This is a genomic window from Streptomyces sp. NC-S4 (genome assembly GCF_054353315.1).
The window spans coordinates 2,711,914-2,825,671 of the sequence record NZ_CM135937.1; the positions used below are offsets into that span (position 1 = coordinate 2,711,914).

The following is a 113,758-nucleotide window of genomic DNA, read 5'->3' on the forward strand; positions in this document are numbered from 1 at the left end:
GCCCGGTCGAGCTTCGCCTCGTCACCGCTCCGGCCGAGTGCCCGCCCTCGTGCCTCGGACGGACCCTCAACCTGCGCTCAGACTCGGCTGCGCTTCTCCATCGCCTGCTGGTACAGGCGACCCGCCCGGTAGGACGAACGGACCAGCGGGCCGGACATCACGCCGGAGTAGCCGATCTCCTCGGCCTCCTTCGCCAGCTCGACGAACTCGGCCGGCTTCACCCAGCGCTCGACGGGGTGGTGCCGCGGCGAGGGCCGCAGGTACTGGGTGATGGTGATGAGCTCGCAGCCGGCCTCGTGCAGGTCCTTCAGGGCCTGCGAGACCTCCTCGCGCTCCTCGCCCATGCCGAGGATCAGGTTCGACTTGGTCACCAGGCCGTAGGCGCGGGCCTTGGTGATCACGTCGAGCGAGCGCTCGTAACGGAAGCCGGGGCGGATCCGCTTGAAGATCCGCGGCACCGTCTCGACATTGTGCGCGAAGACCTCGGGGCGGGAGGCGAAAACCTCCTCCAGCAGCTCCGGGACCGCGTTGAAGTCCGGGGCCAGCAGCTCGACCTTGGTGTGGCCGGACTCACGGCCCGCCGTCTGCTGGTGGATCTGGCGCACGGTCTCCGCGTACAGCCAGGCACCGCCGTCGGCCAGGTCGTCGCGCGCGACGCCCGTGATGGTGGCGTAGTTCAGGTCCATCGTGACCACGGACTCGCCGACGCGCCGCGGCTCGTCACGGTCCAGCGCCTCGGGCTTGCCCGTGTCGATCTGGCAGAAGTCACAGCGCCGGGTGCACTGGTCGCCACCGATGAGGAAGGTGGCCTCGCGGTCCTCCCAGCATTCGTAGATGTTCGGACAGCCGGCTTCCTGGCACACCGTGTGCAGTCCTTCGCCCTTCACCAGGGCCTGCATCTTGGTGTACTCGGGGCCCATCTTCGCCCGGGTCTTGATCCACTCGGGCTTGCGCTCGATGGGGGTCTGGGCGTTACGGACCTCCAGGCGCAGCATCTTGCGTCCGTCGGGTGCGACTGCGGACACGACCGGCTCCCTGTGACTTCGATTGTTCGGGCGCCCACCAGGGTACGCCCGTAATTTCGTACGCTCTTACGTCGGCCAACCTGCGAGCGGTCGGCCGCATTCCCGGGGGCTAGGAGCCCGCGGCGGGCACTGTCTCGCGGGGCTTCGGCTCCGCGTGCTCCAGTACGTCCTTCAGGTGCCGTTCGGCCACCGGAACGACCTCGGCGACGGTGATCTCCCGGCCCAGTTCGTACGAGAGCGAGGTCACACCGGCGTCCCGGATCCCGCAGGGGATGATCCGGTCGAACCAGGTGCTGTCCGGGTTCACGTTGAGGGCGAAGCCGTGCATCGTGACGCCCTTGGCGACGCGGATGCCGATGGCGGCGAGCTTGCGGTCCTCACGGCGCTGGCCGGCGTTGGACGGGGCGTACTCGGGGCCGTTCAGACGCGCGTCGAACTCCTCGTCGTGCAGCCGGGGGTCGAAGTCGAGGGAGAGGCCGCCGATCGCCGGGCGCTCCTCGACGGGGTCGCCCAGGACCCAGACGCCGGAGCGGCCCTCGACCCGGGTGGTCTCCACGCCGAACTCGGCGGCGGTGCGGATCAGGGCCTCTTCGAGGCGGCGGACGTGCGCGACGACGTCCACCGGGCGGGGCAGCTTCATGATCGGGTAGCCGACCAGCTGGCCCGGGCCGTGCCAGGTGATCTTGCCGCCGCGGTCCACGTCGACGACGGGGGTGCCGTCGAGCGGGCGCTCACTGGGGTCGGTGCGCCGCCCCGCCGTGTAGACCGGCGGGTGCTCCACCAGCAGGCAGGTGTCCTCGATCTCGTCCGCGAAGCGGGCCGCGTGCACCCGGCGCTGTTCCTCCCAGGCCTGGGTGTACTCGACGAATTCCGGCCCGAAGCCCAGATGGACAAACCCAAGCTCAGCCACCGCAGCGCCTCCTCATTGAACCTGCTGTGTGCACGTACGTCACTGAGCAAGGGTACGGCGACCCCTGCGAGCGCCCTCGGGGCCCCGGTCCGAGTGATCGGACGGAGAGGGCCGGTCCGTAAAGGGCCCTACGCATTCTGCACACGATCGGATGAATGTGGGGCAGAGAGGGCGGCATCGACGAAGTTCGCCGCTACATTCACGCCGTTCACAGGGCCGGGACCCCGGTCCGTCACGTACGGAAACCGTGGAGCCGATGACGGAACGACCTGCCCAGCGCGTCCCCAACCGGCAGCTCGCGGCGCTGATCGCGGAAGCCGGGTTCTCCAATGCCGGTCTCGCCCGCCGCGTCGACCAGCTCGGCCTGGAGCACGGTCTCGACCTGCGGTACGACAAGACCTCCGTGACCCGATGGCTGCGCGGGCAGCAGCCCCGCGGGACCACCCCGGCGCTGATCGCCGAGGTCTTCACCCGCCGCCTCGGACGCCGGCTCTCCGCCCAGGACCTGGGCCTGGACGCCTGCGCGCCCGTGTACGCGGGGCTGGAGTTCGCGGCCACCCCGGAGGAGGCCGTGGACATCGCGAGCGGGCTGTGGCGCAAGGACTCCGGTTCGCACGCCGAGCTCCGGAAGATCGCCTTCACCCCGGCCGGGCTGGTCGTGCCCAGCCGGGACTGGCTGATCGGCCGGGCCGACGAACGGGTCGGCCGCGGCGCGGAACCCGCCGCGGCCCGCGTCCCGCTGCAGGGCCGGGCCTCGGTGCCCCGGCAGCGGCAGATCGACCGCGGCCCCGGGCAGCGCGTGACCAGCGGGGACATCGCCGCGCTCAGATCGGTGAGCGAGCTGTTCCGGACCCTGGACCAGGCCTACGGCGGCGGACACGCCCGGCAGGCCCTGGTGCGCTACCTGGAGCACGAGGCCGAACCGATGCTCCGCGGGACCTACGGGGAGACCACCGGGCGGCGGCTGTTCTCGGCGGCCGCCGACCTGACCCGGCTCGCGGGCTGGACCTCCTACGACATCGCCGCGCACGGGCTCGCCCAGCGGTACTTCGTGCAGGCGCTGCGGCTCGCGCAGGCGGCCGGGGACCGCGCGTACGGCTCGTACGTGCTGGTCACCATGAGCCGGCAGGCGGTCTACCTCGGCCACGGCCGGGAGGCCGTGCAGCTGGCCCGGGTCGCCCAGCAGGGCGTCGGTTCCGGCCCGCCGCCCGTGGTGCAGGCGCTGCTGCACTCGGCGGAGGCACGCGGACACGCGGTGCTCGGCGAGGTCCGGGCCGCGACCTCCTCCCTGGTGCGGGCCGAGCGCGCGCTGGGCGCGGCCCGGCCGGGCGACGACGTGCCGCACTGGGCCCGGCCCTTCGACGAGGCGCAGCTGGCGGACGAGTTCGGGCACTGCCACCGGGACCTCCAGCAGTACCGTGCCTCGGCGCAGCACGCGGAGCGGTCCCTGCAGCTGCGCGGACCGGCGTACGCGCGGTCCCGGCTGTTCTGCCGGGTGGTGCTGGCCACGGCCCGGCTGGGGCTGGGCGAGCTGGACCAGGCGTGCACGCTGGGGGCGGAGGCGGCGCAGCAGGCGATGGAGATGCGGTCGGTGCGGGCGGTGGAGTACGTACGGGACTTCGAGCGGCGGCTGGAGCCGTACCGGGACGCCTCGGCCGTGCGGAACTACCGGGACCGGGTGGCCGCCCTGTCCTGACGGCGCCCCGGAGCGCCGTGCCGTGGCCCGGGGCGCCCCCGGACGCGCGGCAGGGGCCCGGTCCCGCGACGGGACCGGGCCCCGTGTCGGCCGTGGTTCTCAGGCCGCCACCGGAAGTGCGGGCTCCGGTGTGACCGGGAGCCGGATGCCGAAGTCGCGCAGGACCGCGCTGGCGGCGCGGCGGGCCGAGTGCAGGGCGCCCTGGACGGTGTTGGTGTCGCGGTGGTCGCCGCACACGTACAGCCCGGCCAGCACCCGTACGGGGCGCCGCATGTCGTGCGGCGGGGGCATCGCGGGGACCGCCTCCGGGGTGTGGTGGACGGCCAGCAGTTCCCACTCGCGGGTGGGGGTGTCGTAGAGCCGGGCCAGCCGTGCGGCGACCGTGCGCACGGGCGGCGGCGGGCCGAGCACGGTGGTGGTGACCAGGCTCCGGCCGGCCGGGGCCCGGGTCGGGTCGACCGCGCTCATCACGGCCGTGTGGGAGACGGGCCACTTGGGGTCGCCGTCCAGGAGCAGCGAGCCGTCCCGGGGCAGGGGTGCGGCGGTGGCGTGGTGCAGGACGGTGACCTCGTGGAAGGCGGGCACGCGCAGGCCGGGCAGGAGCTCGGCGGCGGCGCGGGCCCCGGTGGCCAGGAGGACGGATCGGCAGCGGAAGTCGCCGTGCTCCTCGGTGGTGACCAGGTTGGTCGCCACCGAGCGGACCCGGACCCCGGTCCGTACGGTGCCGGGCGGCAGGGCGGCGGCGAGCAGCTCGGGCAGGGCCGCGGCGCCGCCCTCGGGCACGGCGAGGCGGCCGCGGGCGAAGGTGCGCAGGGCGAGGTCGGCGACCCGGCTGGAGGTGGTGAGTTCCGGGTCGCGCAGCAGGGTGGCGATCAGGGGGCGGAGCGCCCCGTTCAGGGTGCGCGTCGGCAGGCCGCGGGAGCGCAGGGCGGCGTGCGCGGTGCGTTCGGGACGGGCGAGCAGCTTCTCCTCGGGCAGGGTGGCGAGCCGGCCGAGGGCCGCGCTGATCCGGGCCTGGTCGAGGGAGCCGCTGGCCAGGGCCCGGGCCGGGGTGAGGACCCCGACCCGCAGCTGTTTGCCGTCGGTGTGGACGAGGACGCCCGGTGCGAAGGGGCGCAGGTTCAGGGCCCGCAGGCCGGGGGTGCGTTCGAGCTCCGGGTACGAGGTGTTGAGCAGTTGCCCGATCCGGTCCAGCCGGAACCCGTCGGCGGACTCGGTGGCCATCCGCCCGCCGGGACCGTCCGCGGCTTCCAGGACGGTGACGGTGAGTCCGGCTGCGATCAGGTGCTGCGCTGCCGCGAGTCCTGAGACCCCGGCTCCTACGATGACGACGTCCGCATGGTGTGCGGCATGGTGTGCGCTGCTGAGCACGTGCCCCTCCCCGAGGTCGGCGCGGCTGTGTGGGGATCCTCCTTCCCCCAACCGGTTAAAGGGGAACCCCAGTTCGGCGTGACATTGCGGTCAACTCCGGTCGCACAACGGTCGCATGTGGGTCACGAACGGTCGCACGGTGGTCGCACACGGAACTCAGAGCGCGGCGCGGATCGCCTGCTCGATGCCGGGGTCGCGGAAGACGAAGCCGGACTCCAGCAGCCGCGCGGGCCGGGCCCGCTGACTGCCCAGCACGTCCTCGGAGAACTCCCCCAGCGCGACGCGCAGGGCCACGGCCGGTACCGGCAGCAGCACGGGCCGGCGCAGCACCCGGCCCATGGCCTCGGTGATCTGGCGGTTGGTCAGCGGCTCCGGAGCGGTCAGGTTCACCGGGCCGGACAGGCCCGGGGTGTCGATGATGTGCCGCAGGGCCGCGATCTCGTCCCGGAGGGAGATGTACGACCAGTACTGGCGGCCGTTGCCGAGCCGGCCGCCGATGCCCGCACGGAAGATCGGGAACATCCGCCCCCAGGCCCCGCCCTCGCGGGCCACGACCAGTCCGGTACGGGCGAACGCGGTCCGGATCCCGGCCTCCCGGGCGGGGGCCGCGGCCGCCTCCCACTCCACGCAGACCGAGGGCAGGAACCCCTGCCCGGCCGGGGCGGCCTCGTCGACGGCCCGGTCACCGGTGTCCCCGTAGTAACCGACGGCCGAACCGCTGACCAGGACGGCGGGCGGCTCGTCGAGGGCGGCGAGGGCGTGCGCGAGCGCGGCGGTGCCGAGCACCCGGCTGTCGCGGATCTCCCTCTTGTACGCGGCCGTCCACCGGTGGTCCCCGACCCCGGCCCCGGCCAGGTGCACGACCGCCCCGCAGCCGGCCAGCCCCGCGGGATCCACGTACCCGCCCGCCGGATCCCACCGCGCCTCGTCCGCCCCGGCGGGCTCCCGCCGCACGAACCGCACCACCTCGTGCCCGTCCGACCGCAGGGACCGCACGAGTGCACTTCCGATGAGCCCGGTCGCCCCGGTGACAGCAATCCGCATGCCCCCATCCTGCCGGGTCGCTGCGCTGTGCTCGGCCGGTTCGGGGCGCGTCGTTGTCCTTCGTCGGACGCGCGTACCCGGGCGGACGTCCCCGCACGGCGCTCCGCGCCCGCGCCTCAAACTCCCCCAGCTACCGCTGGGCGGTGCCCCCTAGCGGGGCTGAAAATCCAGCCCCGCCGGCGTTTGAGGCGCGGGGTGCGGGGCGGAGCCCCGGGGCCGGGCGGAGCCCGGTTCAGGCGGTCGTGCCGAGCCAGGTGCCCACCGCGTAGGTGACACCCATGGCCAGCGCACCCCCGGTGACGTTCCGCAGCACCGCCCTCGGCACCGGCGCCCCGCCCAGCCGCGCACTGATCACGCCGCACAGCGTCAGCGCCGCCAGTACCGCCACCACCGTCACCGGCACCCGCTGCGACGGCCCCGGCAGGATGATCGCCAGCAGTGGCAGCAGCGCCCCCACCGTGAAGGCGACGAGACTGGCGAAGGCCGCGTGCCACGGGTTGGCGAGCTCGTCGGGGTTGATCCCGAGCTCCACCCGGGCGTGGGCCCGCAGCGCGTCCCGCTCCGTCAGCTGCTCGGCGGCTTCGCGCGCCACCTCCCGGCTGAGCCCCCGCTCCGCGAGCAGGTCGGTGAGTTCGTCGAGCTCCGCCTCCGGCTCCTCGGCCAGTTCCCGGCGTTCCAGGTCGAGCGCCGCCCGCTCGGAGTCCCGCTGGGAGCTGACCGAGACGTACTCCCCCGCCGCCATCGACAGCGAGCCCGCCAGCAGCCCGGCGACGCCCGCCGCCAGGATCGCCGAGCGCGAGGTGGTGGCCCCCGCCATACCGACCACCAGGCCCGCGGTGGAGATGATCCCGTCGTTGGCGCCCAGCACACCCGCGCGCAGCCAGTTGAGCCGCGTGCTGATCTCCCCGCTCTGCGAGCCTCCGCCGCCCTCGCCGTGCGCCTCGATGTGTGCCCTGCTGGGCCGTTTCCCCGCGCCTTCGCTTGCCGTCACGCCCCCACTGTCGCGGCCCGGGGCGTACGAGGCCACCCGGCGGGCCGGTCCGGGGTGCGCGGGCCCGGCCCCCGTACCAGGGTGGAGGGGTGAGACGCCGACGTCAGGAGACGGGCTGGCTGCGCGGCGAGCCGCCGCCGCGCTGGGCCCGGATCGCGCCCGCGGCGGCCCTGGTCGTGCTGGTCCTGGCCCAGGCGGTCACCCCCGGCGCGGAGCTCGGGTTCTTCCTGGCCGGTCTGCCCCCGGTGGCCGCCTTCGCGTACGGGGCGGCCGGGACGGCGGTCTTCGCCGGCATCGTCCTCCTGCTGCTGGGCGTCCACTCGCTCGGCGTCGCCAACGCCAGGAGCACGGACCTGGCCACGGTGGCCGTCGTCGGCGTGCTCAGCGTGGTGATCGCCTGGGTCCGCCAGCGCCGGGACGCCCAGCTGGTCAGCGTACGGACGGTGGCGGAGGCGGCCCAGCTCGCGGTCCTCCCGCCGGTGCCGGAGCGGGTCGGTCCGGTGCGCTGCTCCGGCCTCTACCGGGCGGCGCAGCACGGCACGCTGGTCGGCGGCGACCTGTACGACGTACGGGCCGGCCCGCACGGGGTACGGGCGCTGGTCGGGGACGTGCAGGGGCACGGGCTGGCGGCGGTCGGCACGGTGGCGGCGCTGCTCGGGGCCTTCCGCGAGGCCGTGATCGACGACGCCGGACTCGGTGCGGTCGCGGCCCGGCTGGACCGGCGGCTGGTGGCGGACGCGGCGGCCGCGTCGGTCGAGCATCCGGAGCTGTTCGCCACGGCCGTGCTGCTGGAGTTCCCGCCCGGGCTGGACGTCGTGCGGATCGTGTCGTGCGGCCATCCGTCGGCCCTGCGGGTCCGCGGATCGGCCGTGGAGGAGGTGATCGTCGAGCCGGGGCCGCCACTGGGCCTGGGGTTCGCGGGTACGGCTCCGCCGGTGGCGACGGAGCTGGAGGTGCGCCCGGGGGACCAGCTGCTGCTGCACACCGACGGCGTGACGGAGGCCCGCGACGCGACGGGCCGTTTCTACCCGCTGGCCGACCGGGTACCCGTACTGGCACGGGACCCGGCGGGCCTGGTCGGGGCGGTGTGGCAGGACCTCGCGGCCTTCACGAAGGGCGGCCCGAACGACGACGTGGCCCTGCTGCTGCTGTCCCTGGACGGACGGGAACCGGTGGCGTAGGCCGTGCCGGGCGGTCCCGACCGGCCGCGGTCGGCCGGTCGGAACGCGTGACGCCCGACGCGTGACGCCCGACGCCTACGACTCCGTGATGAACGCGCGCACCATCTTGCAGGTGACGTTCGACGGCCGGTGGATCCCCGTCCGGACGGCCATCGTCCGGATCTTCCGGTTGGTGGCACGGCGGGCGTCGTACGTCCCCGAGTCGAGCAGGGATATCGCCAGCCGCATCGCCTTCAGACGGCGGTTGTGGCTCTCGTACCACTCGCGGGGCAGCCCCGCCGGCAGCGGCTTCTTCTTGATGTGCTGGACGGTGGTGGCAGTGGCCATCTACAGCCTCCCAAACGGTAGTTGGCGTCCTGTCGTTCTTCCTCGATTTTACCGGGGACCACTGACAAAAGCCCCTGGCCAGACCGACCCCGGTAGGGTCGGCGCCATGGAGATCTGGATCAATCCCGCCTGTTCCAAGTGCCGCAGCGCCCTGACCCTGCTGGACGCGGAGGGCGCCGACTACACGGTGCGCCGCTACCTGGAGGACGTGCCCTCGGAGGGCGAGATCCGCGAGGTGCTCGGCCGGCTCGGACTTGAGCCGTGGGACATCACGCGCACCTCGGACCCGCTGGCCAAGGAGACCGGCGTGCGGGACCTGCCGCGCGAGGAGACCAACGCGGCGCGCGGCCTCTGGATCGCCCACCTGGCCGCTCACCCGAAGCTCATCCAGCGCCCGATCATCACCGCCGAGGACGGCACGGCCGTGGTCGCCCGCTCCGAGGAGGCCGTCCGCGAGGCCCTGTCCCGCAAGGGCTAGAAGACGCGCCGCGCGATCTCGGCGGCGGCCGTCAGCGGCAGCGCGTGGTGCGGAACCCCCGGCAGTACGCCGACCCGCGCGCCCGGCAGGACGGCCCGCGCCGCCCGGGCCGCACGGCCCGAGTCGTGGCAGCGGGCGAGTCCCGCGAAGAGGACGTCGACCCGGGGGCCCGCACCCGAGGGCCGTGCGAGCCAGGCCAGGTCCGGGCGCGGCCCGGTGACCGGCCGGACCGCGGGGAAGCCGGCGCTCTCCTCCTGCAGCCGCAGCCAGGCCGGATCGAGCGCGGCTCCGCGGGACTCCCAGGCGAGGAAGGAGCGGATCCGCTCCGGGGTGGGCCGCACCAGCACGGGCAGCGCGCGCAGCACGTAGCCCGGGCGCAGTCCCGCGAAGACCCGGGTCGGGTCGAGCAGCAGCAGGCGACCGAGCCGGTCCGGGCGCCGGGCGGCGTAGTGGGCGGCGATCCAGGCCCCGTACGAGTGCCCGGCGAGGGTCACCGGCCCGCGTTGCGGGCCCAGCCCGTCGAGGACGGCGTCGAGCCAGCCGACCAGGTCCCCGACGGCCCGGATCGCCCGGCCGGGAGCCGCGACGCTGAGCCCCGGCTCCCCCACCAGGTCCACGGCGTGCACCCGGTGGGCGCGGGCGGCCCCGGCGGCGGCGCAGGCGCCCCACACGGTGGAAGTGGACCCGCCGCCGGGCAGCAGCACGAGCGGCGGCGCGCCGGCCGGACCGCAGCGGTTGACGCGGGTGACCCCGTACGAGGTGGCCAGGTCGACGGCCTCGACGGGGCCGGGCCACCGGCCGAGCGCCGCGTCGTAGGCGGCGCGGAAGGAAGACGTCCGGTACATGTGCGCTCCAATGCGTCGGCCATGCCTCGGCCAATACCTCAACCAACACCTCGCTGGGCGATAATCTCGCTCAACGAGAGATTCCACCAGGGGGCGACGTGGACGACATGGACGGTGTGAACCACATGGGCGACATGGACGGTGTGAACCACATCGGTGACATGGACGACATGGACGACGGCAGGAACCAGGACAACCGGGAACCGGGAAGCGCGGACCCCGACAACCTCCGACTGGTGCACCTCCTCCGCGCGGTGACCGTCGAGTTCGGCCTGCGCCAAGCCGACTTCGCCGCCCGCAACGGCATGCACCCCACCGACGTACGGGCCCTGATCTGCCTGCTCGACGCGGCACGCGCGAACGAGGCGGCCACCGCGGGCCTGCTCGGCGCCCGGCTCGGCCTCAACTCCGCCGGCACCACCTCAGTGATCGACCGCCTCGAACGGCTCGGCCACGTGGCGCGGATCCGCGACGACCACGACCGGCGCCGGATCCTGCTGCGCGTGGAACCGGCGGCGATCCGTCTGGGACGGGAGTTCTTCGGGCCCCTGATCGACGGGGTGCTCCAGGTGCTCGACTCCTTCGACCCCGCCGAACGGGAGACCGTACGCCGCTTCCTGACAGCCACCCACGCCGTCTTCGCGCCGGAGCCGCGCCCGTGACCACCCCCGACCAGGGACCCGGCGGCACCGACCTGCACCTGGAACTCCCCGCCGAGGGCGCCCGGCGGACCGCCCTCGCGCAGGCCCTGCGCGGCGCCGTGCGCAGCGGCCGACTCGCCGGCGGAACCCTGCTCCCGCCGTACCGGACGCTGGCCGCCGACCTCGGCCTGGCCCGCAACGCCGTCGCCGACGCCTACGCCGAGCTGGTCGCCGAGGGCTGGTTCACGGCCCGGCAGGGCTCCGGCACCCGGGTCGCCGAAGGCGTCGCCACCACCGACGCACCGGCCGCCCCGGCCGGGCCCGCGCCCGGCCGGCTCCGCCACGACCTGCTCCAGGGCAAGCCCGACCCCGCGTCCTTCCCGCGCGCCGCCTGGGCCACCAGCGCCCGCCGAGCCCTGACCGAGGCACCCACCGAGGCCTTCGGGCCCGGCGATCCGCAGGGCCGCCCCGAACTGCGGCGGGCCCTGGCCGGTTACCTGTCCCGCGCGCGGGGCGTGCGCTGCGGCCCCGAGAACATCGTGATCTGCTCCGGCTTCGCCAACGGGCTGCGGCTCCTGTCGTCCGTCCGGCCCCCGGACTGGGCCGTCGAGGCGTACGGACTCCCCTTCCATCACGGCATCCTCCAGGCTGCCGGGGTCCGCCCGCACCCCGTCACGGTCGACGAGGACGGCGCCCGGACGACGGAACTCCCCTCCCGGGCCCGAACGTTGCTGCTCACACCGGCGCACCAGTTCCCGACGGGCGGCCGCCTGCTGCCGGCGCGCCGGGCCGCCGCCGTGGAATGGGCCCGCGGTACCGATGGCGTCATCGTCGAGGACGACTACGACGGGGAGTTCCGCTACGACCGCAAACCGGTCGGCGCACTGCAGGGACTCGCCCCCGAACACGTGGTGTACGCGGGCTCCCTGAGCAAGAGCCTGTCCCCCGCGCTGCGCCTGGGCTGGCTGGTCCTCCCCGACCGGCTGCGCGACCAGGTGCTGGCCGCGAAGGGACTGCGGGAGTCCTGGGCGAGCGCCCTGGACCAGCTGGCACTGGCCGACTTCATCGAGTGCGGGGCGTACGACCGCCACGTGCGCCGGATGCGCCTGCGCTACCGGGACCGCCGCGACCAGCTGGTCGCCGCACTGGCGACACGCGCCCCGGAGGTCCGGATCACGGGCATCTCGGCCGGCCTCCACGCCGTACTGGAACTCCCCCCGGGCCGGGAATCCCCCGCCCTGGCGGCGGCCCACGCGGCGGGCCTGGCCCTGGACGGCCTGTCGTCCTACCAACACCCGGCCGACCCGGCCCCACCCCGCGAGGGCCTGGTGATCGGCTACGCGGCACCCCCGGACTCGGCGTTCACCCGGGCACTCGGAGCGTTGGCGGGGGTGGTGGGCGGGGCGGGCGAGGCGGGGTGAGGTGGGCGAGGCGGGGGCTTCGGGGGCGGGATCCTCTCGGGCGGTATCAGAGGAGCGGATGGGGGTTTCCCGTCAGTCCCATCCGCATCCCTGATGCCGCCCCAGAGGATCCCGCCCTCCGGAGCCCCCGTCGCACCGCCCGATGCCGCCCCGGCCGCTCCCGTTCCCCGAAGCCCCCGCCCCGCCCCCGCCTCTCTTCACCCCGCTCCCACCTTCCGCCCCCTAGGGTGGCCAGAGCAGTAAAGAGGGACGTATCGGACCAAAGGACCCGTAGTGAACGAGGAGCAGCAGCCACACGGCCAGGCGGCCCCGTCGGCCCCTCCCGCCGGGGCGGACTCGTGGCCCGGGCGGCGTGGGGCCGACTGGATGTTCGGCGGGGTGTACGGGACCGTACTGGCCAGTGCGCTGTTGGCCGCGCTGCACCAGAAGGGGGAGGAGTTCACCCCGTACTACGACGCCAGCTGGGTGCTGGTGACGGCCGCGACCGCCGGGCTCGCGCACGGGTACTCGCACCACATGGCCTCCCAGCAGGGAGACTCCGCCGGACATCGGTGGCGGATGCTGGGTCTGGCGCTGTGGAACGAGTGGCCGCTGATCGTGGCCGCCCTGCCCACCGTCCTGTTGCTGGTCGCAGCCGGGCTCTTCGGCTGGGACGCGTACGCGGTGACCGCCGTCGGGCTGGGGCTGAACACCGCCCTGCTGTTCGCCTGGGGTGCGCTCGTCGCGCTCCGCGTGGGCTACCGGCTCGGCTCCGCCCTGGCGATCGGCATGGCGGACGCCACGATCGGCCTGGCCATCATCGTGGCGAACGCGGTGATCAAGTAGGGAGCTGCGCCTCCGCCTCGGCCAGGATCTCCGTCAGCCGGGCTCCGAACTCCGCGCCGCGCGGATCCGGAACGCCCGTCCGGGCCGCGGTGAGCAGTGCGTCCAGGGCGCGCCCGTAGGCGCCCGGTACGTCGCTCCAGTCGGGCAGTTCGTGCACGCCCTCGGTGCCGCGCAGTTCGAGCCCGACCCCGGCGGCCGCGCGCGGCGCGCTCAGGCTGAGCACGGCGGTGCTGGCCGCGCCCGAGGTGTGCCGGAGTGCCAGCTGGACCACGTCGGAGGGGCCCGGGGTGGCGCTGATCGCGGTGACCTCGCCGAGGACCGGGATCAGGACGGACAGGGCGTGCGGGCCGACGTCCCACAGCCCGCCCTTGGCCTTGCGCCAGGGCGAGTCGGCGTAGGCGCTGGGCGTTCCGTCGGAGGGGAAGACGGCGCCGAACCAGTGGGCCGCGGCCGTGAACCAGCCGGTGCGTGCGGCCTGTTCCTCGACCCAGCCCGCGGTGGGCTCGGCGAAGCGCAGGGTGAGGAAGACCACGGTGGCGACCTGGTGGCGCGCGGCCGCTTCGGCGACGGCGCGGGCGTCCTCCACGGTGGTGGCGACGGGCTTGTCGAGGAGCAGGTGGCATCCCGCGGCGGCGGCGCGGACGGCCATGGCGGCTTGTACGTCGGGCGGCAGGGCGAAGGCCACGACGTCACACTCGGCGAACAGCTCGTCGGCGTCTTCGTACACCTTCACGCCGTACTCGTGGGCCAGCTCGGCCGCGGCTTCGGGCCGGCGGCCCCACACGCCGGCGAAGTCGGAGCCGGCGTGCGCGGCGAGGGCGGGGGCGTGGGTGCGGTGCGCCCAGGGGCCGGTGCCCAGCAGGCCGACGCGGGGGCGGCGGCCGCCCGGGGCCTGATCGGCGGCGCCTGCGGTGTCGGCGGTGGTGGCGGCGGCACCTTCGGCGACGCGTGCGGCGGCGCTCTCGACGGGGCCCTCGGCGGAGTTCCAGTCAGACGAAATGCTCACGCGGCCAGTCTGCCCCACCCGGACGGGCGGGCCGACCCCAACCCGCACAACCCGCCCGACCTGCGGTGCAAACCTCGGTAACACGGGGTTCACACACGGGCAACGGATGGGAAATCGCGGGCGGGCACGCTGCGGTCATCACCGCAGCGATGAAGCAGCGACCAGCAGCACCCGCAGAGTCTGAGGATGGGGCCCGTGAGCTACAAGGCTGAGTACATCTGGATCGACGGCACCGAGCCGACGGCGAAGCTTCGCTCCAAGACGAAGATCATCGCGGACGGCGGCGCGCTGCCCATCTGGGGCTTCGACGGTTCGAGCACGAACCAGGCCGAGGGCCACGCGTCCGACCGCGTGCTCAACCCGGTCTTCTCCTGCCCGGACCCGATCCGCGGCGGCGACAACGTCCTCGTCCTGTGCGAGGTCCTGAACATCGACATGACCCCGCACGAGTCGAACACCCGCGCGCTGCTGCGTCCGGTCGCCGAGAAGTTCGCGGCCCAGGAGCCGATCTTCGGCATCGAGCAGGAGTACACCTTCTTCGACGGCATCCGTCCGCTCGGCTTCCCGGTGGGCGGCTTCCCGGCCGCGCAGGGCGGCTACTACTGCGGTGTCGGCTCGGACGAGATCTTCGGCCGCGAGATCGTCGAGAAGCACCTGGACCACTGCCTCGCGGCCGGCCTGAGCATCTCCGGCATCAACGCCGAGGTCATGCCGGGCCAGTGGGAGTTCCAGGTCGGTCCGGTCGGTCCGCTGGAGGTCTCGGACCAGCTGTGGATCGCGCGCTGGCTGCTCTACCGCACCGCCGAGGACTTCAACGTCTCCGCGACGCTGAACCCGAAGCCGGTCAAGGGCGACTGGAACGGCGCGGGCGCGCACACCAACTTCTCCACGAAGGCGATGCGCGAGGACTACCGCGCGATCATCTCCGCGTGCGAGGCGCTGGGCGAGGGCAGCAAGCCGCTCGACCACGTGAAGAACTACGGCGCCGGCATCGACGAGCGCCTGACGGGTCTGCACGAGACCGCCCCCTGGAACGAGTTCAGCTACGGCGTCTCGGACCGCGGCGCCTCGGTCCGCATCCCGTGGCAGGTGGAGAAGGACGGCAAGGGCTACATCGAGGACCGCCGCCCGAACGCGAACGTGGACCCGTACGTGGTGACCCGTCTCATCACGGACACCTGCTGCGCGGGCCTGGAGAAGGACGGCCTGGTCTGACGACGACCGGCCCCGTCGGCACCACAAGGACCGCCGACACCGCCGACACCACTGACAGCGCCCGCCGCGCCCCGATGGGGCCGGCGGGCGCTGTCAGTGCCGCGTGGGACGGTACGGCCATGTTGGCGATCAGGATCCAGACGGAGCGCGGCGAGTTCTACGAACGCCCCACGCTCGGCGTGTTGTCCGAACTCGTGGAGCGCATCGGCGCGGACGGGGACCACTTCGTCGTCGTCGAGCGGATCGTCGAGGACCCGGACGTCTACATACAGGTCTGGCACGACGAGGGCGGCGCCTATCAGTTGGAGTACCGGGACGGGTCCGCGGAGCGGCATTTCCAGGCGCATCTGCCCGCGGCGGCCGAGGTGGTGGAGGTGATGGCGCGCTGGGCCCGCCAGGAGAAGGGCTGGGACCTCGGGCCGGGGTGGCAGCCGTTGCACCTCGACTGAGGGTCGGCTTTGTCCGGGATTGACAGGGGCGGTCGCTCGGCATGTGAGATATCCATCCGCAGGCTGAGACGAGACCTGCCCCGGGGGCATGACTTCTGCTTGAATGGGGCCATGGCCAGCCATTCGTACACCTCGTCAGGTCGCAGCGACCTCGAGCCTTTCTGGCCGTCCCGTCAGGATCACGATTACGACCGGGAGTGTTGCCGCGCGAAGAACGCGCCGGCCCTCTAAAGCCTCCGGGATCACCCACCTGACCTTCCCCGAGGCCTTCGGTCTGCGCGGTATCGACATCGACGACGTACGCACGTCTCCTGCCGACCCTTCCGCGTGAAAGAGCTGACCACTCATGGCGAACACCCGCTCCCTCTCCTCCGCCGCCACCGCTGCGACCTCTCCCCCGACCTATCCGCCCAGTCCGCGCCACCGGCTGCGTTCCGTCGACCGGGACGAAGTGTCCCGGGTCGTGGACCTCCTGCCGCCGGGGGCCACTTGGCTGCCCGCGCCCCAGCACACCCTCCCGGCGCTGCCGGGCCAGCCGCCGATGATCGGTTACCTGGTGCTCGTACCGGCCGACCAGCAGCCTCCGATCGCCTTCGCCCCGCAGGCGGTGGCCGCCGCCGTTGCGTCGGCTCCCGCGGCCGCCGCACCCGCTCCGGCCGCCGGACCGGCTGACGGCCGGGTCCGGATCGACTCGGCGCAGCGCACCGCCGAGGTCGACGGACGGGTGCTCGACCTGACGTACCTGGAGTTCGAACTGCTCGCCCACCTGGTGCAGCACCCGCACCGGGTGCACAGCCGGGACCAGCTGGTCACCACCGTCTGGGGATACGGTCACGTCGGCGACGGCCGGACCGTGGACGTCCACATCGCCCGGCTGCGCCGCAAGCTGGGCGCCTCCCACCGTGCCGCGATCCAGACCGTGCGCCGGGTCGGCTACAAGTACGCGCCCTGACGAGCAGGTCGGCCGGACGACGGTGGGCCCGTACTCCCCCGGGGGAGTACGGGCCCACCTCGTTCGCGGCGGCCGTTCGCGGCGGCCGTGCGGCTACGCCGCCTTCGCCTTGCGGCCCGCGACGAAGCCCAGCAGGACGTCGACCGCGAGGAAGGCGACCAGGCTGATCCCGAGCAGCGGGATGAACCAGCCGGTCACGGCGGTCACCGCGGCCAGCGGCAGCAGCACGGTCACCGGGAGCTTGCGCCAGGCACCGCGCGGCTGCGCGCGGCCCACGGACAGCTTGCGGTCCTTCGTCGGGCGGCGCAGCCACCACATGCGGTAGCCCCAGAAGACGAGGAACATCACGGCGACGGCGAGCGCCGCCAGCGCGATCTGGTTGGCGAGCCCGAAGGTCGTACCCATGTGCAGGTCGATGCCGAAGCGGGTCATCTTGGCGAGCAGCGGGTAGTCCGCGAAGCGCAGTTCGTCCATGACGCGGGCGTCCGCGGGGTCGACGGCGACCGAGTCGAAGTGCACCGGCACCAGCTTGTCCTGCTCCTTGATGACGTAGCCCTTGCCCTTGGCGGGCAGGGTCACGCGGAGCGCCTCGGTGACGCCCGCGGCCCGGGCTGCGTCCACGGCCCTGTCGATGCCGACGTCCGTGGTGGGTGCGGGCGGCGGGGCCATCGGCGTGCCGTCGGGCATGGTGTGCCCGGCGTGCTCGTCGGAGCCGGCGGTCGCCCCGGCGTTGAGCTGGGCGGAGACGCTGGGGGTGGCGCCGCCGAGGCTGTCCTGGAGCTGCCCGATGTTCTCGCCGGCGTACTTCGACCAGGTCAGGCCGGTCGCGGAGAGCACGAGGAGGCCGGCGACGGACCACAGGCCGACGGTTCCGTGCCAGGACAGGGTGCGGCGCCGGCCGGTGGCCGCCCGGTCCGGGAGGACCAGCTGCGACTTGCGCTTGTGGCGACGGCCGAGCCACAGGGCGAGTCCGCCGAGCGCGACCACCCACATCCAGCTCGCGGCGAGCTCGCTGTAGTTCCGGCCGAACTCGCCGAGCTGGAGGCTGGAGTGGAACTCGCTCAGCCAGGCCCGCAGCGGCAGCGCGTCGCCGACGGTGGCGAGCTGCCCGCGCACCTCGGCCGTATACGGGTCGACGAAGACGGTGAGGGTCTCGCCCTCGGGGAGGCCCGGGCTCTCCATGATCACCCGGGTGGTGGCCTCGGTGTCGGGGGCGGGCCACACGGACACGACCTCGCCCTCGGGGGCGGCACCCTTGGCCGCTTCGACCTGGGCGCTGAGCGGCAGTGCGCTGTCGCCGACGCGGGCGACGGTCAGCTCGTCGGAGTAGATGATCTTCTCGGCCTGCCAGGAAGCGGCGTAGAGCAGCCCGGTGGCGGCGGCGAGGAAGATCACGGGGGCGATGAGCAGCCCCGCGTAGAAGTGCATGCGCAGGAGCAGCGGCCGTACGGCGGCCCAGCCGCCGCGGTTCTTGGCCGTCGCGGCCGGTTCGGCGTCCGGGGTGCGGACGTCTTGAGCCTCGTCAAGAGACATGGGGATCCTAGGGGTTGGTGAAGGCATGGGGACTCGGGCCCCAGGTCTCACCGCTTCGCCAGGTCAGGCGTGGGCAGGCCGTCCGGGGGCCGTGGAACGCGGGAGCGGAGCGCGTCCGGGCGGCCCGCGGCGCACCACGGCATGGGCGTGCACGGCTCCGCGCAGGCGGCGCGGCCGTTCGTTCCGGGCGGGGAGGACGGGCGGCGCCGCTGGGGCGGCCACCCGGGCCCGGACCAGGGCGAGCGCACGGGCGAGCGGCCGTGCCGCGTGCAGCGCGGCGGTGGCCAGGACGCGGGCCAGCCGGAAGACGGCGGCCTCGCCCCGCGCGAGCCAGGCGGCGCAGAGCAGCCCGGCGAGCACGTGGGCGGCGATCATGGCGATGCCGCCGTGCCCGGCCATGCCCGCCATGTCGCCCATGCCGGCCATGCCCGTGCTGCCCGCCATGTGTGCCGAGCCGGCCATGTCCGCCATACCGGCGGCTTCGGCGGCCATGGCGCCGGTGTCCGCGGCCGACCCGGGGTGGTGGCCGTGCATCGGGGCGGTGGCGGCGAACGGCTTCGCGGCCACGCTGCCCGAGAAGACCAGGTGCAGCACGCCCTGCACGGAGAGCACCGCGGCGGTGATGCCCACGGGGCCCCGCCGCCGTCCGGCGGCGAGCCATGCGAATCCGCAGGTCACCGCGAAAGCACCCAGAAGGCCGAAGAAGGGGATGTCCATTCCGGACATGTACGAATGCCCCGTCGCGCCCAGGGCGACGCACATCGCCGCGAAGACTGCGGCTCGCGTGGCGCGCAACGGCGCGAATGATTCGAACATGGCCGGGATATGTTCGCACGGGGGCCCTTGGTTCCCGCCAGAGGCTTATCCGATCATGAGTAGATGAATCCAATTCCGTGGGGAGCGGTGTACGCCGGAGGGGTGCAGTTCGGGGCCTACGCCCTGGGGCGCACGGAGGCGGCCGAGCGGGAGCGGCTGCTCCGGGACTGCTCGACGAACGTCGAAAATCTCGCCGCCGGACGCTGGGAGACACTGCTGAGCAGTGCTTTCGTCGTCGAGGAGCCCATGCCCCTGCCCTACGCGCTGCTGCTCGTCGCGGTCCTCGGATACGCCGAATACGCGTACGGCGCCTGGTGGGCGGCCGCGGTGTTCCTGTTCGGGCACGCCGCGGCGACCCTCCTCGTCTACGGCGTCCTGCGCAGGACCGCCGATCCGCGGACGCGGCGCGCGGTGGACGTGGGGACGAGCTACGGGTTCAACGCCGTGCTCGGCTCGCTGACCTCGGCCCTGCCGCGCGGGGCGGTCCGTACGGCCGCACGGGTGGGGCTGCTGGCGCTCGCCGCCGCGCCGGTGGTCCGCCGGGGGCGGAACTTCACGGACGCCGGCCACCTGGCGGCGCTCGGGGTGGGCATCGGGGTCTCGCTGGCCCTCGATTACCTTTCCGGGCCGAAACATCAGAAAATTAGATGAACCACACCTCGCAGGAGCCGCCACGATGACCGCCACCCCGTCCACCACCGTCGCCAACCTCCGCGACCTCGGCGGCACCCCGCTCCCCGGCGGCCGCACCGTCCGCACCGGCCTGGTCCTGCGCTCCGGTCAGCTCGACCGGCTCGACCTCGACGCCGACCCGGTGGTGGCCGGGCTGGGCCTGCGTACCGTCATCGACCTGCGCACCGACGCCGAGCGCGCCGACCACCCCGACCGGATACCCGCGGGCGCCCGGATCCTGGTCGGCGACGTCCTCGCCGACAAGCTGAACTCCGCCAAGGTGCCCGCCGCGCAGCTGAAGGACCTGCTGTCCGACCCGGCCGTGGCCGAGGAGCACCTGGGCGGCGGGCGGGCGCAGGCGCTGTTCGCCGACACCTACCGGTCCTTCGTGAGCACCGGATCGGCGCAGGCCGCGTACCGGATGCTGCTCACGGAGGCGGCCGACGCCGACGCGGGCCCGCTGCTGTTCCACTGCACGGCCGGCAAGGACCGGACCGGCTGGGGCGCGACGGTGCTCCTGGCGCTGCTCGGCGCGGACGACGAGACGCTGATGGCCGAATACCTGTCCGTCAATCCGGCGGTGAAGCAGGCCTTCGCCCCGCTGATCGAGGGCTTCACGGCGGCCGGCGGCGACCCGGACATCGCGCTCGCGCTGATCGGCGTCTTCCCCTCCTACCTGCGGGCGGCGCTGGACGAGGTCGAGACGCGGTACGGCTCCATGGAGAAGTACGTGCGTGAGGGGCTCGGTGTCGCGGACGGGACGGTCGAAACGTTGCGCGCCCGCCTGGTGGTCTGAACCCGCACGCCGGCACCCCGGGCAGGGGGCCGGGACCGGTGACCATCCGACGATTCGCTCGTTCTGCTGAACGTGACTGCTCCGGATACCGCCACCCGCCCCCTTTCTCCCGTGCCGCCGGACGTCGAGCAGGCCGAGGCCGCCATCGTCGAGCACTACCCCCGGCTGGTGCGGCTCGCCTATCTGGTGCTGCCGCCCGCCCTCGGCCGCAACCGGCGGGTGCTCACCGCCCACTCGCTGGTCCAGCGGGCGCTGCCGCGCGGGCGCCGGGATTCGGCGGCGGCCGCGGCGGCCGTGCGGGGCGGGGTTCCGGGGCAGCGGGACGGTGCGGAGGACTCCGGGTACGCGTACGTCCGGCTGCGCGTGCTGCGCGCCGCCCTGGAGGCGGGGATCCCGCTGACGTTCCGGACGCTGCCGCGCCGCGCGCAGCTTCCGCCGGTGCTGCCCCAGGTGTGGGGGCTGCGGCTGTTCCCCCGCTCGGGCGGGGCCGAGGAGCTCGCCCTCGACCAGTGGCTGGCCACCCTCGACGGGCCGGGGCGGGCCGCCTGCGTGCTGCGGGCCCTGGAACGGCTGTCCGAGCCGGAGGTGCTCCGGGTGCTCGACGAGGCCGGGGTCCCGGATCCGGCCGGCGCGGCCCGGGAGTCGGGGGATCCGGCGAACGACGCCCTCTTCGCCTCCCCCGAGTTCGACCCGTGCGTGCTCCAGGCCCGGCCCACCGACCTGCTGCGGCGGCGCCGTCTCGGGCGGGCCGCGCTGGCCGCCGGGGCCGCCCTCGCCGTGTGCGGGGCGCTGCTCGCGCTGCCCGGCGGTGGCTGGGGCTCGGACGGGGCCGCCGCCCCGCTGTACGCGCGCAACGCGGCGGCCGAGCAGGCGCTTGATCCCGCGAAGCTGGTCCGGGCCGCGCCCGCCCTCTGGCGTACGTCGTCGCGTACGGACTTCTCCACCTGGCCCGCCCGCGGCGACCGGGCCGGCGACACGGAGCTGCTGCGCCGGGCGCTGGCCGTGTGGGCCCGGCCGGGCCCCACGGTCGTCACCTCGGCCACCGCGGGCACGCCGGCCGGGCCGCCGATGGGCCCGGCGCAGCTGCTGTTCGCGGGCGCCGTGGACCAGGCGGTCGTGGTCCTGATGTACGACGGCCTGCGCGTGGTCCGCTACGCCGAACCGCGGACCGGAACCGCGGGCGCCGCCCTCGACTTCGCCCGGACCGACGGCGCCTCGGCGGAGACCGCGACCGCGCTGGTGCTCAGCCGGGTCGACGGCAACGTCCGCTATCTCACCGCGCCCTGGGTCACCGGTACGGCCCTGCGGGACCTGCTCAAGCCCGCCGCGCCCTTGGTGGCGCTGAAGCCGACCCCGGACGGGGTGACCCCGCCGGTGGCGGGTCCGGCGCCGGCGGGCAGCTGTACGAGCTGGAACGCGCTGGCCGTGACGGGCGACGGCGCCACCCGGCTGATCACCGACCTCGGTGAACTGACCCCGGCGCGGCTGACGTCGGGTGCGCCGGGTGCCGAACGGGACGTGACGGAGGCGGCGGAGCTCGGGGACTGGTCGCGGATCGCATGCCTGCTGCCGGCGGTCCGCTCGCACGGGGTCCGTACGGTCAACGCGTGGACGTACGCGAAGCAGCCGCTGCCGGAGGGCGACGGGACGGCGGCCTGGCTCTGCACGCGGGCCGAGACCTGGCAGGGCGCGGCGGACCGGGTGCAGGCGCAGTTCCTGGCCCCGGGCACCGCGATGGCGGCGCAGGCGGCCCGCTCGGAGGGGTCGGCCGCCTGCGGGCCGCGCGAGCCTCGGGTGCTGGCGGGCGTGCTGTGGAAGTCGCGGGCCGGCCAGTGGTACGTGCTGGCGGCGGGCAGTGCGCAGTTCGCCTCGCTGTCGGTGTCGGGCGGCGGGGTGAGCGGCTCGGCGAACGGCAACCGGCTGGCGGTGAAGGCGTCGGCGGGTGCGCAGGTGGATCTGTCGGGCAGGTTGACGGACGGTACGAAGGCGGGCGTGCTGCGTTAGCCCCTGGGGGTGGGTGAAGCTTCAACCGTCAGGAACCGTGGGGTAGTTGGCGGGATCCGGACATGACGGTCGCGGTGGATACATGGCATGATCGGGTTCCGGTTACCAAGCGGTAACCCCAACACCCCTCCCCCACCCGAAGGTCACCCCACGTGCGCACGCTCGCCCGACGCCTCCTCATACCCGGCTTGACCGCCCTAGCCCTCACCACCACCGGCTGCGGCTCGACCCCCCACACCGGCGCCGCCGAACCGGCCGCCCCCGCCGCCGTCACCCCCTCGTCCGACGGCACGTCCCAGCAGCTCGACGTGGCCGCGGCGCCGCAGGGAACGCCCACACCGGCGGCCGTGGCCCGGGCCGACGGGAAGGGCAGGACCGAGCAGTCCACGCTCAAGGTCGCCTCCTACGACAAGGCCAGCGGTCGGGCCGTCATCGCCAAGTCCGCGCCGGAGCCGGTTCGTCCGCCTTCGCCCGGCAAGTCGTCCGGGACGGGCAAGGCGCCCGAGACCGGCAAGTCCCCCGAAGCCGGCAAGTCCCCGGAGACCGGCAAGTCCCCCGACGCCGACAAGCCCGTGGCGGTGGGCGACGTGATCGCCAGCGCACCCGCCCCCGGCGCCCCGGCCGGACTGCTCGCCAAGGTCACCGAGGTCGTCGGCAAGACCGACAAGGGCACCGAGGTCAAGACCGCCTCCACCACGCTGGCCGCCGTCCTGGGTGACGACAAGGCCGACGGCAAGGTCCCCGTCGACCCGGCGGCGGTCACCGTCGAACCCCTGACCAAGGGCGTCACCTTCTCGTGGGCCAAGGGCCCGGGCCTGACCTTCGGCCCCGAGGGCGCGAAGCTGCCGCTCGGCAACCTGCGGCTCGACGTCAACGCCTCCATCGACACCGCGAAGGACGCCCCGGCCTCGGCCGGCGCCTCGGTGTCCGGGTTCGTCCAGCTCGCCCCGCAGGTCGAGTTCGCGTACGACGGCAGCACCGGCGGCGCCCCCGGTCCGCGCGGCGCCTTCCTCGGCATGAGCGGCGACTGGTCCTCGCAGTGGAAGCTCCAGGGCCGCGCCGCCGCGAGCACCGGAGCGCCCAAGCGGATCCCGTTCGCCAAGCTGCACAGCTCGCCCGTCATCCAGGTCGGCCCGGTGCCGGTCGTCGTCAACCTCGACCTGACCTGCTACATCCAGGTGGAGGCCGACGGCCGCGTCACCCTCGACGTCCAGCAGGACGTCAAGGGCGACTTCAAGGTCGGCGGCAGCTACGCCGCCGGCAAGGGCTGGACCCCGGTGAGCGCCTCGAACGTCAAGAGCACGCCGGTCCGGGCGAGCGTCACCGCCACCGGCAAGGTCAAGGGCGCGCTCGGTGCCGAGGCCTCCGTCGGCCTGTACGGCGCCGTCGGCGTCACCGCGGACTTCGCCCCGTACCTGCGGGGCGAGGGGGAGATCAAGGCGGCCGCTTCCAGCGACGGCAAGACCTCCCTCGAAGGCGCCTGGGCGCTGTACGGCGGCTTCGACCTGAGCGGAAACCTCCAGCTCCAGCTGTCGCTGTTCGGCACGCCCCTCTTCGAGCGCAAGATCCCGCTGGGCACCCTGAACCGCGAGTGGGCGCTCACGACCGGCCACGTCGGGCGCTAGCCCGCGGGCTCCTGACGCACACCGGCGTGCCACTGCCCGGGCGCACCCGCGCCCGGGCAGTGGCATGTCCGGAGAAGTCCGCGCAGGGGGCTTCACCTCCCACCTACCCGTCAGTACATTGACGCTATGTCTAATACGCCGCTCGCGCCCGCCCCCGTGGCGTCGGAACACGTGGACCTGAGGCCCCGGAACGTGTCCTTCGGCTGGGAGGACACCCCGCTCCACTGGCTGCCCGGGGACCCGTTCGCCGGGCACATGATCAATGTGCTGCACCTGCTGCTTCCCGCCGGAGAGCGCTGGTTCGTCCACGTCTACAAGCAGGTGCTCCCGTACATCGAGGACGAGCAACTGCGGGCGGACGTGGTCGGCTTCATCGGCCAGGAGGCCATGCACGCCACCGCGCACGACGACGTGCTCCCCCACCTGAAGCGGCTCGGGCTGGACCCGACCCCCTACACCGCACAGGTGGACTGGCTGTTCGAGAAGCTCCTCGGCGACCGGACCCTGCCGCCCGGCCGGGCCCGCCACTGGTGGCTGATGGAACGGGTCGCGATGATCGCGGCGATCGAGCACTACACGGCGTTCCTCGGCGACTGGGTGCTGAACGCCGACGCGCTCGACCGGCGGGGTGCCGACCCCACCATGCTGGACCTGCTGCGCTGGCACGGGGCGGAGGAGGTCGAGCACCGCTCGGTGGCCTTCGACCTGTTCATGCACGTCGACGGCAACTACCGGCGCCGGGCGCGGACCTGGGCGACCGCCTTCTCGGCCCTGGTGTTCCTGTGGCAGCGCGGGGTGCGCTTCTTCATGGAGAACGACCCGCACCTGGTGGACGGCAAGGCCTCCTTCGGGAAGTTCTTCGTGGCCGGGCAGCAGGGTGTGCTCCCGTCGACGGGAGCGATGCTGAAGTCCATCCCGAAGTACCTCTCCCGCACCTACCACCCCTCGCAGGAGGGCTCGACGGCCCAGGCGGTGGCCTATCTCGCCGCCTCCCCCGGTGCGAACGGCGGCCACGGCGGCAACGGCGGCGGGGTGCGGGCATGAGGCGCGCCCTCGCGGTCACCGCCGCCCTGGGCGCGGCCTGGATGACCAGGCGCGCCCTGAAGCGCCGCATCGCCGATTCCCCGCTCTGGCCGCTGCCGGCCCTGGAAGCTCCGGTCTCGGGCCACTCCCCGCGCCGCACGCTGCGTGCGCTGATCGTCTCCCGCACGGAGCCCGCCCACGGCGTGCTGCAGCTGGTCCTGGCGTCACCGGACCTCCCGCCGTGGACCCCGGGCGCGCACGTGGACGTCACCCTGCCTTCGGGCCTGGTCCGCCAGTACTCGCTGTGCGGCGACCCGGCGGACGAGGGCCGCTACACGATCGCGATCCGGCTGATCGAGGACGGCCGGGGCGGCTCCCGCGAGGCGCACGCCCGGCTGGTCGAGGGCGCCGAGCTGGAACTGCGCCCGCCGCGCAACCGCTTCGAGCTGGTCCCGGCGGCCTCGTACGTGTTCGTCGCGGGCGGCATCGGCATCACCCCGATCCTGCCGATGCTGCGGGCCGCCACGGCGGCGGGCGCCGACTGGACCCTCCTCTACGGGGGCCGCACCCTCGACTCGATGCCCTTCCTGGACGACCTCGCACCCTACGACGACCGGGTGTCGGTCCTCCCCGAGGACGAGGCCGGCCTGCCCGACCTGGCCCCGGTGGCCGCGGCGGGGCCGGGCACCCTGGTCTACTGCTGCGGTCCGGAGCCGCTGATGCGGGCCGTCACGGAGGCCGCCGCGGATCCGGCGGCGGTGCACCTGGAGCGGTTCGCCCCGGCGGGCGAGCCCGGTCCGGGCCGGGCCTTCACGGTGGAACTGCGCCGTTCGGGGCGGGTCGTCGAGGTGGCGGCGGACGAGAGCGCGCTGGCCGCGGTGCGCCGGGAGCTGCCGGACACCCCGTACTCCTGCGAGCAGGGTTTCTGCGGGACCTGCCAACACCGGGTCCTGGCGGGCGGGGTGGACCACCGCGACGAGCTCCTCACCGACCAGGAGCGGGAGGACTCGATGCTGCTGTGCGTCTCCCGCGCGAAGGGGGACCGACTGGTCCTGGACCTGTGAACGCGCCCCAGTAGGGTGTTCCGCATGACAACCGGGGTGCGACGCAGGATGGGTGTCGAGGAGCGGCGGCAGCAGCTGATCGGGGTTGCCCTGGAGCTGTTCAGCAACCGCTCGCCCGACGATGTGTCGATCGACGAGATCGCGGCGGCCGCCGGGATATCCCGGCCGCTCGTCTACCACTACTTCCCGGGCAAGCTGAGCCTGTACGAGGCCGCGCTGCGGCGGGCGGCCGACGAGCTGGCGCTGCGGTTCGTGGAGCCCCGGGAGGGGCCGCTCGGGGCGCGGCTGCTGCGGGTGATGGGCCGGTTCTTCGATTTCGTCGACGACCACGGGCCTGGATTCTCGGCGCTGATGCGCGGCGGTCCGGCCGTCGGCAGCAGCCGGACGAACGCGATGATCGACGAGGTCCGGCAGGCGGCGTACGAGCAGATCCTCACGCACCTGGGGGTCGGACTGGAGCGGACGCCCGCGCGCCTGGAGCTCGTGGTGCGGTCCTGGGTGTCGCTCGCCGAGTCCACCGCGCTGATCTGGCTGGACGGGCGCCGGATCCCGCGGGGCGAACTGGAACTGCAGCTGGTGCACGACTTCGCCGCGCTGGCCGCCGTGAGCGCCGCGTACGACGCGGAGATGGCGGGGATCCTCGTGGGGATCCTGGCCGGTGAGCCCGCCGACGGGCCCTTCGGGGAGCTGGTCGGGCGGCTCGGTGCGCTGGTTCCGGGCGGGGCGCCGGAGACCGTCCCGGGCGAGGGGTCGGACGGGGCGCCGGGCGACGGGTCGGGCGGGGTCCCGGACGGGCTGCCGCATCCGCGCTGAATCCGCGCCGAATCCGGGGTGTGGCGGCCGCCCATGATCATCGATAATGCCCGCGTGATCATTGACGACGAGATCCTGTTCCGGCCCGCCGAGGAGAAGGACGCCGGCACGCTGGTGCAGCTGTACGACCAGGCCGCGCGGTGGATGCGCAAGCACGGGATCGATCAGTGGAAGCCCGGCGACAAGGACGCCGCGCACTTCCGGTCGAAGATGCGCGAGGGAGAGGTGTGGCTCGCCTCCGACGCCGACGGGCGCGTGTGCGGGGCCTACGAGTTGTGGTGGTCCGACGAGGACGCCTGGGGGGTCCAGCCGCCCGTGGCCGGCTACGTGCACCGGCTGATGGTGGCGCGCGAGGTGGCCCCCGCGGGGGCCGGGCGGCGGCTGCTCGAACACGCCGAGCGCCGGACCGCCCGGACCGGCCGGGAACGGGCGCGACTGGACTGCGTCTCCACCAACCCCCGGCTGCTCGCGTACTACCGGGGCGCGGGCTACCGGGTGGTCGGGGAGCTCCCCAACAAGGAGGGGAAGGACGGCAGGACCTACGGGGTGATCCTGCTGGAGAAGCGGCTGGACCGGCTCAGCGCCGTGTGAAGACCGAGACGGTGCGGGCGGGGACGGTGAACTCTCCTGTCTTCGCGTCGTACGCGGACCGCTTGACGGTGGCGTCGGAGCCCGCGGCCTGGACCGGGTGCAGCCGGTAGCCGGTGCCGGCGAGGGCGGGGACGCGCTGTGCCTGGGCGGTGGGGGCCGCGTTGAGGACGACCACCAGGTCGCCGAGGGTCATGGTGATCACGCCCGGGGTCTCGTCCTTGCCCGAGAGGGGGAAGGCCAGCCGGGACTGGACCGCCTCGGTCGTGGTGAGGGCGAAGTCCGGCTCGGTGGTGCGGATCCGCAGCAGGTCGCGGTAGGCGGCCGAGGTGGCGCCGATGTCGGTGCAGGTGGGCGCCGGTCCCGTCAGGAGCGGCTTCGCGTAGAGCCACTTCGAGGCGTTGTCGGCGGCCGGCGGCAGGCCGCGGCCGAAGCCGTTGCCGTCCCGGCAGTCCCAGTGGACGGCGTTGAACCAGTCGCCGCTGTCGTAGGAGTTGCGGTCCAGGGACTTGGAGCGGAGCAGGTCGGTGCCCGCCTGGGAGAGGGCCGGGCCCTGCGAGAGGGTGGCCGTGGCCATGGCCAGGACCTGCATGCGGGCCTTGTCCGCGTTGCTCGTGGCCGGCGGGAGCTTGTAGGTCAGGGCGTCGGCGAGGGATTCGTTGTCGTGGGCGTCGGCGTAGGCGAGGGCGTCGCCGGGGGCGGCCGCGTAGCCGGCCGGGGAGCCGTTGTAGTCCAGCTCGGAGCCCTTGATCCGGCGGCCGGTGGTGTCGGTGAAGGCGTACGAGGCGAGGTTGCCGGAGAGCCCGACCTTGATCAGGTCCTGGGCGTGCAGGAGGCGGGCCTTCTGCTGCTCGGGGGTGCCGTTGGCGGGCGAGGCGTTCGGGGCGGTGAACAGGCCGGACGCGAAGCCCTGGACGCGCGGGTCCTCGTCGAAGGGGCCGCCGCCGCGGACGGCGTCACGGGCCCGGTCGGAGAAGGTGGCGATGCCGGTTCCCGCCATGTTCTTCTGCGTCGCCTGCACGAAGCGGGCGTCGTCGGCGATCTCGCCGAAGTTCCAGCCCTCCCCGTAGAGGACGATCTTCTTGCCGTCGACGCCGTCCTTGGCGACCGTCAGGGCGTCGAGGGCCGAGCGGACGGCCAGGATGTTGGCCTTCGGGTGGTGGCCCATCAGGTCGAAGCGGAACCCGTCGACCTTGTACTCCTTCGCCCAGGTGACGATCGAGTCGACGACCAGGCGCCCCATCATGGCGTTCTCGGGGGCGGTGTTGGCGCAGCAGCTGGAGGTGGCGACGCTGCCGTCGGCCAGCAGGCGCTGGTAGTAGCCGGGGACGATGCGGTCGAGGACCGACTTGTCCGACTGGCCGGCGGCGACGGTGTGGTTGTAGACGACGTCCATCACCGTGCGCAGCCCGGATCCGTTGAGGGACTGGACCATCCTGCGGAACTCGACGGTGCGGGCGGTCCCGTTCGGGTCGCTGGCGTAGCTGCCCTCGGGGACGGTGTAGTGCAGCGGGTCGTAGCCCCAGTTGTACGCGTCCTTCGCGGCGGCGGCGGCCACGCAGGCCTGCTGCTCCGGCGAGTCGGGGGCGTACACCGTGAGCTCGCAGGCGGGCTCGGTGCGGTCGGCGGCCTTCTCCGGGACGGTGCCGATGTCGAAGGCCGGCAGGAGGTGGACGTACGAGGTCCCGGCGGCGGCCAGGTCGCGCAGGTGCCGCATGCCCGCCGAGGCGGTGTCGGTGAAGGCCAGGTACTGGCCGGGGTGGGTGGTGGTGCGGTCCGCGACGGAGAAGTCACGGATGTGCAGCTCCTGGATCTGCGCGGAGGTGAAGGGGACGGGCGCGGGCTTGCGCAGTGTCTTCCAGCCGGGCGGGGCGAGCTTCGGGTCGGCCAGGTCGACGACCAGGCTGTGGACGGAGTCCGCGGTGAGTGCGGTGGAGTAGGGGTCGGTGACGAGGTTGCGGACCACCTGGCGGGTGCTCGGGGCCCAGACGGTCACGTCGTAGCGGTAGGGCTTGCCGGTCCAGGAGCGTTCGCCGCGCACCGACCAGACGCCGGTGGCGTCGTCGCGGCGCATGGCGACCGTGCGGCCGTCGAGTTCGAGGGAGACCTGCTGGGCGGTGGGGGCCCAGACGGAGAGGGTGGGGCGGCCGTCCTTGAAGACGGGGCCGAGGGAGGCGGTGGTCGCGTACAGGTCGTCGAGGACGCCGGCGAGCTGGACGCCGGTGGCGGCGAGGACGGCGCCGTTCGCGGCGCGGGCGCTCGCGACGAGCTGGCCGCGCAGGGCCTCGCGGACCCGGTCGCGGTCGCGGGGGTCGACGGTGTAGGCGCCGTACGCGGCGAGGTGCGGGAACTTCTGCTTCTGGGCGGCGGTGAGCTCGGTCCTGCTCAGCCGCAGCCACTGGGCGCGGCCGGTCAGGGTGCCGTTCTCGGCCTTGACGGCGCCTTCGCGGGAGGCGAGGAGCTGCACGGAGGCGGCCTCGGCGGGGGCGTTCCAGGCGAGGGTGTCGCGGTCGAGCCAGACGGCCTGGGACTTGGTGAGGTCCAGGGCGGCGGCGGAGCCGGCGGGCTGCGGGAGGAGGTACTGCTCCTGGCCGCCCAGCATCCACACCTCGTGGCCGGTGGCCTTCAGGTCCAGGGACCGGTCGGTGGGCAGGTCCTTCTCGTCGCCCTTGTGGAGGATGTAGCTGAGGCTGGTGGCGCCGGGCGCGAGCGGGACCTCGTAGACCGCGCCGTAGGAGTCGGTGCGGGTGGGAGGGAGCGGCTTGGACCAGTCGGTGGGGTTCGCGGCTCCGGTCCAGACGTGCAGGCCCCAGCCGTCGTAGGCGCGGTCGGCGCGCTGGTAGTGCAGGACGGCCTTGTTCTGGTCCTGGGGCGGGTAGGCGGGGCGGTCGGTGCGGGCGGGCTCCTTGCCCTGCTCCAGCCAGATCTCGCCGGTCTTCGTCACGTCGATGGTGCGGTCGGCGGCGACGTCCTTGTTGCCGTCCTTGTCGATGACGAGGTAGCCGACGGAGGAGGCGCCGGGCTTGAGCTTGACGTGGGCGAAGGCGCCGTAGGCGTCGCGGCCGGTGAAGTCGTGGCCGGCGGGCCAGGGCGTGGCTTCGCCATCGGCGAGGTCGCCCCAGGCGTACAGCCGCCAGTTGGTGTAGTCGCCGTCGGGGCGGTTGTAGTGGACGACGGCGTAGTCGCGCCGGGTGGCGGTGGGGATCTCGGGGGGCGGGGCCTGGCCGGTGGCGGAGGTGGCGAGGGCGCTCGCGGTGCGGCCGGCGGAGTCGACGACGACGGCCTTGTAGCGCAGGGCGGTGCCGGCCGGGGTCTTGGCGTCGATGTGCTGGGTGACCTTGTAGGGGGCGTGGTCGGCGGAGCCGAGGACCTGCCACTTCTCGTTGCCGGTCTGGGCGGCGAAGACGACGCGGTTCAGGCCGCCGCCGCTGACGTCGGCGGAGAGCTCGACGGTGCCGGTGGCGCCGGGTGCCGGGGCCTTCAGGGCCAGGGTGGGCTTCGCGGCGGCCTTGGCGGCGGGCGCGACGGCCTGGAGGACCACGGAGCCGAGGGCGGGGACGGGGACGGTGAGCTTGCCGGCCGCCGAGGCGCGGATCAGCGCGGTACCGCCGTAGAGGGTGCGGTACTGGGCTCCGGCCGGGGCGTCGAGCTCGACGGTGCGGGATGCGGCGGCGTTGTTGGCGGCGACCAGGTACTCGGTGCGGGTCTTGGTGTCGGTGCGGGCGAAGGCGTAGACCGAGCCGTCGGCGAAACGTTCACTCTGAACGCCGTCGCGCAGGGCGGGGTGCGCCTTCGTCAGCTTCGAGAGAGCACTGATCTGCTGGTAGAGCGGGTGTCCCGGATCGTAGGCATCGCTCTCGTGCGTGCGCACCGTTCCGAGCTGGTCGTCGTCCAGGTAGTCGGCGACCCGCGTGGCGAACAGCGGCTGCCGGGCGTCCTTGTCGCCGCCCGCACCCGTGAAGCCCTGCTCGTCACCGGAGTAGATCACCGGGTTGCCCCGGGCGAAGAACATCAGCTCGTTGGCGAGCCGGTAGCGGTCCAGCAGTTCCTGCTCCCCGGCCGCCGGCCGGTCCTGCTTCAGGAAGGTGCCGAACCGGCCCATGTCGTGGTTGCCGAGGAAGGTCACCTGCTCGTAGGCGTTGGCCTTGCCGGAGGTGTACCGGTAGTCGTCCGCCAGGACGGAGGCCAGCCGGCCGGCCGCCGCGCCCTGGGAGGCGTACCCGCGGATCGCGTCCTGGAGCGGGAAGTCGAGGGTGGCGTCGAGCTTCCCGCGGGTCACGTACGGGGAGGTGACGGCCGTGTCGGCGGAGTAGACCTCGCCGAACATGAAGAAGTCGTCACGGCCGCGCTTGGCCGCGTAGGTGTCGAGGGCGGTCGCCCACTGCGTCCAGAACTCGGTGTTGACGTGCTTGACCGTATCGATCCGGAAGCCATCGATACGGAAGTCCCGCACCCACTTCTCGTAGATCTTCTCCATCCCGCTGACGACCTCGGGACGCTCGGTCCACAGGTCGTCGAGACCGAAGAAGTCGCCCTGGTCGGAGGACTCGCCCGCGAAGGTGGAGTCCCCGCGGTTGTGGTACATCGTCGGATCGTTGAGCCAGCCCGGCACCTTGAGGTTCTTCTTCGCGTCCGGCACGAAGGGCGTCCTCGGGAAGGACCCGCCGCCCACCTTCGGGAAGTTCCCCTTCCCGTCGGCGTAGTCCTTGTCGTCGAACGGCACCCCGTCCTTGGTCAGGTAGGGGAACGCCCCCTTCGACAGGTACGAGTACGACGCCTCCCGGTAGTCCACGACGTCGGCGGTGTGGTTGGTGATGACGTCGAAGAAGACCTTCATCCCCTTCCCGTGCGCCTTGTCGATCAGCCGCTCCAGATCGGCGTTGGTCCCGAAGTGCGGGTCGACCTGCGTGAAGTCGGTGATCCAGTAGCCGTGGTAGCCGGCGGAGACATCGGCCCCCTTGCCCTGCACCGGCTGGTTCTTGAAGATCGGCGCCAGCCAGATGGCCGTGGTGCCGAGCCCCTTGATGTAGTCGAGCCGGTCGGTGAGCCCCTTGAGGTCACCGCCCTGGTAGAAGCCCTTGTCCGTGGGGTCCAGGCCGGTCTCCAGGCGCGAGCCGGTCAGGCCGCCCCGGTCGTTGCCCGGGTCGCCGTTCGCGAAGCGGTCCGGGAGCACGAAGTAGAACTGCTCCCGGGTCAGGTCGTGGCGGGCCGGCTCGGCGGCCAGTTTCGCGTCCGCGGGCGGGGCGGGCGGGCGACCGGTGGCGGCCGCGGCGGGGAGGGCGGGCAGGAGCGTCACGGCCAGGGCGGCGGCGAGCACTCCTGCGGCAGGGCGTATCAAGGCAGGTCTCCTTGTGTACGTGTCGCATGGATGAGGGCCGCCCGGCGGGATGGCGGGGAGGATGGTGCCGGACGGCCCCGGTCTGTGGAGCGGCGGCTCAGTTGCGCCAGGTGTCGGTCAGCGCGACCTTGCCGCTCGCGGGGACGGTGGCGGTGCGGTTGGCTCCGCTCTCCCAGGTGACGTTCCCGGCAGCGTCCTTGCGGAGGTACTTGTACGAGAACGCGGTCCCGGCCGGGAGCGTCACGTCGAGCTTCCAGACCGGGTAGGCGGCCGGGTCGAGCTTCAGCGCGCCGCCGGTGTTCCAGTTGCCGAGCTCGGCGCGGTCACCGGTGACGTAGACGTTCTGCCCGGGAACGGTGGTGGCGGTGACGCCGAAGGAGGCCCCGGCCGAACTCGCCGGGGTACCGGAGCAGGTGCGGGCCCCGGCGTGCAGGGCGAGGGCCGTCCCGGCGGCGACCGTGGCGGTGAACTGCCCGCCCGCGCCGACGGTGACCGTCCGCCCGCTCTGCACGTCGCAGTAGTCGCCGCCCGGCAGCGAGGTCTGGAACGTCCGGGTCAGGGCGGAGCCCTCGTGGTTGATCGCGACGTACGCCTTGGTGCCGCGCCCGAAGGCGATCCGGTCCCCGCCGTTGTCCCACCAGTTCGTGACGCCCTGACCGTGGGCCACGTTCCGGAAGGCGACCATGGAGGAGATCTCGCGCCAGGCGTGCTGGCACTTCCAGCCGTCGGTGTAACAGGCGTTGACCGTACCGCCGTTGGGCGGGCCGGCGTCCTTGTCGGTCCACTCGTAGCCGGAGTGCACGTCGGGCGAGCCGTACGGCCAGGCCAGCGCGAAGACGCCGGCCAGCGTGTAGGCGGACCCGTCCTTGTAGCTGAGGGTGTCGCCGCCCCGCTCGGTGTCGTGGTTGTCCACGAAGACCCCGGCCTGCCCGCTGGGCATGTATCCCCAGGCCTCGCCGAAGTTCTTCAGGTACGCCAGGTTCTCGTTCTGGAAGACCCGCTTGAGGTCCCGGGCGTACCGGAACTCCTGCACGTCCCCGTTCCCCAGGTACTCGCTCGGCGAGACGGCCTCTCCGGCCCCGTATATCGCCTCCTGCTTCCAGTACACGCCGGGCTTGGTGAGCCGGGACTTGATGTTGGCGAGGTCGGCGGCGGGCATGTGCTTGGCGGCGTCGATCCGCAGGCCGTCCACGCCCAGGGACAGCAGGTCGTTCAGGTACCCGGCGATGCGCCCGCGTACGTAGTCCTCACCGGTGTCCAGGTCGGCGAGCTGCACGAGCTCGCAGTTCTGGACGTTGCCCCGGTCCTGGTAGTTGGATATCGAGGCCCGGCAGTCGTCCATGTCGGCGCCCGAATAGAGCCCCGGATAGCCGTACTTCGTGTACGAAGACCCACCGGTCCCGGTGAGGGTGGCGCCTGCGTCCGCCGGTCCGGCCATGTGGTTGATGACGGAGTCGGCGACGACCTTCACCCCGGCGGCGTGGCAGGTGTCGACCATGGCCTTGAAGGCGGCCCGGTCCCCGAGCCGCCCGGCGATCTTGTAGCTGACGGGCTGGTATGAGGTCCACCACTGCCCGCCCTGCACGTGCTCCTGCGGCGGCGACACCTGCACGTACCCGTACCCGGCGGGCCCGAGGGAATCGGTGCAGGCCTTGGCGACGGAGTCGAAGCGCCACTCGAACAGGACGGCGGTGACGTCCTTCTCCCCCGGCGGCGCGGCGGCGGCCGGGGGCCCGAGGCCCGTGAGGGTGGCGGCGGCAAGTGCGGTGGCGATGCAAAAGGTTGCAGCTCTGACGGCTCTGGCAGGCATGCGGGGGGCCTCCTGGCGGAAGAGGTGGGGATTGGAGCGACCGTAGGGGCCAGGTAGACGCCCTGCAAGACCTTGCGCAAGAGATTGCAGAATTGTTTCCGAGGCGTGTCCTCCTGGGTGGACCCCCCGGACTCCGGCCCCCACGGGGCGAGTTCACCTCCCGGGGGCACGACCGCGACACCCTCCCCGCACCGGGTGCGTGCGCCTACCGGAGGGCCGGCCGGCCCGGGGCCGACCGGGGTCGTCCCGGGCCGGCCCGCGTACGGAATGAAAGGCATCCGGTCACACCGGGCGGATATTCTTAAACCGGCGACAATAACTCGATCTCAATTCCGGCCCCATTACCGCTTAAATGGGCCCATCGAGCGCTTCCCGCGCCGGACCGGCGCGCTGCGGCAATGCCCCGGGAACACCGCTGTATGCCTTCGAGGAACACACGGCGTCGGCGGAAGGCTGAAACGATGGTTGCGCGAAGGAATTTCCTCATGGCCGGCGCCGCAGGGGGTGCGGCCGTACTCGCGGCGGGCGGTCCGGCAGCACCGGCGCACGCGGATCCCGGTCCCGGCCATCACCACGGTCACGCACCGGCACCCTCGGACGCCCCGATCCCGAAGACGCCTCCGCTGGAGAAGTTCGTCGACCCGCTCCCCACACCGCGAACGGCCGTCCCCGACACCTCCGCCTATCCGGGCGCGGACTACTACGATTTCACGATGCGACCGGGCACTTGGCGCTTCCACCGGGACCTCGGGCCGGCCGACGTGTGGGGCTACTGGGCGAGCAACCCGCACGATCGCCACCAGCCGATCGGCATGGGTTACCTCGGGCCGACCATCAGCGTGATCAAGGACCAGCCGACGGTCATCAAGTACCGGAACAAGCTGCCGACCACGCACCTCTTCCAGTTCGTGATCGACGCGATTCGCAGCGGGGACCCCCAGCTCGCCCCGATCGCCCCGCCTCCCTACACCAGCGAGCCGCCCTTTCCCGAGAACGTCAACGTGTGGAACGTCGTGCACCAGCACGGCGGTTTCACACCACCGCAGTCCGACGGAATGCCGCTGCATTCGTTCAGCCCGGACGGCATCCATGCCGAGGCGTACACGACCCTGGAACCCGACCGCGCCAAACGCAACGAAGCGATCTGCGCGTACACCAACCACGAGCGCTCGTCCCTGCTCTGGTACCACGACCACGGCATGGGGATGACCAGCGTCAACGTCTACGCGGGCCTGGCCGGCCTGTACCTCATCCGCGACCCCGCCGACGAGCGGCTCGGGCTGCCGCAGGGCGAGTTCGAGGTCCCCCTCATCCTCCAGGACCGGACCTTCCACCCGGACGGAAGACTCGCCTACACCATGACCCAGCAGGAGGGCGAGGACACCCCGGTCGTCAACGGCAAGGCGTACCCCTTCCTGGCCGTCGAACCGCGCCGCTACCGGCTGCGGATCCTCAACGCCTCGAACGAGCGCTTCTGGCGGCTGAGGATCGACCCTCCCAGAGACGTGGTGCTCCAGCCCAATCTCCCGTTCTGGCTGATCGGCACCGACGGCGGTTTCCGTGCCCCGCTACAGATGCTGAACTTCCTGATCGGGCCCGCCGAACGCTACGACCTGATCGTCGACTTCAGCGGGATGCCCATGGGCTCGAAGTTCACGTTGACGAACTACCACGCACCGGTGCACTACCCCGGCGTGCCCGGCCAGGGGCCGGAGATCTCGGACGTCATGCAGTTCCAGGTCACCAAACCGCTGTCCGGCGCGGACAGGACCACGCCGCCCAAGCAGCTGAAGCTGCCCGCGGTCGCACCCCTCGTACCGGAACCGCAGATCCACCGGCGGGAATGGGTCGTCTACCAGCACAAGCTCTTCAGCACCATGACCTTCAACGCCGTGCCCTTCATGGAGCCGTCCCAGGACTTCATCAAGGCGGGCGCAAAGGAGATCTGGGAGTACGTCAATCCCAACCACGACGCCCACCCGATGCACGTCCACCTCGTCAATTTCCAGGTGCTGAACAGGCAGCCCATCGACGCGGCCGCCTACCAGGCGGACTACGAGAAGTGGATCGACGGCGGCCGCAAGGCGTCGGACAAGCCGGTGCTGGCGAACTACTTCACCGGCCCCCCGATCCCGCCGGACCCGGACGAAGCGCTGTCCTACAAGGACACCTTCAAGTCCTATCCGGAGACTGTGACGAGGATCATCACCGACCCCTGGAGCCCGCCGACGGAACCGATCGCGGGGATCGCGAACAGCGGAACCGAGCTCCCGGCGGAGTACGTCCACCACTGCCACCTCCTCGAACACGAGGACGACGACCTGATGCGCCGGTTCACGATCGTCGACCCCGACGCCCCCCTCCCCGTCGAACAGGACGGCGGGCACGGCGGGGGGCACGGCGGGAGCCACTGACCGCGTCGCCCCGCCCGCGGAGACTCGGGTAACCTGCACCCTCGACAATTGAACTCGTTCAAACCAGGGGGTAGGAACATGGGTGGGTCATCACAACGCCGGCCGGGCATCGTGCTGTGGTGGGCGCTCGGCATCGAGGCGGTGGGACTGCTGGTGGGATTCGCCCTCGCCGACCCCACCGCTCTGCGGCCCGGGGAATCCGACGGCCTGCTCGCCATGTGCGTACTGCTCATCGCCGGGTTCGGGGCGTTCATGGCCCTCCTGCTCGCACTGGTGCACCAGCGATCCGGCCCGGCCTGGTGGGCGGCCGCTTCGATGACGGCGACGCTGGCGGTCCTGGTGATGCTGATGGAGTCGGGGATGGGGGACTGGTTCACCGGGTGCGCCATAGCGCTGCTCGCGGCTCCCGCAGGCGCCGTCGTGAGCCTGCGGGACGCGTCCCGGCACGCGCCGGAAGGTGACGCCGAGACAGGTACCGCACCCGGCAGTGGCATCGGGAAGGCCGCGACAGCCCTGGCCGCCGTCGCACTGGTCGCCTCGATGTCCATGGGCGGAGGGATGGATGACGTGCGCCTCTCCGGGACCTGGACCGCCGACCGGAACGGCCTCACCCTCACCCTCACCGACAGCCGGCTCGGAGACGGGCAGTACACCCTGCAACGGGAAGGGTGTACGGAGAACGGCTCCTGGACTCTGGACAACCCACCGATGGCGACCGACTTCAAGGCCCGGCTGCACCAGGACACGGCGACCACCGCATGCCTCCCCGGCACCAACAGCGTCATCCTCTACGTAGCGGGCGGCACGGTGGCCGCCCCGATCCTCGACCTCAGGGGCCCGGACGGCATGAGGTGGACCCTCACGCGGGAGTAGCCCGGCCCAGCCCCGCAATGACCGGTGCAAGAGGCCACTTGTACAGGGAAAACGCAACTTCGACATGGGCCGCGGGGGCAGCTACCTTCACCTGGTCTCCGGCAATCGCCCACGGGCGCACCGGAGTTCATTCCCCGACCAGGAAGAGACGCATGCCCCGTCTTGCTCTGTACACGTTCGGCGTCCTGAAATCACCTCTCGCCGATCCCACACCTCTCACGCGCGAGTTCTACGAAAGGGGTGAGGCCGTCTACCGGAAGATCAGCCGGCACCCCGGATACCTCGCGCGTGCCGAACCGGCGGGCGATGACCGGGGCGTGCTCTTCGGGGCGGACTGGGGTGCATGGGGCGAGTTCGCCGTACCGACCTGGTACGACAAGGGCCGTACGGCGGAGACCACCGCCCTGGCCGCGACGCTCTCGCTCTGGACCGACCTGCGCCCCGTCTTCGACGCCATCTACACCGGTCTGCACCGTGAGGCGCTGAACAGGCGTTACGACTGGTTCGAGAGGACAGGACACGCGAACTACGTGTGCTGGTGGGTCTCCGACGGAGAGATACCCACCTGGCAGGACGGGGTTTCCAGGCTGGAGCACCTCAACGACCACGGCTCCGCGCCGCACGCCTTCACCTTCCACCACTCCTTCACGCCCGAGGGAACTCCGACCAGGACCGTCGGCGGGCACGGCGGGCACGGCGGGCACGGCGAAGGCCACAGCCGCTGACGGACAGCCCGGCGGTTGGACCCCGGGCGGGGCGGAACAGGCCCGCGCCGCCCCGCCCGGGAGGATTACGGGGCCTGGGTCGTCGAGCCCCGGACCACCAGTTCCGGCTGGAAGATGTACTCCGTGCGCTGGACCGGGGTGCCCGACACCGCCTCCAGGAGGGCGCCGACCGCCGCCGTCGCCATCGCGCGTACCGGCTGGCGGACCGTCGTCAGCGGCGGGTCCGTGAACGCGATCAGCGGGGAGTCGTCGAAGCCGACGACCGACACGTCCTGCGGCACCCGCAGCCCGCGCTCGCGCGCCGCGCGGATCACGCCGAGCGCCATCGGGTCGCTGCCGCACACGATGCCCGTGCAGCCGCGGTCCAGCAGGGCCATGCCCGCCGCGTGTCCGCCCTCCACCGTGAAGAGCGTGCGCTGGATCAGCCCGTCCGCCTCCGCCTCCGGCAGCGCCGCCAGGAACCCCTGCTCCTTGCGCGCCGACGGCACGTACCGGGTCGGCCCGATCGCGAGCCCGATCGTGCGGTGCCCCAGGTCCTGCAGGTGCCGTACGGCGATGTCCGCCGCCGCCCGGTCGTCCGGGGAGATGAACGGGGCGTGCACCTGCTCGTTGAAGCCGTTGATCAGGACAAACGGCACCCCGCGCGCCGCCAGCCGCTGGTAGCGCGCGGGGTCCGCGTGGGCGTCCGCGTGCAGGCCCGACAGGAAGACGATCCCGGTGACCCCGCGCTCCTCCAGCTGTTCGACCAGTTCGTCCTCGGTGGCCCCGCCGGGGGTCTGCGTGCACAGCACCGGCGTGTACCCGTGCCCGGCCAGCGCCTGCTCTATCACCTGCGCGAACGCCGGGAAGATCGGGTTGGTGAGCTCCGGGATCAGCAGCCCGACCAGCCCGTTGCTGCGCCGCTTGAGCCGGACGGGCCGCTCGTAGCCCAGCAGGTCGAGCGCGGCCAGCACCTTGTGCCGGGTGCCGGCCGCCACGCCCGGTTTGCCGTTGAGGACGCGGCTGACGGTCGCCTCGCTGACCTGGGCCTGCGCGGCGATGTCCGTCAGCCGGAGGGGGGAGGTCACCCCGCCGTCACCTGCCACCACACCGTGGTGTCGGCCGGCAGCACGCCGTCCTCGACCGTCGCGCCGCTGGAGAGCAGTACCTCGCCGGCGACGGGGAACCGTACCGCCGTGCCGGTGGTGTTGGCGGTGCAGAGGAACTCCCCGCGACGGAAGACCAGGACGCCCTCGGGGGCCGCCTGCCAGTCCACCGACTCGCCCGCGCCCAGGTCGGGGCGCTCACGGCGCAGCCGCAGGGCGGTCCGGTACAGCTCCAGGGTGGAGGACGGGTCGCCGGTCTGCGCCGCCACGCTCAGATCCGCCCAGGAGTCGGGCTGCGGGAGCCAGCTGCCGCCGGCGCCGAAGCCGTACGGGGCCTCGGTCCCCGACCACGGGATGGGGACCCGGCAGCCGTCGCGGAAGCCGTCCTGGCCGGCCGCGCGGGTGAACGACGGGTCCTGGCGGACCTCGTCCGGCAGGTCGGTGACGTCGGGCAGGCCGAGCTCCTCGCCCTGGTAGACGTACGCCGAACCGGGCAGTGCCAGCATCAGCAGGCTCGCCGCGCGGGCCCGGCGCAGACCGAGCTCGCGGTCGCCGGGCTCGCGCAGCTGCGTGCCGAGGCCGGCGGGGTTGGCGAAGCGGGTGGCGTGCCGGGTGACGTCGTGGTTGGACAGCACCCAGGTGGTGGGGGCGCCGACGGTGCGCATGGCGGCCAGCGAGCCGTCGATTACCTCGCGGAGCGCGCTCGCCTCCCAGTCGGTGGTCAAGTACTGGAAGTTGAACGCCTGCTGCATCTCGTCGGGGCGGACGTAGAGGGCCGTGCGCTCGACGGTCGGGGTCCATGCCTCGGCGACCAGGACGCGGGCGCCCTCGTACTCGTCGAGGATCCGGCGCCAGGAGCGGTAGATCTCGTGGACGCCGTCCTGGTCGAAGAAGGGCATGACGTCGTTGCCGAGGAGCTTGAGCTGGTCCTTGGCACCGAGGTCGGGCAGGCCGGGCGCCTTGACCAGGCCGTGGGCGACGTCGACGCGGAAGCCGTCGACGCCGAGGTCGAGCCAGAAGCGCAGGATGGAGCGGAACTCGTCCTGGACGGCGGGGTGCTCCCAGTTGAAGTCGGGCTGCTCGGGGGCGAAGAGGTGCAGGTACCACTCGCCGTCCGCGACCCGGGTCCAGGCCGGGCCGCCGAAGATCGACTCCCAGTCGTTCGGGGGCTCCGCGCCGTCCGCGCCGCGGCCCGGGCGGAAGTGGAAGCGCTCGCGCAGGGGGGTGCCGGGGCCTTCGCGCAGCGCCTGCTTGAACCATTCGTGCTGGTCGGAGCAGTGGTTGGGGACGAGGTCCACGATGATGCGCAGGCCCAGTTCGTGGGCTTCGCGGATCACGGCGTCGGCGTCGTGCAGGGTGCCGAACATGGGGTCGATGGCCCGGTAGTCGGCGACGTCGTAGCCGGCGTCGGCCTGCGGGGAGGCGTAGAAGGGGCTGAGCCAGACGGCGTCGACGCCCAGCTCCTTGAGGTAGGGCAGGCGGCTGCGGATGCCTTCGAGGTCCCCCATGCCGTCCCCGTTGGAGTCGGCGAAGCTGCGCGGATAGACCTGGTAGATCACCGCTTCTCTCCACCAGCCGGGCTGCGTGCCGGTGGAGGTGGGGAGCGCGTCGGCGAGGTGCTGGGTCATGGTGTCCTTGGAGAGATCGGGCCGGGGGTGGGAGGGGGCAGGCTCGGGTGGTCAGCCCTTGGTTGCGCCTGCCGTCATCCCGGCGACGAGGTGACGCTGGGCGAAGACGAAGAAGATCGCCGCGGGGATGGCGATGAGGACCGAGGCGGCGCTCATGGCTCCCCAGTTGGAGGTGTACTGCGTGACGAAGGTCTGCAGTCCGCCGGCCAGGGTGAGGTTCTCCTCGCCGACCATGAAGGCGGAGGCGTACGCGACCTCGCCCCAGGCGGTGATGAAGGCGTAGAAGCCGGTGACGGCGAGGCCGGGCTTTGCGAGCGGCAGGATGAGGCGCCAGAAGGTGCCGAAGGGGTTGAGTCCGTCGACCCGGCCCGATTCGTCGATCTCGACCGGGATGGTGTCGAAGAAGCCCTTCATCATCCAGGCGCAGAACGGCACCGCGATGGTGAGGTAGGTGATGATCAGGCCGATCGGCTGGTTGAGCAGGCCGAGGTCGCCCATGAGGTTGTAGAGCGGGACGATGAGGATCGCCATCGGGAACATCTGCGTGATGAGCAGGGTCCACATGAGCGGCTTCATGCCGGGGAACTTGAAGCGGCTGACCGCGTATCCGGTGGTGGCGGCGATGAAGACACCGAGGACGGTGGTGATGCCGGCGACCAGGACGGAGTTGCCGAACCAGCTGAGGAAGTGGCTCTGCTCCAGCAGGTTCGTGTAGTTGTCGAGGCTCGGTTCCTTGACGAAGTCGGTGGTGACCGCGTACTTGGCCGGCTTGAGCGAGGTCAGCAGGATCCACAGGACCGGGAAGACGGCGATCACGGAGGCCACGACGAGGGTGCCGTGCAGGCCGATGGAGGCGAGCGGGGAGCGGCTGCCCCGGGCCCGGGCGGTCGCCTTGCCGGGGGTGGCCGTACGGGCGGTGTTCGCAGTGGACATGGTCACCACACCTCTCCCTGCTTGCGCAGCGAGCGCCGGTAGACCAGCGCGAAGATCATGAGCAGGGCGAGGATCAGGACGCCCCACGTGGCCGAGCCGGCGAAGTCGCGCGGGCTCGACACGAACGCCTCGCGGAAGGCCTGGGTCACCAGGATCTCGGTGGAGTCACCGGGTCCGCCCCGGGTGAGCAGGAAGATCACCGGGAACATGTTGAAGGTCCAGATGGTGGAGAGCAGGATCACCGTCATGCTCACCGCGCGCAGTCCGGGCAGGGTGATGTGCCGGAAGCGCTGCCAGGCGCTGGCGCCGTCCATCTCGGCGGCCTCGTAGAGCTCGCCGGGGATCGACTGCAGGCCGCCGAGCAGGGCGACCATCATGAAGGGGACGCCGAGCCAGACGTTGACGGCGACGACCGAGAACTTGGCCCAGGTCGGGTCGTCGAGCCACGGGATCGCGGCGATGCCGCCACCGTCGAGGATCTTGTTCAGGATGCCGTTGTCGCGGTTGAAGAGGAACCGCCAGGCGAAGACGGAGACGAAGCCGGGGACGGCCCAGGGCAGGATGAGCGCCATGCGGTAGGCGGCGCGGCCCCGGAAGTCCCGGTTGAGCATGTTGGCCAGGACCAGACCGAGCGTGAAGGTGATGGACACGCACGCGACGGTCCACATCACCGTCCACACCAGCCGCTGCAGGAACACCGGGTCGCTGAGCACGTCCACGTAGTTGTCGAGTCCGACGAACTTGTACGTGGCGTCGATGTGCCGCGCGCCGATGGTGCGCGAGACGTTGCGCTCGGTGGCGTCGGTCAGCGACAGGTAGACGCCCCGGACCAGCGGCCAGCCGATGATCACGCCGAGGACGAGTACCACCGGGGCGACCATGGCCCAGGCGTACCAGTGCGTGCCGATGGCGCGCCGGAGGCCGGACGCGCCTTTTCCATCGCGGGCACCACCGCGGGCACCGCCGCGGTTACCGCTGTCGCTGTCAGTCCTGCGGCTCCGGCCGCGGGCGGCGACGTCGTTCTCGACGTCGCCGCCCGCGGCCTTCGCCACCGACTGGCTGGTGTGAGCAGCCATGGTTTCGTTACTTCCAGCCCTTGAGGATCTTGCGGAACTCGACGCCGGCCGCCTTGGCCGCGTCCTCCGGGCTCGACGCCCCGGTGATCGCCTTGGTGTATTCGACCTTCAGCGGCTCGAAGAGGGAGCCGTTCTCCGGGATCCAGGCGCGCTGGACGGCCTTGTCCACGGCCGGCTTGAAGAACTGGACCATCTCGTTGCCCTTGACGTCCGGCAGCTCGTAGGCCGCGGTCCGGGTCGGGAGCAGGCTGAGGTCCTTGGTCGACTGCACCTGAACCTCCTGCGAGGTCATGTACTCGACGAAGGCGTGCGCGGCGGCGGTGTTCTTGGAGCCGGCGTAGACGGCGAGGTCGTGGCCGCCCTGCGGGGCACCGGCCTTGGCGGAACCGGCCGGGACCGGGGCGACGCCGAGGTTGGCCTTGTCCTTGAACTGGTCGCCGGCGTAGGTGTCGGCGACGGCCCACGGGCCGTTGATCATCATGGCGGCCTCGCCGGTCTTGAAGGCCGTCTGCATGTTGGCGTAGCCGTCGGTGGCGTTGGTGAGCGCCGCCCCCGAGGTGACCAGGTCGCGGGCCGTCTTGAAGGCCTTGACGCCCGCCTCGTTGTCGACGGTGACCGTCTTGTTCTTGGCGTCGACGAGGTCGCCGCCCTCGCCGTAGATCAGCGGGAGGAACCAGTAGGAGTCGTCGCCGCGCAGGTAGAGGGCGGCCTTGCCGGTCTTCGCCTTGATGGCCTCGGCGGCGGTCTTCAGCTCCGCCAGCGTCTTGGGGGGCTGGACGCCGGCGTCCGCGAGCATCTTCTTGTTGTAGAAGAGGCCGAGGCTGTCGATGACCTGCGGGACGGCGTAGGTCTTGCCCTCGAACTTACCGCTGGCCGCGGCCTGCGGGAGGAACTCGGCGTCGACCTTCTTGGCCGTCTCGGCCGGCACCTCGTCGAGGTAGCCGAGGGAGGCGAAGTCCGCGACCCAGCCGACGTCGGCACGGATGACGTCAGGCGCGTCGGCGCCGCTGCTGAAGGCGTTCTTGACCTTGTTCTGCGCGTCGCCGTACGGGACGTTGACGTACTTGACGGTCACCTTCGGGTGCTTCGCCGTGAACGCCTCGGCGATCTTCTGGAAGCTGACCTTCTCGGTGTCGTTCGAGGTGTCCCACCACGTGACCGTGCCGGAAAGCTCGCCGCCCGCCTTGGTGCCGTCGGCCGCGTCCTTGTCGTCCCCACCGCAAGCCGTCGCCGCGAGCGCCAGGGTCGCGACCAGCGCGGTGGCCGCTATGCCACGCCGCATATGAACTCCTTCGATGATCCCGGCCGCGCCCTCGCGGTCCCGAGTTGCCAGGAACGTAACAAGACTGAAAGAGGACCGAAAGACCTTGCGCAAACTTTCTGCAAGCGGAGGCGATCGTTACATCCGTGTGTCCGTACGGTTGCCGCAGCTTGCTGTTAGTTCGAGCCACCTTCGACTGCCGGGGCCCGCAACCAGGGGGCATGTACCCGCGTTGACCCCGATATGACCCACGACTCGACGGCCGTCCAGCTTGCAAGCTCTTCCAGCAACGCGACCGCGATCGGTGGCTGGTGGCGCGATGCCGTCATCTACCAGGTGTACGTGCGCTCCTTCGCCGACAGCGACGGGGACGGCATCGGGGACCTGCGCGGGGTCCGCTCCCGCCTCCCCCACCTCGCCCGCCTCGGGGTCGACGCCGTGTGGCTCACCCCCTTCTACGTCTCCCCGCAGGCGGACGGCGGCTACGACGTCGCCGACTACCGGGCCGTCGACCCCCTCTTCGGGGACCTCTCCGACGCCGACGAGCTGGTCCGGGCCGCGCACGCGCTGGGGCTGCGGGTCATCGTGGACGTGGTGCCGAACCACACCTCCGAGCAGCACCCGTGGTTCCGCGCCGCCCTCGCCGGGGAACCGGGCGCCCGCGAGCGCTACCACTTCCGGCCCGGGCGGGGGCCGGACGGCGCCGAGCCGCCGAACGACTGGGAGTCGATCTTCGGTGGACCCGCCTGGACCCGGGTCCCGGACGGCGAGTGGTACCTGCACCTCTTCGCCCCCGAGCAGCCCGACCTCGACTGGGACCACCCCGAGGTCGCCGCCGAATTCGCCTCCGTCCTGCGCTTCTGGCTCGACCTCGGCATTGACGGGTTCCGGATCGACGTCGCCCACGGCATGGTCAAGGCCCCCGGGCTGCCGGACATCGGCCGCGGCGCCCAGGCCACCCTCATCGGCACCGAGCCGCTCCCCTTCTTCGACCAGGACGGGGTCCACGAGATCCACCGCTCCTGGCGCCGCCTCCTCGACTCCTACGGGGGCGGGCGCATCGGGGTCGCCGAGGCGTGGGCGCCCACCTCGGAGCGGCTCGCCCTGTACGTGCGCCCCGACGAACTGCACCAGGCCTTCAATTTCCGCTTCCTGAACTGCCCGTGGGACCCCGCCGCGATGCGCACCGTCATCGACGAGTCCCTGGCCGCCACCACCGCCGTCGGCGCCCCGACCACCTGGGTGCTGTCCAACCACGACGTCGTACGCCATGTGACGCGCTACGGCGGCGGGGCCCGCGGCCTGGCCCGGGCGCGGGCGGCCGCCCTGCTGATGCTGTCCCTGCCCGGGTCGGCGTACCTCTACCAGGGCGAGGAGCTCGGCCTCCCGGAGGTGGTGGACCTCCCGGACCGGGTCCGCCAGGACCCGGCCTTCCGCCGCGGGCGCCGCCGGCCGGGGGACACGGACGGCCCGGCGGGGCCCGTTCCCCGGGCCGCGGCCACCACCCCGGCCGCTCCGGCCGCCCCGGAGCCCGGGCCCGCGGCGGAGGCCGGGCCCGCGGCAAGACACCCCGATGCCGCGACCCCGCCGGAGGCGGAAGGCCAGGACGGGCTGCGCGACGGCTGCCGGGTGCCGCTCCCCTGGTCCGGCACGGAGCCCCCGTACGGCTTCGGGCCGGCCGCCGGCTGGCTCCCGCAGCCCGCCGGCTGGGGCGGCCTCAGCGTCGCCGCGCAGACCGGCGACCCGCACTCGACGCTGGAGCTCTACCGCGCCGCCCTCGAACTGCGCCGGGCGATGCCGGGGCTGGGCGCGCCGGAGGCGGGGACGGGCGCGGAGGCCCCGGGGGAAGCCCCGGAGCCATGCGGAATGCGCTGGCAGCCCGCCCCCGAGGGCGTGCTCCTCTTCACCCGGCCCGGGTTCGCCTGCACCCTCAACAGCCGCCCCGACCCGGTCGAACTTCCCGCGCCCGGACGCCCCGTACTCTCCAGCGCCCCGGTGGAGACGGACGGCCGCACCGTCCGGCTTCCCCCGGATTCGTGCACGTGGTGGTCATTGTGAACGTCCGACCGGTACAGTCCAATCCCGTGACCGCACGGCTAGCCGACATCGCAGCCCAGGCGGGGGTCAGCGAAGCCACAGTCAGCCGCGTGCTCAACGGCAAGCCCGGTGTGGCCGCAGGCACCCGCGAATCCGTGCTGGCCGCCCTCGACGTGCTCGGCTACGAGCGGCCCGTGAAGCTGCGCCAGCGCAGTGCGGGGCTCGTCGGTCTGATAACTCCCGAACTGGACAACCCGATCTTCCCGGCGCTCGCCCAGGTCATCGGCCAGGCCCTGACGCGGCAGGGGTACACCCCGGTACTGGCCACGCAGACGCCCGGCGGGTCCACCGAGGACGAGCTGACCGAGATGCTGGTCGACCGCGGGGTCTCGGGGATCATCTTCGTCTCCGGCCTGCACGCCGACACCACGGCCGACATGGGCCGCTACGACCAACTCCGCGGGCAGGGCGTCCCGTACGTCCTCATCAACGGGTTCTCGGAGAAGGTGCAGGCCCCCTTCGTCTCCCCCGACGACCGGGCCGCGATGGTCCTCGCCGTCACCCACCTGACCGCGCTCGGGCACACCCGCATCGGGCTCGCGGTCGGGCCGAAGCGCTTCGTGCCGGTCCTGCGCAAGATCGAGGGCTTCCGGCTCGGGATGAAGGAGCGGCTCGGACTCGGCGAGGCCGAGATCGAGGGTCTGATCCAGCACTCCCTCTACTCGCTGGAGGGCGGCCAGGCCGCCGCGGCCGCGCTGATCTCGCGCGGCTGCACGGCGGTGGTGTGCGCGAGCGACATGATGGCGCTCGGCGCGATCCGGGCGGCCCGGCAGCAGGGCCTGAAGGTCCCGCAGGACGTGTCGGTGGTCGGCTTCGACGACTCCCCGCTCATAGCGTTCACCGACCCGCCGCTCACCACCATCCGCCAGCCCGTGCAGGCGATGGGCCAGGCGGCGGTCCGCACCCTGCTGGAGGAGATCGGCGGCACGCCGGCCCCGCACAGCGAGTTCGTCTTCCTCCCCGAACTGGTGGTCCGCGGCTCCACGGCCTCCGGCCCGGGCCAGCGCCGCCGCGACTAGGCCGTCCCGGCCGTCCCGCAGGACGTGTCCCTGCGGCGGCGTGGCCGCCCCGGTCCCGATACTGGGCAGATGTCCATGACCGGCCGGCTGCGTGACAGGGTCCTGCCCGAACACAAGCGACGTTCCCTGGAGGACCTCCAGGAGGATCTCGATCTGTCGTCCGGGGACAGCCGGGCGAAGCAGTCGGCCTTCTGGACCATGCTCACGCTGTCCGCCGTGATCGCCGCGTGCGGGATCCTGACGGACTCCACCGCCACCGTCATCGGCGCGATGATCATCGCGCCGCTCTCCACGCCGATCATGGGCATCGCCCTCGGCGCCGTGCAGCGCCGCCGCTCCACCGCCCTCGCCTTCGTGGCGCTCGGCGGCCTGCTGGTGCTCCTGATCGGCGCGGCGGCCTCCCTGGTGGTGCCACCCGCCTACGACCTGCTGTCGGACAGCCAGATCGCCGGCCGGACCTCCCCCGGGCTCCTCGACCTGATCGCCGCCCTGGCCACGGGCTTCGCCGGGGCCGTGGCGCTGTCCCGCAAGGACGTCGCCGCGGTCCTGCCGGGAGTGGCGATCGCGATCTCGCTGGTACCGCCGCTCGTGGTGACGGGCGTGTGCGCCGGCCAGGCCTCGTGGTGGCTCGCGCTGGGCGCACTCGTGCTGTTCGTGTCCAACCTCCTCGCCATGGTCTTCGCCGGCATGGTGGTATTCGCCGCGCTCGGCTACACCCGGGCCGCCGGGCACCCCGCCCGGGGACGGGCCCCGCGCCGCGCCTACGTGATGCTCGGGCTGCTGTTCACCGCCGTCCTGCTGCCGCTGGGCGCCAACACGGTGACCACGGTCCTGCTGAACGCGTGGACCTCGCGGACCTGGACCGCCGCGGAGCGCTGGCTCGCCGCCAGCCCCGGCGCGGCCGTGACCGGGGTCGACGCCCAGTCGAGGACCTTCTACGTCCACGTGCGCAGCCCCGGGGCCCTCCCCCCGATCGCGGACCTCCTCGACGACCTCGAAGGGCAGGTCCCCGACGGCCTCCCGATCGTGGTCGACGCGACCCGCGGACAGCAGATCGTCGCCGGGAAGGTGGGGGCCGGGGCGGCGACGTAGTACCCAGGTCTGAGCGGCTGCGCAGAAGACCGTACCGAGGGATGATCGGAGGCGGGAGGGCATCTGGCAGACTCTCTGCCCATGGGTGAATCGAGCGTGAAGACACTGGAAACCCGGACGGACGTCTCATCACCCACCGTGGTCGAGGAGACCGGGACCCGCCCGGGGTCCGAGCGCACCCTGCTCACCCGGTTGCGGGCCCCGCGCCGGCCCCGGATCTGGTTCGAGGTGCTGCTGATCGCGGTCAGCTACTGGACGTACTCGCTGATCCGCAACGCGGTGCCCGAGCAGAAGGCGGCGGCCCTCGCCAACGCCGACTGGATCTGGAGCGCCGAGCAAACCCTCGGCATCGCCGTCGAGCAGTCGGTCAACCACGCGATCAACTCCGTGACGTGGCTGATCGTGGGCATGAACTACTACTACGCCACGCTGCACTTCGTCGTGACGATCGGCGTGCTGGTCTGGATCTACCGTTTCCATCCGGGGCGGTACGCCGCCACGCGTCTGGTCCTCTTCGCCACCACGGGCGTCGCCCTGGTCGGCTACTACTGCTACCCGCTCGCGCCGCCCCGGCTGATGAACGGGCAGAACTTCATCGACACCGTGCTGGTCCACCACACCTGGGGCTCCATGGCCTCCGGCAACCTCAAGCAGATGTCGAACCAGTACGCGGCGATGCCGTCCATGCACATAGGGTGGTCGCTCTGGTGCGGCCTGACGATCTTCGCGGTCGCCTCGGCCCCCTGGGCCCGGATCCTGGGCCTGCTCTACCCGACGGCGACCCTCGTCGTCATCGTGGCCACCGCCAACCACTTCTGGCTCGACGCCGTGGGCGGCATGATCTGCCTGGCCTTCGGTTACACGGTCTCGCGGTCCTGGTACGGCTCCTTCGCCCACCGCATGCCCCGCCACCCCGAGCACACGGGCCCGCACCCGGCCGCGGAACTGCTGAACCGGGTCCGGGTCCGTACCCGCGCCTGAGGCTACTGCTGCCCCAGCGCCATCCACTTCCCGGGCGTGGTGAGGGTCTCGAAGCCCGCCCGGGCGTAGACGGCGTGCGCGTCGGCGGTGGCGAGCAGCACCCGGCGCAGCCCGTACGGCTCCAGGTGCGCGCAGACCGCGTCGACGAGGGCACCGCCGAGCCCCTTGCCGCGGGCTCCCGGATCGACGTAGACGTCGCAGAGCCAGGCGAAGGTGGCCCGGTCGGTGACGACGCGGGCGTACGCGAGCTGGGCGCCGGAGGCCCGGTCGTAGAGGCCGAAGTTCAAGGAGCCCGCGATGGCGTCCTCCTGCTTCTGCCGACTGCGGCCGAGTGCCCAGTACGCGTCCTCGGACAGCCACCGGTGGACGAGTCCGACGTCCAGTCGGGCGGCGTCGGTGGAGATCTCGTATCCGTCGGGAAGGTGAGCGTTCATCCCGGCATCCAACCAGCGACCGCTCGTCCCGTGCCAGCGCATATCCCCGCGGGCGGGCCGGGGGGTCAGGAGCCCTGGTTCGTGAGGATCGCCGGGTCCGACAGGCCGGCCGCGCCGGTCTCGACCTTGCCGGCGAAGCGGCGGCCGAAGTCCGCGAACTCGGACGCGGTGACCGTCACGTCGTACCAGCGTCGGGTGTTCTTCAGGGAGACGCTGTAGGTGACGGTGGCGCCCTTGGCGACGGTGAGGCGCTTGGGGCCGCCGCCGTAGGCGTTGGTGATCGTGAGGGTCGCCGTCGACGCCCCGGCGTTGGTGAGGGTGAGGTCCAGGTTGCCCGTGGTGGCGTTGTGGCGGGCGGTGACCTCGGGGCCGGGGGTGGTGCCCGGGTTGCGGAAGCCGCGTAGGAAGCCGTTGGGGCCGTGGACGGTCAGGTCGGTGGCGCCGGCCGAGTAGCGGGTGTTCCAGGTGTCCGAGATCGACTTGCCGGCCTCGGTGGTGTACGTCCAGGGGGCGTCGGTCCGGTTGGCCGCGGTGATGTAGAACTGCGCGCCCAGGTCCGGGCCGCCGCTGAAGGTCAGCTTGAACTTGCCCTCGCCGGTGAGCGCGGCGCCGTCGACGTACGGGGCGTACTTCAGCGGGCGGGTGCGGCACTGGCCCTTCTCCTGGCGCGGCATGCTGCCCACGGCCGGCGGGGTGGCCCGGAAGTCGGGGTGGCGCTCGCGGTCCTGCGGCTGCCACGCGCCGGTGTCGGGCAGCGACACCGTGGCCGTGTCCTGGCGGGCGAAGTCGAAGGCCGAGGTCAGGTCACCGCAGACGGCGCGGCGCCACGGCGAGATGTTGGGCTCGTGCACCCCGAAGCGCTTCTCCATGAAGCGGATCACGGAGGTGTGGTCGAAGGTCTCGGAGCAGGAGTAGCCGCCGGTGCTCCACGGCGAGACGACGAGCATCGGGACGCGCGGGCCGAGCCCGTACGGTCCGGCGACGTAGCCGGTCCTGCCGGGGAAGACGTCGAGGGCGGTCGGCGTGGTCGACAGGCCCTGGTTGGCATTGGCCGGGGCGTACGGCGGGACGACGTGGTCGAAGAAGCCGTCGTTCTCGTCGTAGGTGATGAACAGCGCGGTACGGGCCCACACGTCGGGGTTGGAGGTCAGCGCGTCCAGCACCTGCGCGATGTACCACGCGCCGTAGTTGGAGGGCCAGTTGGAGTGCTCGCTGAAGGCCTCGGGGGCGGCGATCCAGGAGACCTGGGGCAGGGTGCCGGCGGCGACGTCGGCGCGCAGCCGGTCGAAGTAGCCCTCGCCGGTGCGGGCGTCGGTGCCGGTGCGGGCCTTGTCGAAGAGCGGGTTGCCGGGCTGGGCGTTGCGGTAGTTGTTGAAGTAGAGGAGCGAGTTGTCGCCGTAGTTGCCGCGGTAGGCGTCGTCGATCCAGCCCCAGGATCCGGCGGCGTCGAGGCCGTTGCCGATGTCCTGGTAGACCTTCCAGGAGATGCCGGCCTGCTCCAGGCGCTCGGGGTAGGTGGTCCAGCCGTAGCCGGCCTCGGCGTTGTTGAGGACCGGACCGCCGCCGGTGCCGTCGTTGCCGGTGTGGCCCGACCAGAGGTAGTAGCGGTTGGGGTCGGTCGAGCCGATGAAGGAGCAGTGGTAGGCGTCGCAGATGGTGAACGTGTCGGCGAGGGCGTAGTGGAACGGGATGTCGTCGCGCGTCAGGTACGCCATGGTGGCGGGCGTCTTGGCGGGCACCCAGTTGTCGTACTTGCCCTTGTTGAAGGCGCTCTGGCCGCCGGCCCAGTCGTGGTTGAGGCCCTGGAGGAACTCCATGCCGAGGTCGTCGGACGGCGGGCGGAAGGGCAGCGTCTCCTTGCCCGCGTTGTCGGTCTGGTGCCAGACGGACTTGCCGCTGGGCAGGGTCACCGGGCGCGGGTCGCCGAAGCCGCGGACACCGCGCAGTGCGCCGTAGTAGTGGTCGAAGGAACGATTCTCCTGCATCAGGACCACGATGTGCTCGACATCGGCGATGGTGCCGGTCGTCCCCTGCGCGGGGATGGCGGCGGCGCGCGCGATGCTCTCGTTGAGCAGGCTCAGGGCGGCGGCACCGCCGGTGAGCTGGAGGAAACGGCGGCGGTTGAGTTCTGCCATGGCGAGAAGGACCTCTGCTCTGTTCGAGGATGCTTGAGCGCTCTTCAGAACAGCGTGCCCGGCGTACCGCAGGGCAAGCCCGATGTGACGGCTGCGGGTACGTCAGGCGAACGGCGGGCCAGGAGGGGTCAACACGCGCGCTCGTACTCGACCTGGGTGAGGGGTTTGCCGTCGCCGAAGTCGAAGGGGCGGACGGCACCGCTCTCGGCGAAGCCGCACTTGGTGTAGAAGCGGCGGGACTGCGCGGTGTCGCGCAGGGTCCACAGGTGGGTCCGGACGAACCCGTCCTCGCGCAGGTGCGCCAGCGTCCCGGTCATCAGCGCGGCCGCGATGCCGCTGCCCCAGCCGTCGGGATGGCTGTAGAAGGAGAGGATCTCGGCCGCGCCGGGTCGGGTCGAGGACGCCCTGAAGGCGGCCAGCGCGAGGGGACGTCCGTCGTGTTCGGCCAGCAGGATCGGGGTGTCCGCCCGCCCGACCCTGTCGTGCCACCGCGTTCGCCTGCTGCGGACACCGTCCGCGGCGAACCCGGGCTCGAAGAAGGGGGCGTAGGCCGCCTCCCAGGCCGCGGCGTGGATCTCACCGAGGTCGTCCCCGTCGTACGGGCCGGCGCGGCGCACTGTGAACATGCGCTCACCGTAACCCCGCTACGTCCCGGGGCACTCGGGAATGTCAGACCCGCTCGGGGGTCGGTACGGGGCTGTCGACCGCGCTTGGGGCGATCCGTGCCAGGGCCTCGGTGAGGGTGCGGACGTAGTCCGCGTCCGCCAGGATCCGTGCCCGCGCGAGGGGGTACCGGAGCCGTTCCTCCTGCGCCAGGATCCGGCCCAGCAGCGGCGCCGCGGCGGCGGCCGGGGCCCCGATCTCCCCGAGGCGGCGGACGGCCTCCTGCACCGGCACGGCCGGATGCCCCGCCCAGGCCGGGTCCACCTCGGCCAGCAGTACGGGTACGGCGGGCTCCGGGTCCCCGGTGATCCGCCAGTACGCGTGCGCGGCGGCCACCCGGGTCCAGGCACCGGGCGAGTCCAGCAGGCCGCGCACGGCGTCCGCGTGGGCGACGGCAAGCGGGCCTAGATCGGCGAGGAAGGGCAGGCCGTGGCTTCCCGACCCGGATCGCACGGCAGCTCCGCACACGTCGAGGGCGAGGGCGGGATCGCCGGTGACCCGCCAGTGCGCCCAGGCGGCGCGGCGGGGGTGCTGGCGGCGCGTACGGGGGTCGCGCCCGGTCGCGTAAGCGGCCAGCCGGTCCGCGGCGGCGGCCGCGGCGGGCCCGATCCGGCCGAGGACGCGCATCGCGTCGTAGGCGTACGGCATGTCCAGGCGCCGGGCCACCTCGGGCACGGCGGACGCGGCGGCCGCACCGCAGAGCGCGAGGAGTTCGAGGGTGGTGGTGTTGCCGTGGTAGTCGTCGCGGTCGCGCCGCAGCTTGGTCAGCATGAGCGGAGCCAGCTCGGCGGCGGGCAGCGCGGCCATGATCTGGGCCTCCGTCCGGCTGGAGGAGAGCCCGCCGTGCTCCGCGAGGTGCCGGAGGGCCGGCAGGGCCCGCAGGTCGCCCATCCCGGCGAGGGCGAAGGCGCGCACGTGCACGCCGTGGCCGACGGCGGTCCCGAAGGACCCCTGATGACGGCGGAGGTCCTCGGCGATCCGGTCGGCATGCCGGGTGACGGCCGTGCCTGCTTGGATCAGCGTGTAGTCGGCGTCGTAGCTCGACGCCTCGGAACAGACCGCCTCGACCACGACGTCCCAGCACGCCGGATCCGGCCGCCGGTACCGCTGCACGGCCTCGACGGCAGCATCCACCCGTTTCACGAGGTGACGGCGTGGGCGACGAAACCGCTCCAGGCGGCCGGGGTGAGCGCGAGCCGGGCGTACTCGGGACGCTTGGAGTCCCGGACGAGGACGACGGCGGGGGTGTGGGCGACCTCGACGCACTCGTTGCTGTCGCTGGCGCTGTAGCTGCTCTTGGTCCAGGCGACCTCGACACAATTGGGGCCGTCGGCGGTGCTGTAACTGCTCTTGACCCACGCCAGCTCTGAGACGCCCATGCCTGACGGCTTGATGCTCATGTCTCCCCCAGTAGCTTCTCAATGAACGTCAGCGATGCTCGCGGCGTCAGAGCCTGTGCTCGGATCATGCCATAGCGCATGTCCAGGACCTGGACCTCTTTCGGCTCGGTGATCAAGCGGCTGGCCAGCTGAACTTCGTTGTGTCCGACTGTCGTTCCGTCCTTCAGGCGCATGACCGTGAAGGATGCGCCAAGACCCGAGTGGTCCTCGACCACCGTGGGCATCACCTGGATCTCCACGGTGCGGAGACTCCCCACCTCCAACAAATGCTCCAGTTGGTGGCGCAACACCATCTTGCCCCCGATGGGCCGTCGGAGGACAGCCTCTTCCTGCACGACCGTCAGCAGCGGGGCCGGATGCCGTCGAAGGAGCTTCTGGCGTGCCAGCCTCGCCGCAATCAGGCGTTCGATCTCGTCCTCCGAGAAGCCCGGGCGCCTCAGCCCGAACAGGGCGCGGGCGTACTCCTCCGTCTGGAGCAGACCCGTCACCACGACGTTCTCGTATGAGCCGATCTCCACGGCCTGGGCTTCCTGCTTGGCCAAATCCCGAACCTTCTTCGGATACCGCGCCCGCTGAATGTCCTCCTTCATCGCGGCGATTTTCCCACCCGCCCCCAGAACCTCGTCCGCCTTGTCCATGAACTCCGGACGCGGAATACGCGCACCACGCTCGATCTTGTAGATCAGATTGGCGCCGTATCCCATCCGTTCACCGAACTTGGAACGATCGAGCCCGCTCGCCTCACGCCACATTTTGAGCTGACGCCCCACCGCGGCGATCACCGCCCCGGATTCGTCCTCGGGGTCGAGTTCCCAGCTCGACTCGTCCGTGCCGTCCGTACTCACTGCCACCTCCGCTGGACCGGGAGGACACCACGGGACGAGCTTGGACAGCCGTCGTACACAGCGCCCTCAACTCTGTTCAGGTTACGCACGGATGGCCACGCTGAGTCACGTGAATCAGGAAACCTGCCTCGTCGCCACGCTCCCGTCCACCCCGCGCGGAGCACGCGCCGCCCGCGCCCTCACCGTCACCCAACTCGCGGAACAACACCTTCCGTTCGAGGACGCCGCGCAGGTCGTCGCCGAGCTGGCTGCGAATGCCGTGACCCACGGGCGGGTGCCGGGGCGGAACTTCCGGCTCGCGTTGCGGATCACGGACGGGCCTACGCTGCGTATCGAAGTGTCGGACACCAAGCGGGAGTTCACGCCGCCCGCAGCACCGGCGGCGCCGGGGGCGGAATCGGGGCGGGGGCTGGTCCTGGTCGCCGCGTTCGCCACGCGTTGGGGGGTCGATCACGGGCCCGCGCCCCTGAAAACCGTATGGGCGGAAATGGATTTGGGGAGTCCGATTTCACCGGATCGAGGTTTCCACGACCCGGTGGGTCGATCACCGGTCGCACACGACGCCTAAGGATCAAATAACCGGGGGAAATAACCTCTCCATACCTCCCCCTCCCCTCTCACTCGGTCGGGTGAATCACCCCAACCGGGCTGGCGCATATGACAATTCGCCGGGCACTCTGGCTCCCGACAACCCCATAAAACGCGTACGGCCCTCGTACGGGACTGGCATCCCGAGCGAGGGCCTGACCACAGCGGAAGAGAACCCTTCCCCCATGGCTGACCAGCAGCTTAGCGCGCCTGCGCGCGCCTCGTCGGGCATCCGGCACATCAACCACGACCACCGCCGCGGCTACGTCAAGATCGGCAACCACCTCGCCCAGCACCGTGAGCTGAGCATGACGGCGATCGGGCTGGCCACGCACATCCAGTCCCTCCCGACAGGCAGCAAGGTCACCATCAAGGCCCTGGCCGAGCGCTTCCCGGAGGGCGAGGTCCGTATCGCCGCCGCCCTGCGCGAGTTGGAGACGTACGGCTACCTGGCGCGTCTCAAGGAACGGCTTCCGTCCGGGCGTGTCGTGACCTTCACGGTCTCGTACAACAACCCGCCCGCCAGGCTGTCGGCGGAGGCGCACCGTGGGCGCCGCGAGCCGCAGCCGTCCCCGGAGCCCGGCCCGGACCCGGACCCGGAGCCCGAAGCCGGACCTGCTGCGGAAGAGGTCCCGGAGGAGGAGGTCCCGGAGCTGGAGCTCCAGGCCCGGGAGCTGCTGGCCCGGCTGCGGCTGCGCGATCCACGGCTGTTCCTCTCCGAGCGCGACACGGTCCGGCTGGCGCCCGCCGCGGCGCTGTGGCTGGAGCGCGGGCTCGTTCCGGGCGCGGTCACCGCCGCGCTGACGCGTGCGCTGCCGCAGACGGCGATCCACTCCCCGGCCGCCCTGCTCGCCCACCGCCTGCGCGAACAGCTGCCGCCCCGGCTCCCGGACCCCTGGGGGGCGACGCACCCCGTGCTCCCCGACGGCGAGGTCCACCCGTTCCACGCGTGCGAGGACTGCGACCGCGCCTTCCGCTCCCCCGCCCCGGGGCGGTGCACCCGCTGTGCGGCAGCGGCCCCGGCAGCCTGACGCCGTCCGGGCCCCCACGCCCCCGGGGGACAATGGCCGGATGACCGACCTGGGTGGGGACCTGTTTCCGGACGACCGCGTGACCGGCGAGATCGTCGAGGCCTGGCTCGGGGGGCTGCGGTGGAATCCCGCGCTGACCGGGTCGGCGTTCGAGCGGTTGCTGTCGGCCGACGACGAAGGCAGTCACGCCCGCTGGCTCCAGTCACTCACCCTGGACCACGAGATGACGGCCGCCGCCGTCGCCTCCCCCCTGATCGAGCACCGGCTCGCGGTGATCGAGAACGGCTCGGCCGACGTGGACGCGCTCGCGGCGCTGGCCCGGGATCCGTCGCCCCGGGTCCGGTTCGTGTACGCCGCCATCGGCGGTGACTTCGGCCGGGGCATGCCCGAGGGGGTGCCCGAGGTCCTGGCCGGTGACAGCGAGGCCCGGGTGCGGGCGATGGCCACGCAGTGGGGCCTCCCCCTGAACGTGCGCGCACGCCTCGCCGAGGACGAGGACGCCCGGGTGCGCAAAGCGGCCCTCTCCCCGGAGCTGTGGCCGCACCTCTCGGGCACCGTGCGGGAGGCCCTGCTCGCCGACCCCGAGCCCGAGGTCCGGGAAGCCGTCGCCGCGATCCTGTCCGACGGGGCGCAAGCCCTCCCGGAGCCGGCCGCGCCCACGCCCGAGGAGCGGGTGGGCAGCGACGACCCGGCCGTGCGCCGGGCCGCGGCCCAGGATCCGGACGTCCCGCTCGCGCTGGCGCTGCGGCTCGCCGAGGACCCCGACGACGCGGTCGTCCTCGCGCTGTCGATGCGCGAGGACCTCACCGAGGAGCAGCGGTCGGCCCTCGCGTACGTGGTGCCGCACGGCTATCACGTGCCGCCCCGCTGGGTCGTGGAGCGCGGCCACGAGCCGGCCGTCGCGCGTCGGGCCGCCGCCTCCGGGCACGTCCTGCTGCGGCGGAGCATCGCCATGCAACCGCAGCTCCCCGCCGATGTGGTGGACCTGCTGGCCCGGGACGAGGACTTCTTCGTCAAGCTCACCCTGTGCGAGTACGGCGACAAGGCTCCGCACGAGCTGGTCGTGGAGATGTACACCTACTGGCACGGCCTGAAGTGGGACTCCCTGCGCTTCCATCCGAACTTCGCGAGGCCCGGCCTCGCCCGCTACGTCGACCACCCCGGCCCGCGGCTGCGCCGCGCGGCCCTCCACGATCCGGACGGCGGCCCGGACCTCGTGATGAGGCTGGTCGACGACCCGGACGTCGGCTGCTGGGCGCTACGGGACCCGAGGCTGCCGGCCGAGGAGCTCCTGCGGAGACTCACCGTGCCCGGCTCCGCCCGGTCCGCGGCGGCGAATCCGGCCCTGCCGTCCGGGACCGTGCACCGGCTGCTCGACCTGGCGGGCGTGGCCCGCACCGCGGCGGTGCGGGCGGGCTGAGGCTGAGGGGGCTCGCCGGTTCCCCGGTCGTGGGGAAGAGCCACCGGTCGTACGGTGGAGGGAGGCGCGTGCCCCCGCAGGAGCCTGTGGGCCGTGCACGTCCCTGTGCAGGCCGCGCGGCGCCCCGCCCCCGAGCGCCGGGTACCACGGGCGGCTCCCCACGACCCCCGACGAGGGGAAAACTCTGATGCGTACCAAGAACAGCCGGATCCGTCGCGCGTGCGCCGCCGCCTGTACCGTCCCGCTGCTCGTGCTCGGCGGCGCGGCCACCGCGCTCGCCGTTCCGGCGGCCACATCGGGATCGGCCTCCGTCACCCGCAGCGTGCAGCAGTCCTCGCCGGACGAGATCCTCGCACTGGTCAACGCCGAGCGGGAGAAGGCCGGTTGTGATCCCCTGACGGTGGATCCGCGGCTCGCGGCGGCCGCCCAGGCGCACGCCGACGACATGGCGGCGAACGGGCTGACCGCGCACACCGGCTCGGACGGGTCCAGTGACCTGTCCCGCATGGAGAAGGCCGGTTACTCGCCCGCAGGACCGTCCTCGGAGAACGTCTCCGGACCGGGCCACCACTCCTCCAAGTCCCACGTCGACGGCTGGATGGCCAGCACCAGGGGGCACCGGGCCGCCATTTTGAACTGCACGTACAAGCAGACCGGGATCGGCACGAGCGGCGAGTACGCCGTCGAGCTCTTCGCCGTCCAGTCGAGGTAGCCGTACAGCCGGTCCAGCACCGAACCGATTCGGAGAGCAGGTACGTCCCCATGCGCATGTCGACCCGTATCGCCGGTGTGCTCACCGGCCTGACCCTCGCCCTCGGCGGCGCCGCCTTCGCGGCCCCCGCCGCCCACGCGGACGTCACGGCCTGCATCAACCAGGTCGAGCGCGAGCTGCAGGGCGGCGAGGCCCCGGACTCCGTCCGAATGGCCTGCTACGTCGGCCTGACCGGCGACAACGAGAAGTGCGTGTCCGACCTGACCGCCGCAGGTGTCACCAACGGGACCTCCGTGAGCGCCTGCCGGGTGGCCCCCGAGTAGGAGTTCCGCCACTCGTTTCCGAGAGCAGGTGTGTGCCCCATGCGCACGTCCACGTCGACCCGTATCGCCGGTGTGCTCACCGGCCTGACCCTCGCCCTCGGCGGCGCGGCCCTCGTCGCCCCGGCCGCCCACGCGGACATCCCCGCCTGCACGAACATGGCCGCGCAGGCGGGTGCCGAGGTCACCGACGCCGTCACGGCGGCCTGCCGGCAGGGCGTGAGCGGCGACCTCCAGGGCTGCGCGAGCGGCCTGACCGCGGCCGGTGTGCCCGGTGGTGCCGCGAGCGGGGCCTGTCGGCAGGCGGCCCTGGAACCGCGCTAGACCGATCGGAGCGCCCGTTTCCCCTCTGCGGGGAGACGGGCGCTTCACTCTGTCCCGGCGGTCGGCCGCCCGCGCGCCCGGCCGCCCGGCCGGCCGGCCGGCCGCGAAACAGTGACATGCGTCACGGTGCGCCGCTCGGGGGCGGGCTTTCTTGACGGAGCGTTAACCCGCCGACATTTCGATATTTGTCCCTTTTGGAATCGACATTCCCCTCTCCGCCGGAAACGGAATGCGCGATACCGGTGGACCTCTCCCCGACCTGCCAGGTCACAGCCGTTTCTGACCGCTCCTCAGACGGTTGCGGGAGTGACCAAATCGTGATGATGCACGATCACGGTCCCGTTTCAAGCCGCGCGCCGACCGCCGCAGGCTCGTGATCAGCGGAAACTTGCCAGGCCATTCAGAGGCTTTTAAGAATGGCGGCCTCTTCGGCGCCCCGTGATTCCGGCGCCGGAAGCTTCGCGATCACTGAATGAGGTCAGGCATGCAGAAGCATCGGAAGAAGACGTCCTACAAGAAAATAGTCATCGGCGTCGGCGCGCTCGCCATCGTGGGTGTTCCCACCGCCGCCATGGCCTGCTTCGACGGCCAGGACAACGGCGACGCCAACGGCCGCGGCAACTGGGCGCGGACCGCGAGCCACCAGCAGCAGCGCCCGTGGCAGTGGCAGCAGACGCCGTCGGCCACTCCGACCGCCCTGGCACCCGTGGACGCGCCGCTCCCGAGCGAGACGCCGAGCAGCAGCCCTTCCGAGGCCTCCCCCAGCAGCCCCGCCGCGACCACGCCGCCCGTCACGCAGACCACGCCGCCCGCGCAGCCCAAGCCCGCGAAGCCGCCGGTCGCCACGAAGAAGCCGCAGGCGCCCCAGCCGTCGAAGCCGGCCGCCCCGCCGGCCTCCGGCGACGTCGCCCAGGTCCTGGCGCTCGTCAACCAGGAGCGCGCCGCCGCCGGCTGCCAGGCCGTCTCCCTGAACGCGAAGCTCACGAAGGCCGCGCAGGACCACAGCGCCGACATGGCCGCCCACAGCAACATGTCCCACACCGGCTCGGACGGCTCGGACCCGGGCGCGCGGATCACCCGCGCCGGGTACACCTGGAGCACGTACGGCGAGAACGTCGCCTACGGCTACAGCACCCCCGAGAAGGTCATGGAGGGCTGGATGAACAGCCAGGGCCACCGGGAGAACATCCTGAACTGCTCCTTCAAGGAGATCGGTATCGGCCTGGCTCAGCCCGGCTACTACTGGACGCAGGACTTCGGCACGGCGCGCTGACCCCGTGCCACCCCGGTGGAGCGGACCTCGGACCCCGTACGGGCCCGAGGTCCGCTCCGCCCGTTGCGGTCAGAGCCTGAACAGCACTCCGCGCCAGGTCCAGCCCGCCCTGAGGACCGTGTTCTGCAGGGGGTTCCTCACCAGCCCCGTGTCGAAGCGGAACGTCTCCACCTTGCGGCGGCGGCCGTCGGCGCCCCGCTGGGACTCCCACTGCCGGTAGACGGCCTTCCCCGGCCCCCGGCCGTACTGCTCGCCGGAGTGCTCCAGTGCGGGCTCCCACCGCTCTTCGAGCACGCGCACCTCGTGCTTCGCGGGGACCAGTCGCATGCTGGTCTTGAGCGTCAGCCGCATCTCTCTGACGCGGCACTCCACCACCAGGTCGGCACGTTCGCGCGGGGTGCCCTCGCGGACGGCGAACAGCCCGTCCGGCCCGCCCAGCGCGAGCAACGCCTCCCGAAGCTCCTCGGCGGCCCCCGGTGTCATGTCACGGGCCGGGTACCGAGTGCCCGTGCGCTTGTCCCAGAAACCCACGGTCAGCTCACCGGCCCCTTGTCCGGACGCACCGAGCGTACGAACTCCTGGAACTGTTCCAGGACTTCGTCGTGCTGGGCCGTGGTGGCGGTCAGGGCCAGGCGGATCATCGCCCGCTTGTGCGGGTCCCCGGTGTCCACGAGGGACAGGTACACCTGGGACTGGACGAGCTCGCGGCGGACGCCGTCGGCCACGGCCGAGAAGCTCAGCCGCTGGGTCAGGGCGGGCGCGTCCTCGGAACCGACCTCGCGGCGGTGGACCACCTCCACCGACTCGGCGAACCCGCGCAGCTGCTCCACCGATGCGTCGGCGATCTCGGCCAGGGTCACCCCGTCCTTCGGGAACCCGCCGTCGATGGTGATGTTGGCGGTGAACCCGGCGTCCGGCCGCGGATGCACCGCGGCGAAGGCCACCCCCGGGTCGAACCCCTCCGGACGGGCCGGGAGCCAGCCCTCGGGCAGCCGGAACTCGATCGGCACCGGCAGTGTCGTGGGCATCCCGTGCCCTCCTTCCATGGAATCGGACATCAGTCGAGCAACCAGTCCTTGAGGTCACCGGCGGCGTCGCCGACCGCGTGTGCCGTATCGCCCACCGCGTCGGCCACCTCACCGGCGGTCTTGGCCACCTTCTCGGGATCGACGGTGATCTCCAGGCCTATGGAGCCGCCGAGGAGGGGCGAGGCACCGGCCTTGCCGCCGAGCTTCCACACCCCGGTCTCCTCGTCCTTCTTGTAGCCCCACCATGCCTCGGCACCGGGACCCGCCCATCCTTCGGCGGTCACGCCGACGCCGATGCCACCGGACTCCACGCCCCCGGCGACACCACCCTTGGCCCCGGCGAACGCCTTGCCGCCGACCGTCACCTCTTCCTTGGTGATCTTGACGCTGCCGCTGAGCTCGCCGCCGACGAATCCCTCGGCCCGCCCGTAGGCGCTCTGGTACTCGCCTCCTGCCCGGCCCTCGGCCAGTGCCCGGATTCCGGCGGATCCCTCGGCCTTGGCCACGAAACCCTTGTCGGTCAAGCCGAAGTTCGCGGTGCCTCGGGCGCCGCCGTAGATGTCGGCGATCCCGGAGAGCTGCATCGGCCCGAGGCTCCCCTCTCCCTTCGCGGTGCCGTGGAAGAGGTCGGCGTAGGCCTTGATCGAGGCCTCCTTGCCGTACTGGCCCGGGCCGGTGGTGCTCCAGCCGACGTCCCAGGTGTCGGTCTTCGTCCTGATGTCGGCCTCGTCGAGCTTCTTGGCCTTCGCCAGGTCGCCCTCGGCGTAGTTGTTGAAGCCGGTGAGGGTCTCGTCGGCGCCGCTGCCGTGCCCCAGGGCGTCCCTGTTGCTGTCGTGCACGGCCGCCACGAGGGCGTCCTTGATGTGCTGGTCGGCATCGGAGGCCGCCTTGACCCGGTCGTCGATGTGCTTCTGCCACTTGCCGACCGCGGTGCGGACGGCCTCCTGGCCGTCCGGGTCATGGTGGTAGGCGCTGCGCTCGGAGGGCGTCAGTTTGGAGTAGTCGAAGGCGACGCGCCCCTGTTCCGAGACGGTCATACCGGCGGCGACCGCGTCGTCGCGGGCGCTCTCCAGCTTCTTCTTGAGGTCGACGAGCTGTTCGTGGGCGCCCCGTAACAGGCTCGCCACCGCCTTGGCCTGGTTCTGCGCGGCGGAGTACTCGTAGCGGGTCGCCGTGAACTTCGTCCGTGCCGCCTGGGCGCTGACACCGACCCAGTCGTCCCCCATGGTGATCTTCTGGACGGTGTCCCCGTAGCGGGTCTCCACCTTCTTCAGCTCGCCCGCCATCGAATCCCACTTGGCGGCGGCCGTCGTCAGCAGGCCCAGGTCCGTGGTCATGATTTCGTAGTAGGTCAGCACCGCAGCCCCCTACATCCCGTGCAGTTGCGACTGCGACGCGAACTGGCCACCCAGGCTGATGTCATTGCCGGCGATGTAGCCCGAGGCGGTCCGCAGCGCCGCCTTCTCCCCGGCGAGGCGGCCCATCAAGGTCTTGACCTGCTGTTCCCACGTGTCCGCCACCTTCTTCAGGCCGACGGCCGTCTCCCAGCCCTCGAAGCCCTTCCGGGCGTCGCCGGTGACGCCGTCCGCGTGCTCAGTGGCCGTCTTGGTGGCGTGCTCCAGCTCGTTCTCGATCGTGTCCGCGGCCGCCCGCTTCTCCGCGGGCGTCGAGGCGAAGTCCTTGCCGCCCGGAAGGAACAGCCCCGACGACGGCGGGGTGACGCCCGGAGCGTACGGAACCACCGTCGGCGCGGTGACGCCCGGAGCGTACGGGCCGGGCGACTTGGGAGTGACCCCCGGAACGTAAGGAACCGCCGGCGGCGGCCCGCTGTTCAACCGCATGTCCACCTGGCCGGGATCATCTGACATGGTCACGCCTCCCCGTAGTTGAGGGTGATCATATGCAAATCGCGAAACCACGGGCCAGAGTTGGCCTGTTCGACGACGCGGCCCGGCGGGATCCGGAAGGGGCGGCCTACGCGCCGTAGAAGAACTCGTCCACCACCGCCCGGGCCCGGCGCGTGATGCGGCGGTAGTCGTCCAGCATCTCCCCGGCCGTCCCTTCGGCGTAGCCGAGGTAGCGGCCCACGGCCGCCAGCTCGCGGGCCTCGGTCGGGAAGGTGTCCCCGGCGCGCCCGCGCACCAGCATCACGGCGTTGCGGACCCGGGTCGCCAGGATCCAGGCCTCGTCCAGGATCTGCGCCTCCTCGGTCGGGATCAGGCCGGCCGCGTGCGCGGCCGCCAGGGCCTCGCGGGTACGGGTGGTACGCAGGCCCGGTTCGGCCCAGGCGTGCCGCATCTGCATCAGCTGGACGGTCCACTCGACGTCGCTGAGGCCGCCGCGGCCGAGCTTGGTGTGCAGGGTCGGGTCGGCCCCGCGGGGCAGGCGCTCCGACTCCATGCGGGCCTTGAGCCGGCGGATCTCGCGCACGGCGTCCTCGCCGAGCCCCTCCATCGGGTAGCGCAGCGGATCGATCAGCTCGATGAAGCGGGCGCCGATGTCGGGGTCGCCCGCCACCGGTTCGGCGCGCAGCAGGGCCTGGCTCTCCCAGGTCAGGGACCAGCGCCGGTAGTAGGCGGCGTAGGAGGCGAGCGTGCGCACCAGCGGGCCGGAGCGGCCTTCGGGGCGCAGGTCGGCGTCGATGAGCAGCGGCGGGTCGGTGGTGGGCAGCTGGAGCAGCCTGCGCATCTCGGCGATGACGGTCTGGGCGGCCTTGGCGGCCTCCTGTTCGTCGACGCCCTCGCGGGGTTCGTGGACGAACAGGACGTCTGCGTCGGAGCCGTAGCCGAGTTCGTGGCCGCCGAAGCGGCCGACGCCGATGACGGCGAAGCGGGTGGGCAGCGTGTCGCCGTAGTGGCTGTGGACGGCTGCGCGCAGGGCCCCGGCGACGGTGGCGGCGGTGAGGTCGGAGACGGCTCCGCCGACCCGGTCGACGAGGGCTCCGTGGTCCTCCTCGGCAGGGTTGTCCTCCGTACCGTACGAGCCGATAATGTCGGCCGCGGTGGTGCGGAAGAGCTCGCGGCGGCGCACGCCGCGGGCGGCGGCGACGGCGGCCTCGGGGTTCTCCGCGCGGCCGACGGCGGCGAGGACCTCCTGCTCCAGGGCCTCGTGCGTACGGGGCTCCAGGCCTTCGGGGTCGCCGAGCAGGGCCACGGCCTCGGGGGCGCGCATCAGCAGGTCGGGGGCGAGGCGCCCGGCGGACAGGACGCGGGCGAGGTTCTCGGCGGCGGCGCCCTCGTCGCGCAGCAGGCGCAGGTACCAGGGGGTCTTGCCGAGGGCGTCGGAGACCTTGCGGAAGTTCAGCAGGCCGGCGTCCGGGTCGGCGGAGTCGGCGAACCAGCCGAGCATCACCGGCAGCAGGGTGCGCTGGATGGCGGCCTTGCGGGTCACGCCGGAGGCGAGGGCTTCGAGGTGGCGCAGGGCCGCGGTCGGGTCGGCGTAGCCGAGGGCTTCGAGGCGCTGGCCGGCGGCGCGCGGGGAGAGCCGGGTCTCGCCGGGGGTGAGCTGGGCGACCGCGTCGAGCAGCGGCCGGTAGAAGAGCTTCTCGTGCAGGCGCCGGACCACGGAGGCGTGCCGGCGCCAGGCCTTGTTGAGTTCGGCGACGGGCTCGGTGCGCAGGCCCATGGAGCGGCCGAGGCGCCGCAGGTCGTTCTCGTCCTCGGGGACGAGGTGGGTGCGGCGCAGCCGGTAGAGCTGGATGCGGTGCTCCATCGCGCGCAGGAAGCGGTACGCGTCGTGCAGTTGGGCGGCGTCGGCGCGGCCGACGTAGCCGCCGGCGGCGAGGGCGTGCAGGGCGTCGAGGGTGGTGCCGGAGTGCAGGGTGGCGTCGCTGCGGCCGTGCACGAGCTGGAGCAGCTGCACGGCGAACTCGACGTCGCGCAGGCCGCCGGGACCGAGCTTCAGTTCGCGGTCGACGTGGGCGGCGGGGATGTTGTCGACGACGCGGCGGCGCATCTTCTGGACGTCGGCGACGAAGTTCTCGCGTTCGGCGGCCTGCCAGACCAGCGGGCTTATGGCGGCGATGTACTCGGCGCCCAGGGCCTCGTCGCCGGCGACGGCGCGGGCCTTGAGGAGGGCCTGGAACTCCCAGGTCTTGGCCCAGCGCTGGTAGTAGGCCAGGTGGGAGGCGAGGGTGCGGACGAGGGGGCCGTTGCGGCCCTCGGGGCGGAGATTGGCGTCGACGGGCCAGATGGTGCCCTCGACGGTGGTCTCCGAGCAGATCCGCATCAGGTGCGAGGCGAGGCGGGTGGCGGCCTGGAGGGCCTTGCCCTCGTCCGCGCCGTTGGCCGCGTCCCCGACGAAGATGACGTCGACGTCGGAGACGTAGTTCAGCTCGTTGCCGCCGCACTTGCCCATCGCGATGACGGCGAGGCGGCAGAGGGCCGCGTCCTCGGGGGCGGCGGCGGTGGCGATCCGCAGGGCGGCGCGGAGGGTGGCGGTGGCCAGGTCGGCGAGCTCGGCGGCGGTCTGGGCGACGTCGATGGTGCCGCAGACGTCGCGGGCGGCGATGGAGAGCAGGCAGCGGCGGTATGCGACGCGCAGGCCGACGGGGTCGTGGGCGTCGGCGAGGCCGCGCTCGAACTCGGCCAGTCCGGGGTGCAGGTCGGCGGCCTCGTACGTGACGAGGCCGAGCCAGTCGCGGGGGTGGCGGGCGAGGTGGTCGCCGAGGGCCTCGGAGGCGCCCAGCACGCCGAGCAGCCGGTCGCGCAGCGGCTTGGCGCTGACGAGGGTGTCGAGGAGTCCGGGCAGCTCGCCGTCGGGCTGGGCCTCGGCGAGCCGGACGAGCCCGAGGAGGGCGAGGTCGGGGTCGGCCGTCGCGCCGAGGGCGTCGAGCAGCACGGGATCGGTGCGTACGGCCGCGAGCGCGTCGGCGTCGAGCAGCCGGGCGGCGGCGGAGGGGTCGGTGAAGCCGCTGCGAAGCAGCCGGATGAAGGTGCTGCTCCTGCGTCCCGGGACCGTCATCCCGCCGCCTCCCGCGGTTGTCGCTGCCACTGCCTGTTCCTGAGCCTAGGCCCTGGGGCCTGTCGGCGGAGTCCCGCCCGGGCCGCAGCGCAGATTTGGGCGTGTCCGGATCAAATGTTCGACTCAACGCGCATACGATGCCAAGAATTCTCCGATCACCGGATTACTCGTCGCATCATCGGGGTACACGCCGCCGTCCTGCCAGAAGGAGCCTCATGTCCGACTCCTGGCAGGGCCCCGGGGCCCGGGACCCGCAGGATGCGCCGACGGGATCCGCGTGGGGGCAGCAGCCCTGGCCGTCCGAGCACACGCACCAGGGGTGGCAGGGGCGGCAGGGGCACGAAGCGCAGCAGGGATACGAGGGGCACCCGGAGCGCCGGCCGTATCCGGGGCAACAGCCGCACCAGGGACACCCGCAGCAGCACGCGTACCCGCACGCGCACCCGACCCGGCAGGGTCACCAGGCCCCGCCGCGGGCCGACTCGGCGAATGCGGGCCATGCGGGCCACGCGGTCGATGAGGCCGATGCGGTCGATGCGGTCGATGCGGCCGGACCCGTCGGCGGGCCCGCCCCGGCCGAGCCCGCCGAGCCCGCCGAAGCCGCAGAGCCCGCCGGAGCCGCCGACAGCCGGCGACGGGCGCCCCGCCTCGCCCGCGGCAAGGGCGGGGCCCGCCCCCGTCGGCGCCGCCGGGGCCGCCTCGTCAAGGTCGTCGCCGTCTGCGTGGTCACCGCCGTCGGCGGTCTCCTCGTGTTCCGGGGCGACGAACTCCTCGACCGCCTCGGTTCCTCCACCGCCCCCGACAAGGCCGCCGGCACCCGCACCCCCGCCCCCGAGCCGCCCGACCCCGGCCGGGTGCTCCAGGTCATCGCGCACCCCGACGACGACCTGTACTTCATGAACCCGGACCTGCGGTACTCCATATCCGCCGGCCGTCCCGTCACCTCCGTCTACCTGACCTCCGGCGAGGCCGACGGCATCAACGCCGGCTCCGCCAAGGCCGCCGTCACCAAGCCCGACAAGCCCGCCTACGCCGAAGCCCGCCAGAACGGCATACGCGCCGCCTACGCCAAGATGGCCACCGGCGACCGCGGCAGCCCCTGGACGCGCACCGTCGTCCCGACCAAGGGCGGCGGCCAGGCCGAGGTCGACGTCCTCGTCGCCAAGCCCCAGGTCAACCTCGTCTGGCTGCAGCTCCGCGAGGCCGGCAGCGTCAACGACAACGTCCCGGACAGCCTGCACGGCCTGTGGGACGGCAAGGTTCCGCGCCTGGACTCGATGCTCGCGTCCGGCAGCCCGGTCCAGCAGAAGTTCTCGTACACCAAGGACCAGTTCGTCCAGACCCTCATCGGCATCCTGGAGCAGTACCGGCCGACCACCGTCCGCTCCCAGGACCCGACCCCCGGCCGGCATCCCGACACCAAGCGGTACGCCGACCACCAGGACCACTTCTACGGCGCCCGGTTCGTACAGATGGCCACCGCCGCCTACGCCCAGAACGTCACCGACCGCCCGCACTTCGCGGTGCAGAACTACTCCGGCTACATAAACGGGTCGCTCCCCAGCACCCTGGACCCGGAAGAGGCCAAGGAGAAGCTGGACATCCTGGGCACCTACGCCTGGCTCGACCAGCAGAACCACTGCAACAGCCCGGCCGGCTGCGGCGATCTCAAGGTCGCCGACCAGCCCGGCGGCAAGCGGTGGTCCGACACCATCAACTACACCCGCGGCACCAGCACCAGCTGGCTGACCTCCGACGCGGAACACGGACTGTGGGCCTTCAAGGTGCTCGACGGCCAGGTGGCGCTCTGGCACCGGCCCGGTCCCGTCGGCCGCTGGAAGGGCCCGGACCTGCTCCCCGGCACCGGCATGGACCCGGGCGTGAGCACCGTGACCCTGGCGGACGGCCGGATAGCCGCCTTCGGCACCCGTACCTCCTTCGGCGCGAAGCCCACCGACTACAGGCGCGAGGTCGTGTACGTCGTCCAGAAGCGGCCGGGGGCGGAGGAGTTCACGGAGTGGCAGTCGCTCGGTACCCCCGAGACCGCGGACGAGACCTGGACCTCCGACATCAGCGCGCCGGCCGTATCGGTCGACGGCACCGGCCAGTTGGCGGCGTACGTCCGCGACGGCGCGTACGGCCTGCGCGGCCGGGTGCAGCGGGCGGACGGCAGCTGGGGGCCCTGGGAGAAGTACGGCGGCACCGACCTGCACGGCTCGCCGGCCACCGCGACCGACGGCGCCGGGCGGCGCATGGTGTTCTCCGCCACCTCCAAGTCGGTGGTGGGCTGGGTGCAGCCGAAGCCGGGCGCCCCGCTGGGCCAGGTCACGGCCACCGGGCTGCCCGACACCACGCTCCCGCTGACCGCGGACGGCCGCGAGGGCGGGGTCCGGCTGTGGTTCCGCAAGCCCGGCTCCGGCAATGTCCGTACCGCCCTGATCACGGGTGAGGGCGGGCTGAAGGTGAGCCAGATGACCGACCTCGGCGGCCTCCAGGGCTTCGGCTCGGTGACGGCGAGCGGACACGTGCTGGCGGGCCGCACGGCGGGCGGCCAGCTGGGCTCGGAGGCCGGTCCGGGGCAGCCGTGGGAACGGTCCCCGCTGATGTTCGTCGGCGCGCCCTCCTCGACGATGACCGGCAAGAGCCTGGTCAGCCTGGCGGTGGTGGGGCTCGACGCGCGGCTGTACGTGACCTCCTCGGCCGACGCGCCGAACGCGCACCTGGCACCGTGGCAGCCGGTGGGCCCGCGCAACGCCCCTCCGTTCCCCTAGGCCGTCTCTTTCGGATCTTGCCGGGCCCGCGACGCCCGGCACCGCACCCGGCCGCGTTGTCGGGGCGCCCGAGTACGTCCAGTACACGGCGCGCACCTCCGCCTTGCCGGCCACGGCACCGGACGCCGCGGGCTCGGCCGACAAGATCCGAAAGAGACGACCTAGGCCGGGGCGTACATAGGCGGACGAATAGCGTCCGCATATTGTTCCGGAACAGCACGTATACATCCGCCGATTCGGTGAACCAAGTCCGTCGATTCGCCCTCTCTCTGACTGTTCGACGCTTTCTCCCGACCAGAACGAGCCCGAGGCGTGACCCGATGCCCGTGACCCGTCGCCGCTTCGCGGCCCTGCTCACCGTGCTGACAGCCGGCGCCACCGGCGTGCTCTCCGTGGCCGGCGGCCAGCAGACCACCGCCGAAGCCACCCAGGACAGGAACCCGGCCGCGGCCCTGCCCGCGAGCGTCACCGCCGGTTCGGTCGTCCAGGTCGTCGCCCACCCCGACGACGACCTGTTCTTCATGAACCCGGACCTCAGCCGGTCCCTGCTGGCCGGCACCCAGGTCACCACCGCCTACCTCACCTCCGGCGAGTCCGACGGCCGCAACGAGGCCCACGGCGGCGCCGCCTCCGACCCCGAACAGCCCGCCGACCGCGCCCACTACGCGGAGGCCCGGCAGAACGGCATCCGCTCCGCGTACGCGCAGATGGCCACCGGGGACCGCACCAGCGCGTGGAAGCGCACGGTCATACCCACCGCCGGGGGCGGGCAGGCCGAGGTCGACGTCCTCATAGCGAAGCCGCAGGTCAACCTGGTATGGCTGATGCTGCGGGAGGCCCGCAGCACCGGCGGGGACACCCCCGAGAGCCTGCGCGGCCTGTGGAACGGCCGGATACCCGCGCTGGACACCCAGCTCACCTCCGGCACCCCGGTCAAGCAGCCGTTCACGTACACGAAGGACCAGCTGGTCCAGGCGATAGCCGGAGTCCTGGACCGCTACCGGCCGACGACGATACGGATGCAGGACCCGACGCCGAACCGGTACGGCGAGGACGGGAACGGCCGGTACACCGACCACCAGGACCACATGTACGGGGCCCGCTTCGTGCAGGCCGCCACCGCCGCCTACGCCGCCGAGGTCAGCAGGCGCCCGCACTTCACGGTCCAGAGCTACCTCGGCTACCACAACAGCACCCTCCCGCACGCGCTGGACCCGCAGACCGCCGAGACCAAGACCGGCTTCCTGAAGACCTACGCCTGGCACGACCGCCAGGACTACTGCGGCAGCCCGTCGGGCTGCGGCGACCGCAAGGTCGCGGGCAACCCGACCGGGCGCAACTGGGCCCAGTCGCTGCGCTACACCCGCGCCGACAACACCTCGTGGCTGACGGAGGGAACGCCCGGCCGCCTGTGGGCCTTCGCCACGCTGGACGGCCGGACCGCGTACTGGAACCGCAACGCCGCGGGCGACTGGGCCGGCCCGGTCTTCCTCCCCGGGACGGGCATCGACCCGGGCGCCACCGCCGCCCGCCTCCCCGGCGGCCGCGTCGCCGTCCTCGCCACCCGCACCACCCTCGGATCCGCGCCTGCGGAGTACCGGCGCGAGGTCGTGTACGCCGTCCAGTCCGTGCCCGACGGCCCGTTCGGGCCATGGCAGTCGCTCGGCACCCCGGAGCGCACCGACGACGAGGGCACCTCGGCGATCAGCGCACCGGCGGTGTCCGTCGACGCGCGGGGCCTCCTCACCGTCTACCTCCGCGACTCGCGCCGCACCCTGCGCGCGAGCACCCAGCAGCCGGACGGCGGCTTCTCCCCGTGGGAGCGGCTGGGCGGCGAGGACCTGCAGGGCGACCCGGTGACGGCGATCGACGCGGCCGGGCGGCGCCACGTGTACGCGACCACCACGACGTCCGTGCTGGCCTGGACCCAGCGCACCCCGGACACCCCGCTGCTCGGCCCCGCACCGACGGGCCTGCCCGCCACCACGGTCCCCCTCTCGGCCGCCCCGGACGGCGCGGGCGTCCGCCTCTTCTTCCGCCGCCCGGACTCGGGGGTCGTCCGCACCGCCCTGGTCACGGCGGGCCCCTCCGTCCGGCCCCACGTCTCCAGCGTCACGGAGGCGGGCGGCCGCGCGGGCTACGGCGCGGTCGGCGCGGCGGGCCGCCTGGTGGTGGGCCGCGCGGACAGCGGCACCATCAGCACCACGGGCCTCGGCGGCCCCCCGGCCTGGGTCGAGTCCGGCATGCTCTTCGCGGGCGCCCCGTCGGCCGTCCTCGAACCCTCGGGCACCACCACGACGGCGGTCCTGGGCCTCGACGCCGAACTCCACACGACGACGACCCCCACCACCCCCAACCGCCCCACCTGGCACCGCGCGGTGCACTGACGCGGTGGCTTCGGCTACCCCAGCGGACCACGGGTCGCCTCGGCGCGGCGGAAGGCCTCTTCGCAGGTGCGGCCGGAGCGGGTGGCCGTCAGCGAAAGGGTGTCGAGGAGACCGCCGTTGGTGAACTGCAGGCGCCAGGATCCGCTCTTGAGCGCCACCGTCGCGGCCGGCCCGCGCTGGCGGGCCGTGACCTGCCAGCCGCGTTCCTCCAGAGCGGTTTCGAGAGCCGCCAGCCGACCGCCGTCGGCGGGACCGTCGCCCGTCCAGTCCGCAATGCAGTCGGCGAGCTCCCCCTCCTCCGGGGCGTGCGCGACCCCCTGGGTGAGCCCGGCGGCGGCAGCCGCGGCGGCGAGCTCCGCCTCGACCGTCCCCCGCGACGGATCTCCCCCGACCCGGGCCACAACCTCCGCCCCGCCGGGCTCCCGGACCCAACTGCCGTCGAGCTCGTCCCCCTCCCCCGAAGCAAGCACGGCCCCACCAACGCCGAGCACCCCCACAAGCACGAAAACCCCCACAACGCCGGCCCCCACACCTCAGCCCTTGCTCACGCTCTTCCCCCGCCCGCACCCGACCTGTCCCACCCAACGGCATCCACATGCTAGGCGGAACTGAAACGTCCTCTTAGTAGCGGTCCTTCCTGATGATGTTGGGCTGCTGAGACGCGATGCCGATCCAGCCCGCCATCTCCTCACGCTCGATGGCCGTGACGTTGGCGACGAGCACCGCGTCTCGGGTGGCCCGGTTGCCGTACGGCGCGGATCCGATCCGATACAGCCGACGCTCGGCCTCGACCGCCTCTCGCGCCCGGCTGAAGCGCAGGTAGTTCTCCTGCGAGTGGAAGATGCTCCGAGCCCCCGTCATCACCACGACGATCGCACCCAGGACTGCGGGCACGACGGCGCTGCGGGGCCAGATCGCCGCACTCACCGGGATCGCGGCGGCCACCAGCAGGGCCAACGTCTCGGTGGCCTTGTACGCCCTTCGGTTCCCGATCGCGGCACCGCGGTACCAGTTGTAGCTCTCGTCCGCGAGCGACATGGCGTACGAAGGGACGACATCATCGAACTCCGATTCGCCCATTCGACCCTCCAGCTGTCCCAGTGTCCGCCACGAGGGAGGACTCACTCTCCTTCGCTACGCGGGTCAATTTCATCAAATCGACTGATAATTTGCGCAAGCCTAGAGGAAAACTCTCGGAAGTCACTGAATCCGACGACCGGCAATCGACTGGATACCCTAAGGGCGCTCATGAAATCGGCCCGCCCCTTAGCGGCAGCCTCAAAATCACCTCTCACCTCGGCTCGATATATCTCTACAGCAATCTCGTAGAGCCATGGCATCACTTCCCTAAATGGACTGGCCAAAATCAGGTACGCCACACCGGGACGGTGACGGTCGCCGGCCACTAGTTCCACGATCTCACCCAGGACAGATATGTCAAGAAATTCGGTATGCAGAGGATGCAATCCAACCTGCATGACACTTTGTTCCATCCGCAGCGGCAGCTCCTGGAACATCAATTTAATCTCCTCGAAGATCCTCGCATTCGATGAATCTTCGAGTTCACCCTCCTGTACCGCGCCATCGTCAACGGAGGAAAGAATCTCCCTAACACGCCGCCCAAAGACCTCCACCTGCGCACTCACCATGTCGCGTTCGGGAGCCGCACTTGGCAGTCGCTTCACCAGCTGAATCGTCAATTTGGTGAGCGAGTCCACATCATCTCCGCAGTTTTGAAACTGAGCAAACGGCCCTGCGCTTGCCTTATTGAGTGGCACCCCTAGGGCTAGGCAGTGAACCGGCGCGTTCAGCTTCCCCTTTGCCAGGCCTGCCTCATAGAGAATCCATGGTCGATTTATACTCCGATTCGTGAGGAGACATACAACATCGGAAGCAGCCGTGATCCTCTTCACGATCTCCGGATACCAGTCGCTGCCATATTCGAGCCCCTGCGGGCCCTTATTATCGGATGACCGGAAAGATTTAAGCATACCTGCAGAGACGTTGGAGAGAAGCTTACTGAAAGCTTCAGCGAGCTTGGCATCCCTGGAATCATGGCTGACAAAAATCAGCGGCTGGTTGGAGCTGCCTACCGCATCGGTAGTGCTATCTACACCGGTTTGGGCGTCGTCAGTCACGGCCGCCTCCTAACACTCCAGAAGAAGCAGTGCAGATTCCGGCTCTAATGCAGCTTGAAGGAGAGAGCCCATGCGAGCCGTCTCGTCGTTAGCCCAGGGTGCCCAAACCAGAATGACTCCACTTACCAGCCTCGCATCCGTGTGGTGGTCACGCATGTTCGGAACCCGCGAGTCAGCCAGTCATGAGAGTCCATGGCGGCCTCGCTCTGTTCTGATCCGCCATGAACTAGGCCGACGCGGTTTCGTCGTGATAGTCGCGGACGCTACGTGAGCCGAACCCGCTGCCCACCTCCACGGGCACTTCCCACTAACCCAAAGCCGACCTAGGCGGCTAAGACGACTTGGGGCCGGTGGTCGTCGACCACCGGCCCGGAGTGTCGTGGCCCACAGGGGCGCTGAGCTGGGTTACAGAACCGGGAGGTTCTTGCGGCGACCGAGTGGCCATCCTCGGTGGTTGTTGGTCACTGTGGGCCGCCCTCAGACGGCCCAGCTTTCAGGGGTCCCATGGACACTCGCGGCCCCGGGTTCGTCGGGCCGGGCGGACCGGGTCCGGGCCGTGATCCCTGGTTTTAGGTTGCTGAAGATTCGCGGGCGATGAGGTCCAGAAGCTGGTCGGGAGTGAGAGTGGCAAGGTCGACGGAGCGGTCTTCGCACACGAGTCGCGCCGCCGCCTGTTGCGCCCTGAGCTGTTGGGCGCGTTCGATGAGCTCGCCGGCGCGGCGCCGTTTGTGGATACGGTCGACAAGGTCCGCGACCGCGAGCATGGCCGATGGAATGGACACGACCAGGGACGCCACTGCGACAGGATCGACGCTCTTGGTGTCCGGATCGTTCGCCGGTTCCGCTGTCGGAGATGGTTTGGGTTGGTAGCCCCAGCTCGACGTCAACGCGGCGATGCTCTTCCCGGCGGCTTCGACGTCCGCTCCAACAAACTCGATGATCACAGTTCCTCGTTTCCGTCGCCGGTGACCTTCAATAGCTCATCAAGCTCGTCAACAATGTCCACCAAACCGATCTTGACGGCAGCGGCTCGGCTTGCCTGGAACACCTGTCGAGCCTGCCCGCGTTCACCTGAGGCCAGCAGGAGTTGCCCCAACATAGCCCCGCCGATCGCGATGCCATCCGGCTGTTGAAGCTTCACAAAGAGCTGAAACGAGGTGACCAGCCTCGGCACCGCCGCCTCGAGATCCTGGCGACGCAGATCGATTTGTGCAAGGTCCCAGTTGGCTTCCGCGATGCCGTCCATGTCGCCGAGCTGCTCGTTGACTTCCAAACGCTTGAGCTGCAGTTCGCGGGCCTCGTCGACCTCGCCTCGCCGCTGGAGGATGTCGGCGATCCTTCCCCAAGTGACTGCGGCCGAGCGAGTGTCCCCGATCCCCTCGTAGGCCGGTAGTTCGATCTCGCGGCGGATCCGCAACGCCTCGTCGACCTCGCCCCGACGCTCGAAGATGCCAGCGATCTTTGTCCAGGTGATTGCGACGAAGCGGGTGGCGCCGATCCGCTCGTACACCGGTAGTTCGATCTCGCGGCGGATCCGCAACGCCTCGTCGACCTCGCCCCGACGCTCGGAGATATCGGCGATCTTTCCCCAGGCGACCGCGGCCAAGCCGGTGTCGTCGATCCGCTCGAACGCCGGCAGGATGATCTCGCGGTGGATCCGCAACGCCTCGTCGACCTCGCCCCGCTGCTGGACGATTTCGGCAATCCTTCCCCAAGTGGCTGCGGCCGAGCGGGTGTCACCGATCCCCTCGTACGCTGGCAGGGTGATCTCGCGGCGGATCCGCAACGCCTCGTCGACCTCGCCCCGACGCTCGAAGATGCCAGCGATCCTTCCCCAAGTGTCTGCGGCCGATCGGGTGTCACCGAACCGCTCGTACACCGGTAGTTCGATCTCGCGGTGGATCCGCAACGCCTCGTCGACCTCGCCCCGACGCTCGAAGATGTCGGCGATCTTTCCCCAGGTGACCGCGACCGAGCTGGTGTCACCGAGCCGCTCGAACGCCGGTAGTTCGATCTCGCGGTGGATCCGCAACGCCTCGTCGACCTCGCCCCGACGCTCGATGATGTCGGCGATCTTTCCCCAGGTGACCGCGATCGAGCTGGTGTCACCGATCCGCTCGAACGCCGGCAGGGCGACCTCACGAAGAATCCGCAACGCCTCGTCGACCTCGCCCCGCTGCTCGATGATGTCGGCGATCTTTCCCCAGGTGACCGCGACCTCGCGGGTGGCACCGATCCCCTCAAACGCCGGCAAGGCGACCTTGAGGTGGATCCGCAACGCCTCGTCGACCTCGCCCCGACGCTCGATGGTGTCGGCGATCTTTCCCCAGGCGACCGCGACCGAGCTGGTGTCACCGAGCCTCTCGTACACCGGTAGTTCGATCTCGCGGTGGATCCGCAATGCCTCGTCGACCTCGCCCCGACGCTCGATGATGTCGGCGATCTTTCCCCAGGTAACTGCGGCCTCGCGGGTGGCGCCGATCCGCTCGTACACCGGTAGTTCGATCTCGCGGTGAATCCGCAATGCCTCGTCGACCTCGCCCCGACGCTCGATGATGTCGGCGATCCTTCCCCAGGCGACCGCGACCGCGCGGATGTCTCCGGTCCGCTCGAACACCGGCAAGGTGATCTCGCGGTGGATCCGCAACGCCTCGTCGACCTCGCCCCGACGCTCGAAGATGTCGGCGATCTTTCCCCAGGTGACTGCGGCCTCGCGGGTGTTACCGGTGTCGGTGAGCAGTTGGCGGGCCTGGTGGAGCAGGTCTTCGGCCTGGTCGATCTCGCCACGGGTGATCAGGCGGTCGGCGTGGTCGTAGAGGACTGCGGCGTGGTCGACCGGGTCGGTCTGCCGGTCGCTGGTCCGGGTCTGCTGGACGGCACGGTGGAGCAGGGTGTCGGCGTGGTCGCCGTCGCCGCCGGTGACCACCGCAGCGGCGACCGCCCGGAGCAGGGTGATGGGAACTTCGTGGTGTTGGCGGTCTAGGAGGGTGATCGCTTGGTGGCCGAGTTCGGCGGCGGTGGAAGCCGGGCCTTGCCGCAGGGCGTACACGGCCGCGGTCGCGCAGTCGGCGGTGATGGTCGGGTTGTCGGCGGCCAGGGCCAGTTGGGTCAGCTGCAGGTCCAGGTCCCTGCCGCGGCTGGGGCGGGGTGTGGCACCGCCCCACTGGGTGTACAGCGGTTCAGCGGCCAGGGTAGCGAGGGTGGTCCGCTCTTCGGGGGTGAGGGGGGTCAGGCGTCCGGACACAAGGGCGTTGACGGCCAGGGCCGGATATTCGGGGCGGTGCTGGTCGGGAAAGGCGTCGAGGAGCCCGAGGCCGCACAGGCGGGACGCCGATCCGCCGACGGCGGCGGCGAGGGTGTCGATGACGGGGTGCGGGACCGGTACGGTGAACAGGGTGCAGGCCCGCAACAGGTCGCGGTGGGCGGGCCCGGCCTGGTCGAGGAGGGCGTCGAGAGCCAGGTTTTCCAGGAACGCGCCGATGTCGGCATTGTCGGCCGGCAGGTCACCCTGCTGAAGATAGGCCTCCATGCCGGCGACGGCAGCCTCGGCGCGGACCTGGTCGACCTCGCTGCTGTAGACCAGGCGCAGCCCGATGAGGTCCTGCAGCCCGGGGTTGCCGCAACTGACCTCCAGGGCTCGCTGGGCCAGGTCGGCGCGTTGGGTCCGGTACCCGGTCGGGGCAAGGTCTTGCTGACGGCGTTGGAGCTTGCGCTGGGCCGCCGGTGACAGGGGCTGCAACTGGACCGGTTCCAGTCGTACGTCCAGCCCGTCGAGAGTGAATGTGTAGCGGCTGGTGACCAGAATCCGGCTGTCGGTGGTGGCCGGGTCGAACGCGGAGAGCACGTCGGCGAGCACGGTGGCGTGGTCGGGGTCGAGCCGGTGCGGACCTTCGAGGTTGGCGGTCAGGATCTGTTCGAGATCGTCGATGATCAGCAGCAGGGGTTTGCGGACGTTGTCGAGTTCCTGGGAGCACGGTCCGGCCAGCAGATCGATCAGGAGCGGTTTGAGGAGATCTGGCTGCTCGCGGACCTCGGCGCGCCTTGCTTCGATGAGGCTGCGGGCCTCGGGGTTGGTGGTGACGGCGTCGGCGATGGCGTCGAGGATCGCCGTCGGGGTGTAGTCGCCGAACACGACCGCGACAGCCCGGTTGGGGTGACGGTCGGCGATCCGGGCGGCCAGGCTCGACTTGCCCAACCGGCCCTGCCCGTGGAGCAGGACCCCGGCCTTCTGCCCACCGCGCAGGGCCCGCAGCGTGCGCTGCATCTCCGGGCGACGGCCGACGAACATTTCCGTAGCCGCGACCGGCAGCTGGTGTTTGCGGTCCAGGAACGTCTTGGTCACATGGTGCGGGAGCACCATCTGGCGTTTAAGGATTCCCCCGACCAGCGGACCGCCACCGGCCGGCCCCAGCCACAACCGCGCCAGGTGCCATTCGGCACGCTGGCGCTCATCGGAACAGGCCAGCAGGTGGCGGCGGGCCTCGGCGACGGCCTCGGCCACCTCGACACGACGGCTGAGCTGCCGGTACAGGCGTTCGGCGAAACGAGTGGCTGCCTGGTCGCTGACCGAGCCGTCCCAGCCGATGACCGCGGGAATCCCGGCGGCCACCAGACCGGTGGCCATCGAGTGCGCCACCGGCACGCCGGGCTCGGCCATCTGACCGCTACGGTGGCCGGCGCCTGCGGGAACGTGCCCGGTCACGTCGGCACCGGTGGCGGTCAGGCAAGCCGACACGAACGCTAGCCGCGGCCGAGGAGTCAACAGGCCCACCAGCGCGTCCGCGCTCGTCGGACGCCCGTCCCCGAGATCATCTTCCATCAGTAGGACGGGAGTGGCGGGTTCGTCGGGCTCCGGGCGCCAGTTGTGCAGCCCGTGACATGACAGATGAACCACCGGCATCCCGCCGAGCTCGGACAGACGCAGGCCAAGATGCTCGGGATTGCCGGAGTCCTCAACAACCAGATCAAGACTCGTCTCCCCGACGGCGTTGAGGATGGCCATCTCCTCGGCCTCGAAGTCCAGCTCGTTCTGACCCCGCGGTGCCGAAGCCATGAACGCCACCCCGAGCCGGTACCCGTCCAGAGCCTGCGCCGGACTCGGCTGACCGAGCCGACGCGCCACAGCGAACAACCTCGGTCCCTCGGCAAGGAATCCGCCCCCAGGAGCGGCCAGCAGCTCATACGGAGCCCGCAGCAACGCCCAAACCGCCGCGGACGGTCTCGCCGGTGCTCGCACCTCAAACACCAGCGGCGCCGACGCCTCATCGAGTAGACGCGTCAACTGACCGAGGTCACCATCGAGCCACCGATACAACTCGCGTCCCACCGCGAGCAACGCCTGGTCCTGGGAGCCGTTACGCACGGCATCCACATACTGGCCGGCAACGGCAGTGAGCAGCTCAACATCAGAGGTCTGCAACACCCGACGGGGACCGACCCGCCGACCATCAACGACCAGCTCAAACCCGGTGGCGTCCACAACCAGCCCAGTAGCCATATGTCATCTTAACGTCACTGACCGCTACTTCAGGGCCCGAATGAAGACTCATCCATTCGATCGGATTCGTCCCGCGGTTGCCTCGTCCACTACGGGGCGCGCCGGAGATCGCGGACAGCGTTCTCGCCACGAGACGGACTGAGTTGACGAAAGAAGCTGACGCCTACGCCCTCGGCGCCTTGCTGCTCATCGTGGACGGGGCCTCAAGGCCTCGGGTTCCGCGTCCAACGGCCCACAGACGCCCAAGGTTCGCAAGACGGCTCCGGGCCGGTGGTCGATGACCACCGGCCCGGAGTGTTGTGCGTGGCCCGCAGGGGCCTGACCTGCCCTTACAGGACCGGGAGGTTCTTGCGGAGTTCGAAGGCCGTGACCTCCGAGCGGTATTCCTCCCACTCCTGCTTCTTGTTGCGCAGGAAGAAGTCGAAGACGTGCTCGCCGAGGGTTTCGGCGACCAGTTCGCTGCGTTCCATCAGGGAGATGGCCTCGCCGAGGTTCTGCGGGAGGGGTTCGATGCCCATCGCGCGGCGTTCGGCGTCGGAGAGGGCCCAGACGTCGTCGTCGGCGCCCGCCGGGAGTTCGTAGCCCTCCTCGATGCCCTTGAGGCCGGCCGCGAGGAGAACCGCGTAGGTGAGGTACGGGTTGGCGCCCGAGTCGATCGAGCGGACCTCGACGCGCGAGGAGCCCGTCTTGCCCGGCTTGTACATCGGGACGCGGATCAGGGCCGAGCGGTTGTTGTGGCCCCAGCAGATGTACGAGGGGGCCTCGCCGCCCGCGCCGGCGCTGCGGGAGGAGCCGCCCCAGATGCGCTTGTAGGAGTTGACCCACTGGTTGGTGACCGCTGCCGTCTCGGCGGCGTGCCGCAGCAGGCCCGCGATGAAGGAGCGGCCGACCTTGGACAGCTGGTACTCGGCGCCCGACTCGTAGAAGGCGTTGCGGTCGCCCTCGAAGAGGGAGAGGTGGGTGTGCATGCCCGAGCCGGGGTACTCCGAGAACGGCTTCGGCATGAAGGTGGCCTGGACGCCCTGTTCGAGGGCGACCTGCTTCATGACCAGGCGGAAGGTCATGATGTTGTCGGCCGTGGAGAGCGCGTCGGCGTAGCGGAGGTCGATCTCCTGCTGGCCGGGGGCGCCCTCGTGGTGGCTGAACTCCACCGAGATGCCCATGGATTCGAGCATGGTGATCGCCTGGCGGCGGAAGTCCATGCCCACGTTCTGCGGGGTGTGGTCGAAGTACCCGGAGTTGTCGGCCGGGACCGGGCGGGTGCCGTCCAGCGGCTTGTCCTTCAGCAGGAAGAACTCGATCTCCGGGTGGGTGTAGAAGGTGAAGCCCAGGTCGGAGGTCTTGGCCAGGATGCGCTTGAGGACGTAGCGCGGGTCCGCGAAGGACGGCGAGCCGTCCGGCATCAGGATGTCGCAGAACATCCGGGCGGTCCCCGGGGCCTCCGCGCGCCACGGCAGTATCTGGAACGTGCTCGGGTCCGGCTTGGCGATCATGTCGGACTCGTAGACCCGCGCGAAGCCCTCGATCGCGGAGCCGTCGAAACCGATGCCCTCGTCGAAGGCCTGCTCCAGCTCCGCCGGCGCGACCGCGACGGACTTGAGGAAGCCCAGTACGTCGGTGAACCACAGGCGCACGAAGCGGATGTCGCGCTCCTCAAGCGTCCGGAGGACGAATTCCTGCTGCTTGTCCATGCCTTCATCCTCGCAGTTCAGACGGCCTGTGCACCACCGCCTCGACCGTCGGGGCACAGTCGGGCGCGCCCAGTATGGCCAGTCGTGGTTTCCGCCACATTACGCACCCGGGAAAGCTCGCGGCACCCCCGCACTGACCTGGGAGCCGTCATGAGCATTACCATCTGCGCCCATGGGGGGCCGGCAGCACACGCAGCCGGGGCGTCGCGGACGTCCCGGGCTTCGGCGTGCCGTCCTGCTGATCGTCTTCGGGGTGCTGGCCGGCGCGGTGCTGCTGTGCGCGCGCTCGGGCGAGTCGCACGCCCCGTCGCCGGGTGCGCGGGTGCATCAGGCACATGCGGGGGAAGCGGCGCACGTCGTCTGCGTGTCCCCGTACGACCTGCCCGGCTGCTCGCCGCTCACGCGCGTCACGCCGGGTGTGCTGCCCGTGCCGCCGCCCGCCGTGACCGGTCCCATGGGTGCTCCGGCGCCCGCCGCGATCGCCGCCGGGGCGGCGCGGATCCGGCTGTACGGGGCTCCGCCGCGCGCCCCCGACCTGTATGCCCTCCAGGTGCTGCGGACCTGAGTGGTCCGGTTCGGTTTCGCGTTCATCCACCCCCCTCAGCAGAAGGAAACCAGGGCACATGGCCAGCAAGTCCGGCAGGACCAACCAGAACACCGACCCGAACTCCCGTCAGGCGCGCATAGCCGAGATGCGCCGCGCCGACCAGATCCGGGAGCGGCGCAACAAGGCCATCGCGATCACGGCCGCGTCGGCCGTCGTCGTCGGCCTCGTCGGCTTCGGCGCCTGGGTGCTGATCGACCAGAAGCAGGCCGAGCAGCGCAAGGAGGCGGCCGCGGAGAAGATCCGCAAGGAGGCCGAGGAGATCCGCAAGCAGCCGGTCGAGGGCGAGCAGCTCTGGGACGCGAAGAAGCTGGGCCGCAACCACGTCGAGACCCCGGTGAAGTACGAGATGAACCCGCCGGTCGGCGGTGACCACCACCCCCGCTGGATGAACTGCAACGGTGACGTCTACAAGAACGCGGTGCCGGAGGTGAACGCCGTGCACTCGCTGGAGCACGGCGCGGTCTGGGTGACGTACAACGAGAAGGCCCCCAAGGCCGACGTGGACAAGCTCGCCGCGACCGTCGGCAGCACCCCGTACACGCTGATGAGCCCGGTCAAGGAGCAGACCGGCGCGATCATGCTCAGCGCGTGGGGCAAGCAGCTGACCGTGGAGAGCGCGGACGACCCGCGGGTGTCGAAGTTCTTCACGAAGTACGTGCAGGGCGAGCAGACCCCGGAGCCGGGCGCGGCCTGCACGAGCGGGCTGGCCGGCAAGTGAGCCGCCCGGCCGGCGCCGATCGCCCCGTCCCCCGTACGTACTGGGTCGCGGGCACGGCCGTCCTGCTGGCCCTGCTGTTCGCGGCGGCCGCCACGGTGGCCGCCGCGAACGGCGGAGGTTCCGCCGGTTCCGGTGTGCCGGCCGGTCCGGCGGCGCCCCGCACTCCGGGGGACGACTCGCCGGACGCGGGCTTCGCCCGGGACATGGCGGTGCACCACCAGCAGGCGGTCGAGATGTCCTTCATCGTCCGTGACCGCACCCAGGACGAGCCGGTGCGCACCCTCGCCTACGACATCGCCAACACCCAGGCCAACCAGCGGGGCATGCTGCTCGGCTGGCTGGACCTGTGGGGGCTGCCTAAGGTGGTGGCCGGCCGGCCGCCGATGTCCTGGATGGGGGCCTCGGGCGGTCACGGCGGCCACGCGGGGCACGACGCCGCGAAGCCCGGCGCGCTGATGCCGGGCATGGCCACCAAGGAGGAGCTGGACCGGCTGGGGGCCGCCTCGGGCCGGGACGCGGAGGTGCTCTTCCTCCAGCTGATGACCGACCACCACAAGGGCGGCGTGGCGATGGCCGAGGGCTGCGCGCAGCAGTGCGGGACCCCGGTCGAGCGGGCCCTGGCGCAGGGCATGGTCGACGCGCAGCGCTCGGAGCTCACCCTGATGGAGGACATGCTGCGCAAGCGCGGAGCCGCGCCGCGCGGGTGAGGGGACACGCCCGTACGGTGGTGAGAGGCGCCCTCTCACCCGTACGGGCGTGTGCTTCGCCGCAGGGGGCCGGCAGAGAACCGGCAGAGAACCCGTACGTACCCGTACCGGCCCGTACCCGTACCGGCCCGTGGGGGCCGCCGCACCGGACGCGTCCGCGCCCGGTGTCGAACGGCGTGCTCAGGAGGTTCAGCGATGACCACTGCCGCAGACATCATGCACCCCGGGGCCCAGTGGATTCCCGCCACCGAGACCCTCGACCGGGCCGCCCAGCTGATGGCCCGGCTCAATGTGGGCGCCCTGCCGATCAGCGACGCCGAGGAGCGGCTGTGCGGCATCATCACCGACCGCGACATCGTCGTGAACTGTGTGGCCAGGGGCCACGACCCGGCGAAGGTCACCTGCGGTGACCTGGCCCAGGGCACCCCGCGCTGGATCGACGCGGGCGCGGACGTCGGCGACGTGCTGGAGGAGATGCAGAGCCACCAGATCCGCCGACTCCCCGTGATCCGGAACAAGAAGCTGGTGGGCATGATCAGCGAGGCCGACCTCGCCCAGCACCTCTCCGACGACCAGATGGCCACCTTCGTGGAGAAGGTCTACGCGCGGGTCTGACCCTGCCCCGCCGTTGCCAGGACCGCCCGGGCCACCTCGCCCGGGCGGTCCAGCATGACCAGGTGGCCGGCGGGTTCGGCGACCTCGAAGCGGGCGCCGAGCAGGTCGGCGAGGTCCGCCTGCCGGGACAGCCAGCGCAGCGCGGCGCACCCGGCCGAGCCGTCGTGGCCGGCCAGGACGGTGGTGGGGGCGGCCAGCGGGTGCGCCTGGCGCAGGGCCTGCAGCTCGGCGGCCATGTCCAGGTAGCGGGAGTTCTCCAGCAGGGCGCCGCGCCAGACCCGGCCGGTGCGGTAGCAGCGGCGTACGAGGTCCCGGGCGGCCGGGTCGGAGCCGCCGGTGCGGGAGGCCCGTACGGTGGCCCGCCGGGCCAGCGGTCCCAGCGCGGCCGGCAGTCCGGCGGCGGTCACGGCCCGGCCGAGGAGCCGGGCCGCCCCGGTGCGCAGTGCGGCGGGCAGGACGGTGTGCGGGGTCTCCTCGACGCTGCCGTCGACCAGGACGAGCCCGGCGGTGCGCTCGGGGTACAGGCGGGCGAAGGCCTCGGCGTGGAAGCCGGCGATGGAGTGTCCGACGACGGTGACGGGGCCGGCGGTACGGGTACCGAGCCCCAGTGCGTCCAGCAGCCCTGCGATGCGGTGGGCCTCCCCGGCGGTGGTGGGCGGCCGGGTGGCGGGGCCGCTGAGGCCGTGTCCGGGGCGGTCGAAGCGGACGACGGTGCGGCCAGCGGCGACGAGCGGTGCGACGACCGGGTCCCAGTCGAACCAGGCCATGGCGAGCCCGGCGCTGAGGACGCACACGGGTCCCCGGCCTTCGACGACGACGTGCAACGGCACCCCGTCGACCCGGCCGACCCCGCTGGTCCCCACGCCCCCCTCGACCCCTTCGACGCGGACGAACCGGCCGGTGACGCTGACGCCGACGCTCACGTACGGCCCTCCTTGTGGACGGAATGGGCGAGCAGGCCCAGCCAGAGCGCGACGAGGAGCACCTGGAGCCGCTGGCCGGCGCCCAGGGCCCAGGTCCCGCGCCCGGCCGTGAACAGGGCGATCGCGGACAGGGTCCAGACGGTGGCGAGCAGTTCGAGGGCGACGAGCGCGGGGCCGTAGCGGGCGAGCGGGGCGAACCAGCCGTAGCGGCGGGCGGCGACCGTGAGGGCCACGAGGCCGACGAGGGCCCCGGTCATGGCGAGGCTGCTGCTGACGGCGTGGGCCTGGTGGGTCGCGGGGACCAGTCCGGCGGTCTCCCGGGCGGCGCATTCGGGGTCCACGGTGGGCTGGCAGCTCAGCGGCAGCCAGGCGTCGGCGGCGGTGGCCGCGCCGAAGAGGGTGACCCCGGCCCAGCCGATGACCGCCCAGGCGCGGCGGGACTCCGCGTACTTCAGCAGCCGGACGAGCGCCAGGAGCCCTCCGGAGAAGGCCAGCAGCCCGGCGGTGAAGTCGGTGGCCCGGAAGAGGCCGCCGAGCGGCTGGTCCTGGGCGGCGAGTTCGCTGACGTACGTCTCGATGGGGTTGAGGCCCGTGGAGAGGACGACTTCGAGCACCCACGCCGTATAGGCGGCCGCGGCGAGACCGATCAGGGTGGCGACCGGCCAGGCGGTCCGCGGCGAGAGTCCATGTGTGGACATAGTGTGACTAATCCTAAGCAGACTCGGGGTCGGTCCTACGATCGGATACCCTCCCCCGGTAGGGTTCCCGTCATGACGCGCAGTGCTCAGCGAGCCGCCCCGGGGGCCCGGTTGCTGCTGCTCGCCGCGCTACTGCTGCTGGGCATCGTCACCATGCACACCCTGGGCCATCCGACTGAGTCCCACACCGTGCAAGACGTGTCCGCGGCCCACTCCGTTGCCTCGGCGGGGCCGCCCGCCCCGGCCGGACACGGTGGTGCGCGCCACACCTCGGCCCCGGCGGCCGCCGACGCGCCCTCCCCCACGGTCCCCTGGTGGGGGTTCGCGGCGCCCGCGACCGAGATGGACCCCACGTCGGTCTGCCTCGCCGTGCTCGCGGGGCTCTTCGTGCTGCTCATCGGCACCGGCCGGACCGGATCCCGACGCACCGCGCCGCTCGGGGGCGCGGCCCGCATACCGGTCCGGTCCGGCGGTGGTCCGGACCCGCCCTCGCCCCGCGAGCTCCTCACCCGGCTGGCGGTCCTGCGGGTATAGGCCGACGCCGCCGCCCCCGCATGCCCGCGCGTGCCCGGGGCGGCGCCGCACCGTGCCCATGCATCCGCAACACCACACCCATGAGGTGCTCCCATGCGCTCTCTTCCCACCCGTCGCACCGTGCTCGGCGCGTCCGCGGCCGTCCTCGGCTCCGGACTGCTCGCCGCCTGCACCGGTTCCGCCGACTCTTCCGGTTCCTCCGGGTCCGCCGGCACCGCCGGCACCGGCCACGGCTCGATGAACCACGGCGGCTCCGCCGCGGACGTGCCCGAGGGGTACGTAGACCCGGCCGGGCCCGAGGTGCAGGCCGCCGAAGCCGCCCGCAAGGCCACCGGCCCCCTCACAGAGGTCAAGGTGACCGCCACCGCCACCCCGCTCGACCTCGGCGCCGGCATCACCGTCCGCTCCTGGGCGTACGGGGACAAGGCGCCGGGCCAGGAGGTCCGGGCCACCGCGGGCGGCACGCTCGCCCTCACGCTGGCCAACAACCTCCCCGAGGCCACTTCCCTGCACTGGCACGGCCTCACCCTGCGCAACGACATGGACGGGGTCCCGGGGCTGACCCAGCGCGACATCGCCCCGGGCGGCTCCTTCCCGTACCGGTTCGCCGTCCCGAACCCGGGCACGTACTGGTTCCACCCGCACACCGGGGTCCAGCAGGACCGCGGCCTGTACGGCGCGCTGATCATCGAGGACCCCAAGGAACCCCTCTCCTACGACAAGGAGTGGGTGGTGGTCCTGGACGACTGGATCGACGGGGTGGACGGAGCCACTCCGGACGCCGTCCTCGCCGAGCTCCGCAAGGGCATGAACGGCAACGGCGGAGCCCACGCGGCCCCCGGCCGCAGCGCCTCCCACTCGCCCTCCGCCTCCCGGTCCCCCAAGGGCACCGGCAAGCGCTCCTACGTCGCCATGGGCGGCCACAGCGACTACCTCGGCGGGGACGCGGGCGACGTCGTCTACGCCTACTACCTGATCAACGGGCGGGTGGCGGACGACCCTTCGGTCCTCACCGCCGAACCGGGCGACCGGATCCGGCTGCGGATCATCAACGCCGGCGGCGACACCGCCTTCCGGATCGCCCTCGGCGACCACGAACTGACGGTCACCCACACCGACGGCTACCCGGTGGAGCAGACGAGGACGGGCTCGCTGCTGCTGGGCATGGGCGAGCGGTACGACGTCCTGGTCACCGCCAAGGACGGGGTGTTCCCCCTCACCGCACTGGCCGAGGGCAAGGAGGGCTCGGCGCTCGCGGTGCTGCGCACCGGGTCGGGGACGGCGCCCACGGCCGCGACCCGGCCGGCGGAACTGGACGCGCCGCCGCTGATGGCGGACGTGCTCAGGGCCGCCGAATCGGTCGCGCTGGCCCCGCGCGACCCGGACCGTACGGTGCAGCTGCGGCTCACCGGCAACATGACCAACTACAACTGGGCCTTCGACGGCAAGCCGTACACGCCCGACCAGCGGCACCCGGTGAAGGCGGGCGAGCGGGTCCGGCTGGAGTTCGCCAACGCGACGCCCATGTGGCACCCGGTCCACCTGCACGGGCACACCTTCGCGCTGGGCGGACAGGAGGGCGGGGCGCGCAAGGACACCGCGATCCTCCTGCCGGGGCGCAGGCTGACGGTGGACTTCGACGCGGACAACCCCGGACTGTGGATGACGCACTGCCACAACGTCTACCACTCGGAGTCCGGGATGATGACGGTGCTCGGCTACCAGCTGTAGGTCACGGCCTTCCCGCCCGGCCCCCGGGCCGGGCGGGAATTCGGATGGGCCCCGGGCGCGGGCATGGCACCCTTGCGGTGATCACGACTGTCGCGACAAAAGGACGCCTCCACCGGTATGAGCACCCCGCCGAACCCGCCCAGCACTCCCGTCGGTCCGCCGACCGAGCCGGCGGGCACTCCCACCCCCGAGACGGACTCCATACCCGCGCCCGCGCAGCCGCTCTCGCTGGAGAAGACCCCGGCCGCCCCGGCGACGCCCGAGGCCGCTGAGGCCGCTGAGGCCTCCGAGGCTCCCGAGGCTCCCGAGGCTCCCGAGGCTCCCGAGGCGACCCCGGCGACCCCCGAGGCCCCGGAGGCGGCCCGGACTCCCCGGGCTCCCGTCGCGGCCACCCCGGAGCCGGCACCCGCCCCGGAGCCGGCACCCGCGCCGTCGCCGTTCGCCCCGCCGACGGCGCCCGCGTCCACCCCTGCGGCCGCGGGCTTCGGCGCCCCCGGTGCGCCCGGTGCGCCCGGTGCCCCCGGCCACGCGTGGGGCGCACCGCCCCCCGGCTCCCCCGGAGCCGGAGCCGCGTACCCGGGCTACCCCGGATACCCCGGGTACCCGCAGGCCACCCCGAACAGCAACGGCCTGGCGGTCGCCGCCGTCATCACCGGTGGCTTCGGCATCTTCTTCGGCGTCATCCCGTTCTTCTTCTGGGCCGGCACCCTGCTCGCCGCCGTCGGCGTGGGCCTCGGCATCGGCGGCACCGTCCGCGCCAACAAGGGCGCTCCGAAGAAGTCGATGGCCGTCGTCGGCACCGTGCTCGGCATACTCGGCCTGCTCACCTCGGTCGGCGGGTTCTTCCTGACCGTCCTGGTCGTCGACCGGGCCGACAGCCGCATCGACCGGCAGATCGACGAGGACTGGGGGCCGGACGAGGACTACCCCGGCGGCGAGCCCCGGCCCTCCAAGTCCCCTTCGCCCGCCCAGGTCCCCGGCCTGACCAGCGCGCTGCCGTTCGGCGAGACCTTCACCTACCCGAACGGCGTCAAGGTGAGCCTCTCGGTGCCGACGAAGTACGAGGCGAAGAACAAGTACTCCCGCGAGCGGATCAAGAACGCGATCCAGCTCACCATCACCATCACCAACGGCTCGACCGCGCCGCACGAGGTGATCTACGCCGTGCCCAACGTCCGTGACGAACAGGGCATGGCCGCCGAGATGGCCTACGACTCCGGCAGCGTGCCGAAGATGATCCGGGGCTCGATCCTGCCGGGCGAGACCGCCAGCGGGATCGTGGCCTTCGAGGTCCCCGAGGGCACCAAGAGCATCACCGCGGACATCTCCGCCGGGACCAGGCTCGACGACGTGAAGTACGCCGGCCCGATCGGCTGACGGTACGTCACCACACGGGAAACAGGCGGAAAGCAGGCGCAAGGCAGGCGGGGCCCAGGACATCGCGTCAGAAAGACGATTACACTGGGCCCCGTGCCTCAACTTCGACTCGCTCTGAATCAGATCGACTCGCACGTCGGCGACATCGCCGCCAACGCCGACTCGGTCGTCCACTGGACCCGGCACTCCGCCGAGCAGGGCGCCCACCTGGTGGCGTTCCCGGAGATGATGCTGACCGGGTACCCCGTCGAGGACCTCGCCCTGCGCGGTTCCTTCGTGGAGGCCTCCCGCACCGCGCTGCGCGAACTGGCGCAGCGACTGGCTGCCGAGGGCCTCGGCGAGCTGCCGGTCGTCGTCGGCTACCTCGACCGCACCGAGCGGGCCGTGCCCCGCCTGGGCCGCCCGGCCGGCTCCCCCGAGAACGCGGCCGCCGTGCTGCACCGCGGGCAGGTCGTCCTGCGCTTCGCCAAGCACCACCTCCCCAACTACGGCGTGTTCGACGAGTTCCGGTACTTCGTGCCGGGTGACACGCAGCCGGTGATCCGGGTGGGCGGGGTCGACGTGGCCCTGGCCATCTGCGAGGACCTCTGGCAGGAGGGCGGCCGGGTCCCGGCCACCCGCTCCGCCGGGGCCGGGCTGCTGATCTCCGTGAACGCGTCCCCGTACGAGCGCAACAAGGACGACCTGCGCCTCGAACTGGTCCAGAAGCGGGCCCAGGAGGCCGGCTGCACCCTCGCCTACCTGGCCATGATCGGCGGCCAGGACGAGCTGGTCTTCGACGGGGACTCGATCGTCGTCGACGCCGACGGGCAGGTCATCGCCCGCGCCCCGCAGTTCTCCGAGGGCTGCGTCCTGGTCGACCTGGACCTGCCGGCCGCCCGCGCCGACGCGCCCGAGGGCGTGGTGGACGACGGGCTGCGCATCGAGCGCGTGATCCTCTCCGAGGAGCCCGTGGAGCCGTACGAGCCGGTCGTCACCGGCGGGTACGCCGACCGGCTCGACGACGACGAGGAGGTCTACGACGCGCTGGTCGTGGGGCTGCGCGCCTACGTCAGGAAGAACGGGTTCCGCTCCGTCCTGATCGGGCTCTCCGGCGGCATCGACTCCGCGCTCGTCGCCGCCATCGCCTGCGACGCGATCGGCGCGCAGAACGTGTACGGCGTCTCGATGCCCTCGAAGTACTCCTCGGACCACTCCCGCAGCGACGCGGCCGACCTGGCCGAGCGCACCGGGCTGAACTTCCGGACCGTCCCCATCGAGCCGATGTTCGACGCCTACATGAGCTCGCTGGGCCTGACCGGCCTGGCCGAGGAGAACCTGCAGTCCCGGCTGCGCGGCACCATGCTGATGGCGCTGTCCAACCAGGAGGGCCACATCGTGCTGGCCCCGGGCAACAAGTCGGAGCTGGCCGTCGGCTACTCCACCCTGTACGGCGATTCGGTGGGCGCGTACGGCCCGATCAAGGACGTCTACAAGTCGGACGTGTTCCGGCTCGCGGAGTACCGCAACCGGGCCGCGGCCGAGCGCGGTGAGGTCCCGCCGATCCCGGAGAACTCGATCACGAAGCCGCCGAGCGCCGAGCTGCGGCCCGGCCAGGTGGACACGGACTCGCTGCCGGACTACCCGGTGCTCGACGCGGTGCTGGCCATGTACGTGGACCGCGACCAGGGCCTGGACGCGATCGTGGCGGCCGGCTTCGACCCGGAGCTGGTGGCGCGGACCCTGCGGATGGTGGACACGGCGGAGTACAAGCGCCGCCAGTACCCGCCGGGCACGAAGATCTCCGCGAAGGGCTTCGGCAAGGACCGCCGGCTGCCCATCACGAACGGCTGGCGCGAGCGGGCGTAGCGGCGGTCGTGCGAAGGCCCCGGCCGCTCCCCGAGGGGAGCGGCCGGGGCCTTCGCGCGGGACCGCGGCCGTCAGGGCTTCACGGTGACCCGGGCCGCGACGGGAAGGTGGTCGCTGCCGGTGCGGGGCAGGGTCCAGGAGGCCTCCGGCTTGATCCCGCGGACCATGATCTGGTCGATCCGGGCCATCGGGAACTCCGCCGGCCAGCTGAAGCCGAAGCCGTCGCCCGCCGCGCCCTGGGTGGAGCGCATCTGCGAGGTGACCTCGGACAGGGCGCGGTCGTTCATGGTTCCGTTGAGGTCGCCGAGCAGGATGACCCGCTTCAGGGGTTCGGCGGCGAGCGCGGCGCCCAGCGCGCCGGCGCTGTCGTCGCGCTGGTTGGCGGTGAAACCGGCGTTCAGCTTGACCCGGACGGAGGGCAGGTGGGCGACGAAGGCGGCGACCTCCCCCTGGGGGGTGGCGACGGTGGCGCGCATGGCCCGGGTCCAGCCCATCCGGATATCGACGGGCGCGCTCGCGGCGAGCGGGTACTTGCTCCACAGGCCGACGGTGCCCTCGACGGAGTGGTACTTGTACACGGCCCCGAGGGCCTTCTCGTAGACGGGGACGGCGCTGCCCTTGAGCTCGGTCAGGGCCAGGACGTCGGCCCCGGAGCGGGCCACCGATTCGGCGGTGCCGCGCGGGTCGGGGTTGTCGGCGTCGACGTTGTGGGTGGCCACCACCAGGTTGCCGCCGGCGCCGGACTTGTCGCTGACGAGGCCGCCGAAGAGGTTCGCCCAGACCGCGGCCGTGAGCAGTATCGCGAGGAGCGCGGTGGCGGACCTGCGGTAGACGGCTCCGGCCAGCAGGAGCGGGACGGCCAGGCCCAGCCAGGGCAGGAAGGTCTCGGTGAGGCTGCCGAGGTTGCCCACGTCGTTGGGCAGCTCCGCGTGGAAGATCATGACGAGCGAGATCAGTACGGCGATCCCGGCGAGGACCAGGCCCCGCCGCCAGATCCCCGGGTCCTTGCGCAGTACGGTCAGCCGGCGCCGGAGGCGGGTCCCGGAGGGCTCGGACTCCGAGCCGCCGTTCCCCGACTCCGTCATGTACGCCTGTGCCATACCACTGCCCTCACTGCCGTGCTCGCGCTCCGTCCCCGCCCCTTGACCCTAGGCGATGAACCGGAGCCTTCCGTGCCGTACGTCACGACCGTCGGTCACGGTCGTACGTCCGGGAGGACGAACGGCCGTGCGCAGAGGGTTCCGCTTGTCACGAAACGCGCACATTGGATCCCGTGGCCAGGCTCGCACCGCGGGCCACTTCCGCCTTTGCCCGCGCGGATGCCACCATGGGGGGTGAGTCCGGGGACGTCGTAAGGGCGCCTCGAGATGACACAAGGAGCAGTTGCAATGACGCCTGCCGTTTCGCCTGCCCGCGAACCCGCATCCGCGGCCTCCGCCACCCTCTACGGAGGCACGGGCACCCGGCGCATCACCGTCCGCGACCTGACACTGGCCAAGGAACGCGGCGAGAAGTGGCCCATGCTGACCGCCTACGACGCGATGACCGCGTCCGTCTTCGACGAGGCCGGCATCCCGGTCATCCTCGTCGGCGACTCCATGGGCAATTGCCACCTCGGCTACGACTCCACCGTCCCGGTGACGATGGACCAGATGACCATGCTCTCGGCGGCCGTCGTACGCGGCACGAGCCGTGCGCTGGTCATCGGCGACATGCCGTTCGGTTCGTACCAGGAAGGCGCGGTGCAGGCCCTGCGCAGCGCCACCCGTCTCGTCAAGGAGGCCGGGGTCGGCGCGGTGAAGCTGGAGGGCGGCGAGCGCTCGCTGGCCCAGACCGAGCTGATCGTGCAGTCCGGCATCCCCGTCATGTCCCACCTGGGTCTGACCCCGCAGTCCGTCAACGCCATGGGCTACCGGGTCCAGGGCCGCGGCGACGAGGCCGCGCACCAGCTGCTGCGCGACGCGAAGGCGGCGCAGGACGCGGGCGCGTTCGCGGTGGTTCTGGAGCTCGTCCCGGCCGAACTGGCCGCCGAGGTCACCCGGTCCCTGCACATCCCGACGGTCGGCATCGGCGCGGGCGCGGAGTGCGACGCGCAGGTGCTGGTGTGGACCGACATGATGGGCCTGACCGGCGGGAAGATGCCGAAGTTCGTCAAGCAGTACGCGAAGCTGCGCGAGACCATGACCGACGCGGCGAAGGCCTTCGCCGAGGACGTGGTCGGCGGATCGTTCCCGCAGGCGGAGCACGCCTTCCACTGATGAAATGAGCGCCGGACCGACAGCCCGCCGACCGCGTGTCGGCGGGCTGTCGTATGCCTGTCGTACGTTTGTCGGTCGGCTGTCGGTGCTTTGTCAGTGGCGGCTGGTCCCATGGGGACATGACGCGAAACGACAACAAGCCCAACGCCGTGGAGGTACGGGGGCTGGTCAAGCACTACGGCGAGACCAAGGCCCTCGACGGTGTCGACCTGGATGTCCGGGAGGGCACGGTCCTCGGGGTCCTGGGCCCCAACGGCGCCGGCAAGACCACGCTGGTCCGCTGCCTCTCCACCCTGATCGTCCCGGACGCCGGCACCGCGACCGTCGCCGGCTTCGACGTGGTCCGCCAGCCGCGGCAGCTGCGCCGCACCATCGGACTCACCGGCCAGTACGCCTCGGTCGACGAGAAGCTCTCCGGCTGGGAGAACCTCTACATGATCGGGCGGCTGCTCGACCTCTCCCGCAAGGACGCCCGCCGCCGCGCGGACGAGATGCTGGAGCGGTTCTCCCTGACCGAGGCGGCCAAGAAGGCCGCCATGCAGTACTCCGGCGGTATGCGCCGCCGGCTCGACCTGGCCGCCTCGCTCATCGGCAACCCGGCCGTGATCTACCTGGACGAGCCGACCACCGGCCTCGACCCGCGCACCCGCAACGAGGTGTGGGACGAGGTCCAGCGCCTGGTCGCGGAAGGCGCCACCGTGCTGCTCACCACCCAGTACATGGAGGAGGCCGAGCAGCTCGCCAGCGAGCTGACGGTCATCGACAGCGGCAAGGTCATCGCCAAGGGCAAGGTCGACGAGCTGAAGGCCCGTGTCGGCGGCCGCACCCTGAAGATCCGCCCCGTGGCCTCCGCGGACCTGCCGGGCATGGCCCGCGCGCTGGCCGAGGCCGGACTGGACGGTGTCGCCGGCTCCCAGGCCGTGCCGGACGAGGGCGTGCTCCTCGTCCCGATCCTGAGCGACGAGCAGCTGACCGCCGTGGTCGGCCTGCTGGCCGCCCGCGGGTACGCGATCGCCGACCTCGGCACCTACCTGCCCAGCCTCGACGAGGTGTTCCTGGCCATCACCGGCCAGAAGCCCCTCTCCGTCGAGGACTCCGTCCCCACCGAGAAGACCGAGGAGGTCGCGGCATGAGCACCGTAACCACGACGAAGCCCGCTCCCGCCGCGCCCGGCCCGGCCCCGGTGGCCGCCGCGCACGGTGAGGGAAGGATCGGCCTGCGGGGCAACCTGCGGCACATCGGCGCCCTGGTGCGCCGCAACGCCCTTCAGATCAAGCAGGACCCGGAGTCGATGTTCGACGTCGTGTTCATGCCGATCATCTTCACGCTGCTGTTCGTGTTCGTCTTCGGCGGCGCGATCTCCGGCAAGGGCAACCAGGCGGAGTACGTCAACTACGTGGTCCCGGGCCTCATGGCCATGATGGGCATGAACATCGCCATGGGCGTCGGCACCGGCGTCAACGACGACTTCAAGAAGGGCGTGATGGACCGGTTCCGGTCCATGCCCATCGCCCGCTCCTCGGTGCTGATCGCCAAGATCGTCGTCGAGCTCGGCCGGATGATGGTCGCCATCGCGATCCTGCTGGCGGTCGGCTTCCTGCTCGGCCTGTCGATCAAGGGTTCGGTCCTGGGCCTGTTCCTCGCCATCGGGCTGTCGGCGGTCTTCGGCGCCTCGCTGATGTGGATCTTCGTCCTGCTCGGCCTCACCATGCAGACCGCCCAGGCCGTCCAGGGCATGGCCATGATGGTCCTGATGCCGCTGCAGTTCGGCAGCTCGATCTTCGCCCCGCCGACCACGATGCCGGGCTGGCTGCAGTCCTTCACGGACTACAACCCGCTGTCGAACCTGGCGGACGCGGCCCGCGCCCTGATCAACGGCGCTCCGGTCGGCGACTCGGTGTGGATGACCCTGGTCTGGTCGCTGGCCATCACCGCGGTCACCATGCCGCTCGCGGTCCGGAAGTTCCGCCAGAAGACCTGACCCGCGGACCGATCCGTTCGGATCGCGTCCCGGACGGGCACCGGCCGGGGGCCGGGTCAGATGAGGGCGGTGGCCTCCTCCAGGGAGAGGCCGCCGCCTTCGGCGTACGCCTTCTCGTAGCCGGCGTCGCCCAGCGCCGCCCGGGTCAGCTCCAGCGCACGGGCGTGGTCCTCGCGCTCCGTCGTGACCGGGAAGTGCGCGGGCGGCAGGTGCGCCCGGTAGGCGCCCAGCAGCCTGGCGGCGTCGTACTCCCGGCGCGGGCCGCCGAGCGAGACCAGCGAGAGGGCCGCTATCAGCAGGTAGACCGCGGGCATCTGCGGAGCCACCATCCGCGCCATCGGGTCCATGGCGGTGGGCATGGCCTGCCGCAGCCGGTCGAGGGCCTCCTCGTACAGCCCCTGCTGATTGTCCAGCCAGGCCATCGTGCCGAGCAGGAAACCGTCGAAGATGGCGAACGCGCCGAAGGCGAACTCGTCCCGCAGCAGCTGCAGCTGGCCGCGCGCCTCGGCGATCCGTCCCGTACGGCCGAGGATGCCCGCGAGGAACATCCGGGCGGCGGGCATGGCCTCGTTGCCGTACCGCCGCACCGTCGCGGTGATCTCGGTGAGGATCTGCTCGGCCTCCTCGATCCGGCCGGCCTCGGTCAGCGTGCCGGCCATCCGTACGCGCAGCACGGTCACCTGGGCCATGGCGCCGAGGCGTTCGGCATAGGCGATGGCCTCCTCGTAGTCGCGGGCGGCCTGGGCGTACTCGCCGCGCTTCTCCCCGGCCTCGGCGCGGGCGGACAGCGCCTCGGCGCAGCCCCAGGCATCGCCGAGTTCGCGGAACAGTGCCAGGCTCTCGTCGGCGTCGCGCGAGGCGTCCCCGGCCCAGTCGGCCCGGTTCGCGAGGATGTTGGCGCGCAGCTGGAGCGCGGAGGCCAGTTCCCAGCGGTAGCCGAGCTCGCGGGCGGTCGCGACGGTCGCGTCGACGACCCGCTGGAGCAGCCCGGGGTCGCCGGCGATCATGACGGCGTAGATCCACAGGGAGGCGGGGGTCCGGCAGGTCTGCGGCAGTCCGGGCCGGTAGGTGGCGAGGACACCGTCGATCAGGGCGCGGACCGAGGGGGTGTTCCAGGTCTCGTTGGTCTGGTCGCGGGAAGCCAGCAGGACCAGGTTGAGGGCGCGCCAGCCCTCGGTGCGCGTTTCGCCGGAGTAGGGCGGCGGCGTGTCGACGAGCCGTTCGTAGACGGGCTCGGCGGGGACGAAGGGCGGCTCGAAGGGGTTGGGGCCGAGGGCGGCTGCGGCCTCGGCCCAGTGCCGGGACTCGGAGCGGAGGTCGTGCATGTGCCAGTACCAGCCGAGCGAGTGGACCAGGCACAGGACCTCGTCGGCGTCGCGGACGGCGACGGCCCGGCGCAGGGCGGTACGCACGTTCTCGTACTCGGTGGCGAGCCGCTCGGTGGCCGCCCGCTGGCCGTGGCCGCGCAGCAGCGGCTCGGTGGTGCGGGCGAGCTCCCGGTAGTGGACGAGGTGGCGGTGCTCGGTGGCCTCGCGGTCGCCGGCGGTTTCGGCGAGGCGTTCGGCGGCGTATTCGCCGACCGTCTCCAGCAGGCGGTAGCGCATGCCGCGGCCGTCGGATCCGGGGGTGGCCACGACGAGGGACTTGTCGACGAGGGAGCCGAGGACGTCGGCGGGGTCGTGGTCATCGGCGGGGTCGGCGCAGACGGCTTCGGCGGCGGCGAGGTCGCAGCCGCCGGCGAAGACGGACAGCCGGCGCAGGACGGTGCGTTCGGCCTCGTCGAGGAGCTCCCAGGACCAGTCGACCACGGCGCGCAGGGTCTGCTGGCGGGGCAGGACGGTACGGGAGCCGCTGGTCAGGAGGCGGAAGCGGTCGTCGAGCCGGTCGGCGATCTGGCGCGGGGTGAGCAGCCGCAGCCGGGCGGCGGCCAGCTCGATCGCGAGCGGCAGACCGTCGAGGCGGCGGCAGATCTCGGCGGCCGCGGCCGGGTCCTCCTCGATGCTGAACCCGGCGCGGGCGGCGGCCCCGCGGTCGGCGAGCAGCCGCAGCGCGATGGGGTCGGGCAGCGGTTCCACCGGGCGCAGGGACTCCCCCGGGACGCCGAGGGGTTCGCGGCTGGTGGCCAGGATCCGCACGTCGGGGCAGTGCGTGAGGAGCCGCTCGGCGAGCTCGGCGGCCGGGCCGATGACGTGCTCGCAGTTGTCGAGCAGCAGCAGGAGCCGGCGTCGGGCGCAGTGCTCGGCGAGCCGGTCGAGGGGTGCGTCCCCGGGGCGCTCGGTGAGGACGCGCAGTTCCTCGGCGGCGGCGCCGCGCAGCTTGGTCTCCCGGGCTCCGAGCGCGGCGAGGGCGGCTTCGGCGACGTCCTCCGGGTCGCCGGACCCGTCGAGGGGAGCGAGTTCGACGAGCCAGACCCCGTCGGGCCAGGCGCTCTCGTCCTGGGCCTCGGCGGCCTCCTGGGACAGCCGCGTCTTGCCGGCTCCGCCGGGTCCCAGCAGCGTGACGAGGCGGGCCCGCGCGAGGTCGTCCCCGATGACGCGGATGTCGTCCTCGCGGCCGACGAAGGTGGTCAGGCGCGCCCGCAGATTTCCCGCCGAGGAGGACGCGGACACGGGGGTGGCTGTTCGGGACCCGCCGCCGACGACCGCGGCAGCCGTGGCCGTGGCCGTGGCGGCAGCAGCGGCGGCTGTCGGCGGCGGCGCGTCCGAGGTCAGCAGTTCGGCGTGCAGGGCCCGCAGCTCCGGGCCCGGGTCGGTGCCCAGCCGGTCGGACAGCTCCCGGCGGAGGCTGTCGTACGCGGCCAGCGCCTCCGCCGGGCGGCCCGCGTCGCGCAGGGCCCGGATGCGCAGGATGTGCAACGGCTCGTCCAGCGGCTGCTGGGCGCACAGCGCGGTCAGCTCCGGCAGGCACCGCTCCGCCTCGCCCATGGCCAGGGCCGCCGCGAGCCGCCCCCGGCGCGCGTCCATCCGTACGGCCTCCCAGCGCGCGGCCTCCGCGGCCGGGTCCGGCAGGTCGGCGAGGGCCGGACCGCGCCACAGGGCGAGGGCCTCCTCGTACAGGGCCGCCGCCTCGGCCGGGTCCGGCGCCCGGCCCGCGGCCCGGACCAGCCGCTCGAAGCGGTACAGGTCGACGTCCTCCCGCTCGGCGGCCAGCTGGTAGCCGCCCTCCGCCGACCGTACGGCCGTATGCCCGAGCGCCCGCCGCAACCGGGCGACCAGCGCCTGCAGGGCCGCCACCGCGTCGGCCGGCGGATCGCCGTCCCACACCTCGGCGACGAGCAGCCGGGCGGGCACCACCCGCCCCGGCCGCAGCGCGAGCGCTGTCAGGAGCGCCCGCAGGCGTGCTCCGCCGACGGCGGCGGGGGTCCCGTCGTCGTGGATGGCCTGGGCGGTTCCGAGGATCGCGTAACGCACCGGCCCATTGTCCCCGCAGCCGGCCCGGGACCCGCACCGTTTTCCGTTGGGCCTGCCGGATAGGTTGCCCGCATGGTTCATCAGGGCAGCCGCGGCGAGCGGCAGATCAGTTCGGTATTCCTCGGCATCTTCGCGATCATGGCCGTCACGGGCTGGGCCGTGTGGACGGGGTACGCGACGAGCCCCGGACTGGCCGTGTTCCTCTTCGTGACGTCGGCGTGGATCGTCTCCCTGTGCCTGCACGAGTACGCGCACGCCCGGACCGCCCTGCACGGCGGTGACCTCACGGTGGGTGCCAAGGGCTACCTGACGCTGAACCCGCTCAAGTACACGCACGCGCTGCTCAGCATCGTACTGCCGGTGATCTTCGTGATCCTGGGCGGCATCGGCCTGCCCGGCGGCGCGGTGTTCATCGAGCGGGGCCGGATCCGGGGCCGCTGGAAGCACAGCCTCATCTCGGCGGCGGGCCCGCTGACCAACGTGGCCTTCGCCGTCGTGTGCACGGCCCCGTTCTGGCTGAACGCCCTCGACGGGGTACCGCTGGCGTTCCGCTACGCGCTCGCCTTCCTCGCCATGCTGCAGGTCTCGGCGGCGATCCTGAACTTCCTGCCGGTACCGGGCCTGGACGGCTACGGGGTCATCGAGCCCTGGCTGTCTCACCGGGTGCGCCGCGAGATGGAACCGCTGGCGCAGTTCGGCCTGCTGGCCGTGTTCGCGCTGCTGTGGATCCCGGGGGTCAACGCGTTCTTCTTCGGCGCGGTGGACGGCCTGATGTCCGCGCTCGGCGTGTCGGACCTGGAGACGTACTGCGGCCGCGACCTCTACAGCTTCTGGCGGGACACCGACGGCTTCTGCGCCGTCCCGCAGGACTGACGGGGCAGAAGCCCACCGGCTGGAATGTCAGTGCGATCCGCTATTCCTTTCGGGAACACTGCGACTGATCCGATCGATCAACAGCAGTAGTCCCAGGGGGGATTTCTCACACATGACACTCAGAACGCCCATGCGCGCCCTGCCCGCGGCGGCCCTGTCGCTGGCACTCGGCCTGGCCGCCGCCGCGCCGGCCTCGGCCGCCGTCGACCCGGCGACGCCGAAGGTCACCGCGCCCCGCACCGGCCCGACCCCCGGGTTCGCCGGCGAGGAGCAGTACTCCGACTGCTACACCGACCCGTACGCGGGATCCGGAGCCGGCTGGATCGGCCTGAACGACGTCACCACCAAGGTCACCGCCACCTCACCGTCCGGTGCCCAGCTGCAGACGACGTTCCAGCTGTGGGACACCTCCTACGGCGGCAAGCGCACCGACTTCCCGACCTCGTGGACCACCTACCCCGAGGCCGCCACGAACCTCTCCCGCGATCTGCTGAAGGACGGCGGCCAGTACGCGTGGCGGGCCCGGGCCACCGACGGGAAGCTGACCAGCCCGTACACGGCCTGGTGCTACTTCCGCGTGGACCACACCCAGCCCACCGCCGAGGTCACCACGGACGACAGCCCCAAGAGGGTCGGCGAGGAGGCCACCTTCACCCTGAAGGGGACCGACGGCGGCTCGGGAATCGCCTGCGCCCGCTGGCAGACGACCCCGGTCTTCAGCGTCGGCTGGAGCTGCGCGGACGCGGCGACCGACTCCCGCGTCGTCGGGCTGACGGACGGCTCGGCCGACATCAAGGTCAGGCCGGCCACCTGGGGCAGCCAGGCGGTGTACGTCCAGACGATGGACAACGCGGGCAACCTGGGCCAGGCGCAGGCGTACTACTACGCGCAGGCCTCCACCACGCCCGCCGCCTTCGGCGACATCGACGCCGACGGGAAGCCGGACGTCCTCGTCCCGGATGCGGCGGGCAACCTCCGCAAGCGGGGTGCGAACCCGTTGGACCCCGTGAACGCCCACCGCATGGCCGCGCCGGGTGACGGCGAGAGCTGGGCCGGCGTCCAGTACACCCACCGGGGGTCCTTCCGGGGGCAGAGGGTCGACGACCTGCTGGCCCACGCCCCCGGCGGGAAGTACGTCTACCAGTTCAGGAACGACGGGGCGGGACAGTTCACGGGGCAGGGGTCGATACTCGTCGACAAGCCCGAGACCTGCCTCGACGCGGCGGGTTCGGAGATCGACTGCGCTCGGCACGGGTTCGGTGCGGACTGGTCGAAGGTGACGCAGATCGCCGCGTACGGATCACCCACCGGCGACAGCGCGGTCGGCGGCTCCCTGCCGAGCAGCTCCCTGTTGTTCGTCGAGAACGGGCGGCTGTGGCTCGCGAAGCCGAGCGCTGTGTGGCTGCCGACGGCCACGCTCCTCTCCGGCGACGCCACCTCCTGGGCCGGCTACGACCTGCTCACCCCGGGCCGGGCGCAGGGGACGGACTTCCCGACCCTGTGGGCCCGCTCCCGGGCGGACGGCGCGATCCGCGCCTTCTCCGTCAAGGGCACCGCGGACGCACCGGACTTCTCGGCCTTCGTGAACCCGGCCGCCGGGCCGGTCCTGTCCACCCTGACCCCGACCGCGCACCCGCGCGTCGGCTCTGACGGCGACCTCACGGGTGACGGTCTGCCGGACCTGTGGTCCGCGGACGCGACCGGCAAGGTCACCGTCTTCCCGGGTACGGGCACCACCGCCCCGCACCCCACGGTCACCGGCTTCGGCCCGGCCGTCTGACCCGCCGGACGCCCCCGAGGGCGCCCGGGCAGTTCCTAGCCGGCCTGGCGCGCGGCGGAGGCCTTCTCGGCCTTCGCCTTGCGCAGGTAGTACCAGGCCATGTTGGACGTGAGGCCGGCCAGCAGCACCCAGACGATCCCGAGGAAGCTGCCCTCGACGAAGGCGACGACGGCCGCCGCCACCGCACAGACGCAGACGACGATGGCGAAGACGGCAAGGCGGGGCATGGGAAGAGCTCCTCGGAAACACTGAACGGCGTCGAGCCCCTCCAGTGTCCCCCATGCCCCGCAGTGCTGCCGTAAGGGCGCCCGCGATCGCATCCGGCTCGTTTCCGGCTTCACCTGATCTCCCGCACCCCGTGGCGTTAGGTTCGGCGAGTACACGCCGTATTCCACGCGTGACAGAACGAACAGCCCGGCCTGCTCGGCCCGCGACGGACGACACCGGGCGAGTGGGGGGAGCACGTATGCAGGAGATCTCCAAGGGTGCGAACGTCAGCCTGACCTCCCTCAGCGAGGACGCCGGGGCGGTCGTCGTGAGCCTGGGCTGGACCAGCGTCACCGGAGCCGGCGACGCCGATGTCTCCGTGCTGCTCCTGAACGAGAACGGCAAGATCCGCAGCGAGAACGACTTCTACTTCTACAACCATCCCGCCGCCGCGGACGGAAGCGTCCAGCTCCTCGGCAAGACGCCGACCTCGAACGGCGACGAGGACCGCATCAGCGTGGACCTCACCGCCGTTCCCGAGGACGTGGCGCGGATCGTGGTGGCGGCCAGCCAGTACGGCGGCGCGCGCTTCGGAGACCTCGACGATCTGCGGATGACGGTCTCGGACCGGACGGGGGAGCCGCTCGTCGGGTACTCCATCGAGGACGCGGGCGTGGAGACGGCCTTCATCTTCGGTGAGCTGTACCGGCGCGGCGAGGAGTGGAAGTTCCGCGCCGTGGGACAGGGGTACGAGACCGGCCTCGCCGGGCTGGCCACGGACTTCGGCATCGACGTACTGGAGGACAGCGAGCCGGCGGCGACAGCGTCGGAGGCCGTGACCACCGCCGTGACCGCGCAGCCGGAGGAGGGCGGGGCGAGCGCCGTCCCGGCCGAGGCGACGGCGACGGCGACGGCGACGGCGACGGCCGACCCGACGGCGCCCGACGCCACTGCGGCGAGCGAGGCAGCGATGACGAGCGCCACCGTGCCCGCCCAGACCCGCGGCCGCGCACCGCGCACCACGCGGAAGAAGGTCACCCTGCCCAAGGTGGCCAAGAAGTCGCTCGCCGAGAACGACACCTGGCGCACCGCGCGGCTCTTCCCCGTGCCGTCCCTCAAGAGCGACAAGGAGCGCGAGATCCGGGCGACCTCCGTACTGCTCTCCGTCATGGCGCAGGTGCCCGAGCTCGGCCGCCGCCTCACCGCCGGGTTCGGGGCACCCGCCGGCCGGATGCAGACCTTCACCGAGGTTCCCCTCCCCCACGGCGACACCCCGAAGCGGCCGGACGGGGTGATCCGGGTGGAACGCGCGGGCAAGCTGTGGACGGCCCTCGTGGAGACGAAGACGCACGGCAATCCGCTCAAGGACGAGCAGGTCCAGCAGTACATGGACATCGCCGCGCGCCGCGGCTACGAGGCGGTGATCACGCTCTCCAACGACGTGGCCCTGGACGGTTCGCCGGTGGTGGACGTCAAGATCGACGGGCGGCGAAAGCACAAGGTCAGCCTCTGGCACCTGTCCTGGGCGGAGGTGGCCCACCAGGCCCAGATGCTGATCCGCCACGAGGGCGTCGGCAACGCCGCCCACGCCTGGCTCCTCCAGGAGCTCCTGGAATACCTCCAGCACGAGAACTCGGGCTGCCACGGATTCCAGAACATGGGCCCCGCCTGGGTGCCCGTGCGCAAGGGCATCGAGGACGAGACCATCAGCCCCGACGACGAGCGCGCCGTCGACGTCGTCGAGAGCTGGGAGCGGTTGATCCGCCAGGTCTGCCTGCGCCTCGGCGGCGAGTTGGGGCAGAAGGCCCTACCCGTGCAGCGCACCCGGCGCGACAGCGATCCGCGGGCCCGCCGGACCGCGGCGGCCGCAGGGCTGTGCGCCGACGGGAAGCTCTCCGCCGAACTGCGCATCGACGGAACGAGTTCCGTCATCGCCGTCACCGCGGATCTGCGGACGGGCAAGGTCCGGGCCTCCGTGGACATCCCGGCCCCGGAGGGCTCGTACCCGCTGGCCACGACGAAGCGGCTGCTGCGGGCGCTTGCCGAAGCACCCGCGGACCTGCACGTCCAGACTCTGGTGGAGGGCGAGAACGGGCCCCGCGGCACCCTGGAGCGGCTGCGCCCCGAGCCCGGCGATCTGCTGCCCAGGGACGGGGCCGCGCCGACCGGGTTCCGGCTGTCGCTGATCAAGGGGATGGGAAACACCCGGGGCAACACGGAGTCCGGTTTTATCCGAGGCGTCGACGCCGCGGTCGACCGCTTCTACCACGGTGTGGTGGCCCATCTGGGCACCTTCGAGACGCGCGGCGGCCGCCGCTGAGCTGCTTCCCGGCGGTCCGGTTCTGCGGACCGGGCCGCCGGGTGCGGTTTCGGGGCCGTGTCAGAGGTCCGTGACGCGCAGGCCCGCGTGGGCCTTGTAGCGGCGGTTGGTGGAGATCAGGTTGGCCACCAGTGACTCGACCTGGTGGGCGTTGCGCAGGCGGCCGGCGAAGACGCCGCGCATGCCGGGGATGCGGGCGGCCAGGGCCTGGACGATGTCGGTGTCGGCGCGGACCTCGCCGAGGACCATCACGTCGGTGTCGATCTCGTCGATCGACTCGTCCTGGAGCAGGACGGCCGAGAGGTGGTGGAAGGCTGCGGTCACCCGGGAGTCCGGGAGCAGGGCGGCGGCCTGCTGGGCGGCGCTGCCCTCCTCGACCTGGAGGGCGTAGGCGCCCTGCTTGTCAAAGCCGAGCGGGTTGACGCAGTCCACCACGAGCTTGCCCGCGAGGTCCTCGCGCAGGGCTTCGAGGGTCTTGGCGTGGCCCTCCCACGGCACCGCGATGATGACGATGTCGCTGCGGCGCGCGCACTCGGCGTTGTCCGCGCCCTCCACGCCGAGGCCCAGTTCGCCTGCCGCGGTCTGTGCGCGGTCGGCGGCGCGGGAGCCGATGATCACCTTCTGGCCGGCCCTGGCGAGCCGGTAGGCCAGGCCCCGGCCCTGGTCGCCGGTGCCGCCGAGGACGCCGACGACGAGGCCGGACACGTCCGGCAGCTCCCACGGGTCCTTGACCGGCGGCTTCTGCGTGTTGTCTGAGGAAGTCATGGGGGCGAGGGTACTGCCGGGTAGCCCACAGTCGAAGGGTGACGAAGGGGAAGGAACCGCTCCCCGTGTCGCCCGCATGGTGCAGGATGCCGATATGGACGCCGTGAGGGTCGCGCTGCTGCGCGAGGTGCTCGCCGGTACGCAGTGGCCGGGAGACGCGCGCCGCTTCGCCGGATCGCTGCGCCGGTCCGTCGTACCGGCCGGCGGTCGCCTGCTTCTGGTGGGGACCGAGGGCTACGAGCCCTGGCATCTGGCGGCGCACCTGGTGGACGAGGCCGCCTGGTCGGGGCTGCCGGAGCTGGCGCCCACGCTCGTACGCCACCACGTGCGGCCCGGGGAGCCGCCGCACCTGTCGGTGGGTCTGGGAAGGCTCGCGGCGGCCAGGCGCGGGCACACGCTGCTGGTGGTGGCGCCCGGGTCACCGGGTGAGGGGCTGCTGGAGCGCGTCCACGAAGCGCGGCGCGCGGGGGCGACCGTACTGTCCCTGGACGGCGGGGACCCGGATCTGGGCGCGCTCGCCCACGACGAGCTGTCGGTACCGGCATCGGCATCGGCACCGGACGACGGGATGGATCTGGACACCGTGCAGCACCTGGTCAGCGCGGCGGCCGGGGAGAACACCCTGCCGGTGCGGCGCGGAGCGCGCCGGTTCAGGGACCGGCTGGCGCGGCTGGCCGACCACCTGACCGCGCCGCCGCCCAGCCGCTGGTAGGGGCTACGCCCCGCCCGTGCCGGTGGTGCCCTCTTCGTCCTCGCGGGTCCTGTCGTTCCACTTGGGGTCGTTCTGCCATTCGAGGTTGCGTTCCTGCGCCGTCTCCATGGCGTGGTTCGCCTCCTCCGGGGTGCCGTACGGGCCGAACCGGTCCTTGGCCGGGCAGTCGGGGCCTTCCTCGACCTTCTTGTGGACCAGGCAGTAGTACCACTCGCCAGGTTTGCCCACCTGACGCTTCTTGAACAGGGCCATCGCCGTCGGGCTCCTCTCGTACCGCTCTATCCCGCCATGCTGCCCCATCCCCGCTGGATACACTCGCTCGCATGTCTGGCCAGTCGCTGCTCGTACCAGGCGAGCTCTCTCCCGTCCGTTCCGTTCCCGGAAACATCCGCCGGCCCGAGTACGTGGGCAAGCCCGCGCCCGCTCCGTACACCGGACCGGAGGTGCAGACCGCCGAGACCATCGAGGCCATGCGCATCGCCGGCCGGATCGCCGCCCAGGCGATGGAGGAGGCCGCGAAGCTGATCGCGCCGGGGGTGACCACCGACGAGCTCGACCGGGTCGCCCACGCGTACATGTGCGACCACGGGGCCTACCCCTCGACGCTCGGATACCGGGGCTTCCCGAAGTCGCTGTGTTCCTCCGTGAACGAGGTCATCTGCCACGGCATCCCCGATTCCACCGTCCTGCGCGACGGCGACATCGTGAACCTCGACGTGACCGCGTACATCGGCGGGGTGCACGGCGACAACAATGCGACCTACCTGTGCGGGGAGGTGGACGAGGAGTCGCGGCTGCTGGTGGAGCGCACCCGGGAGGCGCTGAACCGGGCCATCAAGGCCGTCAAGCCGGGCCGCCAGATCAACATCATCGGCCGGGTCATCGAGTCGTACGCGAAGCGCTTCGGCTACGGCGTGGTCCGGGACTTCACCGGCCACGGCATCAACTCGTCCTTCCACTCCGGCCTGATCGTCCCGCACTACGACAGCCCGCACGCCACCACCGTCATCGAACCCGGCATGACCTTCACCATCGAGCCGATGCTGACGCTGGGCACCCACGAGTACGACATGTGGGAGGACGGCTGGACGGTCGTCACGAAGGACCGCAAGCGGACCGCGCAGTTCGAGCACACGCTGGTGGTCACGGACTCCGGTGCGGAGATCCTGACCCTCCCCTAGCTTCCGGCGGTCCCTCCGCGAACGGGGCCGGGCCCGGTGCACGGATGCACCGGGCCCGGCCCTGTTCGCGGGGGGGGCTCCCCGGGGGTCACGCGCTGAGCGGGAACTCCGCGCCCAGCTCCCGGAACACCGCGCCGTTGAAGTCGAAGGCGCGCTTGCACTCGTCGATGATGCGCTGCTTCTCCAGGTCGTCCGCCGCTATGGCGTCCAGCAGCTCGCGGTAGGTCCGCTTGAAGGCCGCCGGGTTGGAGATGTCCGCGAAGACGTAGAACCGGACGCCGTCGCCCTTGCGCTCGAAGCCCCAGGTGCGCTCCGCCTTGTCGCGGATGATCTGGCCGCCGGAGAGGTCGCCCAGGTAGCGGGTGTAGTGGTGGGCGACGTACCCGCCCGGCCACTCGGCGGCGCACTGGGCCACCCGCTCGGCGTACGCGCGCGTCGCGGGCAGGGCCACCACGTTCTCGCGCCAGTCCGGGCCGACCAGGTGGGCGAGGTCGCGTTCGATCTCGGCGACGCGCATGAGCTCGGGCCGGATGAACGGCCCGGCCACCGGGTCCTCCTTGAGGGATTCGGCCGCGTCCTCCAGGGCCCGGTACACGAACCACAGTTGCTCCGTGTAGCGCGTGTACGCGTCCACGCCGAGCCGTCCACCCAGCAGATCGCTCATGAAGGTCGACGTCTCCGCCTCGGTGTGCTGCTCGTGCGAGGCGACGCGGATGACCGTAGAGAAGGCGTCCAAGACGGACCTCCAGGAAGAGGAAACAGGCGTGACGGCATCACCGTCACGCCCGATCCTCCTACTTAGGTTTACCTAAGTCAATGAGTTCCCGACGTCTTGTCGGTAAAAACTCCCGTCGGGGGCCGGGGCGAAGCGGACGCGGCCGCCGATCTCCACCGTGCCGTCCGGGCCGGGAGCGGTGAGGATCTGCGATCCGGCGCCCTGGGTGATGTTCAGGGCGCGGTTGAGCTGGGCCGTCAGCAGGATCGCCGCCGAACCGGTGGCCTCGTCCTCCGTGATGATCCCGTCGGGGCGGCGCGGGAAGCCCCGGGCCCGCACGCGGCCCGCGGTCTCGTCCTCCCAGGCCCAGGCGTACAACCAGCCCTCGCCGGGCGGCGGGGCGGGCAGCGCCTCGACCTCGGCGACGGATGCGTACTGCTCGGTGCGCTTGCCCTCGACCCACTCGGGGCGGGCCGTGATCCAGGTGAACTCCCCGTCGTCACGGGCCCATACGGATCCGGCGGGCGGCTGGAGCTCCTCGATGTCCAGCAGCCACGCGGCCCCGACCAGCGGATGCCCCGCGAAGGACATGCGCGTGCCGGGGGTGCGGATGTCGACGACCCCGCGCTCGGGGTCGTCGACGAACACCGTTTCGCTGTAGCCGAGTTCGGCGGCCAGGGCCTGCCGCGACGCATCGTCGGGGCAGGTCCGGCCGTCTCGTACGACACCGAGCAGGTTGCCGAAGCGGCCGTCACCCGCGCAGAAGACCTTCAACACGTCCAGATCGTTCACGCGGGAATTGAAACACGGCTCAGACCTGGGCCGTACGGCGCCTGCGCGCGAGGTACACCGCGCCCGCGCCGGCCGCGATCACCACGCCGGAGGTGGTGAGCAGGGCACCGGCCGGGATCCCGGCGCCGGTGTTGGCGAGGTTGCCGCCGACGGCGGAGGAGCCGCCGCCCACGGTGCCGCCCGTACCGCCGGTGGTACCGCCGGTGGTGCCACCCGTGGTGCCACCGGTCGTACCGCCCGTGGTCCCGCCGTTCGAGCCGCCCGTGGAGCCGCCCGTCGAACCGCCGGTCGTACCGCCCGTCGAACCGCCGGTGCTCGGCAGGGTGGCGTCCTTGTCCACCGCCACGGCGAAGGTGAGCGGGTCGATCGCGTCGCCCGCCTTGTACATGGAGCCGGTGGTGTCGTTGGCGAAGGCCGCCGCGCCCTCGGCGGTGAAGACCGCCGGGACCCCGTTCAGCGCCAGGACGCCGTTCTTGGTCTTGTAGTCGGTCTTCGACAGGTCGAGCGTGGCGAAGCGCAGGCCCGTCCTGGTGCCGGAGGCGTTCTTGACGTCCACGTACAGGGTGCCGGTCTTGCCGGTGGCCTCGACGCGGGGGCTGCCGAAGGTCATGTCGATGCCGTGGGCCGCGTACTGGAAGCGCAGGCTGCCCTGGAAGGAGGCGTTCAGCTGCTGCTTCTTGACGTCGAGGTCGCCCTTGCCGAAGGCGAAGTCGAAGGTGTCGCCGTTCTTGGCGGCGCCACCCGCAGGGATGATCGACCCCGCGCTCAGCACGTACTTGCGGAAGGACTCCTTCACGCCCCACGTCAGCTTGCCGCTGAGCACCTTCTGCGCGCCGTCGGCCGGAGGCGTCGGGTTCTTGGTGGTGTTGTCCGGGGTGGGCTCCGGGTCGGGCTTCTTCTCGAACTCCGGCTTCACGGTGAGCGGGTCGCCCGGCTTGTCCTTGTAGCCCGGCGAACCGAGCACGTCCGCGGCTTCCTGCGTGAGCGTGGTCGCCAGCTTGTCCATCGTCCGGCCGGCGAAGGCCACGGTGGCCATGGGCACGTCCTGGGTGGTCGTGCCGCCCTTGGTGACGTCCGCGGTGAGCTTCTTGGTGCCCGTGTCGATACGGATGTCCGAGAGCTTGACCTCGAAGCCGTGGCCGGCCGGCGGGGCGGGAGAGGAGAAGGTGACGCTGCCCTTGAAGGCCGCCTTCACCACGTGCCCGTTGGCCGGTTCGTACGCACCGCTCGCCTCGACGAAGCGCAGGGTGCCGTCCTCGTTCTGCTTGGCGCCGTCCGCGACGGTGATGGTGCCCTTGGCCATGTTGGTCACGTAGGCGCGGTAGCCGGCGAGCACGCCCCAGTCGAGGGTGCCACCGGTGATCTTCACCGGGTCGGTGGGCGGGCCGCCCGCGGCGGTGGCGGGCAGGGCGAAGGCGGTGGCGCCGAGCGCCGCCGCGGTCAGGACCGCGGCCGCGAGGGAGATCGGGCGTCGGATGGACGACATGGCTGGGTACTCCTGAAGGAACAGAGGAAGGGGAAGGGGTGCCTACTGGGGCGCGTCGGTCGGCGCCGGCGAGGCGGCTGCCGTACGGCGCTTGCGCACGACCAGGAAGGTGCCACCGCCGGCCAGGGCCAGGACGGCCACGGCAAGGGCGATGAAGAGCCCGGTGTTCGAGGACTCCGCCGCCTTCGCGGCGGGGGCGGGCTCGGCGGACGGCGACGCGGACGCGGGGGCGGGCGAGGCCGTCGAGCCCAGGTCGGGCAGGGCGGGCAGCTGTGCGTCGGAGTCCAGGGCGACGGCGAGCGAGACGGGGTCCATCTCGGTGCCGGCCTTGTACATGGAGTTGAAGGCCTGGGAGCCGCCCTCGGTGAGGGTGGCCGGTGCTTCGGTCAGGGTGGCCAGCTTGCCCTCGGTCTTCAGACCCTTGGCGTCGAACTCCACGAGCGGGACGGCGTTCTTCGTCGCACCGCCGGTGGTGACGTCCGCGGACAGGACGCCCTTGCCGTTCTCCACCTTCACGCTCATCTTGCCGAGCGTGAGGTCCAGATGGGCGCCGGTGAACTGGACCGTACCGGCGAAGGCCGCATCAAGGGTGCCTTTCGCGCCGTCGAACGAGCCCTTGCCCTGCGGGAAGCGGAACAGCGCGCCGCCGTCCTGGGCGCCCTCGGCGAGGACCCACCTGCCCTGGCCGATCGAGCCGGTGACGTACTCGCGGAAGGTGCGGCGCACACCCCAGTCCACGGCGGCGTCGGCGAAGGTGCCCGCCGTCTGCGGGGGCTGCTCGGTGGCGCTCGGCTGCGCCGTGGCCGACTGCGCGGGCGCGGCGGCCGGGGCGCTCTTGACGTCGGCGGAGAGCGAGATCGGGTCGAGCTGGGTGCCGGCGCCGTAGTAGCCGGCGAACGCCTTGGCGCCTTCCGCGGTCAGGGTGGCCGGGATGTTCGTGAGGGACAGCCGGCTGGCGCCGCCCTTCATGTTGATGCCGCCGACGCCGAGCGAGGCGAAGGCGACCTGCGACTGGTTGCTGACCGCGCCGCTGTCCTTGGCCTTGCTGGAGACGTCCACGTACAGCGTGCCCTTGCCGCCGGAGATCTTGACGGTCGGGCGGCTGATGGTCATGTCCAGTTCGTACACGCCGTCGGGCTTCTGATGGCCCTGGAAGGTCACGCCGCCCGAGTAGGAGGCCTCGAAGGCTCCGGAGTCGGGGTCGTAGGAGCCGGCAGCGGAGTGGAAGCGGAAGAGGCTGCCACCCGCGGTGGCCGCGCCACTCTTCAGCTTGAAACCGCCTTTTGCCACCGGACCCGTGACATAACTCTGGAAGGACGATTTGATGCCCCAGTCGAGCCGACCCCCCTGCACGGTGCCCGCCCGGGCTGCCGTCGCCGGGAGCAGGGCCCCCAGCAGGGCCGCCAACAGGGCGACGGCGAACGCACGGACGGGTCTTGCGGGCATGACTGCCCCCTCCTGAGGTCTAGCGAGCAAGGTTAGGCTAACCTAAGCTAACCACGGCCGGATGAACACCCCCCGGTCTCCAGAACCTCAGTCGGACGATCAGGACGGTGCCTTCGTGCCTACGCCCGCCGCGTCACACCGCTTTCCCCGTCTCGCAGTTGCCGTGGCAGCACTGGCGCTCGCACTGACGGCCTGCGGAGGTACGGCCACCACCCCGGGCTCATCCGCCCCCACCGCGGCCGCGGCCCCGGACCGGCTGGAACCGCTCCCCGCGCCACAGCCCGCCCTGCCGGTCACCGTCCCTTCGGCCGACGGCACCCAGGTCACGGTCGCCTCCGCGGACCGGATCGTCCCGCTCAGCGGCAGCCTCAACGAGATCGTCCACACACTGGGCCTCGGCAAGCAGGTCGTCGCCCGGGACATCACGGCCACCTTCGAACAGGCCGCCCAGCTCCCGGTGGTGACACGTGGCCACGACGTCTCCGCCGAGAGCGTCCTGTCCCTGCACCCGACCCTCGTCGTCGCGGAGACCACCAGCGGCCCGGCAGAAGCGATTCAGCAGATCCGCGACGCCGGTATCCCGCTCCTGGTCGTCTCCCCCGCCAAGAGCCTCGACGACGTCCCGAAGCGCATCGACGCCGTGGCCGCCGCGCTCGGCGTCAAGGACGCGGGCACACAGCTGAACCAGCGCACCGCCGACCGGATCGCCACCGTCCGCAAGGACATCCCGGCCGCCTCCGGCAAGAAGCCCCGGGTGGCCTTCCTCTACCTGCGCGGCACCGCCTCGGTCTACCTCCTCGGCGGTTCGGACTCCGGCGCCGCCTCACTGCTGGAGGCGGCCGGCGCGGTCGACACCGGCAAGGACTCCGGACTCGGCAAGGACTTCACCCCGATCACCAGCGAGGCCCTCGCGGCCGCCGCGCCCGACGCGATCCTCGTCATGTCCAAGGGCCTCGAATCGGTCGGCGGCATCGACGGCCTGGTGAAGATCCCGGGCGTCGCCCAGACCCCGGCCGGCATGGACCGCCGGGTGGTCACGGTCGACGACGGCGTCCTCCTCAACTACGGCCCCCGCACCGACCAGGTCCTCTCCTCCCTGGTCACCCAGCTCTACAACAAGGGCGCCTGACGTGACCCTCCACGACACAGACTCCGACGAGCCGACAACCATGGCGGCCCCGCACGGTTCCGACGGGGCCGGGAGCGTGTCGGGGCGATCCCCGCAGGGCGCCGAATGCACTGCCGCCGCGCTTTCCGACCCCTCGTCACATTCGGCGCCCGAGGAGACGCCCCGGCGCGCGCCCGGCCCCGGCGGAACCGCCGCCACCGCCCCCGGCCCCGGCGAAACCCCTGCCACCAACCCCCCAAAGCCCCGCAGCGGCAGCCGCGGCGGCAACCGCAGGCCCGCCCTGCTCACCACCGCCCTGGTCGCCACCCTCGCCCTGCTCGCCCTGATCTCCGCAGGAGTCGGCGCCTACGACATCCCCCTCACCGACGTCCTCGCCTCCGTCCAGCACCACCTCGGCCTCGGGGGAGCCCCCCTCGACCGGGTCGGCGAGAGCGTGCTGTGGAACGTCCGGCTCCCCCGCGTGGTGCTCGCCCTGCTCGTCGGCGCCAGCCTCGGCTGCGCGGGCGCACTCATGCAGGGCGTCTTCGGCAACCCCCTCGCCGAGCCCGGCGTCATCGGCATCTCCGCCGGCGCCGCCGTCGGCGCGGTCGCCGCCATCGGCCTCGGCCTCAGCTTCTTCGGCAACTGGACGATCACCGTCTGCGCGTTCATCGCGGGCCTGATCACCGTCAGCTCCGTCTACCTCCTCTCCCGCAACGGCGGGAAGACGGAGGTCGTCACCCTCATCCTCACCGGCATCGCCGTCAACGCCTTCGCCGGCGCCCTCATCGGCCTGTTCGTCTTCTTCGCGGACAGCGGCCAGGTCAACCAGATCACCTTCTGGCAGCTCGGCTCCCTCGCCCAGGCCACCTGGCCCAAGGTCCTCGCCGTCCTGCCCTGCGCCGTCGCCGGCCTGCTGATCGCGCCCCTCTACTCCCGCCGCCTCGACCTGCTCTCCCTCGGCGAACGCCCGGCCCGCCACCTCGGCATCGACGTCGAACGACTGCGCCTCTCCCTCATCCTGGTCGTCGCGCTGCTCACCGCCGCCGCCGTCGCCGTGGCCGGCGTCATCACCTTCATCGGCCTGCTCGTCCCGCACCTGCTGCGCATGGCCAACGGCCCCGGCCACCGCTTCCTGGTCCCCGGCAGTGCCCTCGCCGGCGCCGTCGTCCTGGTCGCGGGCGACCTGGCCGCCCGTACCCTCGCCCAGCCCGCCGAGCTGCCTCTCGGCGTGCTGACCGCACTGCTCGGCAGCCCGTTCTTCTTCTGGCTGCTGCGCCGCACCCGCCGCAAGCAAGGAGGCTGGGCGTGACCGGCAAGCCGACGAGCAGCCCTAAGAACAACCCGTCCGGCAGGACACCCCGCAGGCTGACCGGGCTGCTCACCCGCACCCGCAGGACCGTCCCGGCCCGCCCCGCCCCGGGCGACGCCGTCGCCGAGGCCGTGGACCTGCACCTGCGGCTCGGGCAGCGCGAGGTCCTCGCCGGGATCGGCCTGACCGCCCGGGCCGGCGAGGTGCTGGCGCTGGTCGGCCCGAACGGCGCGGGCAAGTCCACGCTGCTGGGCGCGCTCGCCGCCGACCTGCCCGCCGCCTCCGGGGTGATCCGGATCGACGGCCGCCCGGTGGGCGACTGGAGCGCCCCGGATCTCGCGCTGCGCCGCTCCGTACTTCCCCAGTCGGCCGCGCTGTCGTTCCCCTTCCCG

The 113,758-nt window shown here is 72.0% G+C and carries 97 protein-coding genes (1 of these 97 cut by a window edge); 52 read left to right on the plus strand and 45 right to left on the minus strand.

Features of this window, described 5'->3' with window-relative positions:
- Positions 1-77: 77 nt before the first annotated feature.
- Together lipA and lipB are read right to left on the minus strand one after the other, a co-directional pair.
- A complete protein-coding gene (gene lipA, locus ACXNSR_RS11815) occupies positions 78-1,025 on the minus strand; it encodes a lipoyl synthase (RefSeq protein WP_030010915.1) in 948 nt (315 codons plus the stop codon).
- A 109-nt stretch (positions 1,026-1,134) separates the two neighbouring features.
- Entirely contained in the window at positions 1,135-1,935 is an 801-nt protein-coding gene (gene lipB, locus ACXNSR_RS11820; protein ID WP_458642018.1) for a lipoyl(octanoyl) transferase LipB, read from the minus strand.
- A 256-nt stretch (positions 1,936-2,191) separates the two neighbouring features.
- Here lipB and ACXNSR_RS11825 point away from each other — a divergent pair, with 256 nt between their 5' ends.
- A complete protein-coding gene (locus ACXNSR_RS11825; RefSeq protein ID WP_458642019.1) occupies positions 2,192-3,631 on the plus strand; it encodes a regulator in 1,440 nt (479 codons plus the stop codon).
- 99 nt (positions 3,632-3,730) lie between these two features.
- Here the strand turns inward: ACXNSR_RS11825 and ACXNSR_RS11830 are convergent, their stop codons facing one another.
- The 3 genes from ACXNSR_RS11830 to ACXNSR_RS11840 form a co-directional block, all read right to left on the minus strand.
- On the minus strand, positions 3,731-5,002 hold the full coding sequence (locus ACXNSR_RS11830) for an NAD(P)/FAD-dependent oxidoreductase (RefSeq protein WP_458642020.1): 1,272 nt from the start codon (positions 5,000-5,002) through the stop codon (positions 3,731-3,733).
- A gap of 156 nt (positions 5,003-5,158) precedes the next feature.
- Positions 5,159-6,046: a TIGR01777 family oxidoreductase gene (locus tag ACXNSR_RS11835; protein ID WP_458642021.1), complete on the minus strand. Its 888-nt coding sequence runs from the start codon at positions 6,044-6,046 to the stop codon at positions 5,159-5,161.
- Between the two features lie 232 nt (positions 6,047-6,278).
- Positions 6,279-7,037, minus strand: coding sequence for a VIT1/CCC1 transporter family protein (locus ACXNSR_RS11840; protein WP_458642022.1), 759 nt, complete (start codon positions 7,035-7,037; stop codon positions 6,279-6,281).
- Positions 7,038-7,126: 89 nt separating this feature from the next.
- Here ACXNSR_RS11840 and ACXNSR_RS11845 point away from each other — a divergent pair, with 89 nt between their 5' ends.
- Positions 7,127-8,218, plus strand: coding sequence for a PP2C family protein-serine/threonine phosphatase (locus ACXNSR_RS11845; protein ID WP_458642023.1), 1,092 nt, complete (start codon positions 7,127-7,129; stop codon positions 8,216-8,218).
- 75 nt (positions 8,219-8,293) lie between these two features.
- On the opposite strand, the gene ACXNSR_RS11850 is transcribed toward ACXNSR_RS11845, so the two are convergent.
- Positions 8,294-8,545, minus strand: coding sequence for a hypothetical protein (locus ACXNSR_RS11850; RefSeq protein ID WP_458642024.1), 252 nt, complete (start codon positions 8,543-8,545; stop codon positions 8,294-8,296).
- A gap of 106 nt (positions 8,546-8,651) precedes the next feature.
- Here ACXNSR_RS11850 and ACXNSR_RS11855 point away from each other — a divergent pair, with 106 nt between their 5' ends.
- Entirely contained in the window at positions 8,652-9,023 is a 372-nt protein-coding gene (locus ACXNSR_RS11855; RefSeq protein ID WP_458642025.1) for an ArsC/Spx/MgsR family protein, read from the plus strand.
- On the opposite strand, the gene ACXNSR_RS11860 is transcribed toward ACXNSR_RS11855, so the two are convergent.
- Complete coding sequence (locus ACXNSR_RS11860; protein WP_458642026.1) at positions 9,020-9,868, minus strand: alpha/beta fold hydrolase; 849 nt, start codon at positions 9,866-9,868, stop codon at positions 9,020-9,022. The genes ACXNSR_RS11855 and ACXNSR_RS11860 overlap by 4 nt on opposite strands.
- Before the next feature lie 170 nt (positions 9,869-10,038).
- Between ACXNSR_RS11860 and ACXNSR_RS11865 the strand changes: the two genes are divergently transcribed.
- The 3 genes from ACXNSR_RS11865 to ACXNSR_RS11875 all read left to right on the plus strand — a co-directional run bounded on the left by ACXNSR_RS11865 (position 10,039) and on the right by ACXNSR_RS11875 (position 12,755).
- Complete coding sequence (locus ACXNSR_RS11865; protein WP_458643278.1) at positions 10,039-10,530, plus strand: MarR family transcriptional regulator; 492 nt, start codon at positions 10,039-10,041, stop codon at positions 10,528-10,530.
- Positions 10,527-11,930 (plus strand): MocR-like pyridoxine biosynthesis transcription factor PdxR, encoded by a 1,404-nt coding sequence (pdxR, locus tag ACXNSR_RS11870; protein ID WP_458642027.1) that lies wholly within the window; start codon positions 10,527-10,529, stop codon positions 11,928-11,930. Before ACXNSR_RS11865 ends, pdxR begins: the two co-directional genes overlap by 4 nt.
- A gap of 273 nt (positions 11,931-12,203) precedes the next feature.
- On the plus strand, positions 12,204-12,755 hold the full coding sequence (locus ACXNSR_RS11875) for a hypothetical protein (protein ID WP_458642028.1): 552 nt from the start codon (positions 12,204-12,206) through the stop codon (positions 12,753-12,755).
- On the opposite strand, the gene ACXNSR_RS11880 is transcribed toward ACXNSR_RS11875, so the two are convergent.
- Positions 12,748-13,617 carry a Gfo/Idh/MocA family protein gene (locus ACXNSR_RS11880; protein ID WP_458643279.1) on the minus strand — a complete coding sequence of 290 codons (870 nt, stop codon included), beginning with the start codon at positions 13,615-13,617 and terminating at the stop codon, positions 12,748-12,750. The two genes, ACXNSR_RS11875 and ACXNSR_RS11880, sit on opposite strands and share 8 nt — an antisense overlap.
- 339 nt (positions 13,618-13,956) lie before the next feature.
- Here ACXNSR_RS11880 and glnII point away from each other — a divergent pair, with 339 nt between their 5' ends.
- From glnII to ACXNSR_RS11895, 3 genes are all read left to right on the plus strand, one after another.
- Positions 13,957-14,976, plus strand: a complete 1,020-nt coding sequence (gene glnII, locus ACXNSR_RS11885) for a glutamine synthetase (protein ID WP_458642029.1) — start codon at positions 13,957-13,959, stop codon at positions 14,974-14,976.
- A 119-nt stretch (positions 14,977-15,095) separates the two neighbouring features.
- On the plus strand, positions 15,096-15,425 hold the full coding sequence (locus ACXNSR_RS11890; RefSeq protein ID WP_458642030.1) for a hypothetical protein: 330 nt from the start codon (positions 15,096-15,098) through the stop codon (positions 15,423-15,425).
- Positions 15,426-15,771: 346 nt separating this feature from the next.
- Positions 15,772-16,377 carry a winged helix-turn-helix domain-containing protein gene (locus tag ACXNSR_RS11895; protein WP_458642031.1) on the plus strand — a complete coding sequence of 202 codons (606 nt, stop codon included), beginning with the start codon at positions 15,772-15,774 and terminating at the stop codon, positions 16,375-16,377.
- Between the two features lie 93 nt (positions 16,378-16,470).
- Here the strand turns inward: ACXNSR_RS11895 and ACXNSR_RS11900 are convergent, their stop codons facing one another.
- Positions 16,471-17,910: a PepSY-associated TM helix domain-containing protein gene (locus ACXNSR_RS11900; RefSeq protein ID WP_458642032.1), complete on the minus strand. Its 1,440-nt coding sequence runs from the start codon at positions 17,908-17,910 to the stop codon at positions 16,471-16,473.
- 63 nt (positions 17,911-17,973) lie between these two features.
- A complete protein-coding gene (locus ACXNSR_RS11905; RefSeq protein ID WP_458642033.1) occupies positions 17,974-18,726 on the minus strand; it encodes a hypothetical protein in 753 nt (250 codons plus the stop codon).
- A 63-nt stretch (positions 18,727-18,789) separates the two neighbouring features.
- On the opposite strand from ACXNSR_RS11905, the gene ACXNSR_RS11910 reads away from it, so the two are divergent.
- From ACXNSR_RS11910 to ACXNSR_RS11945, 8 genes are all read left to right on the plus strand, one after another.
- Positions 18,790-19,377, plus strand: coding sequence for a rhomboid-like protein (locus ACXNSR_RS11910; RefSeq protein ID WP_458642034.1), 588 nt, complete (start codon positions 18,790-18,792; stop codon positions 19,375-19,377).
- A 25-nt stretch (positions 19,378-19,402) separates the two neighbouring features.
- Complete coding sequence (locus tag ACXNSR_RS11915) at positions 19,403-20,194, plus strand: tyrosine-protein phosphatase (protein WP_458642035.1); 792 nt, start codon at positions 19,403-19,405, stop codon at positions 20,192-20,194.
- Between the two features lie 72 nt (positions 20,195-20,266).
- Positions 20,267-22,198, plus strand: coding sequence for a hypothetical protein (locus tag ACXNSR_RS11920; protein ID WP_458642036.1), 1,932 nt, complete (start codon positions 20,267-20,269; stop codon positions 22,196-22,198).
- A gap of 152 nt (positions 22,199-22,350) precedes the next feature.
- The gene (locus ACXNSR_RS11925) at positions 22,351-23,823 is read left to right on the plus strand and encodes a hypothetical protein (protein WP_458642037.1); all 1,473 of its coding nucleotides are present in this window, start codon (positions 22,351-22,353) and stop codon (positions 23,821-23,823) included.
- Between the two features lie 126 nt (positions 23,824-23,949).
- Positions 23,950-24,867, plus strand: a complete 918-nt coding sequence (locus ACXNSR_RS11930) for a metal-dependent hydrolase (protein ID WP_458642038.1) — start codon at positions 23,950-23,952, stop codon at positions 24,865-24,867.
- On the plus strand, positions 24,864-25,910 hold the full coding sequence (locus ACXNSR_RS11935) for a PDR/VanB family oxidoreductase (protein ID WP_458642039.1): 1,047 nt from the start codon (positions 24,864-24,866) through the stop codon (positions 25,908-25,910). Before ACXNSR_RS11930 ends, ACXNSR_RS11935 begins: the two co-directional genes overlap by 4 nt.
- A 24-nt stretch (positions 25,911-25,934) precedes the next feature.
- A complete protein-coding gene (locus ACXNSR_RS11940; RefSeq protein ID WP_458642040.1) occupies positions 25,935-26,723 on the plus strand; it encodes a TetR/AcrR family transcriptional regulator in 789 nt (262 codons plus the stop codon).
- A 54-nt stretch (positions 26,724-26,777) separates the two neighbouring features.
- A complete protein-coding gene (locus tag ACXNSR_RS11945; RefSeq protein ID WP_458642041.1) occupies positions 26,778-27,314 on the plus strand; it encodes an N-acetyltransferase family protein in 537 nt (178 codons plus the stop codon).
- On the opposite strand, the gene pulA is transcribed toward ACXNSR_RS11945, so the two are convergent.
- Both pulA and ACXNSR_RS11955 read right to left on the minus strand, forming a co-directional pair.
- Positions 27,301-32,649 carry a pullulanase-type alpha-1,6-glucosidase gene (gene pulA, locus ACXNSR_RS11950; RefSeq protein WP_458642042.1) on the minus strand — a complete coding sequence of 1,783 codons (5,349 nt, stop codon included), beginning with the start codon at positions 32,647-32,649 and terminating at the stop codon, positions 27,301-27,303. The genes ACXNSR_RS11945 and pulA overlap by 14 nt on opposite strands.
- Positions 32,650-32,746: 97 nt before the next feature.
- A complete protein-coding gene (locus tag ACXNSR_RS11955; protein ID WP_458642043.1) occupies positions 32,747-34,459 on the minus strand; it encodes a carbohydrate-binding module family 20 domain-containing protein in 1,713 nt (570 codons plus the stop codon).
- 485 nt (positions 34,460-34,944) lie between these two features.
- Between ACXNSR_RS11955 and ACXNSR_RS11960 the strand changes: the two genes are divergently transcribed.
- The 3 genes from ACXNSR_RS11960 to ACXNSR_RS11970 all read left to right on the plus strand — a co-directional run bounded on the left by ACXNSR_RS11960 (position 34,945) and on the right by ACXNSR_RS11970 (position 38,471).
- Entirely contained in the window at positions 34,945-36,873 is a 1,929-nt protein-coding gene (locus ACXNSR_RS11960) for a multicopper oxidase family protein (RefSeq protein ID WP_458642044.1), read from the plus strand.
- Positions 36,874-36,951: 78 nt separating this feature from the next.
- On the plus strand, positions 36,952-37,746 hold the full coding sequence (locus tag ACXNSR_RS11965) for a hypothetical protein (protein ID WP_458642045.1): 795 nt from the start codon (positions 36,952-36,954) through the stop codon (positions 37,744-37,746).
- A gap of 152 nt (positions 37,747-37,898) precedes the next feature.
- Positions 37,899-38,471, plus strand: coding sequence for a DUF3291 domain-containing protein (locus ACXNSR_RS11970; RefSeq protein WP_458642046.1), 573 nt, complete (start codon positions 37,899-37,901; stop codon positions 38,469-38,471).
- A gap of 65 nt (positions 38,472-38,536) precedes the next feature.
- Here ACXNSR_RS11970 and ACXNSR_RS11975 read toward each other — a convergent pair whose 3' ends face one another.
- The 5 genes from ACXNSR_RS11975 to ACXNSR_RS11995 are packed head-to-tail and all read right to left on the minus strand — an operon-like array spanning position 38,537 to position 44,475.
- Positions 38,537-39,538 carry a LacI family DNA-binding transcriptional regulator gene (locus ACXNSR_RS11975; protein WP_458642047.1) on the minus strand — a complete coding sequence of 334 codons (1,002 nt, stop codon included), beginning with the start codon at positions 39,536-39,538 and terminating at the stop codon, positions 38,537-38,539.
- The gene (locus ACXNSR_RS11980) at positions 39,535-41,184 is read right to left on the minus strand and encodes a glycoside hydrolase family 13 protein (protein ID WP_458642048.1); all 1,650 of its coding nucleotides are present in this window, start codon (positions 41,182-41,184) and stop codon (positions 39,535-39,537) included. The genes ACXNSR_RS11975 and ACXNSR_RS11980 overlap by 4 nt, the downstream gene beginning before the upstream one ends.
- 51 nt (positions 41,185-41,235) lie before the next feature.
- Positions 41,236-42,117 (minus strand): sugar ABC transporter permease, encoded by an 882-nt coding sequence (locus ACXNSR_RS11985; protein ID WP_458642049.1) that lies wholly within the window; start codon positions 42,115-42,117, stop codon positions 41,236-41,238.
- A 2-nt stretch (positions 42,118-42,119) separates the two neighbouring features.
- Complete coding sequence (locus ACXNSR_RS11990) at positions 42,120-43,193, minus strand: carbohydrate ABC transporter permease (protein WP_458642050.1); 1,074 nt, start codon at positions 43,191-43,193, stop codon at positions 42,120-42,122.
- Positions 43,194-43,200: 7 nt separating this feature from the next.
- Entirely contained in the window at positions 43,201-44,475 is a 1,275-nt protein-coding gene (locus ACXNSR_RS11995; protein ID WP_458642051.1) for an extracellular solute-binding protein, read from the minus strand.
- A gap of 222 nt (positions 44,476-44,697) precedes the next feature.
- On the opposite strand from ACXNSR_RS11995, the gene ACXNSR_RS12000 reads away from it, so the two are divergent.
- The 4 genes from ACXNSR_RS12000 (at position 44,698) to ACXNSR_RS12015 (ending at position 49,643) form a co-directional block, all read left to right on the plus strand.
- Positions 44,698-46,512: a glycoside hydrolase family 13 protein gene (locus ACXNSR_RS12000; RefSeq protein WP_458642052.1), complete on the plus strand. Its 1,815-nt coding sequence runs from the start codon at positions 44,698-44,700 to the stop codon at positions 46,510-46,512.
- A gap of 26 nt (positions 46,513-46,538) precedes the next feature.
- Positions 46,539-47,570: a LacI family DNA-binding transcriptional regulator gene (locus tag ACXNSR_RS12005; protein ID WP_266597331.1), complete on the plus strand. Its 1,032-nt coding sequence runs from the start codon at positions 46,539-46,541 to the stop codon at positions 47,568-47,570.
- 69 nt (positions 47,571-47,639) lie between these two features.
- Positions 47,640-48,662: a DUF389 domain-containing protein gene (locus ACXNSR_RS12010; RefSeq protein WP_458642053.1), complete on the plus strand. Its 1,023-nt coding sequence runs from the start codon at positions 47,640-47,642 to the stop codon at positions 48,660-48,662.
- Between the two features lie 81 nt (positions 48,663-48,743).
- Positions 48,744-49,643 carry a phosphatase PAP2 family protein gene (locus ACXNSR_RS12015; protein WP_458642054.1) on the plus strand — a complete coding sequence of 300 codons (900 nt, stop codon included), beginning with the start codon at positions 48,744-48,746 and terminating at the stop codon, positions 49,641-49,643.
- 2 nt (positions 49,644-49,645) lie between these two features.
- Here ACXNSR_RS12015 and ACXNSR_RS12020 read toward each other — a convergent pair whose 3' ends face one another.
- From ACXNSR_RS12020 to ACXNSR_RS12045, 6 genes are all read right to left on the minus strand, one after another.
- Positions 49,646-50,077, minus strand: a complete 432-nt coding sequence (locus ACXNSR_RS12020; protein WP_458642055.1) for a GNAT family N-acetyltransferase — start codon at positions 50,075-50,077, stop codon at positions 49,646-49,648.
- A 65-nt stretch (positions 50,078-50,142) separates the two neighbouring features.
- Entirely contained in the window at positions 50,143-52,212 is a 2,070-nt protein-coding gene (locus tag ACXNSR_RS12025) for a phosphocholine-specific phospholipase C (protein WP_458642056.1), read from the minus strand.
- A 128-nt stretch (positions 52,213-52,340) separates the two neighbouring features.
- On the minus strand, positions 52,341-52,838 hold the full coding sequence (locus tag ACXNSR_RS12030) for an N-acetyltransferase family protein (RefSeq protein ID WP_458642057.1): 498 nt from the start codon (positions 52,836-52,838) through the stop codon (positions 52,341-52,343).
- Positions 52,839-52,881: 43 nt separating this feature from the next.
- Positions 52,882-54,009 (minus strand): hypothetical protein, encoded by a 1,128-nt coding sequence (locus ACXNSR_RS12035; protein WP_458642058.1) that lies wholly within the window; start codon positions 54,007-54,009, stop codon positions 52,882-52,884.
- A 5-nt stretch (positions 54,010-54,014) separates the two neighbouring features.
- Entirely contained in the window at positions 54,015-54,275 is a 261-nt protein-coding gene (locus ACXNSR_RS12040; RefSeq protein ID WP_458642059.1) for a DUF397 domain-containing protein, read from the minus strand.
- Complete coding sequence (locus ACXNSR_RS12045; protein ID WP_458642060.1) at positions 54,272-55,120, minus strand: helix-turn-helix domain-containing protein; 849 nt, start codon at positions 55,118-55,120, stop codon at positions 54,272-54,274. Before ACXNSR_RS12045 ends, ACXNSR_RS12040 begins: the two co-directional genes overlap by 4 nt.
- A gap of 91 nt (positions 55,121-55,211) precedes the next feature.
- On the opposite strand from ACXNSR_RS12045, the gene ACXNSR_RS12050 reads away from it, so the two are divergent.
- The 7 genes from ACXNSR_RS12050 (at position 55,212) to ACXNSR_RS12080 (ending at position 60,788) form a co-directional block, all read left to right on the plus strand.
- The gene (locus ACXNSR_RS12050) at positions 55,212-55,688 is read left to right on the plus strand and encodes an ATP-binding protein (protein WP_458642061.1); all 477 of its coding nucleotides are present in this window, start codon (positions 55,212-55,214) and stop codon (positions 55,686-55,688) included.
- Positions 55,689-55,893: 205 nt separating this feature from the next.
- A complete protein-coding gene (locus tag ACXNSR_RS12055; RefSeq protein ID WP_458642062.1) occupies positions 55,894-56,739 on the plus strand; it encodes a helix-turn-helix domain-containing protein in 846 nt (281 codons plus the stop codon).
- A 40-nt stretch (positions 56,740-56,779) separates the two neighbouring features.
- Entirely contained in the window at positions 56,780-58,159 is a 1,380-nt protein-coding gene (locus ACXNSR_RS12060) for a hypothetical protein (protein ID WP_458642063.1), read from the plus strand.
- Positions 58,160-58,346: 187 nt separating this feature from the next.
- Positions 58,347-58,871, plus strand: coding sequence for a CAP domain-containing protein (locus ACXNSR_RS12065; protein WP_458642064.1), 525 nt, complete (start codon positions 58,347-58,349; stop codon positions 58,869-58,871).
- A gap of 50 nt (positions 58,872-58,921) precedes the next feature.
- Positions 58,922-59,194 carry a hypothetical protein gene (locus ACXNSR_RS12070; protein WP_458642065.1) on the plus strand — a complete coding sequence of 91 codons (273 nt, stop codon included), beginning with the start codon at positions 58,922-58,924 and terminating at the stop codon, positions 59,192-59,194.
- 39 nt (positions 59,195-59,233) lie between these two features.
- Positions 59,234-59,515 (plus strand): hypothetical protein, encoded by a 282-nt coding sequence (locus ACXNSR_RS12075; RefSeq protein WP_458642066.1) that lies wholly within the window; start codon positions 59,234-59,236, stop codon positions 59,513-59,515.
- A gap of 484 nt (positions 59,516-59,999) precedes the next feature.
- A complete protein-coding gene (locus ACXNSR_RS12080; RefSeq protein WP_458642067.1) occupies positions 60,000-60,788 on the plus strand; it encodes a CAP domain-containing protein in 789 nt (262 codons plus the stop codon).
- 69 nt (positions 60,789-60,857) lie between these two features.
- Here ACXNSR_RS12080 and ACXNSR_RS12085 read toward each other — a convergent pair whose 3' ends face one another.
- The 5 genes from ACXNSR_RS12085 to ACXNSR_RS12105 form a co-directional block, all read right to left on the minus strand.
- On the minus strand, positions 60,858-61,319 hold the full coding sequence (locus tag ACXNSR_RS12085; protein WP_458642068.1) for a hypothetical protein: 462 nt from the start codon (positions 61,317-61,319) through the stop codon (positions 60,858-60,860).
- A 2-nt stretch (positions 61,320-61,321) separates the two neighbouring features.
- Entirely contained in the window at positions 61,322-61,816 is a 495-nt protein-coding gene (locus tag ACXNSR_RS12090; protein ID WP_458642069.1) for a hypothetical protein, read from the minus strand.
- A gap of 29 nt (positions 61,817-61,845) precedes the next feature.
- Positions 61,846-63,153, minus strand: a complete 1,308-nt coding sequence (locus tag ACXNSR_RS12095) for a hypothetical protein (RefSeq protein WP_458642070.1) — start codon at positions 63,151-63,153, stop codon at positions 61,846-61,848.
- 30 nt (positions 63,154-63,183) lie between these two features.
- Entirely contained in the window at positions 63,184-63,684 is a 501-nt protein-coding gene (locus ACXNSR_RS12100; protein WP_458642071.1) for a hypothetical protein, read from the minus strand.
- Positions 63,685-63,790: 106 nt separating this feature from the next.
- A complete protein-coding gene (locus ACXNSR_RS12105; RefSeq protein WP_458643280.1) occupies positions 63,791-66,778 on the minus strand; it encodes a bifunctional [glutamine synthetase] adenylyltransferase/[glutamine synthetase]-adenylyl-L-tyrosine phosphorylase in 2,988 nt (995 codons plus the stop codon).
- A gap of 215 nt (positions 66,779-66,993) precedes the next feature.
- On the opposite strand from ACXNSR_RS12105, the gene ACXNSR_RS12110 reads away from it, so the two are divergent.
- The gene (locus tag ACXNSR_RS12110; protein WP_458642072.1) at positions 66,994-69,549 is read left to right on the plus strand and encodes a PIG-L family deacetylase; all 2,556 of its coding nucleotides are present in this window, start codon (positions 66,994-66,996) and stop codon (positions 69,547-69,549) included.
- A gap of 320 nt (positions 69,550-69,869) precedes the next feature.
- The gene (locus tag ACXNSR_RS12115) at positions 69,870-71,936 is read left to right on the plus strand and encodes a PIG-L family deacetylase (protein WP_458642073.1); all 2,067 of its coding nucleotides are present in this window, start codon (positions 69,870-69,872) and stop codon (positions 71,934-71,936) included.
- Positions 71,937-71,950: 14 nt separating this feature from the next.
- Here ACXNSR_RS12115 and ACXNSR_RS12120 read toward each other — a convergent pair whose 3' ends face one another.
- The 6 genes from ACXNSR_RS12120 to ACXNSR_RS12145 all read right to left on the minus strand — a co-directional run bounded on the left by ACXNSR_RS12120 (position 71,951) and on the right by ACXNSR_RS12145 (position 81,262).
- On the minus strand, positions 71,951-72,406 hold the full coding sequence (locus ACXNSR_RS12120; protein WP_458642074.1) for a hypothetical protein: 456 nt from the start codon (positions 72,404-72,406) through the stop codon (positions 71,951-71,953).
- 151 nt (positions 72,407-72,557) lie between these two features.
- Positions 72,558-73,016 carry a DUF4231 domain-containing protein gene (locus tag ACXNSR_RS12125; RefSeq protein WP_458642075.1) on the minus strand — a complete coding sequence of 153 codons (459 nt, stop codon included), beginning with the start codon at positions 73,014-73,016 and terminating at the stop codon, positions 72,558-72,560.
- Positions 73,017-73,057: 41 nt separating this feature from the next.
- Positions 73,058-74,074, minus strand: coding sequence for a hypothetical protein (locus ACXNSR_RS12130; RefSeq protein ID WP_458642076.1), 1,017 nt, complete (start codon positions 74,072-74,074; stop codon positions 73,058-73,060).
- 569 nt (positions 74,075-74,643) lie between these two features.
- A complete protein-coding gene (locus ACXNSR_RS12135) occupies positions 74,644-75,018 on the minus strand; it encodes a hypothetical protein (RefSeq protein ID WP_458642077.1) in 375 nt (124 codons plus the stop codon).
- Positions 75,015-79,553 carry a CHAT domain-containing protein gene (locus ACXNSR_RS12140; RefSeq protein WP_458642078.1) on the minus strand — a complete coding sequence of 1,513 codons (4,539 nt, stop codon included), beginning with the start codon at positions 79,551-79,553 and terminating at the stop codon, positions 75,015-75,017. The genes ACXNSR_RS12135 and ACXNSR_RS12140 overlap by 4 nt, the downstream gene beginning before the upstream one ends.
- A 347-nt stretch (positions 79,554-79,900) precedes the next feature.
- On the minus strand, positions 79,901-81,262 hold the full coding sequence (locus ACXNSR_RS12145; protein WP_030772013.1) for a glutamine synthetase family protein: 1,362 nt from the start codon (positions 81,260-81,262) through the stop codon (positions 79,901-79,903).
- 172 nt (positions 81,263-81,434) lie between these two features.
- Between ACXNSR_RS12145 and ACXNSR_RS12150 the strand changes: the two genes are divergently transcribed.
- From ACXNSR_RS12150 to ACXNSR_RS12165, 4 genes are all read left to right on the plus strand, one after another.
- Positions 81,435-81,827 carry a hypothetical protein gene (locus ACXNSR_RS12150; RefSeq protein ID WP_458642079.1) on the plus strand — a complete coding sequence of 131 codons (393 nt, stop codon included), beginning with the start codon at positions 81,435-81,437 and terminating at the stop codon, positions 81,825-81,827.
- A 58-nt stretch (positions 81,828-81,885) separates the two neighbouring features.
- Positions 81,886-82,587: a DUF3105 domain-containing protein gene (locus ACXNSR_RS12155; protein ID WP_458642080.1), complete on the plus strand. Its 702-nt coding sequence runs from the start codon at positions 81,886-81,888 to the stop codon at positions 82,585-82,587.
- The gene (locus ACXNSR_RS12160) at positions 82,584-83,294 is read left to right on the plus strand and encodes a DUF305 domain-containing protein (protein ID WP_458642081.1); all 711 of its coding nucleotides are present in this window, start codon (positions 82,584-82,586) and stop codon (positions 83,292-83,294) included. The genes ACXNSR_RS12155 and ACXNSR_RS12160 overlap by 4 nt, the downstream gene beginning before the upstream one ends.
- Before the next feature lie 195 nt (positions 83,295-83,489).
- Positions 83,490-83,909: a CBS domain-containing protein gene (locus ACXNSR_RS12165; RefSeq protein WP_458642082.1), complete on the plus strand. Its 420-nt coding sequence runs from the start codon at positions 83,490-83,492 to the stop codon at positions 83,907-83,909.
- On the opposite strand, the gene ACXNSR_RS12170 is transcribed toward ACXNSR_RS12165, so the two are convergent.
- Both ACXNSR_RS12170 and ACXNSR_RS12175 read right to left on the minus strand, forming a co-directional pair.
- The gene (locus tag ACXNSR_RS12170) at positions 83,894-84,772 is read right to left on the minus strand and encodes an alpha/beta fold hydrolase (protein ID WP_458643281.1); all 879 of its coding nucleotides are present in this window, start codon (positions 84,770-84,772) and stop codon (positions 83,894-83,896) included. The two genes, ACXNSR_RS12165 and ACXNSR_RS12170, sit on opposite strands and share 16 nt — an antisense overlap.
- Positions 84,773-84,828: 56 nt before the next feature.
- Positions 84,829-85,530: a DUF998 domain-containing protein gene (locus tag ACXNSR_RS12175; protein ID WP_458642083.1), complete on the minus strand. Its 702-nt coding sequence runs from the start codon at positions 85,528-85,530 to the stop codon at positions 84,829-84,831.
- A gap of 72 nt (positions 85,531-85,602) precedes the next feature.
- Between ACXNSR_RS12175 and ACXNSR_RS12180 the strand changes: the two genes are divergently transcribed.
- From ACXNSR_RS12180 to ACXNSR_RS12195, 4 genes are all read left to right on the plus strand, one after another.
- Positions 85,603-86,064 carry a hypothetical protein gene (locus ACXNSR_RS12180; RefSeq protein WP_458642084.1) on the plus strand — a complete coding sequence of 154 codons (462 nt, stop codon included), beginning with the start codon at positions 85,603-85,605 and terminating at the stop codon, positions 86,062-86,064.
- A gap of 93 nt (positions 86,065-86,157) precedes the next feature.
- Complete coding sequence (locus ACXNSR_RS12185) at positions 86,158-87,795, plus strand: multicopper oxidase family protein (protein ID WP_458642085.1); 1,638 nt, start codon at positions 86,158-86,160, stop codon at positions 87,793-87,795.
- 117 nt (positions 87,796-87,912) lie between these two features.
- A complete protein-coding gene (locus tag ACXNSR_RS12190; RefSeq protein ID WP_458642086.1) occupies positions 87,913-89,172 on the plus strand; it encodes a DUF4190 domain-containing protein in 1,260 nt (419 codons plus the stop codon).
- 93 nt (positions 89,173-89,265) lie between these two features.
- Positions 89,266-91,020 (plus strand): NAD+ synthase, encoded by a 1,755-nt coding sequence (locus tag ACXNSR_RS12195; RefSeq protein ID WP_458642087.1) that lies wholly within the window; start codon positions 89,266-89,268, stop codon positions 91,018-91,020.
- A gap of 71 nt (positions 91,021-91,091) precedes the next feature.
- Here ACXNSR_RS12195 and ACXNSR_RS12200 read toward each other — a convergent pair whose 3' ends face one another.
- Positions 91,092-92,120: an endonuclease/exonuclease/phosphatase family protein gene (locus tag ACXNSR_RS12200; RefSeq protein ID WP_458642088.1), complete on the minus strand. Its 1,029-nt coding sequence runs from the start codon at positions 92,118-92,120 to the stop codon at positions 91,092-91,094.
- A gap of 288 nt (positions 92,121-92,408) precedes the next feature.
- Between ACXNSR_RS12200 and panB the strand changes: the two genes are divergently transcribed.
- The 3 genes from panB to ACXNSR_RS12215 all read left to right on the plus strand — a co-directional run bounded on the left by panB (position 92,409) and on the right by ACXNSR_RS12215 (position 95,259).
- Positions 92,409-93,278 (plus strand): 3-methyl-2-oxobutanoate hydroxymethyltransferase, encoded by an 870-nt coding sequence (panB, locus tag ACXNSR_RS12205; protein ID WP_458642089.1) that lies wholly within the window; start codon positions 92,409-92,411, stop codon positions 93,276-93,278.
- A 119-nt stretch (positions 93,279-93,397) separates the two neighbouring features.
- The gene (locus ACXNSR_RS12210) at positions 93,398-94,411 is read left to right on the plus strand and encodes an ATP-binding cassette domain-containing protein (RefSeq protein WP_458642090.1); all 1,014 of its coding nucleotides are present in this window, start codon (positions 93,398-93,400) and stop codon (positions 94,409-94,411) included.
- Complete coding sequence (locus ACXNSR_RS12215; protein WP_458642091.1) at positions 94,408-95,259, plus strand: ABC transporter permease; 852 nt, start codon at positions 94,408-94,410, stop codon at positions 95,257-95,259. The genes ACXNSR_RS12210 and ACXNSR_RS12215 overlap by 4 nt, the downstream gene beginning before the upstream one ends.
- A gap of 56 nt (positions 95,260-95,315) precedes the next feature.
- Here the strand turns inward: ACXNSR_RS12215 and ACXNSR_RS12220 are convergent, their stop codons facing one another.
- On the minus strand, positions 95,316-98,669 hold the full coding sequence (locus ACXNSR_RS12220) for an AfsR/SARP family transcriptional regulator (protein WP_458642092.1): 3,354 nt from the start codon (positions 98,667-98,669) through the stop codon (positions 95,316-95,318).
- A gap of 72 nt (positions 98,670-98,741) precedes the next feature.
- Here ACXNSR_RS12220 and ACXNSR_RS12225 point away from each other — a divergent pair, with 72 nt between their 5' ends.
- Together ACXNSR_RS12225 and ACXNSR_RS12230 are read left to right on the plus strand one after the other, a co-directional pair.
- Complete coding sequence (locus tag ACXNSR_RS12225) at positions 98,742-99,542, plus strand: site-2 protease family protein (protein ID WP_458642093.1); 801 nt, start codon at positions 98,742-98,744, stop codon at positions 99,540-99,542.
- A 112-nt stretch (positions 99,543-99,654) separates the two neighbouring features.
- On the plus strand, positions 99,655-101,322 hold the full coding sequence (locus tag ACXNSR_RS12230) for an FG-GAP repeat domain-containing protein (protein ID WP_458642094.1): 1,668 nt from the start codon (positions 99,655-99,657) through the stop codon (positions 101,320-101,322).
- Positions 101,323-101,357: 35 nt separating this feature from the next.
- On the opposite strand, the gene ACXNSR_RS12235 is transcribed toward ACXNSR_RS12230, so the two are convergent.
- A complete protein-coding gene (locus tag ACXNSR_RS12235; protein WP_150257210.1) occupies positions 101,358-101,549 on the minus strand; it encodes a hypothetical protein in 192 nt (63 codons plus the stop codon).
- Between the two features lie 239 nt (positions 101,550-101,788).
- On the opposite strand from ACXNSR_RS12235, the gene ACXNSR_RS12240 reads away from it, so the two are divergent.
- A complete protein-coding gene (locus ACXNSR_RS12240; RefSeq protein WP_458642095.1) occupies positions 101,789-103,849 on the plus strand; it encodes a TerD family protein in 2,061 nt (686 codons plus the stop codon).
- A 60-nt stretch (positions 103,850-103,909) separates the two neighbouring features.
- On the opposite strand, the gene npdG is transcribed toward ACXNSR_RS12240, so the two are convergent.
- Complete coding sequence (gene npdG / locus ACXNSR_RS12245; RefSeq protein ID WP_301371536.1) at positions 103,910-104,614, minus strand: NADPH-dependent F420 reductase; 705 nt, start codon at positions 104,612-104,614, stop codon at positions 103,910-103,912.
- A 94-nt stretch (positions 104,615-104,708) separates the two neighbouring features.
- Between npdG and ACXNSR_RS12250 the strand changes: the two genes are divergently transcribed.
- On the plus strand, positions 104,709-105,326 hold the full coding sequence (locus tag ACXNSR_RS12250) for a hypothetical protein (RefSeq protein ID WP_458642096.1): 618 nt from the start codon (positions 104,709-104,711) through the stop codon (positions 105,324-105,326).
- Between the two features lie 3 nt (positions 105,327-105,329).
- Here ACXNSR_RS12250 and ACXNSR_RS12255 read toward each other — a convergent pair whose 3' ends face one another.
- Positions 105,330-105,578, minus strand: coding sequence for a hypothetical protein (locus ACXNSR_RS12255; RefSeq protein WP_189736526.1), 249 nt, complete (start codon positions 105,576-105,578; stop codon positions 105,330-105,332).
- Positions 105,579-105,649: 71 nt separating this feature from the next.
- Here ACXNSR_RS12255 and map point away from each other — a divergent pair, with 71 nt between their 5' ends.
- The gene (map, locus tag ACXNSR_RS12260) at positions 105,650-106,507 is read left to right on the plus strand and encodes a type I methionyl aminopeptidase (RefSeq protein WP_382518418.1); all 858 of its coding nucleotides are present in this window, start codon (positions 105,650-105,652) and stop codon (positions 106,505-106,507) included.
- Positions 106,508-106,595: 88 nt separating this feature from the next.
- Here the strand turns inward: map and ACXNSR_RS12265 are convergent, their stop codons facing one another.
- The 4 genes from ACXNSR_RS12265 to ACXNSR_RS12280 all read right to left on the minus strand — a co-directional run bounded on the left by ACXNSR_RS12265 (position 106,596) and on the right by ACXNSR_RS12280 (position 110,946).
- On the minus strand, positions 106,596-107,243 hold the full coding sequence (locus tag ACXNSR_RS12265) for a biliverdin-producing heme oxygenase (RefSeq protein WP_458642097.1): 648 nt from the start codon (positions 107,241-107,243) through the stop codon (positions 106,596-106,598).
- A gap of 72 nt (positions 107,244-107,315) precedes the next feature.
- On the minus strand, positions 107,316-108,014 hold the full coding sequence (locus ACXNSR_RS12270; protein ID WP_458642098.1) for a PhzF family phenazine biosynthesis protein: 699 nt from the start codon (positions 108,012-108,014) through the stop codon (positions 107,316-107,318).
- 19 nt (positions 108,015-108,033) lie between these two features.
- The gene (locus ACXNSR_RS12275; protein ID WP_458642099.1) at positions 108,034-109,500 is read right to left on the minus strand and encodes an HtaA domain-containing protein; all 1,467 of its coding nucleotides are present in this window, start codon (positions 109,498-109,500) and stop codon (positions 108,034-108,036) included.
- Positions 109,501-109,542: 42 nt separating this feature from the next.
- Positions 109,543-110,946: an HtaA domain-containing protein gene (locus tag ACXNSR_RS12280; protein WP_458642100.1), complete on the minus strand. Its 1,404-nt coding sequence runs from the start codon at positions 110,944-110,946 to the stop codon at positions 109,543-109,545.
- A gap of 115 nt (positions 110,947-111,061) precedes the next feature.
- Between ACXNSR_RS12280 and ACXNSR_RS12285 the strand changes: the two genes are divergently transcribed.
- From ACXNSR_RS12285 to ACXNSR_RS12295, 3 genes are all read left to right on the plus strand, one after another.
- Positions 111,062-112,075 carry a heme/hemin ABC transporter substrate-binding protein gene (locus tag ACXNSR_RS12285; protein WP_458642101.1) on the plus strand — a complete coding sequence of 338 codons (1,014 nt, stop codon included), beginning with the start codon at positions 111,062-111,064 and terminating at the stop codon, positions 112,073-112,075.
- A gap of 76 nt (positions 112,076-112,151) precedes the next feature.
- The gene (locus ACXNSR_RS12290) at positions 112,152-113,366 is read left to right on the plus strand and encodes a FecCD family ABC transporter permease (RefSeq protein ID WP_458642102.1); all 1,215 of its coding nucleotides are present in this window, start codon (positions 112,152-112,154) and stop codon (positions 113,364-113,366) included.
- 56 nt (positions 113,367-113,422) lie between these two features.
- Positions 113,423-113,758, plus strand: partial view of a heme ABC transporter ATP-binding protein gene (locus tag ACXNSR_RS12295; RefSeq protein WP_458643282.1) — the 5' end (the start) only. It continues 492 nt past the right edge of the window; 336 of the gene's 828 nt are visible here — the first part of the coding sequence; its start codon is at positions 113,423-113,425; its stop codon lies beyond the right edge, outside the window.

Coding starts and splice junctions, on each gene's coding strand:
- ACXNSR_RS11890 (WP_458642030.1), top strand. CDS start 15,096: ATGTTGGCGATCAGGATCCAGACGGAGCGCGGCGAGTTCTACGAACGC.
- ACXNSR_RS12025 (WP_458642056.1), bottom strand. CDS start 52,212: ATGGCAGAACTCAACCGCCGCCGTTTCCTCCAGCTCACCGGCGGTGCC.
- ACXNSR_RS12210 (WP_458642090.1), top strand. CDS start 93,398: ATGACGCGAAACGACAACAAGCCCAACGCCGTGGAGGTACGGGGGCTG.
- ACXNSR_RS11825 (WP_458642019.1), top strand. CDS start 2,192: ATGACGGAACGACCTGCCCAGCGCGTCCCCAACCGGCAGCTCGCGGCG.
- ACXNSR_RS12110 (WP_458642072.1), top strand. CDS start 66,994: ATGTCCGACTCCTGGCAGGGCCCCGGGGCCCGGGACCCGCAGGATGCG.
- ACXNSR_RS12180 (WP_458642084.1), top strand. CDS start 85,603: ATGACGCGCAGTGCTCAGCGAGCCGCCCCGGGGGCCCGGTTGCTGCTG.
- ACXNSR_RS12175 (WP_458642083.1), bottom strand. CDS start 85,530: ATGTCCACACATGGACTCTCGCCGCGGACCGCCTGGCCGGTCGCCACC.
- ACXNSR_RS12200 (WP_458642088.1), bottom strand. CDS start 92,120: ATGGCACAGGCGTACATGACGGAGTCGGGGAACGGCGGCTCGGAGTCC.
- ACXNSR_RS12080 (WP_458642067.1), top strand. CDS start 60,000: ATGCAGAAGCATCGGAAGAAGACGTCCTACAAGAAAATAGTCATCGGC.
- ACXNSR_RS11985 (WP_458642049.1), bottom strand. CDS start 42,117: ATGTCCACTGCGAACACCGCCCGTACGGCCACCCCCGGCAAGGCGACC.
- ACXNSR_RS12055 (WP_458642062.1), top strand. CDS start 55,894: ATGGCTGACCAGCAGCTTAGCGCGCCTGCGCGCGCCTCGTCGGGCATC.
- ACXNSR_RS12165 (WP_458642082.1), top strand. CDS start 83,490: ATGACCACTGCCGCAGACATCATGCACCCCGGGGCCCAGTGGATTCCC.
- ACXNSR_RS12240 (WP_458642095.1), top strand. CDS start 101,789: ATGCAGGAGATCTCCAAGGGTGCGAACGTCAGCCTGACCTCCCTCAGC.
- ACXNSR_RS11990 (WP_458642050.1), bottom strand. CDS start 43,193: ATGGCTGCTCACACCAGCCAGTCGGTGGCGAAGGCCGCGGGCGGCGAC.
- ACXNSR_RS11900 (WP_458642032.1), bottom strand. CDS start 17,910: ATGTCTCTTGACGAGGCTCAAGACGTCCGCACCCCGGACGCCGAACCG.
- ACXNSR_RS12185 (WP_458642085.1), top strand. CDS start 86,158: ATGCGCTCTCTTCCCACCCGTCGCACCGTGCTCGGCGCGTCCGCGGCC.
- map (WP_382518418.1), top strand. CDS start 105,650: ATGTCTGGCCAGTCGCTGCTCGTACCAGGCGAGCTCTCTCCCGTCCGT.
- ACXNSR_RS11860 (WP_458642026.1), bottom strand. CDS start 9,868: ATGTACCGGACGTCTTCCTTCCGCGCCGCCTACGACGCGGCGCTCGGC.
- ACXNSR_RS12090 (WP_458642069.1), bottom strand. CDS start 61,816: ATGCCCACGACACTGCCGGTGCCGATCGAGTTCCGGCTGCCCGAGGGC.
- ACXNSR_RS12040 (WP_458642059.1), bottom strand. CDS start 54,275: ATGAGCATCAAGCCGTCAGGCATGGGCGTCTCAGAGCTGGCGTGGGTC.
- ACXNSR_RS11930 (WP_458642038.1), top strand. CDS start 23,950: ATGTCTAATACGCCGCTCGCGCCCGCCCCCGTGGCGTCGGAACACGTG.
- panB (WP_458642089.1), top strand. CDS start 92,409: ATGACGCCTGCCGTTTCGCCTGCCCGCGAACCCGCATCCGCGGCCTCC.
- ACXNSR_RS12020 (WP_458642055.1), bottom strand. CDS start 50,077: ATGAACGCTCACCTTCCCGACGGATACGAGATCTCCACCGACGCCGCC.
- ACXNSR_RS12215 (WP_458642091.1), top strand. CDS start 94,408: ATGAGCACCGTAACCACGACGAAGCCCGCTCCCGCCGCGCCCGGCCCG.
- ACXNSR_RS12125 (WP_458642075.1), bottom strand. CDS start 73,016: ATGGGCGAATCGGAGTTCGATGATGTCGTCCCTTCGTACGCCATGTCG.
- ACXNSR_RS12150 (WP_458642079.1), top strand. CDS start 81,435: ATGGGGGGCCGGCAGCACACGCAGCCGGGGCGTCGCGGACGTCCCGGG.
- ACXNSR_RS11910 (WP_458642034.1), top strand. CDS start 18,790: ATGAATCCAATTCCGTGGGGAGCGGTGTACGCCGGAGGGGTGCAGTTC.
- ACXNSR_RS11980 (WP_458642048.1), bottom strand. CDS start 41,184: ATGACCCAGCACCTCGCCGACGCGCTCCCCACCTCCACCGGCACGCAG.
- ACXNSR_RS12050 (WP_458642061.1), top strand. CDS start 55,212: ATGGCCACGCTGAGTCACGTGAATCAGGAAACCTGCCTCGTCGCCACG.
- ACXNSR_RS12255 (WP_189736526.1), bottom strand. CDS start 105,578: ATGGCCCTGTTCAAGAAGCGTCAGGTGGGCAAACCTGGCGAGTGGTAC.
- ACXNSR_RS12095 (WP_458642070.1), bottom strand. CDS start 63,153: ATGACCACGGACCTGGGCCTGCTGACGACGGCCGCCGCCAAGTGGGAT.
- ACXNSR_RS11955 (WP_458642043.1), bottom strand. CDS start 34,459: ATGCCTGCCAGAGCCGTCAGAGCTGCAACCTTTTGCATCGCCACCGCA.
- ACXNSR_RS12060 (WP_458642063.1), top strand. CDS start 56,780: ATGACCGACCTGGGTGGGGACCTGTTTCCGGACGACCGCGTGACCGGC.
- ACXNSR_RS11960 (WP_458642044.1), top strand. CDS start 34,945: ATGGCCGGCGCCGCAGGGGGTGCGGCCGTACTCGCGGCGGGCGGTCCG.
- ACXNSR_RS12030 (WP_458642057.1), bottom strand. CDS start 52,838: ATGTTCACAGTGCGCCGCGCCGGCCCGTACGACGGGGACGACCTCGGT.
- ACXNSR_RS11865 (WP_458643278.1), top strand. CDS start 10,039: ATGGACGACGGCAGGAACCAGGACAACCGGGAACCGGGAAGCGCGGAC.
- ACXNSR_RS11855 (WP_458642025.1), top strand. CDS start 8,652: ATGGAGATCTGGATCAATCCCGCCTGTTCCAAGTGCCGCAGCGCCCTG.
- ACXNSR_RS12010 (WP_458642053.1), top strand. CDS start 47,640: ATGTCCATGACCGGCCGGCTGCGTGACAGGGTCCTGCCCGAACACAAG.
- ACXNSR_RS12155 (WP_458642080.1), top strand. CDS start 81,886: ATGGCCAGCAAGTCCGGCAGGACCAACCAGAACACCGACCCGAACTCC.
- ACXNSR_RS11835 (WP_458642021.1), bottom strand. CDS start 6,046: ATGCGGATTGCTGTCACCGGGGCGACCGGGCTCATCGGAAGTGCACTC.
- ACXNSR_RS11970 (WP_458642046.1), top strand. CDS start 37,899: ATGCCCCGTCTTGCTCTGTACACGTTCGGCGTCCTGAAATCACCTCTC.
- ACXNSR_RS11895 (WP_458642031.1), top strand. CDS start 15,772: ATGGCGAACACCCGCTCCCTCTCCTCCGCCGCCACCGCTGCGACCTCT.
- npdG (WP_301371536.1), bottom strand. CDS start 104,614: ATGACTTCCTCAGACAACACGCAGAAGCCGCCGGTCAAGGACCCGTGG.
- ACXNSR_RS12075 (WP_458642066.1), top strand. CDS start 59,234: ATGCGCACGTCCACGTCGACCCGTATCGCCGGTGTGCTCACCGGCCTG.
- ACXNSR_RS11905 (WP_458642033.1), bottom strand. CDS start 18,726: ATGTTCGAATCATTCGCGCCGTTGCGCGCCACGCGAGCCGCAGTCTTC.
- ACXNSR_RS12250 (WP_458642096.1), top strand. CDS start 104,709: ATGGACGCCGTGAGGGTCGCGCTGCTGCGCGAGGTGCTCGCCGGTACG.
- ACXNSR_RS11965 (WP_458642045.1), top strand. CDS start 36,952: ATGGGTGGGTCATCACAACGCCGGCCGGGCATCGTGCTGTGGTGGGCG.
- ACXNSR_RS12230 (WP_458642094.1), top strand. CDS start 99,655: ATGACACTCAGAACGCCCATGCGCGCCCTGCCCGCGGCGGCCCTGTCG.
- ACXNSR_RS12115 (WP_458642073.1), top strand. CDS start 69,870: ATGCCCGTGACCCGTCGCCGCTTCGCGGCCCTGCTCACCGTGCTGACA.
- ACXNSR_RS12190 (WP_458642086.1), top strand. CDS start 87,913: ATGAGCACCCCGCCGAACCCGCCCAGCACTCCCGTCGGTCCGCCGACC.
- ACXNSR_RS11940 (WP_458642040.1), top strand. CDS start 25,935: ATGACAACCGGGGTGCGACGCAGGATGGGTGTCGAGGAGCGGCGGCAG.
- ACXNSR_RS12275 (WP_458642099.1), bottom strand. CDS start 109,500: ATGTCGTCCATCCGACGCCCGATCTCCCTCGCGGCCGCGGTCCTGACC.
- ACXNSR_RS12280 (WP_458642100.1), bottom strand. CDS start 110,946: ATGCCCGCAAGACCCGTCCGTGCGTTCGCCGTCGCCCTGTTGGCGGCC.
- ACXNSR_RS12235 (WP_150257210.1), bottom strand. CDS start 101,549: ATGCCCCGCCTTGCCGTCTTCGCCATCGTCGTCTGCGTCTGTGCGGTG.
- ACXNSR_RS11995 (WP_458642051.1), bottom strand. CDS start 44,475: ATGCGGCGTGGCATAGCGGCCACCGCGCTGGTCGCGACCCTGGCGCTC.
- ACXNSR_RS12100 (WP_458642071.1), bottom strand. CDS start 63,684: ATGTCAGATGATCCCGGCCAGGTGGACATGCGGTTGAACAGCGGGCCG.
- ACXNSR_RS12145 (WP_030772013.1), bottom strand. CDS start 81,262: ATGGACAAGCAGCAGGAATTCGTCCTCCGGACGCTTGAGGAGCGCGAC.
- ACXNSR_RS12070 (WP_458642065.1), top strand. CDS start 58,922: ATGCGCATGTCGACCCGTATCGCCGGTGTGCTCACCGGCCTGACCCTC.
- ACXNSR_RS11850 (WP_458642024.1), bottom strand. CDS start 8,545: ATGGCCACTGCCACCACCGTCCAGCACATCAAGAAGAAGCCGCTGCCG.
- ACXNSR_RS12225 (WP_458642093.1), top strand. CDS start 98,742: ATGGTTCATCAGGGCAGCCGCGGCGAGCGGCAGATCAGTTCGGTATTC.
- ACXNSR_RS12015 (WP_458642054.1), top strand. CDS start 48,744: ATGGGTGAATCGAGCGTGAAGACACTGGAAACCCGGACGGACGTCTCA.
- ACXNSR_RS12105 (WP_458643280.1), bottom strand. CDS start 66,778: ATGACGGTCCCGGGACGCAGGAGCAGCACCTTCATCCGGCTGCTTCGC.
- ACXNSR_RS12065 (WP_458642064.1), top strand. CDS start 58,347: ATGCGTACCAAGAACAGCCGGATCCGTCGCGCGTGCGCCGCCGCCTGT.
- ACXNSR_RS11915 (WP_458642035.1), top strand. CDS start 19,403: ATGACCGCCACCCCGTCCACCACCGTCGCCAACCTCCGCGACCTCGGC.
- ACXNSR_RS11935 (WP_458642039.1), top strand. CDS start 24,864: ATGAGGCGCGCCCTCGCGGTCACCGCCGCCCTGGGCGCGGCCTGGATG.
- ACXNSR_RS12000 (WP_458642052.1), top strand. CDS start 44,698: ATGACCCACGACTCGACGGCCGTCCAGCTTGCAAGCTCTTCCAGCAAC.